A 115,343-nucleotide genomic window follows, 5' to 3' on the forward strand; every position below is an offset into this window, starting at 1 on the left:
TGAATAAATAAAACAATCCAACCGGGTGAAAAATCGGTTGGATTGTTTTTGTTAGAAAAAAACACTTTCTGCTCAAATTGAACAGAAAGTGCCTTATAAAATTAGAATTGTAAATGTTTTTCGATATAAGCTTTAACTTCAGCGATCGGCATACGGATTTGTTCCATTGAATCACGGTGACGTACTGTTACTTGACCATCTTCTTTTGAATCGAAATCGTATGTGATACAGAATGGTGTACCAATTTCGTCTTGACGGCGGTAACGTTTACCGATCGATTGCGACTCATCGAAATCAACAGGGAATGCTTTACGTAATTCAGCCCAAACGTCGCCAGCTTCTTCTGATAATTTTTTAGAAAGTGGCAATACCGCTGCTTTGAATGGAGCTAGAGCGGGGTGGAAGCGTAATACTGTACGTGTATCGTCGCCTTCTAATTGCTCTTCTTCATAAGCATCGCATAAGAATGCCAATGTTACACGGTCTGCACCTAATGATGGCTCGATGCAGTATGGTACATAGCGCTCATTTGTAACAGGATCGATATAAGTGAAATCTTCACCTGAATGTTCCATATGCTGCTTTAAGTCGTAATCTGTACGGTCTGCGATACCCCATAGTTCACCCCAGCCGAATGGGAAGCGGAATTCGATATCTGTTGTCGCATTTGAATAGTGTGAAAGCTCATCATCTTCATGGTCACGTAAACGCATTGAATCTTCTTTCATACCTAATGCAAGAAGCCAGTTTTTGCAGAACTCTTTCCAATATGAGTGCCACTCAAGGTCTTCACCTGGTTTACAGAAGAATTCAAGTTCCATTTGTTCGAATTCACGTGTACGGAATGTAAAGTTACCAGGTGTGATTTCGTTACGGAAAGATTTACCGATTTGTGCGATACCGAATGGTGTCTTTTTACGCATTGAACGCTGAACATTTTTAAAGTTTACGAAAATACCTTGTGCAGTTTCTGGGCGCAGGTAAATCTCATTTGAAGAAGATTCAGTTACACCTTGGTGCGTTTTGAACATTAAGTTGAATTGGCGGATATCTGTGAAATCGATTTTTCCGCAGTCCGGACAAGCTACTTCAAGCTCTTCCATTTTTTCTTTCATTTGATCGAAAGTCATACCGTCAACGATAATTTCTTTGCCTGTTTTTGTTAAAGAAGCATCTTCAATCAATTTATCAGCACGGTGACGCGCTTTACATGCTTTACAGTCGATCATCGGGTCATTAAAGTTACCTACGTGACCAGATGCAACCCATGCTTTTGGATTCATCAAAATTGCAGCATCCAAACCTACGTTGTGTTCAGATTCCTGAACGAATTTTAGCCACCAAGCTTTTTTTACGTTGTTTTTAAGTTCTACACCAAGTGGACCGTAATCCCAAGTGTTTGCTAAACCACCGTAAATATCAGATCCCGGAAATACGAATCCGCGGTGTTTTGCTAATGATACAATTGTCTCCATTGATTTTTCTGCCATGAAAAAAACCTCCTATATTTAATCAATTATGCCTCGGCATAATTGCGTCCAGATTTTTTAGACCCACAGGACGTGGGCCAGTCAACCGTTGTCACAGGATGTGACGAATTTAGGCTGACTTTTTTTTTCATCTAAAAAATCTGTGACATCTGCCAGAGGCTTATCTTCATTCAGCGGGTGGACACCCGCTGAATGAAGATAAAAGAAAGCACCCGTCTCCGGGCACAAAAGCTCTGCCCGGGGACGAGTGCATCAAGACGATGTACCCGCGGTTCCACCCCGCTTGTTTTTAAATAAATAAAAACCTCTTTTATAAAAATAGCTCAGGGGCGCCGTTTCTCAATTCATTGTAGGCTTGCACTATCCCTACTCGCTTATGTTAGAATTGATACTTATTAATCCCTTCATCGCTTTCATATTAATATTCATAAACAACAAGTGAGTTGTTCGCTAATATTGTAGCATGGGTTTGTTTTCTTCGCAATATAGAAGGAAATAGTATATAATAATTAAGGATAAAGTATAACATTATTTGAAGCGGGTGAGTCCAATCGAACTCAATAAACGTCAAGATGTAATCTTGCAAATTGTAAAAGAAAATGGCCCTATTACGGGCGAACATATCGCTGAGCGCCTTGGATTAACGCGCGCTACATTGAGACCTGATCTAGCTATACTAACGATGGCTGGATTTTTAGATGCGCGCCCACGTGTCGGCTACTTCTATGCAGGTAAAAAAACAACGGCTGCCTTTACGGAATCAATGCTGAATTTAAAAGTAAAAGATTTTCAGTCGATCCCGGTAGTTGTTCCGGATGATATGACAGTCTATGATGCGATTATCCATATGTTTTCCGAGGATGTCGGAACGCTTTTTGTTATTGATCAAGATGAAATATTACAAGGTGTGCTGTCTCGAAAAGATTTACTTCGTTCGAGTATAGGAACACAGGATTTAAATAAAATGCCTGTGCATATAATTATGACGAGAATGCCGAACATCGCCTATTGTGTTAATTCAGATTCTTTAATCGTGGCGGCCAAAAAGTTAATAGAACGAGAGATCGATTCCATGCCGGTTGTTGAAGAAACTGAGCGGGGATTGGTCATTACCGGACGGTTAACGAAGACGAATATTACACGTGCGTTTATTTCGTTAGCTGAAACGCATGATTTATAGGTGATCTTATGAAAAAATTGACTATATTTGTTGTATCTGATTCGGTCGGTGAAACTGGAGAAGCTGCCGTTAAAGCGGTAGTAAGCCAGTTTCGGCCAAATTTTGAAAAAGTAAGGATTCGAAAGTTTCCGCATATTGCTAATGTGGATGTGTTGGAGAAAATTGTCCAGATTGCGATCGCAAATGAGGCAACGATTGTTTTTACGCTTGTTGAAAAGCAGATGAGACAAGCACTTCAAAAAATCGCAAGTGAATATAAGGTTCATGCAATCGACTTATTGGGATCGATGCTTGACTTGATCGAAACTTCATTTGATGAAATGCCGTTGCAAAAGCCGGGACTTGTTCATCAATTGGATGATGATTATTTCAAAAAGATTGAAGCAATCGAATTTGCTGTTAAATATGATGACGGGCAGGACCCGCGCGGAATTTTGCTGGCGGATATTGTTTTAGTCGGTGTATCAAGAACGTCTAAAACCCCGTTATCGCAATATTTAGCTCATAAACGGTATAAAGTGGCGAATGTGCCGCTCGTTCCGGAAGTGGACCCCCCGGCGGAATTAATGCAAATCGATCCGAAAAAATGTTTTGGATTAGTCATTACACCGGAAAAGCTTAACAATATTCGAAAAGAGCGTCTCATAACGTTAGGATTAACTGAAAATGCATTTTATGCACAACATACTAGAATTGAGCAGGAAATTAGCTATTTTTATAGTATTGTTGATAAAATAGGTTGTCGAACAATAGATGTTACAAATCGTGCTGTCGAAGAAACAGCACACAAAATAATTGATATGCTAGAGCTTGATTGTAGATAGCAACCATAGCCGCCTCTTCAAAAAGGAAGAGGAGGTTTTTTTGGTGGAATAATATTTGAGATTTTTAAGAAACTAAGTGAACTATACTTTTGTTCCAGAATAATCTTGCATATTTTGTTGAATTTCGACATTTTTAGTTATATTCTGATTATTTTTTTGAAATTATATAGCAACTATAGTCTTTTTGTTTTATAATAATAAAATTGTGGTAAAATAATTATTATAGGGTAATTACAAATTTGTATAAGAAATTTTGTCGTATTTTAGAGGATATTTGTAATTTATCTCGAATACTGTAGATGGTGATAATGTGGCTGGAAAAATACCCGAACATGTGATTGAACAAATTCGCTCGCAGTCCGATATAGTCGATGTCATTAGCGATTATATGCAGTTAACGAAAAGAGGGCGCAACTATTTTGGATTATGTCCATTCCATGGTGAGCAAACACCCTCTTTTTCCGTATCCAGCGATAAACAGATATTTCACTGTTTTGGCTGTGGGGCAGGAGGAAACGCCATTACTTTTGTAATGGATATGGAACATCTGTCGTTTCCGGATGCACTCATTAAACTAAGTCAACGTGCGGGAATCCCGCTTGAAATGGAATTGTCGACTGATCAATCGATGTCGAATTCACCCATTTCAAAAAAAGAGCAGCAAATGCGAGAGGCTCATACGTTTGCAGTGGAGTTTTATCATCATATTTTAATGAATACAGAAGATGGCGAACCTGCATTAAATTATTTGCTTGAAAGAGGATTTACACGTGAGCAAATCGAAACACATCAGATAGGATGGGCGTTGCCGAATTGGGACACGCTGTCAATCTTACTGGAGCGCAAAGGATATGATCCTGAAGAAATGGCCGAAAGCGGTCTGATCATTCGTAAAGAAAGTGATGACAGCTACTTTGACCGTTTCCGCGGACGGATTATGTTTCCGATCCGAGATGAAAATGGGAAAACGATTGCATTTTCAGGCAGGATTTTAAATTCCGGTGGCGAAGATGCTAAGTACTTAAATAGTCCTGAAACGCCGATCTTCCATAAAAGTCAAGTACTTTATAATTTGGATAAGGCGCGGGCATCTATCCGTAAATCAAGACAAGTAATTTTAATGGAAGGCTTTATTGATGTTTTAGCAGCAAACCAAGCAGGTATATACAATGCTGTAGCAACGATGGGTACGTCTCTTACGCCCCAGCATATTACAAAGCTCAAACGCTTAGTTCAGCAAATTACGATTTGCTATGATGGTGATAATGCTGGTTTTGAGGCCGCCAAACGAGCTGCACAAATGCTTCATCAAGAACAGATTAAAGTTGAGGTCGCTGTTTTACCAGATAAACTTGATCCGGACGAATACATTCGTACACACGGACAAGAGGCATTTAAAAATCAAATAATAGAAAAGCCGCACGCTTATATTGCATTTATGATGATGCATGCGAAACGCGGCAAAAATTTTCAATTTGAAAATGACACACTTCAATACATTCAAGAAGTTCTGGAAACATTAAAAAATAATACTTCTCCAACTGAACGTGATTTATACATTCGTCAATTGGCAAATGAAACAAATATTTCCCAAGAGGCGATCAGTACCCAATTAAGAAAAATGGTAGCGGATAATGTAAAAGAGCAGAAACGCGATCAGAAAATGGTGGAAGAACCAACTGCTTTGCTTCAGAGGGAGCGTAAAAAAGACGCAACAGACCGTGCGGAAAGTATACTTTTAGCGCATATGTTGCATGATGTAAATATTGTGAATAAAGTTCTCAGAGAGGGAAATAACGAACCTTTCATCCATGAGGAATATTTATCCGTATTTGTTCGTTTAATTGGTTTTTACGAAGAATATGAAATGGCTGATTTCCATCGATTCGTCGAAGTGTTGGATGATCATGATTTACGAAAAATCGTGATGGATGCTGCGTTACTTGAACGTGACCCTGATAATGGTGAAGCGGAAATAATTGATTGTTTAAAGCAAATCGAAAAACGCCGATTAGAACTAAAGATTGAACAATTAAAGCACGATCAAAAAGAAGCAGAAAAAATGCATGAGCATAGACGAGCACTTGAGATTGCCCAAAAGATAATTGAATTAAATAGAAAGATAAAAATGGGCGTTTAACGCGATTTGTTTTTAGAAGGAGGAAGGTTTATGGCGGACAAGTCAAAACATTCAAAAGATACGGTAGTAAACGGGGTTTCATTAGAGCAGGTAAAAAAGCAACTTTTAGCTAAAGCAAAACAGGTTGGCGAAATGTCAATGAAGGAAATCTCTGAAACATTAGCATTTTTTGAACTGGAGAATGAAGAGATTTTCAACTTTGCCGATGAAATCGAAAAAAATGATATAACAGTTGAAGGAAAAGAAGAATTTGAAGAAGAAGCGCTATCTAAGCAAGAATCAAGCGAAGAAGCTTTCGACTTGAATGATTTAAGTGTTCCTCCTGGCGTTAAAATTAATGACCCGGTACGTATGTATTTAAAAGAAATCGGACGTGTGGATTTACTTTCTGCTGATCAGGAAATCCGTCTAGCGGAACGTATCGAACAAGGTGACGAAGAAGCACGTAAACGTCTGGCCGAAGCAAATTTACGTCTTGTAGTTTCGATTGCAAAACGCTATGTAGGCCGTGGAATGCTGTTCCTGGACCTTATTCAGGAAGGTAATATGGGTCTGATTAAAGCGGTTGAAAAATTTGACCACCGTAAAGGGTTCAAGTTCTCGACTTATGCAACTTGGTGGATTCGTCAGGCGATTACACGTGCGATTGCCGACCAGGCACGTACAATCCGTATTCCGGTACACATGGTTGAAACAATCAACAAATTAATCCGTGTACAACGTCAGCTTCTTCAGGATTTAGGCCGTGAACCTTCTCCAGAGGAAATTGGTGAGGAAATGGATTTAACACCTGAAAAAGTTCGTGAAATTCTTAAAATTGCCCAAGAGCCTGTATCGTTGGAAACACCAATTGGGGAAGAAGACGATTCACATTTAGGTGATTTCATTGAAGACTCGGAAGCACAATCTCCTTCTGATCATGCAGCATATGAGTTATTGAAGGAGCAGTTAGAAGACGTGCTGGATACATTAACAGACCGTGAAGAAAACGTATTGCGTTTACGATTCGGTTTAGATGATGGCCGTACGCGCACTTTAGAAGAAGTAGGTAAAGTGTTTGGCGTTACACGTGAACGTATTCGTCAAATCGAGGCGAAAGCATTACGTAAACTGCGTCATCCATCTCGCTCAAAACGCTTAAAAGATTTCTTAGAATAAGCTAAACAGGGAAAAGATGAAGGAGTATTTTACTCTTCATCTTTTTTTGTGTAACTATAGCAGGTAATTACTATTTTCCAAGAATAATGGTGTTGCTTTTTACCGTTGTTGTTCATTCAGGAATTATTTACAATATGATAGAGCATATAAATACAGATTTGGAGCGAAACGATGTCAAATCCTAAAAAACAAATTATTATGAATGAAATTACGTTCTGGAAACAAAACAAAATGTTACCGGAACATTATTGCGATTTTTTGATGACCCTTTATTCGGAGGGAAAACATCAAGAAGAGATTGCAGGAAAATCAAAAAATGCCGTCATAAATGTCGAAAAACGCAGAAATCGCAATGTATCCTTGTTCTTCCCGATTAGTGCAATTGTTATTTTGCTGCTGCTGTTTACAATGCAGTTCGAATGGGTTGTCATTGCAGTTGCCGCTTTATTCGCAGCAGGTTCTCTGATCGGGGCTATCTATTTTGCAAAAAGAAATCATCTAATGGCAGTGATGCTGCAGCTGGCGACCGCTTTATCCATTTTAGGTGTTACTTTGAAAGTAAGTACAACGTATTTCGCCGGCAACAATGAAATACTTTATATCATCCTTACTGTAAACTGTCTATTTTGGCTGTTAAGCGGCATCATGCTGAAGATTATTTATTTTACGATTTCAGGCATTCTTGGGTTAATTGCCATCATTAGTGCATGGGTTTATTTTCTATAGAAAACTAAAAATAATACATATACCTTATACTATTCTTTGAAGCTATGCGGAAGTCTCGGAACTTTTATGCATAGCTTTTTTATGTTTATTTTACAAAATACTCTGTAAAATGCATATATTTTCTGTAAAAATACATATTTTTAGATTACAATAGAATTGAAATGAAATAGGCTGAGAGGATGAATGGTATGCATTTTGATTTAACAACAGAGCAGGCGATGTTACAAAAGATGATACGTGAGTTTTCGGATGAAGTAGTGGCACCAGGAGCAGTCGAGCGTGATAAAACAAAAGCCTTCCCATTAGAAATTTTTAAAGAACTTTCCAATATGGGAATTATGGGTCTGCCGTTTCCTGAACAATATGGCGGAGCGGGTGCAGATACAATCAGCTTTGCGATCGTTACCGAAGAGTTGAGCCGTACATGTGCTTCGACAGGTATTACATATTCGGCTCATATTTCATTAGGCGGTGCGCCACTCTATTTATTCGGTACGGAAGTGCAGAAGGAAAAATACTTAACACCGATTTGTGCGGGGGAATCATTCGGTGCATTCGGTTTAACAGAGCCTAATGCAGGTTCTGATGCAGGTGGTACAGAAACTACCGCTGTGTTGGAAAATGGAGAATTTGTCATTAACGGGTCTAAAGTTTTTATTACAAATGCAAGTTATGCCAAACATTTAGCGTTAACAGCAATTACAGAACGGGATGGAAACAAAAAAGAAATTAGCGCCATTATTGTCCCTACTGATGCAAAAGGATTTACGATCAAGTCGGAATACGAAAAGATGGGCTTGAATGCTTCGAATACAACAGAATTGATTTTAGAAAATGTCCAGGTGCCGGAAGAGAACTTGCTTGGGGTCCGAGGAAATGGTTTTAAACAGTTTTTAACGACGTTGGACGGCGGGCGGATCGGTATTGCGGCAATGGCTGTTGGAATCGCACAGGGCGCATTAAATAAAGCGGTTCAATATGCAAAAGAACGCAAGCAATTCGGAAAGGCGCTGGCGGAATTTCAGGCAACGCAGTTTAAATTGGCTGATATGGAGGTAAAAATACAATTAGCGCGGACATTTGTATATAAAGCGGCATGGCTGAAAGATCAGGGACGTTCATTCGGAAAAGAGGCTGCTATCGCAAAATACTATGCTTCTGAGATGGCGATGGAAGTTTGCGATGAAGCAATTCAAATTCATGGCGGTTACGGCTATATGAAAGAGTATGAAGTAGAGCGCTTCTTACGTGATGCAAAGCTTTTGGAAATCGGTGAAGGAACGTCTGAAGTACAGAAAATGGTAATTGCAAGACATATATTATGATAGAAATTGAAAATTGGTAAAATTGTTACAAAGCTAGTAAAACTTGTTCGTAAAGTCTTTCAGTTTTCTATAGAATCAAGTACAATTAAATTGTTTACTAGGCAAAAGTCTAGCTTGAAATAGAATATTTAATGAGGGAGGGGAACGCAATGAGAAACAATCCACTTATTCCTTACGTACTTATCATGGCATTCGGTATCGGACTAATTTTCTTCATGTCATTTGAGGGTGCAGCAGATAAAAACAGTGCGGACGGCGAACATTCAGGGGAAACTGCTGAATTAAATGGTGAAGATATTGCTCAAAAGAACTGTATTTCGTGCCACGGTGGTGATTTAACTGGTGGTGGAGGTCCTTCAATCGTTGGATTAGATGCTGAGCATATAAAAGATTACGCATTAAATGGTTCGGAAAACGGCGCTATGCCACCAATTCTTAAAAATGAAGCGGAAGCAGATGCTGTAGCTGAATATATTTCAGGTTTATAATGAGTAGCCAAGTGTAGAAATGGGGTGATCCTGTTCTGCACTTTTTTGTATTCTGGAAAGAGACGTTTATGTAAAAGTTCTATATAATAGGGGTAGTTTGTGATATAGAAAAGAGGATATATAAATATGAACGCACAAAAACTTTCAAAACGACTTGAAACGGTCGCTTCATTTGTCCCGACAGGAGCAATTGTAGCAGATATCGGAAGTGACCATGCCTATTTACCGTGTTATTTAGTGCATAAAGGAATTGCTGCGCGTGCAGTAGCGGGCGAGGTTGTAAAAGGCCCTTATGAATCAGCCGTAAAACAAGTTCGCACTGAAGGCTTAACAGATAAAATTACAGTACGCATGGCAGATGGACTGGCTGCTGTTGAGGAAGCGGATGAAATTACAGCTGTTACGATTGCAGGGATGGGCGGACCATTAATTGTGTCCATTTTAGAAAAGCATCCAGAAGTTTTAAAAACGGTAACTCGTTTAATTTTACAGCCGAATATTCATGCAAAAGCGATCCGTGAATGGGCAATGGCAAATGGCTGGGCAATCCAGGATGAGGTCATTTTAGAAGAGGACGGTAAAATTTATGAGGTCCTTGTATTACAGCGCGGGGAAATGAAATTAAACGAAGCGCAAACCCTGCTTGGGCCAAAGCTGGTGGAAACGAAAGTACCTGTTTTCATTGAAAAATGGTCACGTGAAATCTTAAATTGGCAGCGTGTTCAACAAGCGATTTCAGAAGCGGAAAAAACACCTGAAAATCAGGAAAAGTATGAACAACTTACACATTACATTAAAATGGTACAGGAGGCGATTGCGTGAAATCCGTAAATGGCAACGAGATTATCCAACTATTTGAATCATGGTCACCTAAAAAATATGCATGCATGCCGAATGACCCGATCGGATTGGCCATTGGTACGTTAAATAAGCCAGTTACAAAAGTGCTTGTCACACTGGACGTGACAAACGAAGTCATTGATGAGGCGATCGACAACGGCTGTGAGCTTATTATTGCACACCATCCGCCGATCTTCATGAAGCTTTCGAACTTGCGTACAGATAATCCAAAAGGGGCACTGTATGAAAAATGCCTGAAAAATGATATTGCAGTATATGCAGCGCACACGAATCTCGACGTAGCACCGGGTGGAGTCAATGATTTACTGGCAGATGCACTAAAACTGGAAGAGCGTAAAATTCTGGAGGTTACCTTCGAAGAAAAAATGATGAAGCTAGCAGTATTCGTTCCAGTCGATGATTCAGATGCTTTGCGTGAGGTACTTGCTAAAGCCGGAGCAGGTCGTTTAGGCCACTATGAGGCGTGCAGCTATACATTGCAAGGTAAAGGCCGTTTCCGTGCCACAGAAGGAGCAGATCCGGCTGTAGGGGAGATCGGTGAGCTTCACATCGAGGAAGAGGAAAAGGTGGAAGTCGTGTTCCCGCAAACGATGAAAAATAAAATACTAAAGGCTATGCTAAACAACCATCCGTATGAAGAGCCTGCATATGATCTGTTTACAATGGATGTTGACACGAATGAACAAGGACTTGGCCGAATCGGTAAGTTAAAAGAGCCGATGACATTACGGGAATTTGCGGAGTTCGTGAAAGTGCAGCTGGACGTGCCTTGTCTGCGTGCGGTTGGACCTTTGGATCGTATTGTCCAGAAGGTTGCAGTTGTCGGAGGAGACGGCAATAAATATATTCGCACTGCAAAATATGCAGGAGCGGATGTATTTGTAACAGGAGATATCGGCTTCCATATGGCACAGGATGCAGAAGTGGATGGCTTAAGCATTATTGATCCGGGTCATCATGTTGAAAAGGTCATGATTAAAGGCGTTGCAGAAAAAATGACTTCTTTATGTGCGGATCAAAAATTACCAGTTAAATTTATCCAGTCAAAAATCAATACAGAACCGTTCCAGTTCATTTAATATGAAAATCAAAAAGCCCATTTTTCTCGAGTGAGAGAAAAATGGGCTTTTACTTAAGAGTTTTCGTCTTATTATTGAAATTTCTAGTTACGTACAGGAATCGCCTTTGCAGCCATTTCCTCGTCAAAGTCATCTTCGGATTTTGCCACTACGACACATGCCACACCATTACCAATAATGTTAGTTACTGCACGAGCTTCAGACATGAAGCGGTCAACCCCGATTAATAATGCAATTCCTTCAAGTGGTACCATCGGGAATGCTGCTAATGTTGCAGCTAATGTAATGAACCCTGAACCTGTTACACCGGCAGCCCCTTTTGAAGTAATCATTAATACCCCAAGAAGTGTGATAATTTCTAACCAAGATAGATCAACACCATATGCCTGTGCGATGAATAATGCGGCCATCGATAAGTAAATAGAAGTTCCGTCCAAGTTAAAGGAATACCCTGTAGGTACAACTAATCCTACTACTTGCTTTCCGCAACCGTAGTTTTCTAACTTTCGCATCATCGCTGGTAAAGCCGATTCGGAAGAAGATGTACCGATTACGATAAAAATTTCTTCTTTAATATAGGCAATGAAGCGGAAAATGTTGAAGTTAAAGTATTTCGCAATTAAGCCTAGCACGACTACAACAAACAGGAACATTGTAATATATACTGCGGCCATTAAAAGACCAAGGGATTTTAAAGAACCTAAACCGAAATTACCAATTGTGTAAGCCATAGCACCGAACGCACCGATAGGCGAGAATTTCATTACAATCCCAACAATTTTGAAGAAAATTTCAGATACTTGTTCAAAAAATGTTATGACAGGACGCGTTTTTTCACCTAAAGATGCTGTAGCAATACCGAATAGTACAGCAGCAAATAAAGTAGGAAGTAAAGCACCTTCAGCTAATGCACCGACAAAGTTTTCAGGAATAATATCGTAAATGAACCCGCTTAAACCAGCTTCACTATTTTCTTCAGCAGCAGTTGTATATTTCGAAATATCCGTTTCTCCAGCTTTAGATGTATCGATTCCAGCACCTGCATTTATGACAACAGCTACCATAATACCAATTGCAAGAGCGATTGTTGATACAATTTCGAAGTAAAGTAATGCCTTACCACCGATTTTACCAACCTTTTTCATATCGCCCATGCCACCAATACCAATAACAACCGTTAAGAAGATAATTGGAGCGATTAACATTTTAATTAATTTAATAAATAAGTCAGCTAAAATTTTAAGGCTTGCGCCGAACTCTGGCCAAAATGCACCGACGATAACGCCAAGAATGATGGCGATAATTACTTGGACTGTTAGATTTTTTAGTAATTTCAATTTTGCTTCCCCCTCTGATTTATCTTTGGTAACGTTTACATTTGCAATAATAACGTAGGATTATTCGGAATATTTATTTTGTTGATAAAAAACATATCGTTCATTTTGGTCTATTTTTACTGCAATGATATGAAACCTTGATATAGCAAGGGGTTGCTTTGTTATAATACTGTTGTAATGATTGAAGTTTTTGTACTATAACAAAAAGAAAAACTACTTATTTTCATAAGTAGTCGAATATTGTTTATTTTGTTCAATTGTTATTATCTTGAATTTCTTTACGAAGCTGTGTTAAGAAATCCTTATTACTTAATTTTTCATAGGAGTTATAGATGGGCTGTAATGCTTCCATCCATTGTTTACGTTGCTGATCTGAAATAGTGTAAAACTGAACATTCTCGTCTTCTTTAAGCTGCTGGTAGTTTTCTGCATTCAAAGCGACTGCTTGATCATGCTGCCAGCGCTGCATTTCATCAAGTGAATCTTGAATTATTTTTTGATGGCCATCAGAAAGCGAGTTCCAAAAATCGGCGTTCATCATTACACTGTAGGCAAGTATGCCGTGATTCGATAAGGTAATATTCGGTTGCATTGAATAATAGCCCTTTGAATATAAATTTGAAAGTGTATTTTCCTGGGCAATTATTTCGTTATTTTGAATCGCAATGTATAAATCATTGAAAGTTTTTAAAATCGGCTTTGCTTTTAATAATAAATACTGTTCTTTTAGTATATCACTTGGCATGATACGGATTTTGAGATCTTTAAACTGATCAACCTCAAGGAGCGGTATTGTATTGGAAGCCATCTGTTTAAAGCCGTTATGCCAGAATGTCAAACCATGTACATTAATGCTGTCCAGCTCTTGCAGTAAGGAATCACTAAGATCGCCGTGCAGTATTTCATATACTTGTTCGTCATTTTCAAAAATAAACGGCAGGTCAAGAACTTGCCATGTTGGAAGTGCTTCCGTGATTTTTGAAATCGTAGGTGCAATCATTTGAATATCACCTTTTTGTAAGGCGGCTAATTCGTTTTCGTCATTGTATAAAATGCCGTTAGGATAAGTTTGCACAATGATTTCGCCATCTGATTTTTCTTTAACTAGTTCGGCAAACTTATTAACTGCAAGCCCTTTTGGTGTATTTTCAGCTACAACGTGACTAAAGTTAATTACAATTTGGTCATCAAGCCCAACTTGCTCGTCGTCGTAAGGAAAGTCTTTTGTATTCCAAACGTCGAAACGGGTTGAGATAGTAATGATTAACAGTAAAGCAGCAACGATAGCGGTTATAATATAAAGGCGCAATAGGATTCCCTCATTTACAATGAAATTTTTTGAATGTTGTAGAAAATCTCCACACACTTCGAAGTTTGTTATATTATATAGCAAAAAAGGAGGGACAAAATGAAAATTAAACAATTAACAATGAACGGAAAAATTGTACTGCTTACCTTTTTCATTATTGCTTTCTCCTTTTTCGTAGCAGGAATATTATTATTAAGCAATCTAACACGGGAACATGAAGAAACGGTAGGTAGCCGTGCTATGTTAATTGCCCGGACCATTTCGGATTTGCCGGAAATTCAAAAGCAGCTTGAAGAGCAGGATTTACAATTAGCACAAACGAAGATTACCCAAATTGTTCACGATATCAAAATTATTAATAAAGCGGAATATATCGTTGTCATGAATATGGATCGTATAAAATTATCGCATCCATCTCCGAACCAACTAGGTAAAAAAAGTAACTCATCGGATATGCATGCTGCATTTAATGAAAATTATTATATTTCTAAAGCAATTGGAGAACAAGGCAAGACAATTCGGGCATTTGTACCCATATTAAACGAGCAAAAAAAACAGGTTGGGGTTGTTGTCGTAGGATTTGCACTGCCAACATTTTGGAATATTCTTGCTGAAAATACAAACGAAATTATTTTGGCTGTGTTGTTGTCATTCCTTTTTAGTATTTGGGGTGCACATTTATTAGGGCGGCATATAAAGCGTCAAATGTTCGGACTGGAACCTATTGAAATTGCCAAAGTGTATGTCGAGCGGACTGAAACGTTTAATGCAATGCATGAAGGAATTATTGCAGTAGATAACAATATGGTGATTACGATTTTCAATCAAAAGGCAGGCCGTATTTTAGGTGTAGGTGGTAATCCTGAAAAATATATTGGAAAGAATATTTTTGATGTACTGCCTGATACAAGGTTACCAGAAATTGTCGAGAGTGGGCTTGCTGTATATAACCAAGAAATTTACGTGAATAATCACAGTATTTTAAGTAATCGTATCCCGATTTTTGTAAAAGGAAAAACAGTCGGTGCGGTAGCCGTTTTTAAGGATTTAACGGAGTTTAAACAACTTGCCGAAGAATTAACAGGCGTCAAAGCATTTGTACAAGCTTTACGTATTCAAACACATGAGTATAAAAATAAGCTACATACAATCGCAGGACTTTTGCAGCTTGGTCATAATAAGCAGGCGCTAGATTACTTATCTCAGGTGAAAATGCAGCATGAGCAAGTGACGAAATTTTTGAATGAGCGTATTTATAATGAAAATATATCAGGCCTATTGCTTAGTAAAATAAGTCGGGGAAATGAACTCGGAATTGAAGTGACGATTGATGAGGAGAGCCAGCTGACAAGGTTTCCGGAACTGTTGGATCATCATGATTTTGTATTGTTATTCGGTAATTTAATCGAGAATGCTTTTGATGCGCTTACGGTGGTAGAACGAAGTCATAAAGAAGTATTAATTTCCATTGATGATAACGATGGTATACTGGCAATTATGGTTACAGATAATGGTATCGGAATTTCAGAAGAAAATTTGGAACAGATTTTCGAAAGCGGATTTTCAACAAAGGACAATGAAAACAGGGGCATTGGTTTATATTTGGTAAATGAGATTGTGAAAAAAGGGAATGGCACAATTGAAATATCGAGTGAAGTAAATAAAGGCACTACATTCATCCTGACATTCGAGTATTAAGAAAGGGGCTTTCTAGTGAAGACCATTCAAGTATTATTAGTAGAAGATGATCCTATGGTGCGTGAAGTAAATCGTCAATTTATCGAACGGGTGGAAGGATTTAAAGTTATCGATATGGCATCAAACGGAATCAAAGGAATTGAAAAAATATTAGATCTAATGCCGGATTTAGTTGTAATGGATATATTTATGCCGGAGCAAGATGGAATTGAAACATTGCGCCAAATTCGTCAGCAAAATATAAATGTAGATTGTATTTCGGTAACAGCGGCAAATGATGTTCAAACAATTCAGCAAATATTGCATTTAGGTGTTTTTGATTATATTATGAAGCCATTTACATTTGAACGGATCGAGCAAACGTTAATTCATTATCGTCAATTTAAAGAAAAAATGCATGCTGCTGGAGATGTAACCCAGGCAGAGTTAGATGAAATAATCGGTCAAGTGAAAGTCCAAAAGGAAGGTCAAAACCCACCCCATACGATGGCTCAAGAGCTTCCTAAAGGCTTTAATCGCGCCACAATGGATAAAGTATTGGTCTTTCTAAAACAGTCTTCAGGCGGTGCCTCAGCAGATGATGTTGCAACAGGCATCGGTGTAGCTCGTGTAACAGCAAGGCGCTATTTAGATTTTATGGAGAAAAATCATTTGATTCGAGTAGATATCCAATATGGCAGTGTCGGGAGACCGATCAATCAATATTTTATTAAGGAATAGGTAAGCCCGTAATTTATTAAAAAAAAATCATCATTCCCCTAGTGGAAATGATGATTTTTTCGGTTAGTAAGGCATAATTTTTTCAACAGGTTTAGGTGCTTTAATTTTCGGTAAAATTTTATCCAATGTTACGGAACGTACGATTTCATGTGTTGCAGGATCGTTTTTATCAAACTTTTCCAGGAATGAAATGACTTCCTTAACGATAGGTGTCGGTGTTGAAGCACCTGCAGTTACTGCTACAGTTTCAACGTTTTCAAGCCATTCAATTTGCAGCTCTGAAATATCAGAGATGCGGTAAGATGGTGTTCCGGCAATTTCTACCGATACTTGTGTTAAACGGTTCGAGTTGTTCGATTTTGGATCGCCGACTACGATTAATAAGTCGGAAGCACCGGCCTGTTCAGCAACGGCTTCTTGACGAACTTGTGTCGCAAGGCAAATTTCTTTATGCACTTCAACATGCGGGAATTTTTCTTTTAAACTATCCATCAGGAAAGCAACATCCCATTGACTCATCGTCGTTTGGTTTGTTACGAGAATCTTTTCGTTTTCAAAAGAAAGGTTATCGATATCTTTCATCGATTGAACTAAGTGAACGTGATCCGGTGCAACACCGATTGCGCCTTCTGGTTCAGGATGTCCCTTTTTACCGATATAAATAATATCGTAGCCCTCTGCTGTTTTTTCGCGGATTAAGTCATGTGTTACCGTAACATCCGGGCAAGTCGCATCAATTGATACGAGTCCTTTACGTTTTGCGATTTCACGAATTTCAGGCGATACACCGTGTGCTGTGAAAATCACTGTGCCTTGCTCTACCTGTTCGATTATTTCTTTGCGGTTTTCGCCATCAAGCGTAATGATGCCATCTTGTTCAAAAGCATCTGTAACATGTTTATTGTGTACAATCATACCTAAAATGTAGATTGGTCTTGGTAATGTCGGATCAAGTGCGGCATTGCGTGCAATGACCATAGCGTCTACTACCCCATAGCAGTATCCACGCGGATTAATTTTTACAACTTTCATTTATACGTAACTCCTTTCAAAGCCCTGTAATTTCATTATATAGGACGTGTATGCTTTATTCAAAGTTCGCTTACTGAAATCTCCATTAAATTCGAAGGAAATGACAGTATATATCGAAACGAGAGCGCAAGTACAGAATTTTGCGAACGTTTGCTATAATAATAGAAATAAATAAAACGTAAAGTGGGGAAATGGGATGGCGTTTTCTTTTTTTAGGAGGAATAAAACGGTAGCGTTAAAAAATCAGGTGGAGTTTTGCATAACAAATTTATCGCTCGGCGCAGCGGATGTATATGATGTGCTGCTGGAGCGCGAAGATATAGAAATAACGGAATCCGGCTGTACATCAAACTGTGAGATTTGTGAATGTCATTTATTTGCGATTGTAAATGGTGAACTTATTAAAGCGGAAAATACGGATAAACTATTACAATTTGTTGAAAATGAGCTGGAAGAAAATTCTGTCTTGTTTTAAAAAGACTTTCCGGGGAAAAACATTACATACGTTGAAAAAGAGTTTTACGTGAACGGAACAATTGAAAACTTTTCAATAAAACTTTATAACAAAATTTCAATAGAGGAGTGTTTCTTTCATGACAAACGTTGAAAATAAACAAGTTGACGGTACACCCGCACAAACTCAGCCATCACAACCCGGAATCGAAAGTAAAATGAATCCATTACCAACACAGCCTTATGAATATACGGGAAGCGATAAGTTAAAAGGAAAAGTAGCAATTATTACAGGTGGCGATTCAGGAATATCCTGTTGATTCATTTTTAGATATTACGGTCGAACAATGGGACAAGACATTCCGTACAAATATGGATGGTATTTTCTATTTATGCAAGGAAGCCGTTCCGCATTTGGGACAAGGAGATTCCATTATATGTACAACATCTGTCAATGCCTACCGGGGCCATTCGATTTTAATTGATTATACATCAACGAAAGGGGCCATTGTAGGCTTTGTCAGAAGTTTAGCTCAAAACGTAGCCGATCAGGGTATCCGTATGAATATGGTCGCACCAGGACCGATTTGGACACCGTTAATTCCTTCTACATTCGATGCGGATCAAGTAGCAGAATTCGGTACAGAAACACCTTTAAAACGTCCAGGTCAGCCAAGTGAGCTTGCTGGGGCATATGTGCTGCTAGCATCCCAAGACGGAACATATATTACCGGCCAATGCATCCATGTGAATGGCGGCAGCATTATGATTTCATAAAAGACAGTTAAGGAATGAATTGATCTGATCGGTAAGCATACACGGTCAACAAATAGAAAGCTACTCCATTTGCATAAGAGACGATTCGTATTAGAGATGACGAATCTGTACTCATTTGCATGGGGTAGCTTTTTATGGTGTTATTATTCAAAAGGCGGCTGAAATATTTTCGGCAATGATGGTTTTGTTGTAATTCTCTCTTCAACTGGCTCTTGTTCTCGCCGGTTGCCTCGTGGATTCATTCTTTCTCTCATTCTTTCTCTTGGTCGTTCTTGTTCTTGCGGCATCGAAACAGTAGAAGACTCTAGCGGGTCCGATGTATCTTTAAATCCTTTGTATAAACGCCATAAAGCAGGCAGATTTTTAAACATTGGGGCTGCCTGCTGAATATAAGGCGTGAATTTTTGGGCATTATTAAATAAAGAGTTTGCTCCTGATAAAAATCCTTCAAGTTTTGGTACACCTGCAGCACCTTGCACAGGTGCTTGGGGCGGAACTGGCATTTGGTTCATAAACTGGCCAGCACCAGAAAACGAACCTGCTCCAGGAAACGTGCCTGCCCCTGGTGCCGGACCTCTCATCATGTATGGTGCATACATTGGAAAGCGTGGTGGAACCGGCATTTGATTCATCATTGCTTGAGGTTGAAAATAATAAGGTGGGCGCATATTAAACTCCTTTCTAAAAATCGACTTGATATTACAATTTTCTTTCATAAATTCGTCCCAACTGTTTGACGTTGAAACTATTTACCGTTATGATATGCAGATGGTCACTTAAATGTACGAATTATAGTACAATAGGAAAGATGTAAGGAGGTACGTGAATGTCAAAATATACTGATTATCAATTCAAGCCATTTTTGCAGGACGCCATTGCAAAGCTTGGATTTACAGAACCGACACCCATTCAAAAAGAAATGATTCCACTCGTATTAAAAGGAAAGAGTGCAATCGGACAAGCTCATACAGGTACAGGGAAAACACATAGTTTTTTATTGCCAATCGTGGAGCGAATCGTAGTAGAAAAACAAGAAGTACAGGCGGTTATTACTTCGCCGACGCGTGAGCTGGCACAACAGATTTTTGATGCATTAAATCAGCTAGTTGAAGGAACAGAAATTTCACCTAAATTATTTATCGGTGGTACGGACAAACAACGTACAATCGACCGTTTAAAAACACAGCCGCAAATCGTTGTAGGTACACCTGGTCGTATTAAAGATTTAGTTAAAGAAAATGCATTGCTCGTTCACACTGCACCGATTTTAGTTGTCGATGAGGCAGATCTGGCATTTGACATGGGCTTCATTGAAGATATTGACGGCTTTGCATCGCATATGCCTGAAAAACTTGAAATGTTCGTGTTCTCAGCGACAATTCCAGAAAAATTAAAACCATTCTTAAAGAAATACATGGATTCACCAGTCCATATTCATATGAATGATAAACGTCCGGTAGCGGAAGGCATTGATTTTGTATTAGTACCTGTTCGTTCGAAAGCGCGCAATACACGTTTACTTGAAGTGATTAAGGGAATCAATCCATTCCTTGCTGTTATTTTCTGTAACACACGTAAAAATGCAGAAGCTGTAGCGAGCTTTTTAGCAGAACAAGGTATCCGTGCAGGACAAATCCACGGTGATTTAAGTCCTCGTGACCGTAAAAAAATGATGAAGCAAGTACGTGATCTTGAGTTCCAATATATCGTAGCAACAGATTTAGCTGCGCGTGGTATTGATATTCAAGGAATTTCGCATGTCATCAACTACGAAATCCCGGAAGATCTAGAGTTCTTCATTCACCGTGTCGGTCGTACAGCACGTGCCGGCTCAAAAGGAACAGCGATTACGCTATACCAGCCGGAAGATGAGGATGCAGTTGTACGCATCGAAAAAATGGGAATTCCATTTGTGCAAAAAGATATTAAAAATGGCGAATGGTCGGATTTAAAAGACCGTCACCAGCGTGCTAACCGTAAAGGTGAGCGTAAAGAAGATGAGATCGATGTTAAAGCCAAAGCCCTAGTACGTAAGCCGAAGAAAGTAAAACCAGGCTATAAACGTAATATGAAGTGGGAAATGGAAAAAGTGAAAAAACGCGAACGCCGTATTAAAGCGCGCCGCAACAATAGATAATTTTGCAAAGGGCTGCTTAGAATGATTTTTCTATGCAGCCTGTTTATTCGTTAAATGGAGGAAAGTAGAATGTTATTAGGTTCACATGTTTCAATGAGCGGAAAAAAAATGCTGCTAGGTGCCAGTGAAGAAGCATTAAGCTATGGTGCCAATACTTTTATGATCTATACAGGCGCACCTCAAAATACGCGCAGAAAGCCGATTGAAGAGCTGAATATTATGAAGGGCCTTCTTCATATGAAAGAAAACGGCCTTTCGAACATTGTTGTTCATGCACCTTATATTATTAATTTAGGGAATACGACAAAGCCGGAAACTTTTGAGCTTGGCGTAAACTTTTTGCAGGAAGAAATTAAACGTACCGCTGCATTGGAAGCAACACAAATCGTGCTGCATCCGGGTGCCCATGTCGGTGCTGGCGTTGATGCGGGTATTGAGCGCATTGTAGAAGGTCTAAATGAAGTGCTGACACAGGATTACCCTGTACAGATTGCACTCGAAACAATGGCGGGCAAAGGAACTGAAATCGGTCGTACATTTGAAGAGTTGGCCCGTATTATCGATGGCGTGACAAACAATGAGCGCCTGTCGATTTGTATGGACACTTGCCATATTCATGATGCGGGCTACGATGTTGCGGGTGACTTTGACGGTGTGTTAAATGAATTCGACAAAATTATCGGATTGGACCGTTTAAAAGTACTGCATATTAATGATTCGAAAAATGTGTGCGGCGCCGCAAAAGACCGTCATGAAAATATCGGTTTTGGTGAAATCGGTTTTGATGCGATGCACTATATTGTCCATCATCCACAGTTAATGCATTTACCGAAAATATTGGAAACACCATTTGTCGGTCCGGATGCTAAAAACAAAAAAGCGCCGTATTCACACGAAATTGCGATGCTTCGCAATAGTGAATTCCAACCAGCATTAATTGATGCAATGCGCGAATAATAAGAATAAGAAAAACATACTTGGCACAAATTTGATGCAAAGTATGTTTTTTTGCGTTTTTTATGACATAATTTGTTATAATAAGTTAACAGTAAATTAGCAATATTCAAAAGGAGGAACCAATTGATGAAAAAAATATTTCAGCTCGTCATTTTATTTGCGCTATTCTTTTCATTGCCTATTCAAAGTTTCGCATCGGTCAATGGTGCGGTTACAACGCATTTAGGGAAAAGTAATGCAGCGGTGACGATACGTGATGCGGAGAGCGGGAAAATCGTTTATTCGCAAAACGGGGACAAGCTGATGCGACCGGCTTCGAATATGAAATTAGTGTCAGGTGCTACCGCATTGTCGATTTTAGGTGAGGACTATCGTTTTAAAACGAATCTATATATTGACGGCATTATTGTCAACGATACGTTAAATGGAAATGTGTACATAAAGGGCAGTGGCGATCCGACACTAAAAAAAGATGATTTTTTGGAGTTTGCCAAAGTATTGAAGCGCAATGGCATACGTACAATCAATGGTCACTTGATTGGTGATGATACCGCATTTTCCGGCAGTACATTACCACCGGGTGTCTTGAAATCGGATGAGACGTATTACTTCGGAGCACGTACTTCTGCAATCACAATGTCACAAAACAATGACTTTGATGCTAGTTCAGTTATCATTACTGCAAAGCCTGGTAAAGTCGGGGCCAAACCGAGCTATTCGATTGAGCCCAATTTAAGCGGTATGGTCATTTCAAATCAGGCGAAAACAGTGAGTAAAGGAAGCCGAAATACGATAGCAATCAAGCGTGCCTACAACACGAACCGCATCATTATTTCAGGGAATCTTCCACAAGGGAACAGCAAGAAGGAATGGGTAACATTGCAGGACCCGTCGAAAAATACAATGCAGGCAATTAAACAGACGCTGCAAGGGACAGGTTTAAAATTTGTGAAGAGTTCGAAAGTGGAATTAGGGAAAGTTCCGAAAAAGGCTACGTTGCTCTATACAAATGAATCACGTACGTTAGCAGCCATTTTCCCGGCATTTATGAAGCTGAGCAATAACAGTATTGCCGATATTCTTGTAAAAGCAATGGGCAAGCAGCAGCTAGGGGAAGGCAGTACAAATAAAGGTATCACGTTACTGAAGAAATACAGTGCATCATTGAATATTCCTGTGAACAACTGGCGTTTTGCAGATGGCTCAGGACTGTCCAATTCAAACCGTGTAACATCGAACGGTCTTTCACAGCTACTTTACAAAGTTCAAAAAGAACCGTATTTCGATACATTTTTTGATTCATTGCCAGTCGCCGGCAATAAAGAGCGCATGGTAGGCGGAACATTAAAAAGTCGTTTAACAAGCAGTGCGTTACAAAATAGAATTTATGCGAAAACGGGCTATATCCCGAATGTATATACTTTATCAGGATATATGAAAGGCCAAAGCGGCAAACAATATATTTTCTCAATTTTACTGGAAAACAAATCGAGTGGCACTGTATATATTGACCGTACAATGGCAGCACTTGTAAAAAACTTATAGAGGAGCAAAACAGATGGAGAAATTACTATTAACAGGATTTGAACCATTTTTATCAAATCCGATCAACCCTACAATGGAAGTCGTGCAGGCACTAAACGGAAAATCTATCGGTCAGTTTGAAATTGTTGGCCATGTATTATCTGTGGACTTTGCAAAAGCACCGGAACAGTTTATGGCACTGGTCGAAGAAGTAAAGCCGACGATTATCGTTTCATTAGGATTAGCAGCAGGGCTCACGAAAATATCTCCGGAACGAGTTGCATTGAATGTAAAAGATGGGGAAAAGGACAATGCGGGAAATGCATTTGAAGATGCACCGATTAAAGAAGACGGGCATGTTGCGTATTTGTCGACATTGCCGATCCGCAAAATTGTCAACCGCTTAAATTCTGCAGGTTATCCGACAGCAATATCGAATTCAGCAGGAACGTATTTATGCAATAATATTATGTATGAAGGCTTGTACTATGCTGCAAAGAATGAAAAGATTCGAGCTACAGGATTTATCCACATCCCTGCATCATTCGAGCTGGCGATTGAGCACGGTCGAATTCCCGGCTGGTCAATGCGTGATTTGACAGCTGCCATTGAACTGGCACTTGAAGTATGTGCTGAAAACGTAGTGCTGGCACGGTAAGTATTATAAATTAAATCAAATATCCGGTTATCAAGAAAAGCAATTATATATTGCTTTTCTTTTTATATTTTTTGAAACTTTTTCTTAATTTTTCCGTCAGTACGTTGCTAAACAAATGAAAAGGAGCGATTAACGTTGAAAAAGACAATATTTACATTACTGATCATATTGTTTGTCGTAATGATATTAAAAAATCCGGTTCAAGCAGCAGAACAGAAATCTTTTGGGGATGTAACATATAAAATTGTTACACTTGAAAATGGTAAACAAGAGGTACATATTACAGGATTGACGACACATAAAAACCGCATTGTTGTTCCGGAAAAGATTGAAGGGTTGCCCGTTGTTGAGTTAGTCGATCGTGCATTGTATATGGATCGCTCGGATTATGCTTCTGATGGGACATATTCTGAATGGGATATACCGGGCTATAAGGATCTCTTTATTACTGAAATTGAATTACCGAAAACGCTTAAAAGAATAGGCAAAGAAGCACTTGCCAATCACTTGATCGAAAAGATTTCTCTTCCGGATGGACTGGAAGAGATTGGGCAAATGGCTTTTTCTGGTAATAGCCTGACGACTATTACTATCCCGGCGTCTGTGAAAAAAATAGGCGGGGATATTGTTAGCGGTAACAGAATCAAAACGTATTCATTGCCGCCATCATTTAAAAAATCTGAAAGTAAAAAATCCGGGAACTTTCTTTACGAAAAATTTTCGCATAACGGCAAAACAGAAATTCGAATTACAGGGCATACATTAAAAAAAGCCCAAACAAAAATAACTGTTCCAAATCAAATAAACGGATTACCCGTGACAGAAATTGGAGATTATGCATTTGCTTATCATAGTAGCTTACTCGGACATGATATAGACTATTCAAAACCTTTCATTAAAGAAGTAATACTTCCTGAAACGATCCGTGTAATTGGAGACTATGCGCTGTCAGGCGTCTATTATAATAATATTAATCGTGATTTTTCATTACCGCGCGATTTAGAAGTAATTGGAAATTATGCATTTAAGGGTAACTACATTACGAATAAGGGCAATAATTTAAAACTGCCGGCAAATTTGAAAAGTATTGGAGACGGAGCTTTTCAGTGGAATAGACTGGTGGCTGTTACTATACCGTCTACGGTTACATCAATTGGAAAGTATGCATTTGAATACAATAGGTTAACGGACGTAACGATTGGCAGCAATGTAAAAAATATTTCAGCAGGGGCTTTTAGTGGTAATGAAATTTCTAGTCTAATATTACCGAAACAGTTGAATTCAATTGGAGCCGAGGCTTTTGCTCATAATAAATTACGAAAATTAATGTTGCCATCTACTGTCAAATCAATTGGGGATTTTGCATTTACGTATAATGTATTGGAAGATGTCTCTCTGTCAACTCACCTGCAGACAATTGGCGATGGTGCATTTATACAAAATAAGCTGACCGTCTTAAAAGTGCCGGGTGAAGTTAAAAATCTGCCATTCAATGTAATTGCAGATAATCCACTTCAGGCGGTTATATTGCAAGGATCTTCGACGAAAATTTCATCGTATACGGCCTCAAGAAGAGGTTTTGATACTACTTACTATAATGTGATGGAAAAGCTGGATAAATTGTACTTGGATAAAAACTTTAAAGAAGATTGGTCAAATTGGGATACGGTCATTTCCAATCCTGCAACGTTATATGTAACATGGAAGGGACAAGAACCGGTTGTTTATGAAGGTGAAACTGGTGAACCGATTAAAGAGGAGCCAACGGGCGAACATCCTGTAACGGATCAACCAGTTCCATCCAATCGTTCGTTTCCAGATACAGAAACTCACTGGGCAAAAGATACAATTGCCGATTTTGTGGCAAAGGGAATTATATCCGGTTATCCCGACGGTACATTCCGTCCGAATGATCTGATGCAACGCAAACATGTCGCAAGTATTTTAGTGAAGGTGTATGAATTAAAATCAGCACTAGCACCTGTTGAGTTTAAAGATGTAACTTCGAATCATCCAAACCATACGGCTATTTCCAAATTGCAGCAAGCGGGGGTCATTCATGGATCAGACGGTTTATTTCGACCAAATGATACCCTGACACGCGGCCAAATGGCAAAAATTTTAGTGCTAGCATCCAACTTTACGCCAGGCGGGCAAAAAACATTCCCTGACGTTCCACGTACTTACTGGGCGCATGACTATATTGCCGCACTTGCAGATCTTAATATTGTGGGGGGAAGTAACGGTCAGTTTAATCCGAACGGTGCTGTTACACGCAGTCAATTTGTAGGGATGCTGGATAAGGCATTGAAAGTAATGGAAAAATAGTAAGAAAAAAATCAGCCGTATTATGGCTGATTTTTGTTTTAGATATAGATAATTGAACGGCAAACTCTTCTAAATTATAAACCGACTAGCTTCATCAATTTTTTATAGCGTCTATCCCCAAGCAGCTTATGGATTTTTTGTAAAACCTCTTTTGGAACGCCGGTAAGAGCCCAGCTGATATTGGCATGCTTCAGAATCTTCTGCAGCTTCTGAACTTCCTCAATGCTCAACTCAAGTCCCTGCTGTTTGGCGAAATCCTGCAGTTGCCTGTCATTCATTCCTTTTAAGTTATCAAGCCATTGTAGCATTTGAATTGTCTTCATCCTTTCAAGTTTAATCCCTTTACATGAACATAAAACTGCATTATACTAACTTGATGTAAATCGTAATGATTTTGAATTAGAAAGAAGCGAACGAAATGAAAAAACCATTGATTGAATTGAAGGATGTTTCCTTTCAATATGAATACACACAAGCATTGAAAAATATTTCGCTACGTGTCAATGAAGGCGACTTTTTGGCGTTAATCGGTCAAAACGGTTCCGGAAAATCGACACTTTTGAAATTAATTTTAGGACTGTTAAAGCCCATGTCAGGGGAAATTAAATTATTTGGCGAACAAGCAAACCATTTTAAACACCGCGAATGGATTGGCTATGTTTCGCAAAAATCCAATGCCTTTAACTCGGGGTTTCCTGCAACGGTCGAAGAAGTCGTGAAAAGCGGTTTATCGCAAAAGGTCGGGCTCTTTAAACGCTATCCAAAAGATGCGGATTTTCTAGTAAAAGGTGCTTTAAAAGATGTCGGCATGGAGAAATTTCTAAAACGGAATATTGGTCAGCTTTCCGGAGGGCAACAGCAGCGTGTATTCATCGCACGTGCATTAGTGTCCGATCCGAAGCTTCTTATTTTGGATGAACCGACAGTCGGAATTGACCGTGAAAATGTGCAGGCATTCTATGATATGCTCGCACATTTGAATAAGCATCACAATATGACAATGATTTTAGTTACACATGATGTGGACACGGTTTCGGATCGAGTCAGTCATGTCGCATGCTTAAACCAGTCGATCCATTTCCACGGATACAAAAATGATTTTGATACGATTTCGGAAGAACAGATTGCTAGCTGGAACGGCCACTCTGTTCGAAAGATTCATTAAGAGGAGCAGGCCGTTATGATAGAAGCTATATTAAACTATGAATTTTTACAGAATGCCTTTTTCTCAGGGCTTATTATTGGAGTAATAGCACCATTGCTTGGTGTATTTATCGTAGTAAGACGTTTATCGCTTATTGCAGATGCACTGTCGCATGTTACACTGGCGGGGATTGCGGGAAGCTTGTATTTGAGCCAATCGTTTGCAGCGCTGGCATTGCTGAACCCGATTTATCTAGGGATTGTCGCATCTGTAAGTGGTTCGATTTTAATCGAACGATTACGCAGACTGTATAAACATTATGAAGAACTTGCGATTCCGATTATAATGTCTGGCGGTATCGGTGTGAGTGCCATTTTTATTTCACTTGCAAGCGGATTTAATGCGGATTTAATGAGTTATTTATTCGGCTCTGTATCTGCTGTGTCTCGTCAGGATTTATATGTTGTACTGGCAATTGCAGTCGTCGTTGTTTTATTTTTAATTCTGTTTTTTAAAGAGCTTTTTGTATTGTCGTTCGATGAGGAATATGCGAAAGCGAGCGGTTTACCCGCGAAATGGATTCATTTAATCTTTATGATTGTTGTCGCACTCGTAATCGCAGCAAGTATGCGTATTGTCGGAATTCTGCTTGTTTCAAGCTTAATGACATTACCGGTAGCTGCAGCGATGCGGTTGGCTCGCGGCTTTAAAGAAGCGATCATTTTAGCGATTGTATTTGGAGAGCTGGCAGTAGTAATCGGACTTGTTTCTGCATTTTATCTGAACTTGGCACCGGGTGGAACAATTGTTGTCACATCGATTTTGATCTTACTATTAGTAATTTTATTAAAAAAACTTGTTTTGAAATTCACGATTAAAACGGAAGGGGAAGAAGTACTGTGAATGCAGCGCGCGCGTGGGAAATATTAAAGGATAATGGCTATAAAAAGACGGATAAACGAGAGTTGATTTTGGGTATGTTTGCAGCTACAGACAAATATTTGACTGCCCGTGATTTGTTATCAGTATTGAAAAAAGATTTCCCTGGGATGAGTTTCGATACAATTTACCGTAACTTGGCCACTTTTGTGGAGCTTGATATTTTAGAAGAAACAGAATTAAACGGTGAGCGTAATTTCCGTATGCATTGTGAGTCGGATCACCATCACCACCACTTTATTTGCCGTGATTGCGGGAATGTAAAGGAGCTGTCTGTTTGCCCGATGGAAATGCTCGGTGAAAAACTGCCGGGTTATGCTGTTGAGGCTCATAAATTTGAGATTTACGGGAAATGTCCGGAATGTCTGTAGGTAGCTGTAAAAAATATTTATTGCATAATTTTTTTTATATGCTAAAGTGATTAAGACAAATTGAATAAATTTGCAGGAAAAAGATGCATTATGCATAAATGGGAATTCGGTGCAAATCCGAAGCTATATCCGTAACTGTAAGCGTTGACGAAAATAAGTGTGATACCACTGCTAATATAGCGGGAAGGTACTTATGAGTAAAGTGAGACGCAGAGCCAGGAGACCGATCTTTTTCTTATCGTAACATCCCTCTTCGGAATTAAAGAGAATGTACGGCAGTCACTGATCGAATGAGCATTGTTTTACACTCTTTTATTGATTTTTGAAGCCATCCATTTTCTTGGGTGGCTTTTTTTCGTTCACTCGTTAATTTCGGTGTGGTACTACTTGAAGTGAGGAGAATTTTATGAAAAAGGATATCCGTTTTTCCTGTTATCCGTTTATGCGGGAAAAATCTAGCTGCGTCGATTATGAAATCCGCACCGATTCTTTGACGACGCGAATCGGTACAATCTTTCCAACGTTAGTTAATGATGCATCCGGTCAAGTCGTCTTGGAAGATCTAAGGAAGATTCAACCGTTAGCCTATCATGCCAATGGTTCGGTCCGCGGTAAATTGGCCATTACATCAGAGGATATACAATGGCTAAGCGATCGATACGATTTTTATGTAGATGAAGTCGGGGAAACGATTCAGCAATTTGTACTGCCCCAAGGAATTGAAAGTGCCGCGAGACTGCATATTTGCCGGAGTGAGGCGAAAAAGTCTTACAGAGCATTACATAAAGTAAGCGAAGAAAGAGAAGTGGATGAAATTCTGTTTGATTTTCTCGGACTGCTGGCCAATGTATTTTTTGTCATGGCGGTCTATATGAATCAGCAGCATCAACAGGAGGAAATTCCATTTATCTCAAAATCCTATCCAACGAAAAAGAAAAAAGGAGTTACAACAAATGAAATTTAATAACAAATGGGTCGTTGCTTTAGCGGCAACATTATTACTGGCAGCATGTGGATCAGATGAGGAAAAAACAGAAAAGGACATTAATAATGCATCCAAAAATGATGGCGCTTCCTATACAGTTGTAGATGACCGTGGTGTTGAAGTGACATTCGATGAAGTACCGGAAACGATTATTTCCCTACAGCCAAGCAATACAGAAATTTTGTTTGAACTGGGCGTCGGAGAACAAATTATCGGTGCAACAGAATTTGATACATATCCGGAAGCCGCACAAGAAATTGAACGTGTTTCGACTTCTACAGTCATTAATGCAGAACGAATTGTTGAATTAGATCCGGATGTCGTGATTGCTTACACAATCGGAGAGGAAACACAAATTACCCAATTGGAAGATGCGGGTTTAAAAGTATTTGTAATTGCCTCTGCGGCGACATTTGATGATGTTTACTCGGATATTATCCAGCTATCTGAAGTAATGGGTGTCGAAGATAGAGGGGAGAAAGTTGTAGCCGACATTAAGGCGCAAATCGAAACAGTACAGGAAAAAACAGCGAATGTCGATACGAAGAAAAAAGCCTATTATGAAGTGTCGCCAGCTCCGGATCTTTGGACTACCGGAAGCAGTACGTTCCAGCAGGAAATAATGGATCACGCAAATGTTGAAAATATATTTGCTGATCAGACGAGCTGGATCAGTGTGACAGAAGAAGATGTTATTACTCGTAACCCTGAAATTATTATTACACCTGCAACGTATATGGAAAATGCAGTTGAGGAAATTCTTGGACGTACAGGCTGGGATAAAATACAGGCAGTCACAGACCAGGCAGTTTATTTAGTGGATGGGGACATTATGTCACGTCCTGGACCACGTATTGGTGAAGCGGTAGAAATTATGGCACAATCAATATACCCGGAACTGTTTAAATAAGTATAGAATAGAAGGACATGCCTTAGTTTAGGCATGTTCTTTTTACATGTAAGGATGAGGAGGGAGACGATTGATCTTTATAACGGGTGGTGTACGTAGCGGGAAAAGTGCTTTTGCAGAGAAATACGCAAGGCAATTAGGTGAGACAAAGACGCTCTACTATATCGCGACAGGAGTATCTTTTGATGATGAAATGAAAAAACGGATTATCCGCCATCAGCAGGACCGTGAAAATCAGAATGCCAACTGGAACACAGTGGAAATGCAAGTTGAAGTTCCTGTAGCAATCGGACAACTTTCTAACGAGGCAGTTGTGCTTTTTGAATGTGTGACAACATGGCTTTCGAATGTACTGTATACATATGAACAAAAAAATGAAAATAGAGAATATATTGATAATTGCATCAAATCGATGCAAAAGCAATTGCTAACTTGGCGGAAGCAAGGTGCTACAATAATAGTTGTATCTAATGAAGTGCTGGATGAACTACCTTCACAATATGAGGAAGTAAATTTATATCGTAAATTGTTGGGAGAGCTTCATCAATGGATTGTCCAAAACAGTGATGAAACATATGAAGTACAATTTCAGCTTGTACAGCAGTGGAAATAAGGAGGAAACAAGTTGAAAAATAGTTGGAGCGGTTTTTTATTAGCTGGGCAGTTTTTTTCGGCAGTGCCGATTAAAAAACAATTGGATATGAATGCCAAGTCTGTTACATGGATGTATGGATTTTTGCCAATTGTCGGATTGCTGATTGGAGCCATAATTAGTAGTGGCGTATTTATACTATCTCGCTATAGTGAGATTTCAGATCTGCTATTGGCGATTTTGATTGTTATCGGGTTGATCATCCTGACAGGGGGTCTGCATTTAGACGGATGGATCGATATGAGCGATGCGTTCTTTTCTTATGGAAAAAAGGAGAAACGGCTAGAGGTATTGGATGATCCGCGAACAGGCGCTTTTGGGGTTATTAGTGTTTTTTGTTTACTCGTATTAAAAATCGGCGTTATTTATGAAATGCTATTGCATGGTCAATTGGCGATTGTGCCGTTTTTAATCTTCATTCCCTTTATAGCGAGAATGGGGATGCTGCTATATTTTGTGACGATGCAGCCTGCAAAGGAAAAGGGACTTGCTGCCTATTTTAAAGGGATCGTCCTTCAAAATAAGCTTGCTGTTCTAATCGGCGTGCAAAGTATCCTGGCATTTGTATGCTGGTTTTATATTGGCGTTTCCAGCTTGTTTATTTTAGTAGTCGTGATGCTGATTACCGTAATTATTTACCGGAATTGGTCAAAGAAACATTTTGGCGGTGTAACAGGTGATTTACTCGGTGCACTCGGTGAAGGGTTGGAGGTTGTGCTATGGCTAACGATATTACTGTGCATTTAATAAGGCACGAAAAAACGATAGCAAATGTGGAGCGTAAATATATTGGCTGGACAGATGAGCCGATACTTAAAAAAGTGGAAGCAGAGATCGATCTAAAGCCTGCTATTATTTATGGGAGCGATTTGCGGAGATGCCGTGAAACTGCACAATGTTATTTTCCGAATGCCGAATATATCGCTTCATGGGATTTGCGTGAACTGCATTTTGGGGATTTTGAAATGTGTACCTATGAACAATTACAGCATAATGAAACATACCGGGCTTGGATTGATGATCCGTTTGAAAATCCGATTCCGAACGGAGAAACGTTTACCCGATTCAATCAGCGCGTATTGGATGGCTTCCATAGGATTATAAATGAAAAGAAAGAATATATGTTCATCGTACACGGAGGAGTAATTCGATTGTTACTTGCCATATACGGAATGAAGGAACAAACCTTTCAGCAAACAGTGGCCAATCATCGTACGATTTATACACTTGGCTGGGATTCGGTAGATGAACTTATAGGAGGTGCGAGATGTACGTTATACTCGGAGGCGCACATAACGGTAAACGAAAATATGCAGAAAAACTGATTTCACAGTTACCGGCAAAAGAACTGGTTGTTTGTGAAGGACACTTGCCAAAAGTAGAAAATATAAATGAAGACGAGCGCTACATAATAAGTAATTTTGAACAATTGATTTTACCGTATCTTCATGAACCGGAAGAAAAGGCTGCCCAGCAGATTTTTGAAAAGATGTTACAAATTGAAGAGCGGGCAGAACTGTTTTGTATTTGTACAGATACAAGCCGTGGTGTTGTACCGCTTGAAAAAGAAGCACGGCAATTAAGAGATACGTGCGGCCGGCTTTACCAGAAGCTTTGTAATGAAGCCCAGACAGTTATTCGTGTATGGTATGGCATCCCACAAATTTTAAAAGGAGATTCTCATGGACAAAACTAAATTACGTTTAATTATTTTAACAGCATTAATTGCGGCAATTTGCGTGATTGGAAGTTTTATTAAAGTGCCGGTAGGAATAGTCGGGACAGCTGCACTCGATTCTGCCCCGGCTCTTATTAGCGCAATCTTTCTACCGCCAGTTTTTGCAGGGGCGGCTGGAGCACTTGGTCATATCGCAACAGGTCTTACATCCGGTTTTCCGCTAGGCATTTTACATCTTTTAATTGCAGCGGAGATGTTTATTATAGTTGCGATATTTGCGATTATGCATCAAAAAGGCCTTCATGTATTTAAATGGATATTTGTAATTATCGCAAATGGTGTTATTGCACCGCTTCCGTTTTATTTTATTATTTCTCCGGCATTTTACATCGGCTCAATTGCCTCATTAACAATTGCGACAGCTGTGAACTGTCTTATCGCGATACTCGTCATGCCTGTATTGAAAACGGTCGTGCAGCGAGTAGGGGTTAATGTATGAGAAATGCGATAGAAGTTAACGGGTTAGTCGTATCGATTGATAATTCGGGTTGTATCGGCACAAAAGAGCACGATATTGTACACGCCCCAAATGAAATTACCGCTTATTTTACAGCTCGTACCGCTATTTTAGAGCAACTTTGCGCGGGTGCCGTCCCGGTTCAGTTATTAATGGCCAATTTTTCGGGCGATGACGTCTGGACGGAATATGAGCAAGGTTTTAAAAAGGCATTTTCCGAAATGGGGCAGGAGATGCCTCCTTTAATGGGCTCGAGTGAAACGAATTTCCAGTCGCTTCAGTCAGCTGTCTCTCTCACGTTGCTAGGGAAAAAGCGATTCGAACGAAATACGAACCATTGCGAGTTCTATGTTGTCGGCGAACCGCTTGTCGGAAATGATGTAATAGAAAATCCACATAAAATAGCCCAGTTAAATGAGTTGTATGAAGGGCTGGTCAACGGAATAATCCAAGCAATATGGCCAACAGGTTCTAAAGGAATTGGGACAGAAATAATACGTTTTGCCGGAGAAAATTATACAGCAGATGTCGATTTAACTGCTTCAGCAGGTCCATCATGTGCGGTATTAGTTGCTGTGAAAAAGGAGTATGTAGAAATGTTCAAAACTAAAATGACAGCACCTGTTAGAGAACTTGTAAAAGTTAAAGAATGATTGTTGAGAAATTTGCTCGAAAACTAATGGAACTGCTAGAAAAAAATATTTTTTGCCGGAAATTAAAAAATACTAAATTTTCTAAAAATAAAGTGGTATGATAGAGTGTATCAACTTAAATTAGTTAAGGAGCATGAAATTATGACAACATACCAAATTACAACTGAGTTATCAACAAATAAAAAACAAAAAACACCTGCAGAACAGCTTGGTTTTGGTAAGATTTTTACTGACCATATGTTTGTTATGGATTATGAAGATGGAAAAGGATGGCATAATGCGACAATTACACCATATGCTCCGATTACAATAAGTCCTGCTGCGATGGTATTCCACTATGGACAAGCGGTATTTGAAGGTTTAAAAGCATATATGACAGAAGATGGTGAAGTCCAGTTATTCCGTGCGGACCGAAACTTCCAACGATTAAATTCTTCCAATGCACGCATTTGCATTCCACCGATTGACGAGGATTTTGCATTAGAAGCTTTAAAAGAATTAATCCGAGTAGATCGCGAATGGGTTCCGACAGCTCCAGGTACATCTCTTTATATTCGACCATTTATTATTGCGACAGAGAGCTATTTAGGTGTAAATCCTGCGAAAAGCTATAAATTTATGATTATTATGTCACCGGTCGGCTCTTATTATAAAGAAGGCATTAACCCGGTCAAAATTTTAGTAGAACAGCAATTCGTGCGTGCCGTAGTTGGCGGTACCGGTGAAGCGAAAACTGCCGGCAACTATGCTTCGAGCTTAAAAGGTTCGGAAATTGCTGCGCAGCAAGGCTATTCTCAAACATTATGGCTGGACGGCAAGGAAAATAAATACGTAGAAGAAGTCGGCAGTATGAACATCTTCTTTAAAATTTCAGGAAAAGTTATTACACCTGCATTAAACGGCAGTATTCTACCAGGGATTACTCGCGATTCAATGATTGAAGTATTAAAATCCAAAAATATTCCGATTGAAGAGCGTGCAATTGCTTTTGAAGAGGTGGTAGAAGCAGCTAAAAACGGCACATTGGAAGAGGCATTCGGTACAGGAACTGCAGCTGTAATTTCGCCAGTAGGGGAGCTGAAATGGCTGGATGAAGTTATTTCTGTCAACAACGGCCAAATCGGCGAAGTAACGCAAATGCTTTATGATACATTAACAGGCATCCAATACGGTAAAGTTGAAGATACATTCGGCTGGACGGTTAAAATTTAATAAAAAGAAATACAGCATTTTCCGTAATGGAAGAATGCTGTATTTTTTATTGTCCTAACTATTTTTCAAGGACTTCTTCAACTCGTGAAAAGTCTTCGCGAGGAAGTATTGCCGATTTTTCAAATGTATTTTTTCCGACATATGTTTCAATTAATTCTTTAACATCAATACCGGAAGAGGCTTTTAATGTTTCTTGTAAGCCGGCCATTAAATCAGTCGCATAACCCGTCACTTTACCAGCACCGCCGTTTGCACCGCCACCTGTATCAACAACTGTAATCTTGTCGATATTTGAAAGTGGGCTGGCAACTTGTTTTGCGTATTCCGGTAACATTTTAACAATCATATCAAGGACAGCCGCTTGACCGTATTGTTCAAACGCTTCTGCAATTTTCTCTTTAGCTTCTGCTTCTGCAAGACCGCGTAGACGGATAATTTCTGCCTCAGCCGTACCTTGAGCACGCTCTGCATCTGCTTTCGCAAGACCATCTAAACGAATGCGCTCTGCTTCAGCTTGTGCCTGTGCTTCAATACGGTATTTCTCCGCATCTGCCTGCGCAAGCTCTTTACGTTTTTGTGCTTCTGCGTTTTGTTCAATTGCATAACGGTCCGCATCTGCCTTTTTCTTTACTTCTGAATCATATTGCTTTTCACGACGCAGAATTTCTTTTTCTTCTAATTCAATTTGCTTTTGACGTTCAATGATGCGTACTTGCATTTCCTGTTCAGTTACTTCCTGTTTGGCACGTGCAGATTCCAATTCGTACGCCTGGTCGGCACGGGCTTTTGCGATGTCCTGCTCACGGCGGTATTCAGCCACTTTTAACTGATTATTTTTCTCGGCTTCCGCAATTTCAGTAGCACGCTCTAATTCAGCCTGTTGCGCTTCCTGAGCTGCTTGAGCACGTTTAATACGTGTTTCTTTGTCTGCTTCAGCAGTTGCAATATCTGCATCACGTTTTACTTGAGCGATTCGAGGCTTACCTAGAGAATCCAAATAGCCGTTTTTATCGCGAACATCTTTAATTGTAAATGATACAATGATCAAGCCCATTTTCGCTAAATCCTGGGATGCGACACGTTGTACTTCCTGCGAGAACTTATCGCGGTTTTTATAAATTTCTTCAACTGTCATCGATCCTAAAATCGAACGTAAATGACCTTCCAGTACTTCGCGCGCTTCACTTTCGCGTTCCTGTTTATCTTTTCCTAAAAATTGCTCGGCAGCAGTTGCAATTTCCGAAATTGAACCACCGATTTTGATGATTGCTGTACCATCAGCCATAACAGGAACACCTTGCTCTGTATAAACTTCCGGAGTTGTTACTTCCAGTTTGCTTGAAAGTAGACTAAGTGGTTTTGCCTGCTGAAAAACCGGGAATACAAATGTACCACCACCGCGAATAATTTTAATGCGGTTTCCTGAATCATCGGTATGTACATTTTTGCTTCCTAAATAACTACCTGTTACGATTAATGCTTCATCCGGACCGGCTGTGCGGTATTTCATAATATAGACGGCTACAAGAGCGACAATTAGAAATACGACTACCCCGACTGTTAATAAAATTCCAGATATACCTTCCAAACCTGACATAAAAATTCCTCCCTTTTTCTAAAATTGAAGTTCTTCTTTCTCATAAATCGCGACCATTGCTGTACCATCACGCATCTCAATAATTAAAACTTGCGTGTCATATGGAATCTCTACCTGATGAAAACTTGCTGCACGCTTTGATATAATGCCGTTTGCCGTTTCGATCACCATTTCCCCAAAACCTTCAAGAGGAACAGGCACAATCACTTTTCCGACCTGACCTTCAAGCGATTCTTCTGTATAGGCAAGCGACACTTCCGCTGAACGTAAAGGAACGAGCAGGAAAAAATAGAGAAGTGCTGTCAATAAACTCGCAATTATAAAAGCGATGATGAATGTGATGAAACTTGTTAAGCCGGTAAACTGCTCCAGCAAATAGCCCGCAGCCGAAGTGAACGTAATAAACGAAAGAATTACAGCTGGGTCAAAAAATGGTGTTCCATCGATGGACACATCCGCAACATCTGCAAAAAATAAGTAAAGAACAGTGCAACACCCAATAACGATTAAGATGATTAAATAAATGGTTTCAATGGAATAACCAAACAAGTTGCCACCTCCTTAATGCTATTTAATAAATTTACGGATGAAATGGTAAAAAGTTTCAAAAAAATTATTATTTTCCGAGAAATATAAATTGTATGCCAATTCCGTGATTGACATACATCATGCGTAGAGGGGGAGCTTATTTCATTTGAAAATTATTTTTGACCTGAATAGTAAGCGGACTGTTTTGTTCTATGTATTCCATCATTAAATCGGGAATGAATTTATCTGCTTCACGTACAGGCTGTTTTTTAAACATCTGCATTTGATGTGCACCTGTTGCGCGGTAGCTATTGACGGCTACTTCGAAAATCTCATTATGCTGAATAGGTTTTCCTTCAAAAGTTAGCTTCGTGACACGTTGACCTGTTTGTTGATGCAGATCAATTGCGTAATCAACACCACCCCACAAATCATAAATATATGGCTGCGGCTCCGGATAGTACACGGCCATACGAAAATCGATTTCCCCTTTATAATTTAGCGCAAAGACAGCTGCACTTTGTTCAATCGCCCGCCGGATTTCAGCTCCGGACATTTTGATGACGAGCAGTCGGTTAGATCGGGGAAGATTGTGTAAAACATGTTCACGGGTTATTTTTTCCGAAAAGCCGCCTTGAGTATGGTAGGGCAGTTCGATGACCGAAATTTGGGCACCCGTGTAATGGAGCTGCATATCATGAAGCAATTGTGTATATGCGGTCATTTTAATGCGGGGCGTAAAAAAGTCCGCATAAGTCAGCACTTCATCCGTTGTCCCGATTTGTTGTTTTTTCCACGCATAAAATTCGGGGAAAGACTGCATTTTTAATTTGGGATCCACTTGGAAGATAGATGGTTCAAAAGAAAATGTACCGTGTTCCACAGTGACATCAATTTGTGCAAAGCAATGTGCATTTGCCCCGGGTTGCACGACAGCGACACCGTTTTGCACTGCGGCAATTTCCAAATGCTGATGCCCGGTAATGAATATGTCAATGCCTTCAATTTCATGTAGCATACGATAGCCTTCATTTTCACCTTGTTCCAGATCTATTAGGTGACCGCTATGAATATCTCGTTCAAAACCACCGTGATAGCTTAAAATGACTAGCTGTGCCTGTTTAACATCTCGAACGTACTTTACAGTGTTTTTTGCACTTTCAAATGCGTTTTGGAAGTGCAGATGCTTTGTCGATTCACATTCATCCCAAATTTTTGTGAAATGTGTCACGACTCCTATGACAGCAATACGCAGCCCGTTTATTTCTTTAATAAAATATGGTTCGGCAAACCCTGGAATATTGGCGGCGATCCAAGGGAAATTGGAGGCGTTGCGGATCGCTTGGATTTTCTCGGGAGAATAGTTGAATTCATGATTGCCGAAAACAGCAACATCATAGCCAAGTGTGTTCGCAAGTTCAATTTGCGGGTGTTGTTTTTGAACAATATAATCGTAATAATAGCTTAAATGACTACCCTGCAAAAAATCGCCATTATCGATTAACAAAGCGGGCTGTCTAGCGGAAATCATTTGAGTAAGCTGTGAAAAGCGTTCGGCATGTCCATGAACATCGCTCGTCGCAATAATAGTAAATTTCATTGATAAAAACTTCCTTTAATATTTCATTTTCCTTATTATAGCGCGAATTATTGCGCAACTGTTTTGAAAATGATTAAATAAATAGATGAAGCAGTTTACGTTAAATATTAGGAGTTGGTAATCATGATTACAGTAACGAACCGTATCCAAGTAAAAAAAGGCTTTGCCGAAAAAATGGCCCCAAAATTTGTACAACCAGGACCATTACAAGAATTTGAAGGTTTCCAAAAAGTAGAAGTATTAGTTTCAACGCAATTTGAAGAATATGACGAGATGAGCGTTGTCATGTACTGGGACTCAGAAGAAAGCTTTGCTGTATGGCGTGAAAGTGATGCATTCAAACAATCACACAAACGTCCATCTGAAGGTCAAGGCGAAGGTCACCAAGGTGAATCACCAATGCTAGGTTCACAAATCGTGATCGCTGAAGTAGCAGGCACAATCTCAAAATAATGTTAAGGGGTGTCCTAATGTTTTGTTAGGACACCTTTATGCTATACATACTGTTGATTGATCTACATATAGCTTATGCTTTAACAAATTGTGAATGAAAAACAGAAGGGTGTTTTTAATGTCGAACATGGTGCAGTACTTTTATGACGGACAGTTTTTGAAATGCTATGAAGAAGCGAAACGCATACGCCTATTACAAGGCGGAGAAAATGATCAGGCAACGCAATTTTTAAAAATCTTTGAAAAATACGAGTATGAAAAATTCCCAAAGCAGACAGCACAGATTGCGCAAAGTGTCGAACGTGCGAATGAAAGCTATCCGGAAAATGATGAGGTTGAACAACTGCGTGCATTAAACGATGAACAGCAGTTTTCAAAAAAAGTGAAACAGCTTGAACACGATGCACGGACAGCGGATGCTGAACGGAAAGCGCAGTCGTTTTATGTACAGGGACATCTTTTTTTAATGGCGCACCATTATGATGAAAGTGTTCACTGCTTTATGGAAGCGGTGAAGCATCATCCGAATAAGGCATTGTTATACGGGATAGCAGGGCAGACGATGAACCGCTTTAACTGGTCACCGTTTGATGTGATGGTCTATATTGAGCGGGCGATCGATCTGGATGCGGAAAACGCAAGATGGTACTGGAATAAAGCGCTCGTTTTAACACAGCTTTACAAAGATTTGAATGCCGAGCCGTTTTTGGAAAATGCTTTAATTGCAATTGAAAAAGCAATCGAGACCTGCCGCGAGGATCAAGTATCGCTGCGTTCAGGCATTGATTCAACTTTGGAAAATTTGAAAGAATATCTTTTCAATTAACGAAGCTCGGTAGATGGAGGAAAAAGCATGAAGTTTTTATCTTGGAAAGGTATTTCGATATACTTAACGATCATTCTATTTTTACTTATTTTTATTCAGATTCTGGACTGGAATAAAGGGAAAGACAAAGAGGGTCAATATGCGGTAGAGCTGGAAAAAGCGTATACGGATCTAGTTGATTTCCAAACTTATATTTTGAACGATGAAGTGCAGATCGATGATAACAAACATGTGCTGACGATGTACGAAAAAAACTTTCAATATCAGCTAAGCATGTTCATTGATATTTTCGGCAATAAAAAAGTGGATGATGCGAACCTATTTGACTCCTATAAACAAATCGATGAGGCATTGGCAGCTTTTTATGAAGCGGAAAGCGCGGAACAGCAAGGGCAGGCACATGAGCAATTGCTCGATGCAAAACAATCGCTGTTTACAATATTGCATGATTTGAAATAATATGGGGGCTCACGAACGCTTTGGTGGAAGCGGGGCGTGGGCTTTTTTATGGATGGAGTGGCTGCGGGCGGAAAAGTTCTAATAAATCAAAACAAACGTACTCCCTAGCCACCCTATAACCATTTAATGACGGCTTCTTCGGCCGAAAACACAGATCTTCTTTTATCACTGCTAGAAGTTCTAATAACTCTCTAAAATCTTCTAATAAATCGAAAAAAGTTCTAAATAAATCAAAGCACGGCGCACGCCCTAGCCATCCTAAAACCCTAAAAGCACAGGTACTTTGGCCAATAACGCCACTACATAACCCCCAACCCCAAAAAAGCCGTCCCAAAGTTTCTATCAACTCCAGGACAGCCTCAGCCACTTACATTCATTACTTTTTCTTCTTTTTATCCTTCACAAATGTAAACACGATTAACCCAATCTGGATCACAACGATCGCAATAAAAATGTAAAAGTTTTTCGAGGAGCTGGATAAATTCAACTCATCCGCCAAAATCCCTGAAATCGACTGCAATTGTGCACTTAATAATATAATCAGCGCACCAATAAATAACATGATCTTAGAATTAATGCTAAAGCGCAGCAGTACAATAATGAACAAAGCTGAGAAAATCAGCAACAGGGTGAAGAGGGGATCTAATAATGTAAGTGTTCCGTCTTTTGCAAAGTTTTCGTACGTAAATGTCATAAAAAAATCTCCTTATTTTACTAAGCCATTTTGAAATGCATAGACGACAGCCTGTGTGCGGTCCTGCACTTCGAGTTTACTTAAAATGTTGCTGACATGGGTTTTCACTGTTTTTAATGCGATAAACAGTTCTTCTGCTATTTCCTGATTGGCAAGGCCACGAGCCATACATAACAGTACTTCCATTTCCCGGTCTGTTAAATGGTTGTGCAGGGCAGGGGCTGTTCCGCGCATACGGGCCATTACCCGCGTCGTTGCTTCCGGCTCAAGAACGGTTTCCCCGGCCATCGTTTTCCGGATCGCATCGGCAATCTGTTTGGCATTGCTTGTTTTCAGTATATAGCTGACAGCACCTGCTTCAAGTGCCGGGTATAATTTATCGTCATCGATGAAGCTTGTGACAATCATTACTTTTGCTTGCGGCCATTGTGCCAGAATTTCGGCAGTCGCTTCAGCACCCGTTTTAATCGGCATTACATTATCCATCAGCACAATATCCGGCTTTAGCGCCAATACTTTTTCAATTGCTTCCTCGCCGTTTGTCGCTTCACCGATGACTTCGATATCGGGTTGTGCCGATAAATATGCAGCAACCCCGATTCGGACCATTTCGTGATCATCTACTATGACAACTTTAATCATTTATTTGTTCCTCCTTTTTGAGCGGAACTTTTACTTCAACTATCGTTCCTTCATCCGGTACAGAGACAATTTTATACGTGCAGCCAATCTCGACAGCGCGTTCGGCAATATTGCGCAGACCGTAAGAAGTCGTTTTATCTCCCTCCAAATTAAATCCGAGGCCGTTATCCTGAATGCGCAAAATCGCCAGCTGGTCGCGTGCAATTAATAACAGTTCGACTTCCGTTGCTTTTGCATGCCGTAATGTATTTGATAAAGCTTCCTGAGCAATACGGAATAAATGATCTTCCTCTGCTTTGGATAATCCGATTTCTTCGATTTGGTAATCAATATTGAAATACACTTTTTCCTGTAATTCTACAATCAGATCTTCTAAACCTTCCGCCAAGCTTTTATTGTGCAGGGCAACAGGTCGCAAGTGAAGGAGTAGTGCGCGCATTTCAAGCTGTGCCTGCTGAACGATTTTCTCCACCTGTTTAAGCTGTTTTTGTGCAATATCATCTTGACGCTGTTCTGTAAGCGCAGAGAGTAGCATAGATGCCGCAAATAACTGCTGGGATACAGAATCATGCAGTTCGCGAGCAAGCCGCTGACGTTCTGCAAGAAGCCGCTCCTGGACGATGGCGTCATTTGTTTCTACTTTTTCATTGGAAAGACGCTGCAATGATGTCCGCTGTGTTTCGATTAATTCATTCGTCTCACGCAATGCCTTTTTTAATGAGCCATTTGCTTTTTTGAACTTTTGGGCAAAATCAGGCTCCGCTACTTTTTTCACGATGCGTGTCATCTGATTTTCTTTCATTTTCAGTGCAATTGATATCCATAATGAAATAAAGAAGCTCGTCGTTGTTGCGATAATGGCGATCACGGCGACAATCGGAATTGAGTAATCATCGTTTTCCCATAAAAAACGCCAAGTCTCTTCCTCAGGCTGGCCGAGCAGGAATACGAAAATATTCATAGCAAATGTCGCAAAAACCATCATGAGAATAAAAAAGCGTATAATAAATGCAATCATCCGCGTTGCACCTCCACATCGCCAATCCAAGATGTCACATAAACGACAAGGACACGTTTTGCATCCATTTCTCCATCTTTAAAAAGGAGCTGTTCATTAATACACTGCTTTGGAGCATAATGCAGGTATGTTGCTTCACCATATAAAGTGGAGTAATGAAGCTGAATCGTCACTTCATAAGGCACAATGACCCGTACTTTTCCAAGAGATTGATGGATTACGATAATCGATTTTCCGTTTGGTAAAATGGTTTCGGTTGTATCGATCGTAATATCACCGATAAAGCGTTGAATATGAACATCTTTCCAATGATAGCTTTCTGTCGGAGCACCTGTTGTTCCGATCAATTGATTCTGATTTGATGTATTGGCAAAGTGGCTTTTGATTTCCATCACTTGCTCTTTTTTCGTTAAGTATTGGTATAAAAGAAAGACAAGCACACCAATGATTAAAAGGCGCAGTGTCCAAATATTAATAATAGCAAAGAATAATAGAACGAGTCCCGTCCATAATAAGTAACGCTTCTTCTTTTTAAAGCTGAAAAATAGAAACAGTGCACCCAAAATCAGCAAAAACACGGTGCCATTATTGAAAAGTGTCAATTCGATCAATACGACAAGAGCCATACTAATCGCGATAATTGCAAGCTGATCAGATGTAATTTTCGGCATAGTGCCTCCCCCTATAACGTGCAAAATGGAGAAAGCATGGTGCCTTCTCCTTTTACGCATTATATCATTATTTTGGTTGTTCTATGAGCTTTTGTTCTTTTTCAAGCTGTGCCAATCGAGCTTCAAAAGAGGTTACTTCATATTTACGCTCAATATTTTGAGATAATTCATCAATATAAGTTGATAGTTCATCAAAATTACCCGCATTGTCCGAAGTTAGAACTTTATCCATCTGGTGGTTGGCACGCACGACATTTTCTTTGCCCATCAGTTGAAGTTGGCGCACTTTCATGTCTTTGATTTTATGTTTCATCGTTTCGAATTTGCGTTCCAGTGCAAAGTATTCTGTATTCGCAGCATCAATGCTTGAAAGAAGGGCATGTTTTCTAGCAGTATAAGCCGTTACTTCTTCCTGTGCAAACGCAATCAGTTCAACTTCTTCAGTTGACTGAGCCAATAAAAGCTGTTTTTCACGCTTCTCAAGCATTTCGATTGTTTGTGAAAGTTGGATTTCCAGCTCATTTTTTAGCTGAGCTTGACGTGCAAGCAGTTTTCCTGTTTCTTCAGTTTGTTTTTCTGCTTCACGAATATAATGGTTCAGCATTTTAATCGGGTTTTTATCGACCTTTTTGTCAAACATATCATGTAAATCCGCCTGTATTGAATATTTAAACTTTGTAAATAAATTTCTCATTGTAATCGCTCCTATTTGTTTAAATTTGCCCATTCGCGTTCAAAGTTTGTAAATGGATCATCTTCCTCTTTTTTGCCTGGTAAAAATTCAATCTTTTCGTTTTTACGTGCTTTGTAAAGATAAAACAATACACCGATTGCGGCTAAACCGATAAAGCCTGGGATGTTTGATAAGGCACTTACTAAACCGGCTAAAGCGACAACTAGGCTCATTACTTTTCCGAAAGTAGATTTACTTTCTGTGTAATAGTGCAGACCTGCTGCCAGAAGTGCTCCTGAGATTAATAAGCCGGCTACTGGTGCGAGCAGGCAAAGTGCGATGATCGCTGTGATAAAAGCCGCTGAATATAAGAAAAACTTTTTCATTATGTGTTCCTCCTTGTCGTTGATATGTTCATGTTACCGTGAATTTAAAAAACCGATAACGACCTGTTACCGTATTTTCATCTAGGTCTCGAGACTGAGCCGGACTCAGACAGTTATTTGCATGACTTAACTTCTGCCAGGAGAGTTAAAATATATAGAAACGTAATAACTTTTATTGTATAATGCTTGTTGGAGAGTTTTTCTCGGTACATAAGTAGTGGAGGAGGTTGGACAAAATGGCTTTATGGTTAGGAATTACACTTATCGTCGTAGCTTTAATCGGGGGCGTGGCAATTGGGTTCTACGCAGCTCGTCAATATATGATGAAGTATTTAAAAGAAAACCCGCCAATTAATGAACAAATGATTCGCGTGATGATGGCACAAATGGGACGTAAACCGTCTGAAAAACAAGTGCGTCAAATGATGGCACAAATGAACAAATTCCAAGATAAATAATGAAAAGTTGGACTACCTTTCGCATTCTATTGAGTGAAGAAGGTAGTTTTTATTTGCTGTAAAAAAATTCAGAATATTTCGTTGAAAAGCACAATAATCTAGTCTATCCTTATATAGATTGTAAGTATTGGAGGGAAGAAAAAATGGCAACAGAGAAAACGAATGTAGAGAGCTTTGATTTGGACCATACGATAGTGGTCGCACCGTATGTACGTTTAGCGGGCACAAAAGAAGGGGCGAAGGGCGATGTCGTGACAAAATACGATATCCGCTTTAAGCAGCCGAATAAAGAGCATATGGAAATGCCGGCACTTCACTCACTGGAACATTTAATGGCAGACCGTATCCGCAATCATAGTGACGCGGTTGTCGATATCTCGCCAATGGGCTGTCAAACAGGCTTTTATGTCTCCTTTATGAACTATGATGACTACGAAGGCGTGTTGGCGATTTTAGAAAAGACCGTTCAGGATGTGTTGGCGGCGACTTCTGTTCCTGCATGCAATGAAGTCCAATGCGGTTGGGCGGCAAGTCATAGTTTAGAAGGTGCGCAACAGTTGGCAAAAGAATTTTTAGCCAAGCGCGGTGAATGGCATATCGTTTTTAATGATTAATAGGAAATATGTAGTGCCCCCATTTTTTGGGGGCTTTTTTGTTCCCGCCTCCAAACCAAAAAGCACTTCCTGTTCATTGAAACGAACAGAAAGTGCTTATTTCTTTTATATTAAAGAATCCGTTGTATTGCGGTATACCGGTACATAGTCATGCAGGAACTTGGCTACCGTTTGCTCATAGTCACCCTGGTTATCGTTGAATGATTTCGCGTGCTCGCCTTTTTCAAACAGTTTCAGCATTTTAGGTTCGGGTTTTTGTTCGAACAGTTCTTCGGTCATTGAGGAAGGAATGAAATCATCCGGTGTACTGTGAATAAAGAGGACCGGCTTTTGAATATGTTTTACAGCATCAATCGGCATTACTTCTTTTACGGAATAGCCATCGCGGATTCGCATGAAAAAGTCGGCGAAGGGGAGGGTATATTTCGAATCGATCGGTACAACACTTTCAAAAATTCGTTTTAGAAGCTCAGGGAAGTTTGAGAAAGCACAGTCGGAAACATAGAAATCCGCATTATCTGATAAAGTGCCTGCATAGAGCAGTGTCGTTGCCGCGCCCATTGATTCACCGTGAATACCGAGCAGAGCATCTTCCCCGGTAATATTTCGGATCGTCTCAACTACCGCCTGTAAATCGTATTTTTCATAATGGCCGTAACTTGTTGTTTTCCCTTGAGATTCTCCGTGACGGCGATGATCGTATACAAATGCATTAAAACCAAGCCGTTCAAACATTCGGGCATAGCGCATCGAGTTAATTTTATTTTCAGTGACGCCATGACAGATGATGACTGTATTTTTCGTTTCCAAAGGTTTTAAATAGATGCCGCTTATTTTATAGCCATTTGGAGAATCGATCAATAAAATTTCTTTCGGACAGCCTTCATACCATGCTTCATCAAATCGTTTTGCCGTAATTTCGCGTTCGCGGATGAAAGCATCGTCCTTTTTCTTTATATACATAATGTGATTTGTCATCACGACACCAGTGATCGTTGTAGCAGCTGCCAGCAGCGTTGTTACAATACTGCCAGATAAAAACAGTGTACGTTTTTTCATGAAAATCACTCCTTAATTAATTTAATATTCGATGAGTTATTGGGATAAATCAACTAATATGTATCTATTTATTATTGGAAACTTTTGTGTGAAAAATGCGAAATATTTGATAAAATCTTTGTAGCAAGTAATTAATTTCAGCGGATGACAAACCCGCTGAAATAAATTATGGCTCCAGGCGGATGTCAAAGATTCGGCAATGAGTTCTTTGCGCAAGCGCAAAGCCGAATCCTGACGCAATTACGCCAAGGCGTAATTGATTATATTTGCTCACAAACGGACCATTCACAATAAAGGGGGATATATTCATGACAGAAGTTGTAATAGTAAGTGCAGTACGTACGCCAATTGGTGTTTTTCAGGGGGCATTAAAAGATATTTCGGCTCCGACTTTAGGGAGTATCGTAATAAAAGAATCATTGAATCGTGTTCAATTAGATCCATCAACAGTTGATGAAGTTATTATGGGGAATGTTCTTGCAGCAGGTTTGGGTCAAAACCCGGCAAGACAGGCAAGTATCCAAGCTGGTTTACCATACACAGTCCCAGCGATGACAATTAATAAAGTATGTGGTTCAGGCTTAAAGGCCGTTCATTTAGCAGCACAGGCAATCATTGCCGGGGATGCGGAAGTTGTTGTCGCTGGAGGCTTTGAAAATATGAGTCAAGCACCATATATTATGCGAAATGCAAGAGAAGGTTTCCGCATGGGAGATCAAAAAATAATCGATACATTAATTCAGGATGGCTTATGGTGTGCATTTAATGATTACCATATGGGGATAACTGCTGAAAATCTATGTGATCAATATAACATTTCACGTCAGGAACAGGATGAATTTGCAGCACGTTCACAAGCCCGTGCATCTGAAGCAATTTCTGCAAATAAATTCGCTGAAGAAATTGTCCCTGTAGAAATTCCTCAACGTAAAGGGGAGCCGGTTATTTTTTCACAAGATGAATATGTAAAACATGGAACAACAGCAGAAAAATTGAACGGATTACGTCCTACTTTCAAGAAAGACGGTTCGGTTACTGCAGGGAATGCTTCCGGTATTAATGACGGAGCTGCAGCAGTTGTCGTTATGTCAAAGCAACGTGCTTTTGAATTAGGCCTTACACCACTTGCTACGATCGTCGCAAATGCAAGCGCAGGGGTTGATCCTTCAGTGATGGGGATCGGACCGGTAACTGCAGTGAAAAAAGCTTTGTCGAAAGCGAATGTAACATTGGATGATATGGACTTAATTGAAGCGAATGAAGCATTTGCCGCTCAGGCGATTGCAGTTGATCGCGAATTGGCGTTCAATCATGATAAACTAAATGTAAATGGCGGGGCAATTGCACTTGGTCACCCAATCGGGGCAAGCGGAACACGCATATTGGTTACTTTATTACATGAAATGCAAAAACAGGATGCAAAATTAGGTCTTGCAACATTATGTATTGGTGGCGGGCAAGGTGTTGCAACAATTGTACAACGCTAAAATTAAATGTAGGTGAAAATGATGGCAAAAAAGAAACAGCAAAGAACGACGAATGAATTCGAGCTTCCAAAAGATAAGGCGGCAACATTGGCCGATCAGTTAGGCGGCGATGTATTGGCCAAGCTGAAAGCAGCGAAGCAGGAAATGGTGGCTGACGAAAAGGCGAAAGAAGAAGAGCGTCTGGCGAAAGCGGCATTCGAACGCAAACAACACGAAAAAAATATGAGCTTTGAAGAACTTTTAAATCAGTACGGCGATAAAGGTTCGAAATTTTAACGGTTATCCCAAACGGATCATAAAGAAGCTTACTAAATATAAAAAGATAGCACACTATTTTTGTGTGCTATCTTTTTTAAATACAACAATAATAAGTTTTGCAATCACTAACAATGTCAACGCGCCACATGCATCGAGCACGACATCTTCTACGAGGCCGCTGCGACCCGGAATCATACTTTGGCGGTATTCATCTAGGCTTGCGATTATTATTGCTGTAACAAAGGCAAGAACTATTGGAAAGTGCCATTTCAGTTTCCGGTATAAAGTATAGAATATTACCGCTAATAAACCGTATCCGAAGAAATGGGTTGCTTTCCGGATCAGAAACTCAAGAAATTGAAAATAGCCTCGTGTTTCGACCGATATAATTTTTCCCCAATAAGGAATTTCAAACTGACTTAACCATGCTTCAAAAGGTTTGTCTTTTAAAAGATCTTTTAACGCCGGAACAATTGTTTGCTGTTCATAGCTCATATTGGACATTACCATGACAACGATTACCCCGATGATGACGAGAACAATCCATTTTTTCATCTATGCTCAGTGTAACGGTCGGTTTTTGTCCAGCTGTCGATCTCCGAAATATTTGGCATTGATTGCGCTTTTTCATAAGCATCCAGGTTTTGCTGCAGTTGCGTAACTGTACGCGCTCCAATAACTGTAGAAGCAACCGTTGGATATTGTAAATTGAAAGCGAGGGCAGCTGCATGTACATCACCGAATTGCTGTTCAATTTTTTGCAGCATATCTTTTGCTGCCGCTTCATCATAGCTCATAAAAGACTTTAAGCGTGTGCGCCATGCATTTGTCAACAAGCCTTTTGCAATCGATCCGCGTGTGACGACAGAAGCACCTGTCTGTTGAATCGGGTCGAAAAATTCGCTTGCACGTTCATCAAAAATATTAAACTGCATCATATTGCTGATTGCATCACTGTTTTGCAGAAATGGCATGAAAACATTCGGTCGGATGGAAGAAATGCCATATTCGCGAATAAGTCCTTCTTTTTTCAAACTTTCAAATGTGTCGGTAATTTCTTCCCAATTATCTTCGGTCGTACCGCCATGTAACTGGTAAAGATCCAAGTAATCTGTCTGTAGTCGTTGCAGGCTGTCACGTACCGCTTTATTAATATAATTTGCGGATGTATCCCAGCTCCAACCTTCCTTGCCTTCTTCCCAACGATTTCCTACTTTAGATGCCAGGTAAATATTGTGGCGGTGAGGCTTCAGTGCCGCACCAACAACTTTTTCGTTTTCTCCCTGATTATACAGATCGGCGGTATCAAAGTAATTAATGCCCGCATCAATTGCAGCATGAATGACCTCTTCTGCTTCTGTTGGATTTGGAGGTAATGACATACAGCCTAAACTAATTTCAGAAATATGAAGATTGCTTGTACCTAATTGTCGTTTTTTCATATTAATTCCTCCCTGGTTCAATATTTTAGAAAAGCTCTTACTAATGGTACAATGAATATAAGCAAGAGAACAAGTGGAGGCATGGTCATGAAAAAATTTGAAGAAAAAACAATCCAATCACAACCCATCTATTCCGGGAAGGTTATTTCATTAAAAGTAGACGATGTATCGCTTCCGAATGGTGAAACAGGGAAGCGTGAAATTATTAATCATCCAGGAGCAGTTGCAGTTATTGCCATCACAGAAAACAATAAAATTTTACTTGTTGAGCAGTACCGTAAAGCACTTGAACGTTCCGTTGTGGAAATTCCTGCCGGTAAGCTGGAAAAAGGCGAGGAGCCAATTGTAACGGCCCGCCGCGAATTGGAGGAGGAGACAGGGTATACGTCTGATCATTTCGAATTTATTCAGGCTTTCGCTACTTCACCGGGATTTGCGGATGAAATTATTCATATTTACGTAGCAGAAAAGTTAAAAAAATTAGACATTCCTGCTGAATTAGACGAAGATGAATTTGTGGAGTTAATGGAAGTATCACTGGAAGAAGCAGAAGCGATGGTTGCGGACGGCCGTATTTACGATGCCAAAACGGCTTTTGCGATTTTATGGCTGAAATTAAAAATGAAATTAAATCAATAATTGTTTACGCATAAGGACAATTTATGTGCATAAGTTGTATGGACAAGGAGGCGTCCAAATGCGTAAATATCTATATATTCAATATACTTCGATGATCGTCGTATGTTTCATTTGTGGTGTGGTTTGTTATCAGTTATTCGATATTGGACAAGTGCAGCAAATTATTAAATATAGTGATCGTAGACTGCTCCAAATGGAAAAACCTGAATTGCTTTGGAGTGTAGTTCCTTTCATAGTTGCCTTAAGTATTGTATTATTCTTTTCGACACATAAATATTTGCCGCGTATAGGCCTTATCTTTATTGCAATAAAAGTAACGTTTTTAGGCTTTAGCTCGGTGTATTTACTTGTACAGCATGAATCTATTAAACTCTATGCATTTTGGTGGTTTCCATTTCAGTTAATATATTGTGTACTTTTAATTATGCTCTATCAAATAACTACTAAAACTACGAGTAGACGAGCCTTGAAAACGGTAATGCCATGGAATAAGATCATTTTCCTGATAGTCGTAATGATAATTGTTTTTGCAGTCGAAAATTTAGCAATTACTTATTTATTTAAATAATCATTGTCTTGTAATGAGATTTACTCATTTGGTATAATGAAAAGAGTTTAGGAGGGCGTCACATATGGAGAGCCGAATTGATCGAATTAAAAAGCAACTGCATAGTGCGAGCTATAAGCTGACGCCACAGCGAGAAGCAACAGTAGCGGTTTTACTGGAGCATGAGGAAGATCATTTAAGTGCTGAAGATGTTTACTTATTAGTAAAAGAAAAGGCACCAGAGATTGGACTAGCTACTGTATACCGTACATTGGAGCTTTTAACAGAGCTGAAAATTGTCGATAAAATTAATTTTGGTGATGGGGTGTCCCGTTATGATTTACGTCAAGAGGGCGCGAAGCATTTCCATCATCATCTAGTTTGTATCGAATGTGGCGCAGTAGATGAAATTCAAGAAGATTTACTAGAAGATGTAGAAGAAATTGTGGAGAAACGTTGGAACTTTATAATCAAAGATCACCGTCTGACATTCCATGGCATCTGCTGGCGTTGTCATGATGATAACGACAACTCTGGAGACAGCAATGCATAATCTATAATCAAAAAAGGGGCAGCATATTTTGCTGTTCTTTTTTTGGTGGCTATTTTGCTTTTGCCGCACAAAAAAACTCTATTTCCCTCAGTTGAGGGAAATAGAGTTTTATTATTTTTATTTATTTTCCCGGATGATGGGCAACAATTAAAATCTTACCTGCATCCAGATCATTCTTTGCAGTTGCATGTTCATTTTCACCTACACCGATATCAGAAAGCTGATGGTGCAGATCTTCCGGAGTACTTTGGAAGAAGTTTTTAATTGATGCCAAGAAGCCTTTTTCATTTTCCGTTGTTCCTGGAGTTTTGCTTGCATCAACATCGAAAAAGTCGGCTATATCTTCCGCACGTTTATTGCTGTTTGCGAAAACATGAATATGATCGCGATCATAGCCCTCTGTAATAAATGATTCGATTACTGATTTTGCTTGTACACCGTTTTCTACTGATTTGATAATTGCCATATATATACACTCTCCTTTGTATGAATACTTATATTATTCCCGAACTCTTAAAATTAAAACGTTAAGAGATTCATACAGTCGTAATTCAGTTTTCGGAAGAACGTGCATACAGACGGAATTATCTTGTTTAAACGGCTACTGTTCTATGAGATCATGCATTTTTTTAATTTCTAAAAATTGCAGCTGATGGCCATCAATTTCATGGATTTTAAATGCAAAGTTTTCGAAAATAAATGTATCTTCAATATTCAGGTCTGGCATGTTTGTGAAGTACCAGCCCCCGATTGTATCAACATTCGGGTCTTCAATATCAAGAAACAGCAGTTTAGAAACATCTTCAAGCAATACTTTAGAATAGACTAAATAATGGTCTTCACCGATTTTACGAATATCTGAAACTTCATCATCATCAAACTCATCGCGAATTTCACCGACAAGTTCTTCCAAAATATCTTCAACGGTAATCATACCGCTCGTTCCGCCATATTCATCAAGTAAGATCGCAATGTGAATACGCTTTTTCTGCATAATCTGAAGCAAACTTTGAATTGGTGTTGTTTCAATTGTGCGAACGACCGGATTAATATAGTCTTCCAATTTAAATGTCGCCGGATTAATCCGATTATTCATACCGAGTGTTAAAAAGTCTTTAATGTTTAAAAAACCTAATATATTGTCGCGGTCCCCTTCGTAAACCGGGTAGCGTGTATAGCGTTCCTCTGAAACTTGTGTTAAAACTTCTTCGAACGTTGCAGTTACATCAAAGCCGACAATATCTGTACGGGGAACCATAATTTCACGTGCGATTTTATCATCGAATTCAAATACATTGTTTACATATTTTAATTCATTTACATTGATCTCGCCTGATTTATAGCTCTCCGATAGAAGCAGACGCAATTCCTCTTCCGTATGAGAGAGTTCATGTTCGCTCGCTGGTCGCATCCCGAACAATTTTAATAATAAACGTGCTGAACCATTTAAAAGCCAGATTAACGGGAACATAAGTTTATAGAATAATTGTATAGGCTTTGCGAATGCCAGTGTAATAGCTTCTGCTTTTTGGATGGCAATCGTTTTAGGTGCAAGTTCACCTACTACTACGTGGAAGAATGTCGCTAAAAAGAATGCGCCACCTAATGTAAACCAATGAATATATTCTGTGCCAATTCCAATCGATTCAAAGAATGGGTGAAGTATAAACTCAAATGTGGATTCACCGACCATACCGATTCCTAGCGCTGTTACCGTAATACCTAATTGACATGCCGATAAATATTCATCAAGGTGGGATGTTACATTTTTAGCTGAAATGGAACCGGCTTTACCCTCAGCTACAAGTTGGTCTATACGAGATTGACGTACTTTTACGATCGCAAATTCCGTTGCAACGAAGAAGGCCGTAAAAGCGATTAAAACCGCGAAAATAATTAAGTTAATGATTGTGGTCAAACGAGCGTTCTACTCACGAAGTAGAACGTTCACCTCCTAGTTATTTAAAATTAATAATAGTGATTGCATGAGTGCAACACTTTCAGGCGAAACTTTTTTACGGAGTTTCTGCCGCTCTTTGTCATCTAAATGTTCCATTAATACCGTTACATCATGTTCAAGCTTGCGCATTTGCAGCCGAATATCCTGAACATCGATTTCTTCGGGTTCTTCTTTTGAAGGGCCAAGTGAGCGGTGAATTTCTTCGAGGCACTTGCCTAGCTTCTTCTGCTCTTCAATCCAGTGTATACGTTCAATCATCTCTTTATCATAGTAGCGATAATTGGATGCCGAACGTTCAACTTTTAGAAGGCCCAAATTCGTATAATAATCAATAGTTCGTTTTGTCATGCCAGTTGCTGCAGCAAGCTCTCCGATTTTTAGTTTGTCGATCCCAAATTATCACCTCAATCTGTCACGTTTTACTTTCAAGAATACCCTATATAGTACATTTTGTAAATGGGATGCTATCATACTGGAATGCCGGCTGTATTGAAAAAATGAATGAATGAAGGATAAAACGTCACTTCAATTGTACGAAAATGGTAATATAAATGTATAGAATGCAAGAGGGGCGATTAATATGCAAGCTTTAAAAGATTCAATAGAAGATTATCTACATTTTATTAAAGTCGAACGTCAGCTATCTGATAATACATTACAATCCTATAAGCGTGATTTAGTCGCATATGCCCGTCACATCCATCATGAACAGCAGATCATGGAATTTGATAAAGTTATGCGTGAACATATTTTGCTTTATTTGGACAGCTTACGGTCTGTGGGAAAATCATCGAAGACGATATCGAGACAAATTTCATCAATCCGTTCTTTTCATCAGTTTTTATTGAGGGAAAAAGTGACGAATCAAGATCCTACCGTTCATTTGGAAATGCCTAAAAAAGAACTGTCTTTACCGAAAGTATTATCTATAGAAGAAATTGATGCACTTTTGACAGCACCGTCCGTCGAAAAACCACAGGGCACTCGGGATATTGCCATTTTGGAAATGATGTATGGTTCCGGAATGCGTATCAGTGAACTGATTGAACTGAACTTGGAGGATGTCCATATGACAATGGGATTCGTTCGTATATTTGGTAAAGGCGGAAAAGAACGTATTATACCGCTTGGGCGAAGTGCGATTTCTGCATGTGTAAATTATTTGGAGCAGGCGAGACCTCAGCTTTTAGGCGATGCATCTAAAACTGATGCGTTTTTCATTACGCAGAGAGGGAAAAGATTCACGAGACAAGGCTGCTGGAAAATTATTAAGGAACATGCGGCAGCAGCAGGCATTTCCAAAGAAATTACACCGCATGTTCTGCGCCACTCCTTTGCGACACATCTTATTGAAAATGGTGCCGATTTGCGTGCAGTACAGGAGCTTTTAGGCCATGCTGATATATCAACGACACAAATTTATACACATGTAAGTAAAACCCGTTTATCGGAAGTATATAAACAATTCCATCCGCGTGCTTAAAAACGGCATAATCGCGTAAGACTAATGGGGAGCTTAACTTTTTTCTATTAGAAATAAATCTTTTGAAATCGGATGTCTGACCTTTACTTTGTTTAGACGTTTTATGTAAAATAGAATGGAAGAAGAGGAGTTGAAAGCATTATGCAACCGTTTAAGAAAGTACATGTAATTGTAATGGATTCTGTTGGTATCGGTGAAGCACCGGATGCCGATAAATTTGGCGATGCTGGCTCAAATACATTAGGACATATCGCAGAAGAAATGAATGGCTTAAATATGCCGAATATGGAGAAATTGGGTTTATCGAATATTCGTGAACTTAAGGGCATTAATAAAACTGAAAAACCTGCTGCATTTTACGGCATGATGCAAGAAGCATCTGTTGGTAAAGATACAATGACAGGGCACTGGGAGATCATGGGTCTGAACATCGATACTCCGTTTAAAGTATATCCGGAAGGCTTTCCCGCGGAACTGATTTCTAAGTTGGAAGAAGCAACTGGCCGCAAAGTACTTTGTAATTTACCTTACAGTGGAACCGCTGTCATTGACGATTACGGTCCGGAACATATGGAAACAGGTGCAATTATTGTGTATACATCGGCAGACCCGGTAATGCAAATTGCAGCACATGAAGAAGTTATTCCAGTAGAAGAACTTTATAAAATTTGTGAAATTGCACGTGAATTAACATTGGATGCTGAATTTTTAGTAGGTCGTGTAATTGCCCGTCCGTTCGTTGGAGAACCAGGCAATTTTACACGTACATCAAACCGTCATGACTATGCATTGACGCCATTTGGACGCACGACAATGGCTGAAATGAAGGACTCGAATCTTGATGTCATTGCGATCGGTAAAATTTCGGACATCTTTAATGGTGACGGGGTAACGGAAGCGATTCGTACGAAAGACAACACGGATGGCATGGACAAAATGGCGGAAGTAGTTCGCCGTGATTTCCATGGTATTAGCTTCCTGAACTTAGTGGACTTTGACGCGAACTTTGGACACCGACGTGATCCGATCGGCTATGGTCAAGCATTGGAAGAATTTGACCGTCGTTTACCGGAAGTTCTGGAAGCGTTATCAGCAGATGATCTGCTGATTATTACGGCAGACCACGGAAACGACCCGACATTCCCTGGTACAGACCATACACGTGAATATGTACCGTTAATTGTTTACTCACCGCGCTTTACAGCAGGAACAGAACTGCAGTTACGTGAGACATTTGCGGATATTGCAGCAACAATTGCAGATAATTTTAATATTGCAGCACCGCAGTTCGGAAAAAGCTTTTTATCAGAGCTGAAATAAGGGGGATTTTCCACATGAGAATGGTAGATATTATTGAAAAGAAACGTAACGGCGAAGAATTGACAACAGCTGAAATTCGTTTCTTTGTAGAAGGATATACAGATGGCACGATCCCTGATTATCAGGCAAGTGCGTTATGTATGGCAATTTACTTTCAGGATATGACAGATCGCGAGCGCGCGGATTTAACAATGGCAATGGTGGAGTCAGGTGATCAAATCGACCTTTCTTCAATTGCAGGCGTAAAAGTAGACAAACACTCAACAGGCGGAGTTGGCGATACAACGACATTGCCATTAGCTGCAATGGTAGCTGCTGTCGGTGTTCCGGTAGCAAAAATGAGTGGCCGTGGTTTAGGTCACACTGGCGGTACGATCGACAAGCTTGAAGCGATTGAAGGTTTCCACGTTGAATTAACAAGTGAAGAGTTTTCAAAACAAGTAAATGAAATCGGCATGGCTGTTATCGGTCAATCAGGCAACTTAACACCAGCGGATAAAAAGCTGTATGCGCTACGTGATGTTACAGGAACGGTATCAAGCATTCCGCTAATTGCCGGTTCAATCATGTCGAAGAAAATTGCTGCAGGTGCAGACGCAATTGTACTTGATGTTAAAACAGGTGACGGCGCCTTTATGAAAACGGTTGAAGATTCAATTAAACTTGCTGAAGCTATGGTGAAAATCGGAAATAACGTTGGCCGTAAAACAATGGCAATTATTTCGGATATGAGTCAGCCTTTAGGGTATGCAATCGGAAATGCTCTTGAAGTTCAGGAAGCGATCGATACATTAAAAGGCAATGGTCCGGCTGATTTAAATGAACTTTGCTATACATTAGGGTCTCAAATGGTGGTTGTTGGCGGCAAAGCAAAAACAATCGAAGAAGCTCGAAAAATGCTGGAGGAAGTTGTAGCCAACGGGGCAGCATTGGAAGTACTGAAAAAATTCATCGCTGCACAAGGCGGAGATGCTTCAGTCGTTGATGACCCATCTCGTTTACCTCAGGCTAAATTCAAATTTGATGTACCGGCAAAACAGGCGGGCTATGTCTCAAAAATTGAAGCGGACGATATTGGAACAGCTGCAATGCTTCTTGGTGCAGGTCGTGCAACGAAGGAATCTGAAATTGACTTAGCGGTAGGGCTTGTCCTTCATAAAAAAGTAGGCGATCAAGTCGAAGTAGGCGAATCGCTTATGACAATCCATGCTAATACAGAAAATGTCGACGTAGTATTAGAAAAGATTTATGCACATGTATACATTTCTGCAGAAAAAGTCAAATCCCCAAAATTAATCGAAGCAATTATTACGCAATAATAAAATTAGAAGTCTTTCACAATTCGGAATGGGTTGCGGAAGACTTTTTTGGTGCTTTAAATATTTTGCAAATATGTTAAACTAAGAAGTATATTACTGCTTAAAGTAATAAAAATTCTGTTTAATGAATATTTATAAGAAGAAGGGATACTATGAAAGTTAAGTGGTCGGGAAGGTTTGAAGGTTATTCATTCGCCCATTTCAAAAAGGATTTGTTATCTGGGACGATTGTCGGGATTATTGCTGTACCGTTGGCGATGAGTTTTGCCATTGCCTCTGGAGTCAAACCGGAATACGGAATTTACACAGCAATTATCGCAGGTATTTTAATTTCCTTATTAGGAGGTTCAAAATTCCAAATTGGCGGTCCGACAGGTGCTTTCGTTCCGATTTTGCTTGGAGTTGTGCTCGTTTATGGGTATGAAAACTTGCTCATCGCAGGTTTAATGGCGGGAGTTATGCTGCTGCTGATGGGAATTTTCAGGCTGGGGTCACTGATCAAATTTATTCCGAGACCCGTTACAGTCGGCTTTACAGCAGGAATTGCGGTCATTATTTTTACCGGACAAGTCGGAAATTTTCTAGGGTTAACAAATATGGAGCAGCATGAGAAATTTCATATGAATGTTCTTGAAATTGCTTCCAATATTGAAACAGTTAATTTTTATAGTTTACTCGTTGCAATTATAAGCTTCGCATTAATACTTATGGCACCAAAAGTTTTACCGAAAGTGCCGGGTGCGCTTATTGGCATTATTGTATCGTCCGTTGTGACGGTTCTTTTTTTACAGGGGCATGTTGCCACAATTGGCTCCACATATGGTGCAATACCGAATACACTTCCTCAGTTCCACATACCGGAAATAACATTTGAACGTATATACATGCTCATCGGTCCAGCGTTTGTCATTGCGATGCTCGGCGGGATTGAATCACTGCTATCGGCGGTTGTTGCAGACGGCATGACGAACAGCAAACATAACAGTAACCGGGAACTGATCGGGCAAGGGGTGGCCAATATTGTGACACCGTTTTTTGGAGGAATCCCTGCTACCGGGGCAATTGCACGAACGGCTACTAATATTAAATCCGGTGCTGTTTCGCCAATGTCAGGGGTAATCCATGGTATCTTCGTTTTAATTACGCTATTATTACTGGCGCCATTAGCGGTACATATTCCACTTGCGAGTTTAGCGCCTGTACTCATGATGGTCGCATGGAATATGAGCGAACGTCACCATTTCGCACACATTCTAAAATTGAAATCCGGAGATTCGCTTGTTCTATGTATAACATTTTTACTGACAGTATTTATGAGCTTAACGGTTGCTGTAATGGCTGGACTCATTTTAGCGGTGATCCTATTTGCGAAAAGCATGAGCGATAGCCTTACTGTTTCCAAAGTGCTGCCGAATTTGGAGAAGGAGAACGGAAAGTTGCAGCATCAGATCGTATCGGATTTTCATGATTGTCCGCAAATCAGTATTTATACAATAGAAGGTCCTCTATTTTTTGGCGCTGCTGAAAAGTTTGAACAGACAATGCTGAATACAATACAGGAACGTCCGAAAGTGTTTATCCTTCGTATGCGAAAGGTGCCGTATATCGATTCGACAGGGGAAGAATATTTCCGTAATATCCTTCAAAATATAAACTCTTATGGTGGTAAAGTTTTCGTAACAAATGTTCAGCCTGGATTAGAGCAAATGCTAAAGCGAAGCGGGTTGCATGATTTAATGGAAGCGGAACATTTTTATAATACGACAAGTGACGCAATATCAGCGGCATGCCGGTATATCGAGGTAAATAAATGTGTTGGATGCACACATTATGCGTTTAAAGAATGCCAATTGCTATCAAAGGGCATCCCGCTATCGGAGCATGAAGTGCAGGCCCAGAATAAATTGACCGAAGCAACAATATAACATGTATAAATTTCTGAAAAAGAACAAAGAAAAAGAGACTGAATGGAAAGGTAAAACTTTCTATTCAGTCTCTTTTTTCATGTTAAGGATGATTAAAAATAGACCGTGTTACCTATACTGATTTTAGTTGTCGCAGGAGCACTAGTTTTAACGAATGAACACTAGTTTTGTCAGCTAGATAGGATTATTCCTGTACTTGCCGAATTTCATGCAAGAAGGAGGCGATGTAGGTGAACTTTAATTTAACGATGTATCCAAATGATGTATTGATTGTCCAACTATTTGGCGAACTGGATCATCATGAGACAGAAAAAGTGAGAACACATATATCGAAAGCTATTTTACAAGGAAATGTAAAATTACTCGTTTGGAATTTAGAGCATTTGCATTTTATGGACAGTTCCGGAATTGGATTAGTGCTTGGCAGAATGCGAGAACTCCGAGCTGTCGATGGACAAACAATTTTGTTAAATCCGTCAAAAACGATGCAGAAAATATTCCAGTATTCCGGTCTAGGAAATCTAATACAATTTGCATCTGAACAGCAAGTTATTTCACACAGCGAGGGGGATTGTCAATGGATAACGAAATGACGCTAACTTTTTTGGCGCGCAGTGAAAATGAAGGGTTGGCACGTATTGCCGTTACAAGCTTTATGGCACAACTCGATCCGACAATTGAAGAGCTATCGGAATGTAAAACAATCGTATCAGAAGCTGTATCGAATGCCATTATTCATGGTTATGCCGATAATCCGCATGGCATTATTACGGTTTATGCGGTTCGTTACGGTTCGGAAGTAAGTGTGACAATTAAAGATGAAGGTTGCGGAATTGAAGATATCGAACAAGCACGTGAACCATTATTTACAACGAAGCCGGAGCTTGAACGTTCCGGAATGGGCTTTACAATTATGGAAAGTTTTTCGGATTTCCTGCAAGTAGAATCCGTACTAGGAAAAGGCACAGTCGTAACATTCACAAAACAAATTTTGCCAATAGGGACACTCGTGACATAACGAAATAAGGGGATGGGGAACATCGAGCAGTCATCTGAAACGTTATTAACGCAAGCTTATATGCGTGAACTAATCGCAAAATCACAACAAGGCGATCAAGTTGCGAGAAAAACGATGATTGAAGGAAATACTAGACTTGTTTGGTCTATCGTTCAACGCTTCGCATCAAGGGGTGTTGAACTGGAAGATTTGTTTCAAATTGGCTGTATTGGCTTAATGAAATCGGTTGATAAATTCGACTTGTCCTATGAAGTGAAATTTTCCACATATGCAGTGCCGATGATTATTGGGGAGATTCAACGTTTTTTAAGAGATGACGGTATGGTAAAGGTAAGTCGTTCTATCCGGGAATTGAATTACAAAATTCGCCATGCGACTGATGACTATTTAAAAACGAATGAAAAACCTCCATCTGTTGCACAATTGGCTGAAATATTGCAAGTTTCACAAGAAGATATTTTATTGGCAACTGATGCGATGCGTGATCCGGCAAGTTTGCATGATCAGCTCTTTGAAAATGATGGAGATTCCATTACATTAATGGATCAGATGCGGGACGATAAGTCTGAGCTTGCATTTGACTACGTTCCATTAAAAGACATGTTGAAGAGACTAGGGAAACGGGAACAATCGATCATTTATTTCCGCTATTATCTGGATTTAACCCAGACGGAAATTGCCGATCGTCTCGGTATCTCACAAGTACAAGTATCACGATTGGAAAAGAAAATACTAGCCCAGTTGAAATCATGGATGGATCAGTCTACATTAAGCAGATAAGTTAAGTGACCCGCAATTACTCCATGGTGTATTAGACTAAATATGAATAAGCGGTGAAAAAATGACAAATCAGCTTTTTACATCAATGAAAATTGCAGAAGGCTTCTTCAATTCAAAATTTGAGCCAGAGAAGAACTTTGATTTATGTATTAAAGAAATCACGATAAAAAATTTACCGACATTAACGGTATATGTGAGCGGTCTCATTAATGGAGACAGTTTGACGGAAATATTGTCTGATTTACAGCGGGACAATGATGATGAAGAAATACTGGATGAACAGGACTATTTTCACGCCCACTTCAATTTCTTCGGGGTAGATTTAGCGTCGTCGATTGATGACTTTATGCTCGGAGTTTTAAGTGGGCGAGTAGGGTTTGTTACGAAAAGCGGTTACTGCTATTTGGCGGAATTCCGAAATTATCCGGGACGTAATCCGGAAGAACCAGACAATGAAAAAGTTATTCGTGGTTCAAGAGACGGTTTTGCCGAAAATATTATATTGAATACGGCATTGATCCGTCGACGTATTCGGAGTGAAAAGCTGCGATTCCATATGCATCATGTAACGACCTATAGCCAAACTGATATCGTTCTTTCGTATATGGACGATCTAGTAAATGAGAATCATTTGAAATGGATTATTGAACGGCTTCAGCAAATTAAACATGATGGGTTAACGATGAGCGACAAATCGTTGGAGGAATGGCTGTTTAAGCAAAAATATCACCCTTTGCCGTTTGTGCGTTATACGGAGCGGCCTGATATTGTAGCTGCCCACATTTTAGAGGGGCATATTGCGATTATGGTCGATACATCGCCTTCTGTAATGCTTATCCCTGTCACCATGTTCCATTTGCTGCAGCATGCGGAAGAATATCGCCAGGCGCCGTTAGTCGGTACGATGATGCGGTTTCTTCGTTTTGGAGCGGTTATTTTAAGCTTTCTTTTACTTCCTTACTGGTATTTACTCGTTACACATCCCGAGTTACTCCCCGATAAGTTAGCATTTATCGGGATAAATGAAAAAGGTGAAATTCCCATATTCCTGCAAATATTAATTGCGGATATCGGGATTGAATATTTGCGAATTGCAGCGATTCATACACCGACACCGTTATCGACCGCAATGGGATTAATCGCCGGTATTATCATCGGACAAATTGCGATCGACGTTGGACTATTTTCAAGTGAAATTGTATTATATACTGCGATTACCGCAATTTTTACATTTGCGATTCCGAACTACGAATTGAGTATTTCGGTGAAAGTGTTCCGTTTGGTTCTATTAAGCGCTACAGCGTTATTCGGTATTAACGGATTCTTTATTGGGGCGTTCCTGATTTTCACTTATTTATGTTCATTAAAACCGATGAATGTGCCGTATTTATGGCCGCTTGTGCCATTTTTCCCGAAGGCATTCGCTCGTGTTGTTATTCGAACACCAATGTCGGAAGATGCACCAAGGCCATTTATCGTGAACGCAAAAAAGCGAAAACGTGTATAAACATGAATTGCATCACTTTGACACCTATGTTAAAGTTCTCATATGATATTTTGTGATTTTTGAGAATATTAGCGAGGATTAGCTAAGTCAGGGGAGAATACGATGCATTTATATGGAACACAGCAAATTAATGAACTCGGTCATTTAACAATTGGCGGGGTAGATACAATTGAATTGGCAAAACAATACGGGACACCGTTATTCGTTTATGATACAGCGTTAATTCGTAAACGTTCACGCGGCTTTATCGATACATTTGAACAATTAGGTGTAAAAGCGCAAGTTGCTTATGCATCTAAAGCATTCGCCTGTGTTGCGGCATATCAGTTAGCTGCGCAGGAAAATCTGTCGCTGGATGTTGTATCAGGCGGAGAACTTTATACAGCGATTAAAGCTGGATTCCCGGCAGATCGCATTCATTTCCATGGCAATAATAAATCGGTTGCCGAACTTGAATTGGCGTTTGGAACGGGAATCGGTTGTATTGTAGTCGATAACTTTTACGAAATATCGTTAATTAAAGAAATCGCACAGCAGAAAAATCAGCAAATGAAAATTTTATTACGTGTGACACCAGGTGTTGAAGCACATACACATGATTTTATTACAACAGGTCAAGCAGATTCTAAATTTGGCTTTGACTTAAATAATGGACAAGCTGATGAGGCGTTTAAGCAAGTAGTAAACGATGAACATATCGAACTATTAGGTTTACATTGCCACATCGGCTCTCAAATTTTTGAAACAGAAGGCTTTAGTTTGGCAGCGGGCAAAGTAATGCAAAAAATGGGTGCATGGAAAGAACAGCACGGTTTTGTTGCACAAGTACTGAATCTTGGCGGTGGCTTCGGAATCCGTTATACAGAAGAGGACAAGCCATTAGAACCTCATGAATATGTTGCGGATATGATTCGAACAGTGCAGGATGTAAGTAAAAAACTTAATTTAGCAATGCCGGAAATTTGGATTGAGCCAGGCCGTTCTTTAGTTGGAGATGCAGGTACATCACTGTACACAATCGGTTCTCAGAAAACAGTACCAAATGTGCGTGAATATATTGCTGTTGATGGCGGGATGAGCGATAATATCCGTCCAGCACTTTACGATGCAAAATATGAAGCGATTATTGCCAATAAAGCAAATGATCCAAAAACAAGTACATACACTGTTGCAGGTAAGCTATGTGAGTCAGGTGATAAGTTAATTATTGATGCGTCATTACAAAATGCACATACCGGTGATATTTTAGCGATGTTCTGTACAGGGGCATACGGTTATTCAATGGCATCAAACTATAACCGTGTTCCAAGACCGGCAGTTGTATTCGTTGAAAACGGAGAGCACCAATTAGCGATTAAGCGTGAAAGCTATGAAGATTTAGTGACAAATGATTTGCCGTTAACATTTACAAAGGGTGAATAGCCGTTGAAATTATCCAAGCAAGCTAAATGGGGTTTCGGTCTATTAATAGGAATTGTGATTTGGTCGCTCTTGTTCATTTACATTATTAGTCCGCTAATTTACAAATTTTCAAACTGAACGTTGGAAAATTGTGTTATTGCATTTCGGTCGATCTTTTGATAGGATGTGCAATGGTAGAATTGAGGGAATGTAAAATGTTAGTTCGATATAAAAAAGCACTTGAAAAAATTGCAATGGGATTAATTTCGTTAATGCCACAAGAAAAAGACATTAAACGCTTAATGGAAACCATTCAACAATATGAACAAAATGAAAAATGGACACTCTTCTTATGGAAAAATGGCGAAGAATATGTAGGGACTATAGGGATTGTAGAAGAAAATGATGCTGCAGTCGTTCAACATATTACAGTCATCCCGTCGTATCGCGGTGAAGGTGTCGCATTAGAAATGTTACATGAACTGCGGAATATGGGATATGAACATATTCAAGCGAATGAAGATACAAGTGCATTTGTCCAAAAATGTATACCTATATTAAAAGAAGTCGACTAATTTACTGTCGACTTCTTTTTTTAAATTCTCTAGCTTCCAGTATTTCTGACCGGTCCCGAAGCATATGTTTATTGAAAATAAAGTGTGAATCCATTAGAGGAATCGACTTTATTCTTTCGTGTACCAATTCTTGCAACTCTCGATTTGTAATAGGCAGTTCAAAGTGTGCGAATGGTTCATTTTCCTGCATTTTTCGTAGCTGATTTTTCATCAGGAGAAGCAGTTGTCTTACATCGATATACTCGAAAAACTCACAATTGTAATTTAGCTCAAAGTTAACAATGGCTTTCTCCATTATGCGTGCAGCACCAGTACCATTTGCCCGGCGAAAGTGGTACATACCTGTCGCAAGCTGGACATAGCCTACTAACGGATGAAGCTTTACTCTTGGTGCGATTTCCTTCCAATATTCTTCTAAAACTTCATGGCATTCAAAATAGTCCTTATTGCCATTAAAATAAGCGCAATAATCGATAAATAGTGGATGAAACAAAGGATGCATTGTTGTCCCCTTTCCTCTATACTAATTAGATAGGTTCTGCTATATTTTTTTGTTGAATTTTGACGAATAAACTAACTAGCAAAACGTAAAATTAATCATAGCGTGAATTAGATGCTAATGATAATTTCCGAATAACGATAGGTGGTATTTTATGTCTTACGAAGTGAAACTAGACGCCTTTAGCGGGCCACTAGATTTATTATTGCATTTAATTCATCGTTTGGAAATTGATATATATGATATTCCAATGGCGGAATTAACGGAACAGTATATTGATCACATCCATGCGATGCAAACATTGGAATTGAATGAAGCAAGCGAATATTTAGTAATGGCAGCAACATTATTGGCGATTAAAAGCCGTATGCTCATTCCGATTAATGAAAACGAAATCGATGCAGAGGAGCTCGAAATAGATGAGGTTGATCCACGGGAAGAGCTTGTTGCACGTTTAATCGAATATAAAAAGTATAAAGAAGCAGCTGTCCAACTTCAGGAATTGGAAACAGAACGTGGGCAAGTTTTCACGAAAGCTCCGGCAGACTTGTCAGAATTTATGCCGGAAGAACAATTAGCGCTATTTGATCAAAATGTAAATGTTTACGATATGTTAAGTGCGTTTCAAAAACTAATGCGTCGTAAACAATTAAAAAAACCATTGTCAACGCGCATCGCAAGACAGGAAATTTCAGTGAAGGAACAAATGCGTTCCGTTGTAAACATTCTAAAAAATGCAGGCGGCAGAGTTATGTTCTCGCAATTGTTTGAAGCAGAGGATAAGCCAATGCTTGTATTGACGTTTTTAACATTACTGGAATTAATGAAGCGCCAAGTGATTTTTGTCGAACAGCAAAATAACTTCGATGATTTATCTGTATTATTGACAAAAGAGGAGATCAATGATGAATTCGAACAACTTACTGAGCCGAATTGAGGCACTATTATTCGTAGCTGGTGATGAAGGTATGACCGTTAAACAACTTGCACAATATATAGAAGTAGAACCAATGGATATTGAAGCGGGATTAAGCGAACTCCTGTCTCATTACAATGAGGAGGAAATGCGGGGAATTACATTAAAACAGCTTGCCGGTACATATCAGTTAACAACAAAACTGGAAGTGACCGACACATTGAAAAAATTAATTGAAAACCCGACAAACCAAGTATTAACCGCAGCTTCATTAGAGGTTCTGGCAATTATAGCGTATAAGCAGCCGATCACGCGCGCGGAAGTGGAAGATCTGCGAGGGGTGAAAAGCGAACGCCCGATTGCGACACTCGTTTCAAGGGCGCTTGTACAGGAAGTTGGCAGGGCGGAAGGAACAGGACGGGCAATCTTATATGGAACGACAAAAGAGTTCCTAAATTATTTTGGCTTAAAAAATATTAAAGAATTGCCACCTTTACCGGAAGAAGTCGATCAAGAAGATGATCAGCCGACTGACTTATTTTTAACGAAGTTCCAGGAAACATTTAACCAAAATTAAAGGAGTGGCCTGTTGAAAAAGTGGTTTGTTTCTATTGTTGTATTGTTCGTATTTTTGAGTAGTTCGTCACAAATTCAGGCGGCGTATAATAGCTATGTTGTTATCGATGCGGAAAATGGGCGGACATTAATGGGTGTGAATGAACATGCAGGCCTGCCGATCGCCAGCCTGACAAAAATCTGGACGGCCCTGGTTGTTTTGGAAAATAGTGCGCTTACCGATGAAGTTGTTATTTCAAGAGAAGCCTCGCTTGTTGAAGGCTCATCAATTTATTTACTTGAAAACGAGACGTATACGATTGATTACTTGCTTCATGGTTTAATGATGCAATCAGGAAATGATGCAGCTGTAGCACTGGCGGAACATGTTGGAGGATCTGTAGAAGGTTTTGTTCAGCTTATGAACGAGAAGGCAGAGCTTTATCAATTGAATGAAACAACTTTTACAAATCCTACAGGGCTGCATAATGAAGCCCATCTATCCTCTGCCTACGATACGGCAAAAATGCTGCAAATTGCGATGATGAATCCCCAATTCAGAAAAATTGCCTCAACACAAAATTTTTCGGATGGCAGGCAGTGGAGAAATAAGCACCGACTTATGCACGAGAAGATAGGAGCCATTGCAGGGAAAACAGGCTATACAAAAGTGGCTGGACGAACATTGGCAACTTATTTTGAACGGGAACAAAAATCATTTGTTGTCGTTACTATTAATGAAGGAAATGATTGGAATATCCACCGGAACTTGGCGGATTTTATCGACAACAATTTTGAACAACAAACGATCGTGAAAAAAGGAAAATATAATGCGAACGGATTGGCAATCGAGTTAGATGAACCTTTCCAAATGCTGCTTCATAAGAAAGAACGGCCGAATTTTGAGCATATTGTTAAAGTTTCACGGCTGAAAGGCTCGGATCGTGGGGTTTGGCTTTTATACGCAGATGAAGCGCTCGTATCATCAAAGCTCGTTACAGTAAAATAATAAATTCAGGATTGAATTTTAGCGCCTGGCGGATGTCATGGATTCGAAAAGGAGTTCTAAAAAGGAAGTCAGCATAAAAACGTCACAATATGCGACAACAGCTGACTGCCTTACATCCTGTGGGTCTCAAAGCCGAATCCAGACGCAATTACGCCAAGGCGTAATTGATTAAGTTCTGAAAGTATGACATAATTTTTATTCGTTAAGGATTTATTTTCGCTCGTATTTGTGGATTACAGCAATAATATTTAAGAATTAACAGAGCAGTAGATGAAAAGTGCAGGGACGAATGCTGAAGAAGTATGCGTCTTTGCAGTTTATCAATCAATGAGGTGAACTTATGGAAAGATTACAAAAAGTGATTGCCTATGCAGGCGTTGCATCACGACGTAAAGCAGAGCAATTAATCGTAGAAGGTAAAGTAAAAGTAAATGGAGTCGTAGTTAAAGAGCTTGGTACAAAAGTATCCAACTCGGACACGATTGAAGTAGAAGGCGTAAAACTTGAAAAAGAAGATAAAGTATATTTCCTGCTATATAAACCACGCGGCTATATTTCAGCAGTAACTGATGATAAAGGGCGAAAAACAGTAACTGATATTTTTAAAAAGCATGTTCACCAGCGTATTTTCCCGGTAGGGCGTTTAGATTATGATACGACTGGGTTATTGCTTTTAACGAATGACGGAGAGTTTTCAAACTTAATGACACATCCGAAATTCAAAATCGACAAAACATATATTGCACGTGTTAAAGGAATCCCAACAAAACAAGGTTTAATGAAGCTTCAAAGCGGAATTAAGCTGGAAGACGGAAAAACGGCTCCAGCAAAAGTAAGCATGACAAGCTTTGATGAGAAAGCTGGGAAAGCGATTTGTGAGATTACAATCCATGAAGGCCGAAATCGTCAAGTCCGCCGTATGTTTGAAGCAATCGGTACACCTGTCGTGAAATTAAAACGCGAGCGCTTTGCATTTTTAGATTTAACAGGACTTAGCCCGGGCGAATACCGTCAGCTGACAAAACATGAAGTAAAACTCCTACGTGTATTAGCTGAAACAGGAAAAATTGATTATAACAATTAATAGTTTAAGATATTCATAAATCATTCTGAAAGAAAAGAATTTAAATTTTGTAATAATTTGCTATAATAGGCAACAGTAGTTGCTGAAGTGGAAGGGGGTTTTATGTTTGGAAAAAAAGAAACAACGTTCTGTGACGCGCGGCATCATTTTAACCATTTTAGCAATCGCAATCGGATATACAGTTTACGCTGCCGTAACGAAAGATAAAATTAATATTGTACAAGCCGGGGCACAGGCGCCTGATTTTGAAGTAGTAGATTTGCATGGAGAAAAGCATAGATTGAAAGACTACGAGGGAAAGGGTGTCGTACTGAATTTCTGGGGTACATGGTGTGAGCCGTGTGAACGCGAATTCCCTGCAATGACTCGTCAATATGCGGAATTTAAGGGCCAGGATGTACAAATTATTGCCGTTAACTTCGCACAGTCTGAATTCGAAGTGAAAAAATATGTGGCGAATATGGGGATGACGTTCCCGGTTGCGATCGATAAAACGAAAAGTGTTTTCACTGCCTATAATATTGGACCCCTGCCTACATCCATTTTCATTAAACCCGACGGTACAATAGACCGTATTATTACTGGAGAAATGACCGAAGGAGAAATTGTGCAATATATGGAGTCAATAAAGCCGGAATAGGAGTTTTTACGCAATGAATAAACTACTTTGTGAATGCGGGCATGAAAATCCTGAAGGTACAACACTCTGCCAAAAATGCGGTTCTCCATTATCCGCAGAGGAAAAAAGCAAAAAAATTGCAGATATGCGGTACGAAGGGACAGCCATACGTTCAAAAACTTATAACAAGTCAATTATTGATAAGGTTTGGAATTTTTTCTCAAGTGTGAAAGTCGGAATAACGCTCATTATTATCAATTTAATAGCAGCATCAATTGGTACAATCCTGCCTCAGGAGTTTTACATAAGCGTAGCGACAGACGCGGAGAAGGAAAAGTACTATTCAGATGTTTATGGATGGTTCGGTGAAATATACTACGCGTTAGGTTTATCGGATCTTTATTCATCCCTATGGTTCCAATTACTTGTATTAATGTTAGGTGTGTCCATTATTATTGCAAGTATAGATAGAGGTATTCCATTACATAAATCTTTAAAAAATCAACGAGTAAAACGACATACAAACTTTATGAAGCGTCAGCGAATTATTGGTGAAGGAAAACCAACTGAAACGCCTGAACAAACGCTCCAGCTCGTTGAACAATCTTTAAAAAATTTAAAATACAATGTCCGACGTGAAGATGATTCCATTTTAGCGGAACGCGGGCGTTTTTCCCGCTATGGTGCCTACATAAACCATGTTGGATTAATAGTCTTTCTAATTGGGGTCATGCTCCATTTAGTACCGGGCATGTACGTGGATGAATCGATGTGGCTCCGTGAAGGCGAGACACGTGCTGTACCGGGTATGGACGGATACTTCCTGAAAAATGACAAATTTATTTTGGAAACATACGACAATGTTCCTCAGGGTGAGCAGATCAAACAAGGGGTCAATGTAGTCGCGAAAAATTACCAGACAGACGTGACATTGTATAAACAGAAAGAAAACAGTGTGCCGGGACAGGCGGAAAACCTGGAAGAAGTAAAGAAATACGGAATTCAGGTAAACCATCCGCTCAAGCATGAGGGCTATGCATTTTATCAGATGGATTTCCGTTTAAATGAGATTAAAACAATGGTGTTTGATTTGACGAATAAAGAAACGGAAGAATCGCTTGGTCAAATTAGCATTGATTTAACAAACCCGCAGGAAGTGTATACGCTCGAAAATGGCGCACAAGTCGAATTAATGGGTTTTTATCCGGACTTTTCAGGTTTTAAAGATGGTGTACCGCAAACTGCGACCCAAACACCGAATAATCCGGCATTTATTTTTAAAATGATTACTCCTGAAACACCTGAAGGAGAGACAAGCTTTGTTGCAATCCAGCAAACACTGGAGCCTGAAGGTGACAATATTTATAAAATGAAGTTTTCGAATGTGGAAACACGCCATATGTCAGGTTTAACGATCCGTTATGATCGGACAATCCCCATATTAATCGTAGGGGGTATTATCTTTATGATTGGTGTTGCAATCGGTTCCTACTGGAATCATCGCCGTATATGGATTGAACAGATGGCGGATGGAACAATACGTCTGGCAGCACATACGAATAAAAACTGGTTTAGTATGAAAAAAGACTTAGATGCATTAACGAAGCATGCTCATTTACCGCAATACGTAGATCAACAGGAAATAGAAAACAATGAACATGTTGAAACAGAAAAGGATGGTAAAACCTTATGAGTTTAATCGATTTAAGCGGTTATTTACTGTATGCTGCATTCATTTCTTACTTAGTTGGTACATTTTTATTTGCAGGCGCAATCAAAGTGAAGAATGACACGGCAGCAGCACGGGCAGATAAATACGGCAAAATTGCCCTTATTGTTACTATCATCGGCTTTGTTGCACAGTTAGGTTATTTCATTACGCGCTGGATGTATACAGGACATGCACCGGTTAGTAATATGTTTGAATTTACGACAGCATTCGGTATGTTTATCGTACTATCGTTTATCGTCATTTACTTTACGTATAAAGTTGCGGCATTAGGTGTTGTTTCTTTGCCAATTGCATTATTGATAATTGCCTATGCCTCTATGTTCCCGTCAGAAGTAAGCCCTTTAGTACCTTCACTGCAAAGTCATTGGCTGACAATTCATGTTACGACTGCAGCATTAGGGCAATCGATTTTTGGGATTAGTGCGGTAGCCGGACTTATATACTTGCTGAGAAATGTGAATATGGACGAGCGCACAAAAGAAAGTTTTTGGCTGGAAACAGTCATGTTCTGCTGTGTACTAGTTGTGGGGTTTGTAGCGGCAACGGTTACATTCAACGCGATGGGTTATGAAGCGAAGTACGAATACGTTGATACATTGGATAAAGTCAATACATCTACGTATTTGATGCCGGCAATTTTCGGGATGAATGAATTTGTGGAACTGTCTGAAGATCGTATGACACCAATATTTGAGTTGCCGGCATTGATCGATGCACGGAAACTTACAACTGTTTTCTGGTCTGTTCTATTCGGTACAATCATTTATATACTGATTCGACTGATCTTTAGAAGGAAGATAGCGAAAATGTTCCAGCCATTAGTGAAACGGGTGAACTCGACGCTGATGGACGAAATCGCCTACCGTTCAATCTTGATTGCTTTTCCGATCTTTACATTAGGCGCACTTATTTTTGCGATGATATGGGCACAGGAAGCATGGGGCCGATTTTGGGGCTGGGATCCAAAAGAAGTATGGGCACTTATTACATGGCTGTTTTATGCAGCATTTTTACATCTTCGCCTGTCAAAAGGTTGGGAAGGAAGAAAGAGTGCCTGGCTTACGGTAATTGGTTTCCTTATTATTTTATTCAATTTAGTCGTAGTTAATTTAGTTATTGCTGGATTACACTCTTATGCATAATGTGACAACAATTTGCTTTTTACACTATTATTATAGCAATTTTGATAGTTTCCAATTCTATGCAAAATAATTAATAAACTGTCATAAAGTTAGAAAAGTTCAATCAGAATGATTGGGCTTTTCTTTTCAATCGTTCACTAAAAAGGTACAATAGAGAAGAGAAATAGAGTTTTTGAAAGGGGCAACACCAGTGTCTGAAAATATTTCTGTGTTGATTGTGGATGACGAGGATCGAATTCGTCGTTTGTTAAAAATGTATTTAGAGCGTGAGGGCTATACAGTAGAAGAAGCGGAAAATGGAGAACAAGCACTTTTTATGGCACTTGAAAAAGATTATCATTGTATTTTGTTGGATATTATGATGCCTGAAAAAGATGGTTTGGAAGTTTGTGCTGAACTGCGCGAAAAGAAAACAACGCCTATTATATTGTTGACGGCAAAAGGTGAAGAAGCAAACCGTGTACAAGGTTTTGAGCTTGGTGCGGATGATTATATTGTGAAACCATTTAGTCCGCGAGAAGTCGTATTGCGTGTAAAAGCAATATTACGACGTTCAGCAGTATTTTCACCTGTTTCAAATGCTTCATCGTCTAAAGATTTAGTGGTGTTCCCGCATTTAACGATCGACCATGATGCACATCGTGTGACAGCAGATGGAACGGAAGTAAATTTAACACCGAAAGAATACGAATTATTATACTTTTTGGCGAAGTCACCGGATAAAGTATTCGACCGCGAGCAATTATTAAAAGAAGTTTGGCATTATGATTTCTTTGGTGACCTGCGTACAGTTGATACACATGTTAAGCGCCTGCGTGAAAAGCTGAACCGTGTCTCTGAAAATGCAGCACAAATGATCGTTACGGTTTGGGGAGTAGGCTATAAATTCGAGGTCGTAAATGATTAGAATAGCAACAAGTATTGTCGGGAAGCTATGGGCAACCATTTTGCTTCTCGTTTCATTTGTCCTGTTTATATTCACGATTTTCATGTTGGAATTTCTTGAAAACTATCATAACGAGCAGTCAGAGGCTTCATTAAGGCAAACAGCCGCAGCCATTGCGAGTATTATCGATGAGGAAGAGATCGATGATAAGCAGTTTGCGATCATTTCGGAGTTGTTGACGGAAACGACAAACGTACTTATCGCCAAAAGTTCAGATGAAATATTGTATGCAAGACAAGAAGGCATCAATAAAGAAGAAATTCAGCAAAAAATTATAAGCAGTAGAGCATTTGAAGAAGTATATGCATCATCAGAGCCGATAGTAAAGGAACTGACGCTGCCTTCGAATCGGGAAGAAGCGAGCAACTCCAATTATATTGTATTAGGTTTCCCGCTGAAAAGTGTTGAGGATTTACATGGAGCCGTCTTTATTTACAAAAATCCCGATGCTTTACACCAGACGAGTAATGAAACGACGAAAATTGTTGTATTAGCTGCGGCTATTGCATTTATATTGACGACAATTTTTGCATTTTTCCTTTCTTCTAAAATAACGCTTCCATTGCGTAAAATGAGAGAGCATGCATTTGAATTGGCAAAGGGGCGTTTTGATTCGAAAATTGAAACAAAGCAAAATGATGAAATTGGTCAGCTTGCCGTTGCGTTCAACCAGATGGGTCGTCAATTGAAGCATCATTTAGAAGTAATCAACCAAGAAAAAGAACAATTATCGAGCATTTTAACATCGATGACTGATTCCGTTATTACATTTAATCGCGATAAAACGATTTTATTGAGCAATCCTCCTGCAGAGCGGCTACTGCAAAAATGGTTCGTCAAAAAAGGATTGGACAGTTCAAAGCCGATACCGGATGAACTTTATCAAATGCTTGATCATGTATTGAATTTTGAGGATCAGCTGGATGAAGAGTTTGAAATTGGAAAATCATATTACAGTATAACGATTAGTCCTCTTTACAGCAGGGAATCCATACGCGGTGCAGTCGCTGTTATACGTGATAAAACCGAAGAAACGAAACTGGAAAAACTGAAATCGGATTTCATCGCCAATGTTTCACATGAGCTGCGGACACCAATCGCGATGCTCCAAGGCTATTCTGAGGCGATTATTGATGGGGTTGTGACAACAGAGGAAGAACGTATTGATATGATTCGGGTAATATACGATGAATCACAGCGTATGAGTCGTCTCGTAACAGATTTACTTGACTTGGCGCGGATGGAATCGGGACATATGAGTCTGTATAAGGAAGACGTGCCATTAGTTGCGGTTGTTGAACGAATGACACATAAGTTTGACCAAACAGCGAAAGAAAAGCATGTGCAACTGCAGATTGAAACTGATTTTTCGGATGAAACGTTTATTTCGATTGATGAGGATCGTATCGAACAAGTATTAACAAACTTGATTGACAATGCGATTCGTCATACACCAGCAGACGGATCGGTAACTGTTTCAATTGCAAATGAGCAAAACTATGCAAAAATTCAAGTTAGGGATACAGGGCAGGGCATTCCTCAAGATGATTTGCCATATGTATTCGAACGGTTCTACAAAGCAGATAAAGCACGTACACGTTCGAAAGGCGGAACGGGCTTAGGCTTGGCCATTACGAAAAACATTGTGGAAGCACATAACGGCAGAATCTCTGTTGATAGTGTGGAACAACAAGGAACAACCTTTACATTTTACTTGCCATTATCTTGATATAATGGGGTAATGGAATTATGAGTTTGAAAAAGTTTATCATTTTGAATCGTTCAAAGTGATAAACTTTTCTTTTTAATGAACCAGTTCGTCCGTAACGGATGATTATTGTAACTTTTTTGTTTCGAATACGACAAATTACGTGAATGGAGGTGGGATGGGTGCAGCAATCCATTTTCCATCGATTATACGATACGTATCATCAGGATGTTTTTAATTTCTTATTTTACTTAGTGAAAAACCGTACCGCAGCTGAGGATCTTGCCCACGAAGTATACGTTCGTGTATTAAAATCATACGACCGTTTCGAAGGGAAAAGCTCGGAAAAAACTTGGCTGTTCTCTATAGCAAAAAATGTGGCGATCGACTACTTCAGAAAAAAACAAGTTCGAGATAAGCATGCATTTACAGCTTTTGATTGGGAGACAGAGCAACTTGTAAGCCCAGTCCCTTCACCTGAACAATTTACCGAATTAAATGATCAGCTCCATCAATTACTCGTTGCATTGGAGGAATGTTCAGGTGATCAGAAAATGGTTATTATAATGCGGTTTATTCAAGAACTTTCAATTCAGGAAACAGCGGAAATATTAGGATGGACGACCGGTAAAGTTAAAACGACACAGCACCGTGCTTTAAGGAATCTGCGGCTGCTATTGGAAGCGCAAGAAAGAAGGGAGGCGAATCCATTATGAAAAAGGAGCATTGGGATGAAAAAGAGATTGAACTTTTTCTGAAAAAAGCACCGAAAGTAACTGATCATCGTTCAAAAGATGAGGTATTTAATCGTTTAATGGATGAAGGAGCATTTAATGAAGATCCGCCTACCATACAGCAAAGCAATCAAAAAGGCATACGTTGGGCACCATTATTCGTTTCGATTGCATCAATATTTATTATAGTTTTAATCAGTGCGCAATTTATAGGCAATAATGAGTCGGTTACTATGCAGAATGAAGCATTCGATCTTGCCACTCCAGAATCGGAAGAAAGTATGACAATGAGTGCGAAGGAAGATGCATCTACACAAAATGAGCGCTCCATGATTAATAGTTTCTCGACGGAAGCTCAACCTGAGCAAACATTAGTTTATGAAAACGAGCTAGAGGACAACACATTATTTGCAATTGGTCTTGCAGGGGATGATGCAGAGAGTGTACCAGTGAGCGTATTAATTCCAAATGAAATTGTTGCCGAAAAAACAGGTACAGAAAACCCGACGAAGCTGGAACTTTATAACACATTCAGTCCGCTGCTTGACGAACAGTCACTAGGCTTTAATGAATACCATCCTTACAAAGGAGAATTGCGTGAGGAAGGGAACAGGCTTGTTCATACGCTGCCGGAAAATCACCAATATGATGCGGGAACAGCTTCCTTATCAAATTATCTCGGCTCCCTTGTCGATACTTTTAGTGATGCATATATGGAAGTAGAAATAGAAAATACGGCCGGAAAACCAATTTACTTTGACCATGTAGGTGATGTAAATGAGCCGTTTTTATTAAATGATGAGAACGCTCAATATAATTATTTTATGTATCAGATGCGGAATGGGGCGGTATATTTAAGTCCGAATTTCCGAATGAGCTTTAAAGATGTGCAAGAAGCAATTAAAAATATGACGGTGGAAGCGAATGATATATACAGAACGGTTATACTGCCGGGCGTTTATTTAAAAGTTGAAGACGCTGAGTCCATCGTTACAATTACATTTGAAGAACCTTTAAACTTGGAGAATTTTGAACCTGCTCAAGCAATGCGCATGATTGAAGGATTAATAATGACAGCGGCAAGTTTTGATAAACAGGTTAAATTTGAAAATATCGTACAGGAACAATGGGGCGGTTTTGACTTCACAAAACCAGTAGAGAAGCCGGTTGCGGCAAACCGTATCAATTATGAATTTCAATAATTCAAATAATTTTACTAGGAATTGTAAGCAATGGGCTTTACAATTCCTTTTTTTTATATATAATAATAGTTATAGCAAGGTAATTGCTACATAATTTCATATTGATTCATCTTCGGGGCAGGGTGTAACTCCCGACCGGCGGTAATAAAAGTTATAACCTCTGACCATTTACTTGGAGGAAGTTATGTCGAACTTTTCGAGCCCGCGAGCCACTTTTTGTGTGCAGGATTTGGTGCAATTCCAAAGCCGACAGTATAGTCTGGATGGGAGAAGGTGAAGGTACGGTCGTCATTTTTTGAAAATGCCGTGCTTTGCAGTACTTATTTCTAATTCCTTATTTGTTAACGGAATATTTTTCGTATACAAAAAAATAGGAATAGCTGCAATTGCATATATAGACCCTTTATTTAAGTGTGCCTATTTCTCCCTTATGCTCTAGCTTAGCATAAGGGTTTTTTCATGAAATGAGTTGATACGTCCTTTCTTCTTGCGAGATGGAATCAGCAAAGAGGAGAGATTTATATGCAAAAAAGAAGTTTAAAGTTACGATCATTCGTAACAATTGCAATGCTGAGTGGGGTTTCATTTGTACTAATGTTATTAAACTTCCCGCTACCATGGTTCCCGGTTTTCTTACAAATTGATTTCAGTGATGTGCCAGCATTGATTGCGGCAATTACGATGGGACCTGTTGCAGGTATCTTAGTTGAACTTGTTAAAAATGTGCTTGACTGGATTTACACAGGGGCTCCTGAAGGAATTCCGGTAGGTCATATGGCTAACTTCGCTACAGGTGTATTATTCATTTTACCAGCTTACTATATTTATAAAAAATTCCCTTCTGCAAAAGGGTTAATGACAGGCTTAGTTGTCTCTACAGTTGTAATGTCACTTGGAATGGCGGCATTAAACTACGTGGCGTTCTTACCGCTGTATACGTACTTACTAGGCTTCGAATATAATATGTACGAAACGATCGTGTTAGGTATTTTACCGTTTAATATTGTTAAAGGGATTATGATGTTTGTGGTCGTGACGATGCTTTACCGTACAATGCGTGTATGGATTGAAAATCAGCGCAGACAATATTTAGCTTAATTAAATGATAAATTATGGAGTGATGTCGAAAAGTGTTATCTTTATGACATCGCTCCTTTTATATTCACTATTACTATTGTCATTCTGTTATAGTGCTGATATGATATTGTACATTGTTAAGAAAATTTAGACGTTTCATTAAAACACCATGAAATGACATCTTAGGAGAGAATATGATGGACAAGAAAATACCATTTTCAACCTATGCAGTTATCGGAACGATGCTGTTTGGGATGTTTTTTGGAGCAGGAAATTTAATATTTCCGATTCAAATGGGGCAATTGGCAGGGACGAACTATTGGTTTGCGCTTATTGGCTTTTTAGTTACGGCAATTGGATTGCCGTTTTTAGGTATTCTGGCAATCGGATTGTCGGGAAGTAATGGATTGCGTGATTTGGCAAGTAAAGTACATCCGATGTTTGGGTTGTTTTTTGCGTTGGCTTTATACTTAACGATCGGGCCGTTTTTTGCAATTCCGCGTACGGCAACAGTACCGTTTGTCGTTGGATTTGAACCGTTTATCGATCCTTCGCAGGCGACATTATGGCTTGCGGTATTCAGTTTTATTTTCTTCGCGGTAGTTTTTTATTTTTCATTAAATCCGGCGAGAATAATGGACATTATCGGGAAGTACTTAACGCCGGCATTTTTAATCTTTTTATTTGTATTAATCGGAATTAGTCTGTTTTCCCCAATGGGGAAATTCGTTGAGCCTGCTGGAACCTATATTAACGAGGCGTTTATGACAGGTTTTAAGGAAGGATATAATACGATGGATGCGCTTGCTTCGCTTGCGTTCGGTATTGTTGTTATCAATGCGATAAAGCGGACAGGTATTACAGATAAGAAAGAAATTGCAAAAGCGACTTGGAAATCAGGTATTTTCGCAATGGCATTAATGATGCTAATTTACGGCCTGATTGCTTATATGGGAGCATCAAGTGTGACGGCAATTGGTACATTTGATAATGGCGGGCAAATTTTTGCTGCGGTTGCCGATCATTACTTCGGCTCATATGGCGCGATTTTGTTAGCGATTATTATTGTACTTGCTTGCTTAAAAACAAGTATAGGTCTAATCACTTCATGCAGTGAGTTTTTCCATGAAGTTTTTCCGAAAATCAGCTATAAAACATTTGTAGTCATGTTATGTATTGTTTCTTTTATCATTGCGAATTTTGGGTTAACAAATATTATTACATATGCAATTCCAGTGCTGATGTTCCTTTACCCTCTTGCTATTGTGTTAATTATACTGGCACTTTTAGGACCGCTATTTCACTACAAAAAGCCTGTATTTGCAGGGTCGATTTTACTCGTCTTCTTTATTAGTATAATTGATGGGTACAATGCGTTGATCGGAAGTGTGCCGGCATTTGAAGTGAGTTTGCTATCTTCTATTTCTACGATTTACGCGGATTATTTACCGCTTTATTCCATCGGTTTAGGGTGGATTGTTCCGGCTATAGTTGGAGCAGTAATCGGTTTATGCTTTCCGAACCGTAACAATGAAATAAATATGAATTAAAAAAAGGGTGTGTAAAAGGAATTTTCTCCTTTTACATACCCATTTTCAGTATTAGTGAATATTTTGCTTTTTGAAGCTTCCACCTTTAACTTCGACCACTTCGTATACTGTTACAAAGGCGTTCGGATCGATTTCTCGAATAATTACCTTTATTTTACTTTCTTCCATTCGGTTGATTACACACGTAATTTCTTGGAATTCCTGATGGGAGTAAGCACCGTATACTGTGCTGAAAGTTGCGCTTCGTCCTAAACGATCTCGAATTGTTTCGACCATTTTAACCGGCTCTTTTGTAATGATTTTATATGTTTTAGAACCACTAAGTCCTTCTTCCACAATTAAGATAACTTTTGATGCGATATAATAAGCAATTGCTGATAACAAAGCACCTTTAAAGCCGAATACAAATGATACGATGATGAAAACGAAAAAGTTTAAAAATAGAATGAGATCACTTGTACTAAAAGGCAGTTTTCTCGATAGTAATACTGCAAGCATGTCTATCCCATCAAGAGCACCCCCATTACGAAGTGCTAACCCCATACCAATACCTAAAATGATCCCACCTACAACTGTAATAAGCAATGCATCGCCAGTAATAATAGTTGGTACATGGTGCATAAGCGAAGTGCCAATTGCTAATGATGCAATACCGATAACGGAGTTGATTGCGAAGGTTTTTCCGATCTGTTTATATCCTAAATAAATAAACGGGATGTTTAGAAAGGCGATCAGCAGGCCTAATGATACAGGTGTTAACTGAGAAATGACGATACTAATCCCCGTGATTCCACCATCTGATACGTTATTTGGTATTAATACTGCTTCTAATCCGTAAGCGGCAATTAAACCGCCAATAATAACAATGATTTTTTGTCCGATTGACTTTGCGATGTATTGCTTCGTCATAAAATTCCCCCTCAACTTGCATGATAATAATTATACATGAATTTTGGCTGGATGACTTTTCAACGAGTAAATTAACCAATTTTTTTGCAAAAAAAATAAATAAGTAATGTAGTAATTTCTTGGTAATGAAATTTTAAGTCTTTTAATTATGAATTATGTCTGGAAAGATAACATGGATTAAAAAACCATTTAAGGGAATGTTCGAATTATGCGATAAAATCGTTCTAAAAAACGTATGTTAGTTTTTATAACATTGGATTGACAATGGATGTTACATTAGTTTAAAGTAAATGGTAAGAAGAGGGAGGCGAGATAATGAGTCGAGAGTTTCGAAGAGCGATGCCGTTACTACCGATTAGCATGGTTATGCAATTGACGGAATTAACGGCTAGACAAATTCGTTATTATGAAGAACATGAATTAATCGTCCCTGCCAGATCAGAAGGGAATCGAAGGATGTTTTCTCTTGATGATATTGATGCATTGCTGGAAATAAGAGAGCTACTCGACCAGGGCATTAATATGGCGGGTGTCAAAAAGGTATTTGCAATGAGATCGAAAGAGTATGTAAAGAAACCTGACGTAGTACGCGTGACAGATACAGAATTGCGGACTATATTGCGTGAAGAAATGCTGCAAGCTCAGCGCATGCAAAAGCCATCTCTACGTCAAGGCGATTTATCGCGTTTCTTTCAATATAAAACTGAGTAGGACCAACTAAAAAGGAGAGTGTTGATGTATGGCAAATGTAATGGTGAATGGAACAAGCAAAGCGACGAAAGAAAGCATTAAAAAAATTGTGGCTGATAAAAATGTAAAGTTTATTCGTCTGCAATTTACTGATATTTTAGGAACAATCAAAAACGTTGAAATTCCGGTAAGTCAGTTAGATAAAGCTCTGGATAACAAAATGATGTTTGACGGTTCTTCAATTGAAGGTTTCGTACGTATTGAAGAATCTGACATGTATTTGCGTCCGGATTTAGATACTTTCATGATTTTCCCATGGACTGCAGAAAAAGGGAAAGTTGCCCGATTAATTTGTGATATCGCACGTCCGGACGGCTCTCCTTTTGAAGGGGATCCACGATCAAACTTAAAAAGAATGTTAAAAGAAATGGAAGACCTAGGTTTTACAAGCTTTAACTTAGGACCTGAACCGGAATTCTTCTTATTTAAATTAGATGAAAAAGGCAATCCAACATTAGAATTAAATGATGATGGTGGCTACTTCGACTTGGCACCGACAGATTTAGGGGAAAACTGCCGCCGCGATATCGTATTGGAACTTGAGGAGATGGGCTTTGAAATTGAAGCGTCACACCATGAAGTAGCTCCGGGTCAACACGAAATTGACTTCAAATATGCCAACGCGGTGGAAGCGTGCGATAACATTCAAACGTTCAAATTAGTAGTAAAAACAATTGCACGTAAACATGGCTTACATGCGACATTTATGCCTAAACCTTTATTCGGTGTGAACGGTTCAGGAATGCACTTCAACTTATCATTATTCCAAGGAAGCAAAAATGCGTTTTGGGATGAAGGGGAAGACTTACAGTTATCAAAAACAGCGAAACATTTCTTAGCCGGTGTATTAAAGCACGTTCAAGGATTTACAGCGGTGACGAATCCGACTGTCAACTCATATAAACGTTTAGTACCAGGCTATGAAGCACCTTGTTATGTGGCATGGTCACCTAAAAACCGTTCACCATTAGTACGTATTCCGGAATCTCGCGGTCTATCAACTCGTATTGAATTACGCTCAGTTGACCCATCTGCAAACCCGTACTTAGCAATGGCTGTTATTTTGGCAGCAGGATTGGATGGCGTGAAAAATGAAATCGAGCCACCAGCACCGGTAGACCGTAACATTTACGTGATGAATGCTGAAGAACGTGCAGCTTATGGTATTGCAAGTTTACCAGGTTCATTGGATGCAGCATTAGCTACTTTAGCGAAAGATGAAGTAATCATTGATGCGTTAGGTGAACATATTTATGCAAACTTCAAAGAAGCAAAAGAAGTGGAGTTTGATATGTTCCGCACATCTGTACACCAGTGGGAACGCGACCAATATATGAAGATGTACTAAGAGGAAAGCGTTGGGGCTGTAGGCTCCAACGCTTTTATGTTTATAGTTGCCCACAAGCTGATTTTTGATTGCCCACATTTTGCCCACAAACTTTTTTATTGCCCCAATTTTCCCATGTATTCATCGAAATTATGAAGGGTATTTTCTGCATGTTTATTCGATATATGCGCATAAGTATTAATTGTGGTAGTAGCAGATTCATGACCTAATCTGTCAGCAATCGATTTCATATCCCATCCAGCTTCAATAAGCATTGCCACATGTGTATGACGGGTAGAGTGAATCGGAATTGGCTCAAGTTCTAAATGTTCCTGAGAAGATTTAAAAGCATTCCACAGAGTGGATTTTGAAATGGGGTTTCCATCATCACGAGCGAATACAAGATTTAATTCATGATTGTAAAGGCTACCGACAAGCATCTTCTGTTCGGTACGATACTTTACAAATGTTTTGAGCTTTTGCATATATTTTGGACGCATTTTGATGATGCGGGTAGAGGAATAAGTTTTCGGATCACCGAGGAGATCGTCACCTTCTTCGGGTTGGAAATCTAAGGTTTGATCTACACGCAAAGTATTTTCGCGCCAATCAATATCGTCTAAACGTAGTGCTGCACATTCACCTTTACGCATTCCAGTTTCAAAAAGTGTCTCAAAAAATAAACCTAATGTATAATCACGACGATAAAGGTATTCTAAAATTTGAGGGACGAGACTAGGCTCTATGAATTTTAGTTTTTTCACGGGCAGTTTTTTTATAACAACATTCTCACATGGATTTTTAGCGATATATCCATTTAACACAGCACGTTTCATACATTGGTAAATTGCGTTATGAACACGACGAGCTGTAGAATGTGCTAATCCACCTTCAATGATGTTATCTATAAATTTTTGATATGCCATTGGACGAATTTCCTGTAGGTGCATATCTCCAAAAGCAGGGCCAGCATGATCACGTATTGCATTACGATATGTTTTGTAAGTGTTGGGCTTCAATTTGTCTTTTACATAGTTCTCAAGCCACATCTCTCCAAATATTTTAAAGAGCATACTACCACCATGATATTCGTTGTTTTTTAATTCGACTTCTCTTTGCATAGCTGCTTTTCTAGCTTCAGGTTTTGAATGAAAGCCACCCCCGGTATACTCTGTCCATTCATCATTAAATCCTTTTACACGAATACGATAGGTCCAATATTTGCCACGTTTTCGAAATGAGGCCATAAAATCATCTCCTTTACAAATTAACCTTATATGTAATTCACTCTTTAGAGAATCGTTTCGGATAATCCAATTTGGCATACAATTTATGTTGAGTTAAGTAATGCTGCAGTCGTTTCAATGCAAATTCATATTCCACATTGAATAGTTTTTGTACTTCATAGACCGTCATAATATCAAAATCATAAATAGGTAAACGATCAAGCATGAAAGTAGGGATAGCTGCATGCGACATAAAAATGTTTGCTTTAGCTTCCTGGTACTCCCGAAAACTCGGAGGAATCTTACTTTGATTGCCAACATGGAATAGAACATGGGCAAGCTCATGGCAAAACTCTTGCCATTGTTGCTGAGGGGACAGGCTTTCCTTTAATAATATAAATCCTTTATTGTCTGTAAAAAGCGCTTGGCTAGCATCTGGCCAGTAAAACACATAAATGCCTAGTTTTAAGTATTCTTGAGGATAAAAATGAGGACGAACTTCGAATGTTATTAAATGTATCAAATGAGATTTTTAAAACGTATAAAAGAATTAGAAACTTACGTGAATTTCATAAGCTTTAAAATATGTCTAATAATCCTTCTAAATTCTATGAAATAAGCTCACTTGAGTGTTGAAATATATATTTTTTTGTTGATACCTCATTCATATTATGACTTTATAAATAGGGTTTTTACTATGATTTAGACTCTACCCAATTTTGTAATATTATGAAGGATGTATCAAATTGGAAGACTGAACGAAGTACGATAATTGTTGAATTAAAATAGAGTTAGGATAAGGTTTTAATTTAATTCAATTAAATAAACCAACTGCTTTACTAATGAAAATTAATTAACCAGTTGGTTTTATATTTTTTATAACTCAAATTACAAGGTTTTTATCATATATTACGGGATGCAAATATTCAATTAAAGCGCCTAGGTTGTGGAATAAGTATCAGCTTAAGTTAGCTAGTTTAATGAAATTCTGAACCTTTTACCAATCTGGTCCATCATCAGAATCACTCACTTTAAGAGTAAAAGCTTTGGGATTTAGATTGTTTTCTTTAACTAATTCATAGAAGATTGATTTTATATCTCCTTGCTCTATTTCTGTAGCTTCTTTGTTGAATAAGATAATTTTCATCTGAATATCTTCTTTCGAATAAGCAGCAATTAAAAGACGGTATATATAACCTTTTTCCGATAATTCATTATGCACATGATTCACGATTCCATTATCTCCATATAGGAAATTCTCCATTTCCTCAGAACTTACTGTAGGTGGAACTTCAGATGCTGTTCCTTTGGACGAAGAGTTTTTGATAAATAAGAAGGTTCCTACAATTAAAATTACTACGGCTCCGACTAAAGCAATTCTATCCTTTTTCAGTTTATACACTTCCTTTTTTAATCTAAGGATAGGATATGACTGAATAAAAGGAAATAAACTTACTTGATCTTTACAAATGAAAATAGACGCACTCCTTTTTAAAGAAAAGCGCCCGATTGTTGCACAACTCGAATATAATCTACGCCTCCTATTAATTACAATTGTACTTTGACTAAAGTACCCTTCACTAGAGAAGAATATTTATAAATTTAGCACTTGAAAAGGGATAAACTGTAAAACAAATGAATTTTTATGGTAACATTTATAGGTAAGGGGGTTCTAAATGAATAACTTAAGTAGTGAGAAATTGATTCAAGAAGAAATTAGAGCTGTAAAAAAACAGACACTTAAAGTATTGGGTTTTGGTTTCTTAGTTATATTATTTTTTTTAATTTATTGGATCTATTTTGAAGAGAGCTTATTAGTTGAAAGTAAGTCCCCTGATGATGATAAAGAAGTAATTATTAATAAAGTCGGTAATTGGATAACAGACTCCGGTACAATTAAAATTTACTTTAAGGAAAATGGAAGGACTAGAAATACTAAAAAAATTGAGCTTGATATTTTTAGAGAAGTTTATTGAAGAATCTGGCCCTTTTCATGAAGAAAGACGCTCGCCTTATTCAAGGAAAGCGCCCAGATTGTTGAATAAGGGATCGTCATATTCGTGTGGTTTCCTACCTTAAATACAAAGAAGTTCCCAAATACGATTTTTTGGGGACTAAATTGGATTATAATTAAAAGTAAAATTTTCTCATATATCAAGGGGCATAAGAGATGAAATTTATTGAGTTTGGCATAGGGAACACTTGGCTTATACGTACTGAAACGGAATTAGAAGATGGTACAGAATATGAAGAAAAAGGTATCAAAGGACCAATACATTTGCAATCAATCTATATTAGAATTTGGATAAAGAAAAACGTTTTAATAGTTGACTTAAAAGAAGGTATAAAATTGAAAAAGAAAGATCGTAATAAATTTAAATTTATTTTTGGGATAACTAGTAGTACATAATTCTATTCAGATACAATTAATGTTACCAAACGTCGTTTTCGTAGCTTTTATTAAAGTGTATTCGTAATTTATGGTCGAATAAAAATGGAAAGTGAGGGAATTTTTTAATGATTACAGAATTAAATAGCTTAGAATTTTTCAAGTGTAAAGAACTGTTATATGAGCATGGTCAATTAGAAGCAAATGCAATAATTGAAGGAATTAATCCAGGTAGAGTATTTGTAGATGATGTTGATTCGCCAACATCTGGCCTTATTTGGCTAGGTAATAATGATGGTTTTATCTTTATTGGAGATGAAAAAAACGAAGCATTCACGAATTAAATGCTTTTATTGACCAATTCATTATACCCGAGGCACTAAAGTTAGGATTACATTGGTTTGAAGTTGTTGGTAATCATCCAAAATGGAATAAAGCAATTGAAAAATTGTTGAGTAATCGTGAATTAGGTAGCTGGAATCAACGTGTATATACGCTGCAAAAAGCTGATTATACATATAACAAGGAACTCACAATTGGAAAAGAGTATAGAGCTGAGAAAATAACAAAACAGCTTTATGAAAATAAAGACAATGCAATAAAAAATATCGAATTTTTACATTCAAAAATTTTAGAGTTCTGGTCTTCTTCTGAAAAATTCTTTGATCATGGAATTGGTTACTGTATCAATTATAAAAATGAAATTGTAAGTATTTGTGTTTCGTACTTTGTCGTTAGAGATGTGCATTGTGTAAGTATTGAAACCTTAGAACTTCATCAAGGAAAGAAGCTAGGTCAAAAAATAGCAAAGTCTTATGTAGAAGAATGCTTACATTATAATCTCATTCCGTATTGGGACTGTATGGAATCAAACAAGCCCTCTATTGCTGTAGCTGAAAATTTAGGATTTACAATGACATTTAACTACATAGGATATGAATTTTCTTTTAAGTAAATTTAAATTTTCTAAATAGAAAAACGTTCCCAATTTTGGGCCTAAGTAAAATCGGTAAACATTGTTGTAGAGCGTTTACCGATTTTTTATTGGAACATTATTTATAAGAGATTTTATGCAAGTCAATAAATGTAACTAAAGTAGCTTTTATACTTGGTGGGCATGATCTTTAATTTGCATAAAAACTTGTATGGTAAATCACTTATCGTTATAAATCTGCATCATTTCAGCACTCTCCAGAAAAAATGTTGCTCCACAATATGGCCATTTAACGGAAAAACGCATTCTTCTTATTGAAGAATCGCGCCCAGATTGTGGAATAAGGGGACGTCAAATTCATGTGGTATACTACCTTACATAAAAAGAAGCACCAAATACGATTTTGATTACGGGACTAGACTGTAATTATGTTACCAAATGCTACCAATAAATGAAAAGGTGGAATTATTTATGGATGAAAAACGGAAGGAAGAACTGAGGATTAGAGAAAATAAATTAATGATGAGACAAGCGGGCTTTATAGTATTAATGATAATAGTTTTTATACCATACTTTAAATTCTGTGCATACTTGTCAAATTTCTTTCTTTTCAATTATTTTATGTTCAATCTTACAATGTTACTAGGTATTCCATTATCATACTTTGTTGCAAAATATATAGTTCGACTAATAGAAAAATAATATGAATAAAGTCAACCTTTTTATAAAACCAAACTAAAATTTGCTGTATAAAAACCCATTTAATTAATCTTTTTTCAAAATGGATTTTTATTCATTTCGAAACACTAATACATCTCAATACAAAATAACATTCCCAAATTAAAGTTTGAAGGCACATAAAAAAGGCGCGAAAAGTTGTTAAATCAACGTTTCGCGCCCTTTTGTCATTAGGTTATGCAGCATTTTATACAGATGATGCAAACCCTAGATGGAACGGTGTTTATACTTGCTATTGAATTAATCAGCACCTTTTGTTATTCAACAATTTGGCCCGTTTGTGGAATAAGCGATTGCTTTTCGTACTTACTTTCCTTTCTTTTTCATGGCTTTTCTCAAAAATAATCCGAGACAAAAGGTGACCAAACGATGTTTGATGTGCGTTAGAGAATATTACAGCAGCGTTTTACTTAAATAAGAATTGTTATATCTAAACTGGACAAAATAAACCTAAATAAAATTTAGGGTGATGAAGTTGAAAGAAGTTTTCCCTCTTTTCTTATATTTATTAGGTTTCTTAATTTTGGAAATAAATGATGATGGACATGTTTCGGGGAATACAAATGATACTCCTCCACCTTTTGAGGAAATACTTCTTGAAATAGGGTACAAATCGGTAGATGTTGCAGTAGTCGATTTTGAACAACATTTTAATCAAGAACTTAAATTGCCACTTAGAGTACCACCAATTAGCTTTACGCATTACCTTGGCAGGTTTAATGATTTAGAAGGCGAAGTAAATGATACTCTTGAAGTTAAATTTATAAGTGAACATTTTCCTAATAATCACTTTAAGATTGATGTACGACCTCTTCAATACAAAATCCCATTTGAAAAGTATAAATCTAAAGTCTTTAAACTAAAAAATGGAAATGATGCAATCTATATTGAAAATCAAAGATTTCCAGTTAATTTTTTAGTCTTTGAAACAGTTCATTGGCAATATGCATTTGGTATTGATAGAAATGTCTCTGATGTAGTAACTCCTGAAATACTCGTTCAGATAGCGGATTCAATTGATTTCTAAAAAACCTTAGTTTATAAAGCCTACAAAATAAACCTTATAAATGTTCCCAAATGCAAGTTTGGAGTTAAAAGAAAAATCGATAAACGTTGTTATAGCAGCGTTTATCGATTTTTTTATTAGTTATTTTCAGAGAAGTATGGATTTGAAATAAAGTTGTACTGTTTATAAAATAGTCGTACCGTTTTGAAAAAAGTTTAACCATTTATAAAAAAGATGAACCGGAATTACCTATCTCTGTAAATAAGGGATTTCGGTTTTTCTTTTAGATAAAGAATTTGTTAAGTGATAATAAAGTTTATTCCATTATAGGGCCATATTGTGAAGCAATGTTTATCTTGGGGGAGTGTTAGAGAAGATCCAAATTTATACCGATAAAAGAATGGCTATACAAGTTTATATGCAAATTAAAGATCATGACCAGCCAGTATATAAGCTGCTTTATAAGTTTCATTGACTTGAATAAAAGCTCATTTAAACAATGTTCCAATATATTTTTAAAAGTACTTTTACTTTAAATACATATATTCTATGTATAAAGTATTGAAATAAGTGGAACTTAGATATATCTTGACAAGATATCTTTCGGCTATCTGGTGTACCAAAATGACAAAGATGTAGCATTGCTACAGGATATCTTTAACCATAGTGCACCATATATCACGCTTAAATATATTGGGGTAAACCAAGACGCTATTCAAGAAGCATATGAAGCGCTTAATAATTTGAGGATATAGTTTAGATGGGTTTTAAATATGTCAATTAAAATAAGGATCGATAATTTAAAATATAGTTTGATTAATATCTTCCCTCAAGGACTATCTTGAGGAAAGATATTTTTAATTGGGGAATTCTGTTATTATTATGATTGTAAAAAATGTCCTAGTGATGAGTGTTATTACTATCGGCGACTTAATTAACCTATATTTAGGTTAATTAAAAACAATGATAATTTTAGTGGGAGTGATAATTTGAAATTATTTTTAGCAAGTTTAGTTATTGTTGTATTAATAGGAATTTTACTAAATACAATTATAAAATTTACTCAGTATAAGCGGTACTCATTTTCAACAATCGTGGGCGAATCAAATAATACTAAATCATTATTCGATAGAAGCTTAGATGAAAATCTGGAGAATTTCATTTACTTAGACACATATATTAAGTGGAAATACTGGGTATACATAATGTCGTTTACCTTTATATCTTTACCTTTGGATTATAGTTATAATTTCCCTATTCAAATTGTAGTAGGGATTATATGTATTTTGGCAGTCGGAGATTATATACATAACGCAAATAGATTTGAAATTTACAATAATTTTATAACAAAGGTTATGTTTTATATCATGAACTTAATGATTTTATTTATTTATATCTTACAATTTAATTTAGCATTTCTAGAGAGTGAATATAGCTTAAAGTTATTATTAGTAATAACAACTATATCAATTTTTTATTCATTTTTGTTTATTAAGAATGTTATAGATGTAATGTCATCTTATTTTTTCCAATTTATTAATTGTATTGTTATATTGTTATTTTTTAATTTCGTTGTAATAGGATTTAATTATGGCTTATTTTATTTGGAAAATAACCATATTTTTGGATATTATGAATCTAACGAGGCCCAAAAAATATATGAAAACTTTTCTGGCAGTAATGACCCAATAAAATGGGAGTATATTTCAATTGTTATATATCAAGGAATAGAACCTTTTTTTAATTTTCCTCAAAGAATACAAGGGGAAGATGGAATGTTAATCTTTATTCCCTTAATAGAACACTTTATAGGAAATGTATTCAATTTATTAATAATTGGTTTTTTTGTCTCTTATTCTGTAACAAATTTATTTGAACGGAGAAAAAAACAGTTAACCAAATAAAGAACTTTCTACATATTCTTCTCATTTAGAAATAGTTACGATTGTACCTCTATTTGAATAAGAATAAAACCCCAATTTAATACGATAATATGTAAAGCCCCTTGTTTGTGATAGGGGGCTTTTATTTTGTTGTTTTTAGGAAGTGAGGAACATTTCAAAACGCTTTCATACTTTAGTGTGCGAATAACATTTACTCAATGTGAACTTGTAAAGCTCAAAAGTAAAATGTACCTTAAAGAATTGGTATATCTGAATTTACAGAGTGCAGTAGAGGTTAACAGAATATAAGATATGTTAATGTGAGTATGATGATAGAATAAAAATAAAAGGTGGTGAAAGTATGAAAAAAAGAATGTTAGAAAATAAAATTTTTGAGAAAAGTGACAAAGCTCTTTTAAAGTTTTTAGAAAAGAATTTTAGTGCGCAAAAGGTATCGGATATAGAATTGAAAAAGAAGTTAATTACATATGAAAGTTTAGATGAGTATTATAAAAAAGTAATAAATGCTAGATTGAACGCAATGGATGAGAGACATGATTTGACAACGATTTTTGTGGGATTGGTCGCTATAACAATAGGATTCTTAAGTGCATATGGTATTTTTATTAAATTGATAATGTTGCACGAATTATATGCAACAATAACAATACTGCTTTCATATGTAATAGCACTTTTCATTTTTGCTATTAACTTAGGAATGGCGAAAGGAAATAGAGCGAAGGTTAAGTACCTCCAAAGTTTGTTCAAAAAAGATTGAAGTAATAACATAAACATGGCAGATTTTTGGCAGGAAGTTGGCAGGGTTTTTCAAAATGAATGTGCTATTATGTTAGTATGCAAAATTCATCAAACAACATAACGACAGGCGATGTGGCTCAGGCTGCGTCGTTTTTTTATTGTAATTATTATTCTAAAAAAATAAAAGTGGGTCCTTCTGGCGATATTTGAAAAGTCTGCGGGTCTCGCGAACCCCAGAAACGATCTAGATATATGCCGGAAAATAACGTTCCTTCCACCCGGCTAGCAAAAATAAAGTTATATTTGAGAAATGAGGTGTGCAAATGTCGAGTACTGGAAAAACAAAATTAGATGATAGAACCATAGTAAACACAAAAGCACTCGCCAAAATGTTCAATATGACGGAGCGAAATGTTCGCTATTTAGTTGAAGAAGGAATTATCGCTCGTGTAAATCATGGACGTTACGATCTAATCGATACTGTAAGCAGATACATCACATTTTTAAAAATGTCCAACGATGGATTAGATGAGTCGAAGGTTCAGGAATCTCTTGAATACGAAAAATGGCTGCATGAAAAAGCTAAGCGTGAAAAAGCAGAAATTGAGTTATCACATTTAAAGAAAGAAATGCACAAAGCAGATGAGGTAGAGAAAGTTCTAAATCATATGCTTACCTCGTTTCGTTCTAAGATGCTTTCGCTCCCTTCAAAAACTGCTTTGCTTTTAGCTAGTAAAGATGATCCAAAAGAAATTGAAGCACTTCTTGAACGCGATATATATGAAGCATTAGCTGAACTAGCTGATTACGAGCCTTCCTTATTCTTTGAAGAGGATGACGTTGAAGATTTAGATATGGATATGGTAGGTGAGGACGATGGTACAGAAACAGACGTTGAACCTGTTTCGTAAAGTTGCTGGGGTTGTTGCTCCTCCACCAAAATTAACCGTTTCACAATGGGCAGATTCTCATCGTGTACTTTCAAAAGATTCATCAGCAGAGCCAGGGAAATGGAATACAGATCGTGCACCATATAAACGAGAAATTATGGACTCAATCAGTGACCCTGATACAGATGAAATTGTTGTTATGTCTTCTGCTCAGGTTGGTAAATCAGAGCTTATAAATAACATCATTGGTTACTACATTGATTATGATCCTTCTCCAATGCTTTTAATGCAGCCAACGTTGGAAATGGCTGAAGCATATTCGAAAGACCGAATTGCACCAATGATACGTGATACACCGACATTAACTAAAAAGGTAAATAGTCCGAAAACAAAGGATGGCAATAATACGTTGCTACAAAAGAAATTTGCCGGCGGTCATTTAACATTAGTTGGTGCCAATTCTCCAGCGAGTTTAGCATCACGTCCAGTAAGGATTGTATTAGCGGATGAAGTTGACAGGTTCCCATCCTCTGCAGGTACCAAAGGAGACCCATTATCTCTAGCACAGAAGCGAACGAAGACCTTTTGGAACTACAAATGGATTAGGGTTTCTACACCTACAATTAAGGGGGCATCTCGTATTGAAATGGAGTATGAGGAGAGTACGAAAGAGCAGTGGAGCGTCTCATGTCCAAGTTGTGGTAAATTACAGCCTTATAGTTGGCCACAAATACGGTTTGATGCAGTTGCTATGGAATGTGTTCATTGTAAAGAACAGCATGCAGAAGTCGAGTGGAAATCACGTCCAGGACAATGGATTGCTAGAAATCCCGAAGCAACGAAGCGCGGCTTTCATTTAAACGCTTTAGCCTCACCTTGGGAAAAGTGGTCAAGAATCATCGAGGAATTTAAGTCTGCTAAGCGTAAAGGTACAGAGAATTTAAAAACCTGGGTGAATACTACTTTAGGTGAATCGTGGGAGGACAAAACAAATGACCAAGACCATGAGAAATTAATTTCTCGCCGTATTCACTATAACTGTGACATTCCAAAAGAAGCATTAGTATTAACAGCTGGTGTCGATGTTCAAGATGACAGCTTAGAGGTTGAAGTTGTTGGATGGGCAATTAATGATGTTTCTTAGGGTATTAACTATAAAATTTTCTATGGTACTGCCCCCATACAAGACATATAAGGAAGACCATTGTTATAGCAAAGGTCTTCTTTTCAAATTGATGTAAACTTCTCTAAGATAATCGTTCGCTATTTTTAAAAATAATTAAAAAAGAGTAGCAATTGTTGCTACTCTTTCAATACAAAATACTTATTTAAATTATTTAACTCAATCACTGTAATATGTTATATACTCTTGATCATGGCCTACAGTAATATGAGGTATATTATTTTCCTCAAAGTAACTATAAAAACTATCTAACTCAATGTCCTCTTCAAAGGTAACATTTCTAGAAGCAATAACAAAAGGAATAACATTTGCTCTCTCATAAAATTCAAATACAAATTGCAACTCATCATCATTAATATATCCTAATATGCCCTCACTCTTTGGAAAAGAATACTTATCATCAACAATGTTCTTAATTTCAACGAAATTCGAATAAATCTCCAAAAGAAACTCTTTGTAATATTCCGGGATTATTGTATATATTACTTTCTTTTTTGGCAAAAGTTGTTCAATAATTTTTTGGAAAGCTTCTTTCGAACAATTCTCTTCTACTTCAGTATTATAATGCTTCATAGGTTTCACTCCTACTTAATTGTTTCCCATTTCGGATCAGTTGGATAGATTAGATTACATGATGTTCTTTAATATTTGGAGTTATATGATAATGCAAGACATCATCTACTGTGCGTTTACTACCTTCTTTAAACGGTAGTGACCCCTTAAAGTTAGAGTTTTTATTATGCAACTAATTGGCTGGCATGTTTTCGGTAATTTACCGGACTCATGCCGGCCAGTTTTTGTTTAATACGAACATTATTATAATAATGGATATACTCATTTATTTTCTTTTGTAATGCTTCATAAGAGATGATTTGTTCTCCATAATACATTTCCTGTTTTAGTAAGCTAAAGAAGTTCTCCATGGCCGCATTGTCGGCGCATGTTGCTTTACGAGACATGCTTTGAAAAATCCTGTTCTGTCTTAATGTTCTCACCCATGTATTATGTTGATAGTGCCATCCATGATCGGAATGAATTGTTGTCCTATATACTGCACGCTTTTGAATAATTGGAAGTGCTTGTCTAAGTGAATCTAACACAAAATCTAGGCTCGGCCGTTTTGACATACTAAACCCAATAATCTCTCCATTATATAAATCCATGATCGGACTTAAATATAATTTTCCATCATCTGTACATTTAAATTCAGTTACATCAGTCACCAATTTTTGAAGGGCATATGACGTTCTGAATCTACGATTCAAAAGGTTTTTAGCGACTTCCCCAACTGTTCCTTTATATGATTTATAGCGTGATTTACGTACGAATTTCACACATTTTAACCCTAGGTTTTTCATAATTCGTTGTACCTTTTTATGATTAATTGTATGTCCTTGCACTCTTAATTCCGCATGAATTCGGCGGTAGCCATATCGACCTTCATGTTTTTCGAAAGTCTCTAAAATCAAGACTTTCCACTCTAAATCTGGATCTTCTTGCCTCATCAGTTTGATATGATAATGATACGTTGCTTCAGGAATATCCACTTGTTTTAAAATATCTTTTAATCGAAATCCTTCTTGTTTAAGTTCGAATGCGATGGCTGCTTGTGCTTTTCGAGGAAGGCATCTGGATTCTCTGGAAAAGCCTTCAACTTTTTTAAATACGCCACCTCTAAACGAAGCAGTTCATTTTCGCGTTCTAGCTGCTCCTCACGTGACATTGTTTTTTCTTGGTTATTCGCTGTTGACTTTTGTTTTTTAGACATAGACGGGCGCCCCTTTAATTTTCTTTGCAGGCCCTCTATCCCTTCTTTTAAAAACCGATGATACCAACTGGCAACTAAAGTTGGATCATTCAAGTTAAAGTGAATTGCAGTATCTTGATGGGAAGCACCTGTTCGTTTCATAAAGTTTAATACATCTAATTTAAATTGAACAGAATAAAACTGCATCGTTTTCTTAACTAATAAGCCGTTATATCCAAACTCTTTATAAGCACGTACCCATTTCCTTAACGGTGTAGCACCGACTTCATATTTCTTCGCGATCGCTCGATACCCTAGTGAGCCACTTAAATATTCTTGAACCACCATCAATTTAAATTCTTCATTAAATTTAGTCATAAAAAATCACCCCAAAGGTTAGTTTTTCACTCTAACTTTTGGGGTGCAGAACCTTTGGGAACATAATTACAGTCTAGTCCCGTAATCAGAATCGTATTTGGTGCTTCTTTTTATGTAAGGTAGTATACCACATGAATATGAAGACCCCTTATTCTCCACAATCGGGCGCTTTTCTTGAATAAGAAAAGAATTTCTATATATATTTAAGAAAATTTATGTAATGATAAATCCAATATCAGTAACAAATATGGGGTATTTATCATATTAATTATTGGAGACTGAGTATTGACATTAATTTGGTAATATATTATATTACATTTTAATTTCAATTTTAAAAAGCAATGAAGAGGATATGAATCGTTCTAGTGAAGGTCAAAAGAGAGGGAAATCACCGGCTGAAAGTTTCCTGATTGGATAATTCGTTTTACTCCCTTGGAGCTGTGCTAGGAAACTAGTAACGTGTACAGGCGTTATCTGTATCAATGAGCTACTGTAAGTATTTCAGACAGTAGGAATTTGGGTGGAACCACGGGTATGCAAGCATATATTCGTCCCTTTGCGGATGAATATATGCTTTTTTATTTACCAAATTATGAAAAGGAGAGGTAGTATGTCAAATCAAGAAGTAACAATTCAATTTCCAAATGGCGAGCAAAAACGCTTTGCCAAAGGTGTTACGCTAACCGAAATTGCCAAGTCAATTAGTCCGAGCTTAGCGAAAAAATCAATTGTGGGAAGTGTAAATACTACGACAACCGATTTGACACGACCAATTCACGTGGACGCTGAAATTTCGCTGTATGATGCTTCATCAAAGGAAGGCTTAGGGGTACTTCGTCACTCAACAGCACATTTGTTAGCCCAAGCTGTGAAACGTTTATATCCAGATGCAAAATACGGCATTGGACCTGTTATTGAAAGTGGTTTTTATTATGATATCGAAATGAGTCATACACTCGTGCCGGAGGATTTACAAGTAATTGAGCGTGAGATGAAAAAAATTGTGAGTGAAAATCATTCAGTAATTCGTAGAGAAATATCGAGAGAAGAAGCAATGGTTATTTTTGCACGTGATCATCTAAAGTTGGAACTGCTTGAAGCGATTCCCGAAGATGAAGTGATCACAATTTATGAGCAAGGAGAGTTTGTTGATTTATGTAGAGGGCCACACGTGCCATCGACAAATAGTTTGCAGCACTTTAAGTTGATGAATATTGCAGGTGCGTATTGGCGTGGCGATAACAATAATCAAATGTTGCAACGCATTTATGGGGTAGCCTTTGCAACGAAAGAGGATATGGAGGATTATTTCGTATTCCTTGAAGAAGCTGATAATCGTAATCACCGTAAGCTTGGAAAAGAATTAGAATTATTTATGTTTTCAGAAGAGGCACCAGGGATGCCGTTTTATTTAGCGAATGGTCAAATTATTCGCAATGAACTAGAGAGTTTTTTACGCAATTTGCAAGCAACTTACGATTACAAAGAAGTACGTACACCATTAATGATGAATCAACGTCTTTGGGAACAATCAGGACACTGGCAGCACTACAAAGAAAATATGTACTTCACACAAGTGGATGAGCAAAAGTTCGCTTTAAAACCGATGAACTGTCCTGGACATATGCTGATTTATAATAATGATTTACATTCATATCGAGATTTACCGATTCGTATGGCAGAGTTTGGTCAAGTGCATCGACATGAATTTAGTGGTGCATTAAATGGGCTACTGCGCGTACGAACATTCTGTCAGGATGATGCACATATTTTCGTCACACCGAAACAAATAGAAGACGAAATTGCACTCGCATTACAGATTATTGATCACGTATATAAAGTATTCGGTTTTGAATATGAAGTGGAGTTATCCACACGTCCTGAAGATTATATGGGAGAACTTGACTTATGGAATCAAGCTGAAAAAGCACTTGAAAATGTTTTAAACCGACTCGGCATTCCATATAAAATTAATGAGGGAGACGGTGCATTTTACGGACCGAAGATCGATATTCATATTCGAGATGCCATCAAACGTAGCCATCAATGTGCAACGGTACAGTTAGATTTTCAACTACCAGAGAAGTTTGATTTAACATATGTGAATGAAGACAATGAGAAAGTGCGTCCAGTTGTCATTCATCGAGCTGTATTCGGTTCTATAGATCGCTTCTTAGGCATTTTAATCGAACATTTTGGCGGTGCATTCCCATTATGGATAGCACCACAACAAGTAAAGGTGATTGGTGTGTCTGACACTCATACTGCATATGTAGAAAAAGTTACAGCACATTTGCGTCAAGCAAATATTCGAGTAGCTATTGATAAACGTAACGAAAAGCTAGGTCGAAAAATTCGAGATGCTCAAATGCAAAAAATACCGTATATCCTTGTATTAGGTGATCAAGAACAACAAAATGAAACTGTCACTGTAAGAGCGTATAAACAGGATGGATTGAATACAATATCTATTGATGTTTTTATTGAACAGATTCAAAAAGAACTACGCGATAAAAAATTACCTCTGTAAATTTTAATGTTTTAGAATAGTCCTTACTCACATAGAAATAAAAAGGCACAAACGTATTCGTTTCGTTTAGTGCCTTAACTTTAAATTCGATTATAACGTTAATTATAGGAGTTATAATTGAAAAACAATCTTCAACAAAACCAGCTAATAGTTGTCAATAATTTATATTAAAAATAATAAAAATATCATGTTATACTAAATTTGCGCATACCAAATAACCGTCCAAATATCTCATTTGGAAAGTACAGGTGTGTTTGGTTAAATTGTTATATCAAGCTAAGTCTTGGAAAGAAGTTTTACTTTTTAAAAGTGCATAAATCCAATGTAAGAGTTTGTTTGCACAAGCTATTACAGCTACTTTAAACGGTTTTCCTTCTTCACGTTTTTTATCATAGAACGCCCGTAATTTCTTATTCCGGGGCAGGATTTCATCCGTTGTTTTCTGTTTTCGACAGTCACGAATCGCACATTTAACAGCCATATACAAAGCTTGCCGGAGTCTGCTGGATCCTCTTTTGGTTATTCGGTTATAAGTACCTTTGAATGTGCCAGATTCAAAGACACTTGGATCAAGACCGGCAAATGCGACTAGTTTTTTAGGATGATTATACCTTTCAATTTCCCGAATTTCAGATACAATCGTGGCAGCGATTTTTTCTCCGATACCGGGAATTGTTCGTATAATCTTCGATTCTTCAATACTTTTTGCTAAAGCATCTATCTCATTTTCACGTAGGGATAGATGTTTTTTGTATTCAAAGAGCATATTAATATACATATCTAAGCTTAGGGAAAGACTAGAATATAAAGCCTTCTGAAAAGGGTTTTGAGCTGCTGCAGTCATTAGCTTGTCGGCTTGTCGATTTGCCCAGTGTAGAGAACGAGAATTACAGAATTCTTTTATTTTAGTTGTTAATACTTCATTAGTGGCTTTCCATATGTCTTCTGAAGTAGGAAATGCCTGTAGTATTTTTAAAGATACATCCGAATATAAGTCTCCAAAAACATTACTATATTCAGGGAAAACTTGATCTAAAACTGTCTGGAATTGTAGTTTAGTTTGTACAAACATGCCTGTAATATTATCGTGCTGTCTCGTAAGATGACGTAAGTTCGCAAGTTGGATACCACGCTTTTTATAAGGCTCTAAATCCTCCTTATAATAAAGCTCGCAGAGATGATTGTATCAATGATATCTGTTTTTACCTTTCGTAAACTAGAACTCTTTGCTTTATAAGAAATGAGTGGGTTTACGATAATGATTAAATAGCCTAGATCATGTTTTACTTTGAAACTTTTCTTGTAGGGCCTCTTTCTTTCCAAGTATGCTTGAACCTGACTTTCACCTTTAGCTACATCCAGACCGATGACTGGATTCATTATAATTCCTCCTTCAAAATGATAATTGCCGGTTACCCCTAAATCCTCTTTGTAGTGTCATAGCTTCGCTTATTATACGAGATCAATGTCCCAACCAGCCTCAAACATGTTTTTACAAGTAGTGGGCGAACTGTTTTGCGGACGGGTTCTTAGCCCCACGGGCGCGAACGTTCTACCCCGGCTACCGTTATCATATATCGATATAAAAAATGGTCAACCAGAAATCTGGCTGACCTAATAATACGATAGGGCGCGATTCTTCAATAAAAAGATCGCGTTTTTCCATTATAGGGCCATATTATTGAATAAAACTAAACATAATATTTGGATATATATGTTAGAATATAGGGGGCTTGTTGTTCAAAAAGGAGAGGTTTGAGTTGAAGAAAATGATTTGGTTAATTGGCACAATTTTAGCTATAAGTATATCCGGATATGCTTTTGTACAGTATTTTATCTTAGGTGCAAATAAGTCAGGGTTTGTGATGTCAAAAATAAGATTCGGAGAAGTGTTAAATCATCTATGGTATATAATGGTGTACATCCATGCATTAACAAGTCTGATAGCGTTAGCAATTGGTCCCTTTCTCCTTTCCCGTAAAATAAGAAATAAAAATCGAGAAAGACATAAACAAATAGGAAAAGTTTATTACTTTTGTATATTATTTGGCGGTCTTACTGGTCTTTACTTAGCTTTTGAAGCAACAGGTGGAATTATGTCTACTTTAGGTTTTGGTATTTTATCTATTTTTTGGATCGTAACAGCAGGGGTTGCTCTCTTTAAAATTAGACAACGGCAAGTACAATCTCATCGTAAGTGGATGATTCGAAACTATTCGTTAACTTTTGCAGCGGTAACTTTGAGGATTTGGTTACTAATTTTCATTCTTATAGCCGGCATTGAAAACTATGAAACAAGTTATATAATTATATCGTGGTTATGTTGGGTACCAAACCTTCTCATAGCGGAGTTTTATGTAAACAAATCTGATAAAATTTTCAGTAAAAAAATCGATTTTCAAGAAGTAGGTAATAAACAATAATCTGACTAGATGGCCAAACTTGCTGTGGTTTAGTTCTATTTACAAATTTCCTTTCTTCCACAATCGGGCGCTTTTCGGTAGTGACCCCTTAAAGTTAGAGTTTTTATTATGCAGCTAATTGGCTGGCATGTTTTCGGTAATTTACTGGACTCATGCCGGCCAATTTTTGTTTTTACGCACATGATTATAATAATTGATATACTCTTTTATTTTCTTTTGTAATGTTTCGTAAGAGATTAATTGTTCTCCATAATACATTTCCTGTTTTAATAAGCTAAAGAAGTTCTCCATGGCCGCATTGTCTGCGCATGTTGCTTTACGAGACATGCTTTGAAAAATCCTGTTCTGCCTTAATGTTCTCACCCATGTATTATGTGATAATGCCATCCTTGATCTGAGTGAATAGTTGACCGATATTCAGCACGCTTTTGAATGATTGGAAGTACTTGTTTAAGTGATTCTAAAACAAAATCTAGGCTTGGTCGTTTTGACATACTAAACCCAATAATTTCACCATTATATAAGTCCATTATTGGACTTAGCACCTGTTCGTTTCATATAGCTTAATACATCTAATTTAAATTGAACAGAATAAAACCGCTTCGTTTTCTTAACAGATACTTGATAAGAAAAGTGCTTTATTCAATTATAGGGATTGTTTAGTAACGCTTTAACAAAAAAGGCGATTAGTTTTAATGGGCTTGACCTTGGAGTGTACTCCAATGATAGGATGTTCTTAGGAGGGATGTAGTGGTGTACATTAAAGAGTTTGCTTCAAAGTATAAGCTAACGACTGATACTATCCGTTATTATGAAAAAGAAGGTATGATTTTACCTAATCGACGAAATAATGGCTATCGATTTTATGATGAAACATGTGAAAGAAATATTAAATTTATAATTGTTCTCAAACAATTAAATTTTTCATTGCATGAAATTAAAATGTTATTACTGTTAGACAATAGAGTACCTTCTAATGAATGTAATGGAGAATCAGTAACATTATTTCAAAGTAAAATCTCTTATCTAGAAAGCAGAATTGAATATTTCAAGACAGCTGTTCAAGCATTACAAACAGTATCGGGTTTAATGGAAGAAAGGAAATATATCGAAAATAAAGAGAAAATGGAGCTTTTAGTAGAAGAAATGTATCAAAAATTGGAAGGAGGAATTAACGAATATGTCCCTTCGTAAATATATATATTTCGAGTACGCAATCGGATTTATTATCTGTCTTTTACTTTACATACAACTAGAGTATTCAATACTGCTATTTATTTTACTTCTATTAGTCCCTGATATAACAATGTTAGGTTATCTCATTAACACTAAAATAGGGTCTATTTTTTATAATCTCGGGCATAGTTTAATTTTCCCATTCATTCTTTTCATAGTAGCGTTTCTAACAAATTCCTCCAGCTTGCTGATGATTGTCATTATATGGCTTGCTCATATTTATATGGACCGATCAATAGGCTATGGACTAAAGTATAACGATGCTTTTAAAAACACACATCTACAGAAAATCGATTGATTACTTTGTAGAGCTGCATACGAATAACCCCGCACTGGGCATTTTTGCGGACAGCGTTTATATGAGCCACAGTGTCGTACTCAACCAAGGCGATTTAATTATACTTTATACAGATGGTGTCACAGAGTGTAAAAACGAAAATACTCCAGATGGTACAACTTTACTGCGGGAAGCGGTTATGAAGAGTGATTATTCTCAAGCTGCCGAACCCCTTGCTCAACAAGTATTTGAGGAAATGAATCAACTCAGACCATGGAAAGTGCATGATGACCAAACGATTATTATATTGAAGGCTTGATTGAAGTATTAACAGTTAAAGAACTGGAATAGGCTTGGCACCCTTATTGGCTGGCGTGTGTAGTAGATTATGAAGTGCATTTATTGCCAGCTAAACTATATAGCTACATGTTTTATAGCGACCAATATGTGAAAAAGTACTAAGAGGAAAGCGTTGGGGCTATATGCTCCAACGTTTTTTTCCGTTATACAATGTTTAAGATCGTATTTCATCCGAATGTTGTAGAGTTTTTTTCTCCTTTTCTCTCTAAAATGAGGTAAGGAGGGGATGTAAATGAAACAATGGACAGAAACATTGCATGTAGCACAATTTCGCATCGCACGGCCAACTGATCAAATAGAACAGATTGAACGTTTTTATTGTGAAGGTCTTGGACTTAAAAAACTTGGCGGCTTTAAAGGGCATCGTGGATACACTGGTATTATGATTGGCTTACCGGATGCATCATATCATCTGGAATTTACTGAACATATTGACGGAAGTCCATGTCCTGCACCAACGGAAGATAATTTGCTCGTATTTTATATGCCTGATGTCGAACAAATTCAAGCAGTAAAGTCTCGACTTGCTAGTATGGGATACCCCGAGGTTCCTCCTGAAAATCCATATTGGGATGAAAAAGGTGTGACGATTGCGGACCCGGATGGCTGGCGTATAGTATTGATGAACACAGAGGGTATTTAATATCTGATAAACAATATATATAGGTACAAAAGCTGCTCTATCATTACGAAGCGAGGACGTGATAACTAAAAATGCATTAAAAAGAAAGCGTTGGGGCTGTATGCTCCAACGCTTTTCATTAATAAAACATAAATATGGCAGGTCCATGTTACGAACCTGAACAACATTATTTATGTATTCTCTCTATTTTATGCAGCAGTATCCGAATACTTATTAAGTAATTCATCTAATTCTTGGCTGCAATATACTACTTCAGGGTGTGTGAATCCTAGATCATTTGCTTTTTTGTACATGTCTTTTCTTTTAGATTCAATTCTTATTCTCAATCTTAGCCTAAATATTTTTTTGAAAAATAAAAATCTCATTGCTAAATTTATATTCCTTTCTGAAGTATTACGATGTTTTATTATTTTCGTGTTAAATATAACAGCGCTAATTCATCGTAACTTATTAAAAAATAATAAAGTGTCGAATCGTGGTAGAAATATAAAGTTCATAAATTTGTAAAAAATAGGTGTATTATACAAAAATAATTTCATCTCATATTGACTTCAATTATGAAACGAAATAGGTGAAATAAGGTGTTGATTTAGAGGGGATGTTTTCCTGTTTTTTGAAAATTTACCTTTTAGTTTGTAAATTATTAATTGATAGATTATTCTAATAAAGTACCCGATAAATCGAAATTTAGGTTTGTAACCGTTTTCAATGTCGATATATAGAAGGGGGAGGGGATTATATATGTTGCAGGCATTAAAAGTTGGATTACTAATCGAACGCTCGAACCGAAAAAATATTATTGCGTTACTCGCAGTGATCGTCATTGTGTTCGGATGTATGTTTTTTATTAAGGCGCAGTCAATAGGGGATCAGCTCAATGAAAAAAAGGGCGACTACTACAGTTCGCGTGCTGTATTATCCAAGTTCCAAGTTCAGGATGCCTCAAGGGACGGGGATGGCAGTGATTTATTTAAAAATCTGACACAGCAGAAAAGTGCTGTCGCTTTACAAATTGCCTCATTAACTGTAGAAAATTATCCGATGTATTATGAGGCTTCCTATCGTATTGCTGAGTTGCGGCAACAAGCTTTTGATATGGAAGATTACGAAAAAGTGAAGGATTTGCTGCCTACCAAGTTTCAAAATTCATTGAATTACTTATATTTTAAAACGATGTACGAATCGGGCAAAAATACGATTAGCGATATATCTCATTACATACCGTTTTTGTTGTATTTCTTTAGTTTAGTAGGTGTTGGCTGGTACATATTTATGAGTTTTTATACGAGTTCGATTTTATTGGATGATTTTGAGCATTCAAGCATTATTAAAGGTTACCCGGTCCGATTTGACCAATATGTGATATCCAAATGTATCATCGCCTTTTTGTATGTTGTCGCATTTATTGTGCTCATCTTTATCAGTGCGGCACCATTGTTATTCAATGGGTTAGGAGATAGTTCCGAAAAAGTGGCTGTTTATTTAGGGGAGCCGGCATTAATTTCAAGTGTGCAATATATTGTGCTGTGTATTGTCTACATGCTCGTCATATCGATTTTTGTTATGCTCTTATCGATTATTTTAAATGTACTGCTGAAAAATATGTATTTGACATTGTTTGTACATTTTATTCTATTCTTTTTACCTATTATTTTCCCTTCAATTATTAGTGTGCTTCCGTACAATCCGTTCCATTTCATGAACTTCAATGAAATTTTAAATGGAATGCCGTTGGATTTAGTGCGTCCTGTGGATGTAACGATGAATATCGGGTTACTGGTTATGAGTATTAGTATTTTAATCATGTTATTCGTCATTAAAACATTCTTCTCTACAGGAAAAATTAAAAGGGCCTAGGGGGGAAAGAAATGTACGGATATTTTAAATTTGAACTGAAACAGTTTTTTACGAATAAGAAAAACTTGGCGATCTATTTTCTCTTGGCATTTGCTGCAATATTTTATGCGTTTAAGATTGCACCTGCCTATGATCCGATTGAAAAGGTCGATCGGGAGGAAATTGAAGCCCGCTATTTAACGCGTCAGGAATTTATTGATGATTTGAGTAAGAGGGATTTAAGGGAAATACATCCGACATCAGTTAGAGCATATTATGATTTTGCTGATATCAACCCGCTGGATAAGGCAAGAATGGAAGCCCTTGATGCAAATGATCTGAAAAAGTATGCGGAAGTAACAAGCGCCTGGTATGTTCAAATGAACTATTTGACTTTTTATAATGAACACCTTTTCTATAATGACCGGTATTATGTGGCAGATAGGGAATTTGCAAATGTTGAAGGTGCTTTAAATGCGATGGATCAACATTACCGGTACGGTGCTTTTAATGAGGCGAATTACGAGTTGTCGATTGGTGTTTTTGAACAGCGTACGGCATTGCAGACGTTTGAGCGACTTCTGAAAGGACCGCTTCCTTTAATATTAATTATTTGTACCTTATTACTGGCAATCGATATTGTGACGAAGGATCGTCGTCACCCTTCTGTGCTGAAAGGTTTTCCGATTGCTGACTGGAAGAAGCTGCTCGTGAAAATAGGAGTTGCTTTTATCGGCAGTACCACTTTATTCGTTCCTTTACTTATTGGTTTTATGATAATCGGAGCTCAATCAGGTTTCGGCCATCTTAAACTGCCATCACCCGAGTATGCTTTTAATTTCTTGCAATGGGGGAATGAGGGTTTAGCAAATATGATGACATTGGGCATGTTTTTGGGCCGCTCTTTATCGTTGCTGATTTTATGGTTCATTGTCATTATCAATGTTGTTATTTTAAGCAGTGTACTGTTCCGACAAGAAATGGTGAATTTGGCAGTCGGACTATTAGTCATTTTTGGCGAAAAGTTTTATATGAACCGCGGTATCGGGTATTTTTGGGAAGTGGAAAAAGTTCCTACAACGTATATCCATGTCGGAAAAGTTGTGTCTAGTTATCAGAACTATTATTTAGGAAGTGAGAATGTAGATTATCAATACGGTCTGCTGTTATTAACAATATGCGCGGGCGGACTATTAGTGATTACGCTGCTCATTTCACTTATTAAACGTTTCAAGCTTATAAAATAGGGGGGATAACGAATGATTGCTATTGAAAATATTACCGTTCAGTTTGCGGATAAAAAAGTACTAAACGATATTTCGATTAAGTTTGAACAAGGCGAAATGATCGGTCTAGTGGCACCGAACGGAACCGGGAAATCCACTTTGATGAATGTCATTATGAACTATTCGCCGCCAACAAGCGGTAAAGTATCGTTTAATGGTAATCTTAGCTATTCGAGTAAATCAAACGAGGTAAAAATTCACGAGTTTGTGTCGATGATGCCGGATCAAAGTGATTTATATAACCATTTAAGCGGCCGTGCCCATTTAAAAATGTTCGCAACGATGTGGAAGTCCGATCCGAAACTGATCGACGAAACAATTGAAGCGCTGAATATGGGCCATTATGTAAACAAAAAAACGGGTACTTATTCACTCGGTATGCGTCAGCGTCTTTGTTTTGCAATGCAAATTGTAGCGAATACAGACATTATGATGATGGATGAAGTAATGAACGGGCTCGACCCAAATAATATTGAAATTATTTCGAAGATTTTAATGAAGAAAAAGGCCGAGGGAAAAATGATCATTATCGCTTCGCACTTGCTCGATAATCTGGAAAAGTATGCCGACCGGATTTTCCTGTTCAATGGAGGCAAACTGGTCGATACGAATGAAATTATTGAAGGGTTCAGCCAGGCGAAAATCAAAACAGTACGGGTAAAAAATATGGACGAATCCGTCAAAGCGCTGCTAAAGGAGAAATATCCGCTAATTGAGCAGCAAACACTCGTGACGGATATGACACTGCTGCATCTTCCTAGTTCGGAACCAATGCTGTTAAGCGAGCTAACTGAATTTTTGGTGGATAACAATGTAATGGATTTTGCATTTGGTAAAGTGACATTGAATGATTTATATGCCCTTTACTATCATGAAGTTGTATAGAAAACTAACGAAAACGCCATTCTTTTTTAGGGAATGGCGTTTTTATCGTATGAATAAGGGGATTTTGTATCAAAGTAAAGTGTATTTGATACTTTTATTAATGCAATGGATGGTGCAGATGCAATGGTGGAGGGATGAGCCAGCCTTTTGATTTGTTTAAGCGTAATAGCTTAGCTCCAAGCTGTGCCTTTGCTGTATGGAATTGACCATACATCATTCCGATATCTTCTCGCATTGTCATACCCATAGCCTGACTGCAAGCAACTAAACCGGCAGCGACATCCACAGATAATGCTGCACTTATTTCAGGATCATTGAATCTTGCTCCTGGCGGGATATTTTCGATTCGTGCTTCAGGACGTTCTGGTGGTGCAGGAGGGAGTCCAACTCCATTTAATTTAAGGATTTTTTCTAATTGCTTAACTTCTTCTCTTGCAAATTGGATAAAGTCTTCAATTATTTTTTTCAAGTCGTGGTCACCGGCATGATTATAAAAAGTCTGATACCCGGCAATCATACTGTAACCTGCAGCCAAACTTGACCAAATGTTGAAAACTTCTCCATAATGTAACGGTTCATCTTTTGGGTTACCCGTTAAAATTCCCATCATTACACTTCCTTTCAAAATTAGGTGGATTTCATACAACGGTAGTATGAGCAATTAAAGTGTTTTCATTCATTAATAAATGAAAAAAATATTACATGTCACCTGATTATGGATGGAGAAGCAAAAAATTCAACAATAGACGGAAAAGTTCGGCTTGTTTATACATGACAAAAAAATAAGACGCTTGCTACTGAATAGAATAGCAAGCGTCTTATTTGAAATGATTTTTATGTATAAAGTGGTAAGTCAATCAGTAACGTAGTGTTGAAGTAAACAGGATTTACTTCAACTCGTTAATGAAATAAAGCTAATTTTATAAATCAGTTAGTAGGACCTTGAACTCTTTTGTAAATTTCTTTTTCGATATCTTCTTTTGGCTTTTTAAGCGCGATTTCCAAGACATCTAATATAATAGTTGAGAGTTGCTGTAAAATTTGGGAGTCTTGAGATGTAATTTTTTTCTCGTCTTTTTGTAATTCCAAATCTTTTCGTAGAAGTGTATTCATTAGCTGGGCAGCTTCTAGATGATTATTCGCACTTAAAATTTCTGCGTGATTTCTTTGACGGTTTGTACTGCGGTCATTCCATTCGCTTGGTTCATTCGAAAAACAATCCATAATTTGAACAGCTTCATCATAGCTCAATATTTTTTCAAGCTGTGAGTTTTTACTCTCAACTGGATGATATAGTGTTACTCCCGGTCTTATTTTTGATTGCATAACATAGTAAAGCATAGGTTCTCCTGTGAAGTTTTGTTCTATAATACCATCAATTTGGCAAATACCATGGGATTTATAAAACGTTAAGTCACCAATTTTATACATATATACGCCTCCGGACAAAGTTATACTTTTAATAATAAAGTAATTTACCATTTAAGTCAACTAAGTTGACTTAAATACCCTATTAGTATTATGAACTTGAATTAATATATTAGCTTTAGTATGATGCTTGAGACTATTTAAGAATTATGTTGATAGAAAGAAGGGGGAGAAGCAATGATTGACTTTATAGAATTATTGTATCGCCAACATAAACAGTTACGCCAAAAGGCAGAAATTATGTGGAATGAAAATAATGACCTTCATATAACGAGTTCGGAATGGTTTGTACTGAAAAACATATATGAGGGCTATGTAACGGTACCCGAATTAGTAAAACAGTTAGACATTTCAAAGCAAGGGGTTCATAAATTTGTGACTTCCTTACAAGAAAAAGAATTAATTACCACCGAATTAATAAAAGGTTCAAAAGTACAAAAGATGGCTCATTTGACCGAAAAGGGGATCGTTATTTTTAATGAAAGCAAAAAGATGGAGCTTGAAATAGAAAAGATGGTAAGGAATACGATCGGGGATAAAGAATATGAACTGCTGCTGGAAATGCTCAAAAAGCCGCTTCTTAAAGTTTAAATCCAATAATTTCGAAATGAAGTCAACTGAAAAACCGCACGAAAGAATATTTCCTTCATGCGGTTACTTTAGTATGTTATAAATCTGATTTAAAAGAACCTTCAAATACAATTTCGTTTAACGGACGTCGACCTGATGGTGTTTCACGTGACTGTAATTCAGGAGACAGCATTTCTTTGTCTCCTTTGTAGCCAATTGCTATTGCTAAATGCACATCAAACGTATCCGGAATGTTAAATGCCTCTTTTGCCACTTCTTTATAAATACCGCTCATTGGATGTGTGATTAAACCTTCCTTAGCTGCCTGAAGTGACAGGAAGCCCCATGCTGTCCCAGCATCAAACTCATGCGAACCTTTGGTATTTTCAGAAACGACTAATACTAAAACAGGTGCACGTTTTGCCCATACTAAGTTACCTTCCATTAAGACGGGATGGAACTTTGCTAAATCCGCTTCTGTTTTCGCTACGATAAAACGCCAAGGTTGGTTGTTGCCTGCTGAAGGGGCCCATCGCGCTGCTTCAAATAGACGGTTTAATACGTCTTCGGCAACAGGTGTGTCTGCATAGGCACGTGGTGACCAACGATTTAAAAATACTTCGGAAATGTCGTGCTCCGCTGTTCGGAATTCTTTTGCTTGTAATACCATGAAAAAATCCTCCTTGTTCTATGTAATACATCTCCTATAATAACCAACGCTAAATTATAATTGCAAACAAAACGCTTACAAAAAGTAAGTAAATAATTTTTAGTTATCTAATGTGAATAATTAGCAAAAATATGCGTCTATCCATAAATAATTGATGAAGCAGATAAAATTGAGTTTATAGTAGACGAATCCGATTTTTTGCTGTATACTAAGGTCAATGAGATAGTTATAAGACATTAAATTCACCTATTACAAAAAGTATTTCGTGGTTTAGTTGGTACTTTTTGTAATATGTGAATTTTTTTCTTTTTGAAGAATTGCGATCTTATTAAATTTAATTAATTGGAGGTCATTTAAATGACACAAGGTACAGTAAAATGGTTTAACTCAGAAAAAGGTTTCGGTTTCATCGAAGTTGAAGGCGGTTCTGATGTATTCGCTCACTTCTCAGCTATTCAAGGCGAAGGTTTCAAAACTCTTGAAGAAGGTCAAAAAGTTGAGTTTTCAGTAGAAGACGGTCAACGTGGACCACAAGCTACAAACATCGTAAAACTTTAATTTTAAAGATATAACGATATAGGGGGATCCTTTCATTAGGATCCCTCTTTTTTTGAGTATATTTTAGACAAAAAATAAACTTAAATCAGCAAAACTATACAAGCTCATTTTGCCAAAAGAAATTAAAGTTTCTTCTACTTCTTTACTGATTTCAACTACTGTGTTATTGATTTCATCAACTGCTTCATCAATTTCTTCTGATGGAGGATGATTATTGTCAATCTTACCAATAATTATATTTTTCCATTGGGGAATTTTTTTCATAACCATCACCTCCTAATAAGGAGTATAAGATTTAACGCTATGTGAGTTTCAAGAAATTTATTTTCATACGAGAAATGTTATTTTGGAAAAAATAAGGAGATGGAATTAACCTTTACAGAAGACTTCGAACAAATTGGGCAGTAAAGAGATAATGAATTTTGGCTATACTGTCTTAAATAACATTCTGGAGGCACTCAATTGATGTTACTTAAAGTGTTAGGTATATACATACATTGTTATTTTTGGTCTAATAGTGTTAGGGATTTTTATATCAAGTGATTTCAATTTCTAAGGAATTATTTGAACAGATTATTGCTATACGATTACCTTATGTATAAGAGCACGTATTGTTACCACAAATTAAAATGAGAGGCTATAGTATTCGATCTATGACAACTGTAAAAAATTTTAGCTGAGAGCACCTGGATAAATGCCAGTGCTCTTTTTTATATTCAGAATAAGATGATTATACAAAAAAGGTTTCATAGTGAGATGGAATAATTGATTGACTACTACTTTAAGTTGTGAAGAATTCGAAAGACCTGCTCGATTACTAAAAAAGGCAAGGGAAATTCCCGAAATGACGAATTTGTCTATGTGGTGGTAAAATTAAACCTACGATTGAATAGGGCTTTAAGTAGTGCGTATTGCAATTCCTCCGGAGGTACGTGCTATTGAGAGTTAATGAGTTTTGGTTTGTACGCCCACTTAGTTTTATTACTGTCTATAGGAGGTGGTAAATAATATGGATTGGTTAGATAAGGCTGCAGAAAACTACGCAAAAATTAAAAAGGCTCAAGAAAATCAGAAACAAATAATAAAAAAATATCCAATAAAGGTAAGAGAATTATGGGCTTCCTTTAAACAGATGCACGAAACTATTGGTAGTAAATTTGGTAATTCTACTATTTTTACGAGCAACCCCTTTCATATGGAATCAGTAATTGGTGATGTTTCAATAAGAGGGAGAGCAAAGCAAGCCAGTAAGGCAGTCGGATACTTCGGTTCAGTTATAATTACTATCGAATATATTAACTCTAATAGTACTGGGAATGTACACTTCGAAGAGTTGTTATTAGGTAATGTAAATGGAGAACCTACTTGGGTTTATCGAGGTATTGTAGGTGGAGAAATGAGTGACATAACGTTTAATCAGTCGGATATTGAAAAAGTATTTAAAAGTGCATTATCTATTTATTTATGAAAATAAAATGTGCTTAATTTGAATGCCATTGATATTAACAAGAGAAATTTCTTCCGTTTTGTTTTATGATAGAGTGGGAGATGATAGTATGAATTGGGATTTTGAAGTATTAACAGATAAAGATATTTCGGAAGTGAAACGATTAGTGAATGAATATTCTATATTTGTAGGTGATCAACGCATTGGAATTAAAATTTACATTGAGGAAAATGGTTTATATCAAATGAAAACCAGCCATTTTTATCAGGGGAAGAATAATTCAGGTGCGTATATAACTACTGCGGCTATTTTTAAAACAGAACAAGAAGCTTTAAACAGAGCTAAAAATCAATTGCTTGCTTTCTACGATGGGCAGGGAATGTGGCATCAAAACGATGATTATTTTATATAGTGGAGGTGATTTATAGATAGTATATGTTATACAACACACGCAAGCTTATTTAAGAGCACATCCGAATGTGAAGAAGGAAACGACAGCAAAGGTGAATCCTAGCAGATTGCTAACAAATGCTAACCTTGGCGCCTATATAGACTTATCGAATCATAGATTTACCTATTAGTATAACATATGGTATAATTTACTGTATTGTATTATTGATTTAGAGGTGAATTAGATTGAGTTATGAAGTAGCTGTTGCTTATGGGAACGATGGATTAATAAAACAAACTGTATATAGTGTTGACGAAGTCGTAGTAGAAGATGAGGTCTACTTCTTTTACGATACAGAGGGGGAAGTGCTTTTTAGCGCACCTCTATTAAGTGTAGTTTACGTAAAAAGTATTTAGTCTTAAGTCACTTAATTGAGTGGCTTTTTCTTTTTGCCGTACAAATGCCTATATGATAAGTACGGCTTTTATAATACCGAGAATAAATTAGCCCTTCTATGCGATTGGTTGTGCTTGGAACACGTTATATGCTTATGGGAATGAAGGGATTGCAGTAAAATCAAAAACAGCAAAAAATTTATAAACGCACGGTTAATATTTGTTTCATTAGTTAAGTAAATAACTAATAAAGGAAAAACGAAGAAACTGCATAATTTTATATTTAGTATTTACTAGTTCTAAAAAGGTGTTATACTCAGATTAGCTTTTTCAAGGAGGTATCTATATGGACGCATTATTTTGTAATGCTTGCTCTAGACTAAATACTTTACAGGCTAAAGAGGTCAAATAAATATAAATGTAGTAAGAATAGAAGAATGATCTCTTTAGGCCAAAAATGTTATAAAACGCCTAATAAAAAGGAGAGATTTCAAATGAAAAACCAAATAATTCAACCATTTTTAACGGTCGCAAACTATCATTTGCTTGAGCAACAAATGAATAAAATTTTACAAACACTTGCAACTACAAAAGATAAGGACGTCATACTTGCTGTACGTGGCATAGTTGATAGCGAAATCACTGAGAAATTAGTACTTTCTTCTGACGAAACTCAGCTAATTAAACAACTTTTAAATATTAAAGATCGTGCACAGGGTGAAGAATATTTAGAACAATTAAAAAAATATGTAATCCCGTTCAAAGCAATTACAGCTAGCACACTAAAAAACCTATTTAAGAAAGAAAAAAAGCTAAAACTACCAAAGCTTGAAGAAATAGATTTTCAGCAGATTTGTTTCTTTGCTTGGGATGATCTAGGAACACATCGAAGATATATTGTGATTGAACAAAACGAACAGTTACAAGCAATCAAAGGTACTTTCACTAACAACACCATTAAAGGAATATGTACAATTTGCAACCGACATACAGATGTTGGCCTTTTCACTACCACTACAAAAGGGAAAGTAGTTGGGACATTCACGAACCATAGTAAGTACATCTGTGCAGATAGCCAAAAATGCAATCAACATGTAACTGATATAGAAAAAATACTAGTATTCATGGAGCATATCAACTAATATTAGTGATTCGTTTTAAATATTTCAATAAATGGACAGAGATTTGGAAAATTAATATTTTCCAAATCTTTTTTATGGAATTTGTCAACCTCATTAAAAATCGAAAACTGTACTTTTTGGATAGGTGCAAAAATATGTATGGAGATATCGAAAGGGAGTTTTAAGCCAGTTTTTTGCATCTTTACAGGTTTACTACATCGGAAAACACAGCATCAATACGAAGTGATTCCATTTGCCGGGCTATTGCTGCATCATTAACTGTATAAGTTCTAACAATCATTCCTTTGTTAATTGCTTGCTGAACAATGGAGCGCATCCCGTAGTAATAGGGGATATGTATCGCATCAGCGCCTAGCTTCTTTACATATTCCTCTATGTTTACAATAAGCGAAGCGAATAGCAGCGCGGTTTTCACATTTGGCATGATTTGCTGGAAACGCGCAATGCTTTCATGATTGAATGAAGAAATAATGACACGATTTTCTAAATTAAATGCATGAATTTCATTTGCAATGAGCGCTTCAATCCCGGGGTATTCAAAAATTTCCGACTTAATCTCGATATTGATTTGGAAAGGGGTTGATATAAAAATAGCCAAAGTTTCCGCCAATGTAGGTATTTTTTGACCTGCAAACTCCGAAGCAAACCAGGAGCCATAATCGAATGCTCGCAGCTCTTCCAGTGTCATATCCTTCACATAGCCTTTACCTGTAGATGTACGGTCAATTGATTCATCATGAATAACGACTAACTGGTTGTCCTTTGTTAAATGGACATCAAATTCAACTCCCCAAATATCCATCTTTGCAGCTTCCTGAAAAGCTATCATCGTATTTTCAGGGTAGTTGGCACTGTAACCACGGTGAGCGAGAATCTTCATTTAATTCACTTCTCCTATTTTTCGCAAGCAATCCCGTCTTTATCGCGATCACTTTTCGCATTTAATTTGTAAAGCTCGGCTGATACGAAAGGTTTATATTTTGTTTTGCCGCCTTTGTTCGTTGTTTTCGCATCTTTCGCAACTTCGCCCTTATATACCTTATTTAATTCTGTGCAGTTTTTATAAGCGACTGCTTTTGTAACTGCCTCTGCTGATATTGCCGTAAACGAGAAACCGTTTATTAAAACAGCTCCCATTAATAATCCCGATAAACACTTTTTCACTGGAAAACTCTCCATAAACAGTATTTACCAGTATTTTATCATATAAAAAAGCGAAT

At 37.9% G+C, this 115,343-nt stretch carries 124 protein-coding genes, 5 pseudogenes and 2 riboswitches (1 of these 131 running past the window's edge); of the genes and pseudogenes, 91 read left to right on the plus strand and 38 right to left on the minus strand.

The window, feature by feature from the left end; translation table 11 throughout:
- A protein-coding gene (locus AC0VXV_RS06030) for an IclR family transcriptional regulator (protein WP_475530744.1) crosses the window boundary here: on the plus strand, nt 1–11 show its final stretch. Its footprint begins 763 nt before the window's first position; only the last 11 of its 774 coding nucleotides appear in the window; its start codon lies beyond the left edge, outside the window; its stop codon occupies nt 9–11.
- A gap of 90 nt (nt 12–101) precedes the next feature.
- Here the strand turns inward: AC0VXV_RS06030 and AC0VXV_RS06035 are convergent, their stop codons facing one another.
- Complete coding sequence (locus tag AC0VXV_RS06035; RefSeq protein ID WP_475530745.1) at nt 102–1,490, minus strand: glycine--tRNA ligase; 1,389 nt, start codon at nt 1,488–1,490, stop codon at nt 102–104.
- A gap of 541 nt (nt 1,491–2,031) precedes the next feature.
- Here AC0VXV_RS06035 and ccpN point away from each other — a divergent pair.
- From ccpN to AC0VXV_RS06080, 9 genes are all read left to right on the plus strand, one after another.
- On the plus strand, nt 2,032–2,670 hold the full coding sequence (gene ccpN / locus AC0VXV_RS06040; RefSeq protein ID WP_475530746.1) for a transcriptional regulator CcpN: 639 nt from the start codon (nt 2,032–2,034) through the stop codon (nt 2,668–2,670).
- A gap of 8 nt (nt 2,671–2,678) precedes the next feature.
- Nucleotides 2,679–3,494 (plus strand): pyruvate, water dikinase regulatory protein, encoded by an 816-nt coding sequence (locus AC0VXV_RS06045; RefSeq protein WP_475530747.1) that lies wholly within the window; start codon nt 2,679–2,681, stop codon nt 3,492–3,494.
- 310 nt (nt 3,495–3,804) lie between these two features.
- A complete protein-coding gene (gene dnaG, locus AC0VXV_RS06050; protein WP_475530748.1) occupies nt 3,805–5,634 on the plus strand; it encodes a DNA primase in 1,830 nt (609 codons plus the stop codon).
- Nucleotides 5,635–5,664: 30 nt separating this feature from the next.
- Nucleotides 5,665–6,792, plus strand: coding sequence for an RNA polymerase sigma factor RpoD (gene rpoD / locus AC0VXV_RS06055; RefSeq protein WP_079525625.1), 1,128 nt, complete (start codon nt 5,665–5,667; stop codon nt 6,790–6,792).
- A 171-nt stretch (nt 6,793–6,963) separates the two neighbouring features.
- The gene (locus AC0VXV_RS06060; RefSeq protein ID WP_475530749.1) at nt 6,964–7,518 is read left to right on the plus strand and encodes a hypothetical protein; all 555 of its coding nucleotides are present in this window, start codon (nt 6,964–6,966) and stop codon (nt 7,516–7,518) included.
- A 188-nt stretch (nt 7,519–7,706) separates the two neighbouring features.
- Complete coding sequence (locus AC0VXV_RS06065) at nt 7,707–8,843, plus strand: acyl-CoA dehydrogenase family protein (RefSeq protein WP_475530750.1); 1,137 nt, start codon at nt 7,707–7,709, stop codon at nt 8,841–8,843.
- Nucleotides 8,844–8,992: 149 nt separating this feature from the next.
- Nucleotides 8,993–9,331, plus strand: coding sequence for a c-type cytochrome (locus AC0VXV_RS06070; protein WP_079525633.1), 339 nt, complete (start codon nt 8,993–8,995; stop codon nt 9,329–9,331).
- A 126-nt stretch (nt 9,332–9,457) separates the two neighbouring features.
- The gene (locus tag AC0VXV_RS06075; protein ID WP_475530751.1) at nt 9,458–10,153 is read left to right on the plus strand and encodes a tRNA (adenine(22)-N(1))-methyltransferase; all 696 of its coding nucleotides are present in this window, start codon (nt 9,458–9,460) and stop codon (nt 10,151–10,153) included.
- Nucleotides 10,150–11,271: a Nif3-like dinuclear metal center hexameric protein gene (locus AC0VXV_RS06080; protein ID WP_475530752.1), complete on the plus strand. Its 1,122-nt coding sequence runs from the start codon at nt 10,150–10,152 to the stop codon at nt 11,269–11,271. The genes AC0VXV_RS06075 and AC0VXV_RS06080 overlap by 4 nt, the downstream gene beginning before the upstream one ends.
- Nucleotides 11,272–11,354: 83 nt before the next feature.
- On the opposite strand, the gene dctA is transcribed toward AC0VXV_RS06080, so the two are convergent.
- Both dctA and AC0VXV_RS06090 read right to left on the minus strand, forming a co-directional pair.
- Nucleotides 11,355–12,608 carry a C4-dicarboxylate transporter DctA gene (dctA, locus tag AC0VXV_RS06085; protein ID WP_475530753.1) on the minus strand — a complete coding sequence of 418 codons (1,254 nt, stop codon included), beginning with the start codon at nt 12,606–12,608 and terminating at the stop codon, nt 11,355–11,357.
- 253 nt (nt 12,609–12,861) lie between these two features.
- Nucleotides 12,862–13,917, minus strand: coding sequence for a DctP family TRAP transporter solute-binding subunit (locus tag AC0VXV_RS06090; protein WP_475530754.1), 1,056 nt, complete (start codon nt 13,915–13,917; stop codon nt 12,862–12,864).
- Between the two features lie 99 nt (nt 13,918–14,016).
- On the opposite strand from AC0VXV_RS06090, the gene AC0VXV_RS06095 reads away from it, so the two are divergent.
- Nucleotides 14,017–15,615 (plus strand): ATP-binding protein, encoded by a 1,599-nt coding sequence (locus tag AC0VXV_RS06095; protein WP_475530755.1) that lies wholly within the window; start codon nt 14,017–14,019, stop codon nt 15,613–15,615.
- Nucleotides 15,616–15,630: 15 nt separating this feature from the next.
- On the plus strand, nt 15,631–16,335 hold the full coding sequence (locus tag AC0VXV_RS06100; protein ID WP_475530756.1) for a response regulator: 705 nt from the start codon (nt 15,631–15,633) through the stop codon (nt 16,333–16,335).
- Nucleotides 16,336–16,398: 63 nt separating this feature from the next.
- Here AC0VXV_RS06100 and AC0VXV_RS06105 read toward each other — a convergent pair whose 3' ends face one another.
- Nucleotides 16,399–17,367 carry a 4-hydroxy-3-methylbut-2-enyl diphosphate reductase gene (locus AC0VXV_RS06105; protein ID WP_079525644.1) on the minus strand — a complete coding sequence of 323 codons (969 nt, stop codon included), beginning with the start codon at nt 17,365–17,367 and terminating at the stop codon, nt 16,399–16,401.
- Nucleotides 17,368–17,563: 196 nt separating this feature from the next.
- On the opposite strand from AC0VXV_RS06105, the gene AC0VXV_RS06110 reads away from it, so the two are divergent.
- Both AC0VXV_RS06110 and AC0VXV_RS06115 read left to right on the plus strand, forming a co-directional pair.
- Complete coding sequence (locus tag AC0VXV_RS06110; protein WP_475530757.1) at nt 17,564–17,842, plus strand: YuzB family protein; 279 nt, start codon at nt 17,564–17,566, stop codon at nt 17,840–17,842.
- Between the two features lie 118 nt (nt 17,843–17,960).
- Nucleotides 17,961–18,597 (plus strand): annotated as a pseudogene (locus tag AC0VXV_RS06115) (SDR family oxidoreductase).
- A 143-nt stretch (nt 18,598–18,740) separates the two neighbouring features.
- Here AC0VXV_RS06115 and vrrA read toward each other — a convergent pair.
- The gene (gene vrrA / locus AC0VXV_RS06120; RefSeq protein WP_475530758.1) at nt 18,741–19,265 is read right to left on the minus strand and encodes a VrrA/YqfQ family protein; all 525 of its coding nucleotides are present in this window, start codon (nt 19,263–19,265) and stop codon (nt 18,741–18,743) included.
- Between the two features lie 158 nt (nt 19,266–19,423).
- On the opposite strand from vrrA, the gene AC0VXV_RS06125 reads away from it, so the two are divergent.
- The 5 genes from AC0VXV_RS06125 (at nt 19,424) to AC0VXV_RS06145 (ending at nt 26,201) form a co-directional block, all read left to right on the plus strand.
- On the plus strand, nt 19,424–20,734 hold the full coding sequence (locus tag AC0VXV_RS06125; RefSeq protein ID WP_475530759.1) for a DEAD/DEAH box helicase: 1,311 nt from the start codon (nt 19,424–19,426) through the stop codon (nt 20,732–20,734).
- 69 nt (nt 20,735–20,803) lie between these two features.
- Nucleotides 20,804–21,691, plus strand: coding sequence for a deoxyribonuclease IV (locus AC0VXV_RS06130; protein ID WP_475530760.1), 888 nt, complete (start codon nt 20,804–20,806; stop codon nt 21,689–21,691).
- A gap of 126 nt (nt 21,692–21,817) precedes the next feature.
- Entirely contained in the window at nt 21,818–23,236 is a 1,419-nt protein-coding gene (gene dacB, locus AC0VXV_RS06135) for a D-alanyl-D-alanine carboxypeptidase/D-alanyl-D-alanine endopeptidase (RefSeq protein ID WP_475530761.1), read from the plus strand.
- Nucleotides 23,237–23,249: 13 nt separating this feature from the next.
- Complete coding sequence (locus AC0VXV_RS06140) at nt 23,250–23,873, plus strand: pyroglutamyl-peptidase I (RefSeq protein ID WP_475530762.1); 624 nt, start codon at nt 23,250–23,252, stop codon at nt 23,871–23,873.
- 135 nt (nt 23,874–24,008) lie between these two features.
- Nucleotides 24,009–26,201: a leucine-rich repeat protein gene (locus tag AC0VXV_RS06145; protein ID WP_475530763.1), complete on the plus strand. Its 2,193-nt coding sequence runs from the start codon at nt 24,009–24,011 to the stop codon at nt 26,199–26,201.
- 74 nt (nt 26,202–26,275) lie between these two features.
- Here AC0VXV_RS06145 and AC0VXV_RS06150 read toward each other — a convergent pair whose 3' ends face one another.
- Complete coding sequence (locus AC0VXV_RS06150; protein WP_475530764.1) at nt 26,276–26,509, minus strand: isopropylmalate synthase; 234 nt, start codon at nt 26,507–26,509, stop codon at nt 26,276–26,278.
- A 110-nt stretch (nt 26,510–26,619) separates the two neighbouring features.
- Here AC0VXV_RS06150 and AC0VXV_RS06155 point away from each other — a divergent pair, with 110 nt between their 5' ends.
- From AC0VXV_RS06155 to AC0VXV_RS06210, 12 genes are all read left to right on the plus strand, one after another.
- A complete protein-coding gene (locus AC0VXV_RS06155) occupies nt 26,620–27,366 on the plus strand; it encodes a metal ABC transporter ATP-binding protein (RefSeq protein WP_251689055.1) in 747 nt (248 codons plus the stop codon).
- Nucleotides 27,367–27,381: 15 nt separating this feature from the next.
- The gene (locus tag AC0VXV_RS06160; protein ID WP_475530765.1) at nt 27,382–28,248 is read left to right on the plus strand and encodes a metal ABC transporter permease; all 867 of its coding nucleotides are present in this window, start codon (nt 27,382–27,384) and stop codon (nt 28,246–28,248) included.
- Nucleotides 28,245–28,655 carry a Fur family transcriptional regulator gene (locus AC0VXV_RS06165; RefSeq protein ID WP_475530766.1) on the plus strand — a complete coding sequence of 137 codons (411 nt, stop codon included), beginning with the start codon at nt 28,245–28,247 and terminating at the stop codon, nt 28,653–28,655. Before AC0VXV_RS06160 ends, AC0VXV_RS06165 begins: the two co-directional genes overlap by 4 nt.
- Nucleotides 28,656–28,719: 64 nt before the next feature.
- Nucleotides 28,720–28,901: riboswitch (cobalamin riboswitch) on the plus strand.
- A gap of 160 nt (nt 28,902–29,061) precedes the next feature.
- Nucleotides 29,062–29,619, plus strand: a complete 558-nt coding sequence (locus AC0VXV_RS06170) for a hypothetical protein (protein WP_475530767.1) — start codon at nt 29,062–29,064, stop codon at nt 29,617–29,619.
- The gene (locus AC0VXV_RS06175) at nt 29,609–30,550 is read left to right on the plus strand and encodes an ABC transporter substrate-binding protein (protein ID WP_475530768.1); all 942 of its coding nucleotides are present in this window, start codon (nt 29,609–29,611) and stop codon (nt 30,548–30,550) included. Before AC0VXV_RS06170 ends, AC0VXV_RS06175 begins: the two co-directional genes overlap by 11 nt.
- 70 nt (nt 30,551–30,620) lie before the next feature.
- On the plus strand, nt 30,621–31,163 hold the full coding sequence (locus AC0VXV_RS06180; protein ID WP_475530769.1) for a bifunctional adenosylcobinamide kinase/adenosylcobinamide-phosphate guanylyltransferase: 543 nt from the start codon (nt 30,621–30,623) through the stop codon (nt 31,161–31,163).
- 12 nt (nt 31,164–31,175) lie between these two features.
- Entirely contained in the window at nt 31,176–31,949 is a 774-nt protein-coding gene (cobS, locus tag AC0VXV_RS06185; RefSeq protein ID WP_475530770.1) for an adenosylcobinamide-GDP ribazoletransferase, read from the plus strand.
- Nucleotides 31,922–32,527 carry a histidine phosphatase family protein gene (locus tag AC0VXV_RS06190; RefSeq protein WP_475530771.1) on the plus strand — a complete coding sequence of 202 codons (606 nt, stop codon included), beginning with the start codon at nt 31,922–31,924 and terminating at the stop codon, nt 32,525–32,527. Before cobS ends, AC0VXV_RS06190 begins: the two co-directional genes overlap by 28 nt.
- On the plus strand, nt 32,470–32,898 hold the full coding sequence (locus AC0VXV_RS06195) for a bifunctional adenosylcobinamide kinase/adenosylcobinamide-phosphate guanylyltransferase (RefSeq protein WP_475530772.1): 429 nt from the start codon (nt 32,470–32,472) through the stop codon (nt 32,896–32,898). The genes AC0VXV_RS06190 and AC0VXV_RS06195 overlap by 58 nt, the downstream gene beginning before the upstream one ends.
- Nucleotides 32,885–33,379: an ECF transporter S component gene (locus tag AC0VXV_RS06200; RefSeq protein WP_475530773.1), complete on the plus strand. Its 495-nt coding sequence runs from the start codon at nt 32,885–32,887 to the stop codon at nt 33,377–33,379. Before AC0VXV_RS06195 ends, AC0VXV_RS06200 begins: the two co-directional genes overlap by 14 nt.
- Nucleotides 33,376–34,050 carry a hypothetical protein gene (locus AC0VXV_RS06205; protein ID WP_475530774.1) on the plus strand — a complete coding sequence of 225 codons (675 nt, stop codon included), beginning with the start codon at nt 33,376–33,378 and terminating at the stop codon, nt 34,048–34,050. The genes AC0VXV_RS06200 and AC0VXV_RS06205 overlap by 4 nt, the downstream gene beginning before the upstream one ends.
- A 141-nt stretch (nt 34,051–34,191) precedes the next feature.
- The gene (locus AC0VXV_RS06210; protein WP_475530775.1) at nt 34,192–35,262 is read left to right on the plus strand and encodes a branched-chain amino acid aminotransferase; all 1,071 of its coding nucleotides are present in this window, start codon (nt 34,192–34,194) and stop codon (nt 35,260–35,262) included.
- Between the two features lie 58 nt (nt 35,263–35,320).
- Here AC0VXV_RS06210 and AC0VXV_RS06215 read toward each other — a convergent pair whose 3' ends face one another.
- The 3 genes from AC0VXV_RS06215 to AC0VXV_RS06225 all read right to left on the minus strand — a co-directional run bounded on the left by AC0VXV_RS06215 (nt 35,321) and on the right by AC0VXV_RS06225 (nt 38,987).
- Entirely contained in the window at nt 35,321–36,859 is a 1,539-nt protein-coding gene (locus AC0VXV_RS06215; RefSeq protein WP_079525684.1) for a flotillin family protein, read from the minus strand.
- An 18-nt stretch (nt 36,860–36,877) separates the two neighbouring features.
- Nucleotides 36,878–37,408 (minus strand): NfeD family membrane protein, encoded by a 531-nt coding sequence (locus AC0VXV_RS06220; RefSeq protein ID WP_475530776.1) that lies wholly within the window; start codon nt 37,406–37,408, stop codon nt 36,878–36,880.
- A gap of 136 nt (nt 37,409–37,544) precedes the next feature.
- Complete coding sequence (locus tag AC0VXV_RS06225; protein WP_475530777.1) at nt 37,545–38,987, minus strand: bifunctional metallophosphatase/5'-nucleotidase; 1,443 nt, start codon at nt 38,985–38,987, stop codon at nt 37,545–37,547.
- 123 nt (nt 38,988–39,110) lie between these two features.
- Here AC0VXV_RS06225 and AC0VXV_RS06230 point away from each other — a divergent pair, with 123 nt between their 5' ends.
- The 3 genes from AC0VXV_RS06230 to AC0VXV_RS06240 all read left to right on the plus strand — a co-directional run bounded on the left by AC0VXV_RS06230 (nt 39,111) and on the right by AC0VXV_RS06240 (nt 40,725).
- Complete coding sequence (locus AC0VXV_RS06230; RefSeq protein ID WP_475530778.1) at nt 39,111–39,440, plus strand: heme oxygenase; 330 nt, start codon at nt 39,111–39,113, stop codon at nt 39,438–39,440.
- Between the two features lie 118 nt (nt 39,441–39,558).
- The gene (locus AC0VXV_RS06235) at nt 39,559–40,266 is read left to right on the plus strand and encodes an O-linked GlcNAc transferase (protein WP_475530779.1); all 708 of its coding nucleotides are present in this window, start codon (nt 39,559–39,561) and stop codon (nt 40,264–40,266) included.
- Between the two features lie 27 nt (nt 40,267–40,293).
- Nucleotides 40,294–40,725, plus strand: a complete 432-nt coding sequence (locus AC0VXV_RS06240) for an iron ABC transporter substrate-binding protein (protein WP_475530780.1) — start codon at nt 40,294–40,296, stop codon at nt 40,723–40,725.
- Nucleotides 40,726–41,101: 376 nt separating this feature from the next.
- Here AC0VXV_RS06240 and AC0VXV_RS06245 read toward each other — a convergent pair whose 3' ends face one another.
- The 6 genes from AC0VXV_RS06245 to AC0VXV_RS06270 all read right to left on the minus strand — a co-directional run bounded on the left by AC0VXV_RS06245 (nt 41,102) and on the right by AC0VXV_RS06270 (nt 44,809).
- Nucleotides 41,102–41,419 carry an acyl-CoA dehydrogenase gene (locus tag AC0VXV_RS06245; RefSeq protein WP_475530781.1) on the minus strand — a complete coding sequence of 106 codons (318 nt, stop codon included), beginning with the start codon at nt 41,417–41,419 and terminating at the stop codon, nt 41,102–41,104.
- 12 nt (nt 41,420–41,431) lie between these two features.
- Complete coding sequence (locus AC0VXV_RS06250) at nt 41,432–42,061, minus strand: response regulator transcription factor (RefSeq protein WP_475530782.1); 630 nt, start codon at nt 42,059–42,061, stop codon at nt 41,432–41,434.
- Nucleotides 42,054–43,079: a sensor histidine kinase gene (locus AC0VXV_RS06255; RefSeq protein WP_475530783.1), complete on the minus strand. Its 1,026-nt coding sequence runs from the start codon at nt 43,077–43,079 to the stop codon at nt 42,054–42,056. The genes AC0VXV_RS06250 and AC0VXV_RS06255 overlap by 8 nt, the downstream gene beginning before the upstream one ends.
- On the minus strand, nt 43,076–43,750 hold the full coding sequence (gene liaF / locus AC0VXV_RS06260; RefSeq protein WP_475530784.1) for a cell wall-active antibiotics response protein LiaF: 675 nt from the start codon (nt 43,748–43,750) through the stop codon (nt 43,076–43,078). Before liaF ends, AC0VXV_RS06255 begins: the two co-directional genes overlap by 4 nt.
- 67 nt (nt 43,751–43,817) lie before the next feature.
- Nucleotides 43,818–44,444 carry a PspA/IM30 family protein gene (locus tag AC0VXV_RS06265; protein WP_475530785.1) on the minus strand — a complete coding sequence of 209 codons (627 nt, stop codon included), beginning with the start codon at nt 44,442–44,444 and terminating at the stop codon, nt 43,818–43,820.
- Between the two features lie 11 nt (nt 44,445–44,455).
- Complete coding sequence (locus tag AC0VXV_RS06270; RefSeq protein WP_475530786.1) at nt 44,456–44,809, minus strand: lmo0954 family membrane protein; 354 nt, start codon at nt 44,807–44,809, stop codon at nt 44,456–44,458.
- A 236-nt stretch (nt 44,810–45,045) separates the two neighbouring features.
- Here AC0VXV_RS06270 and AC0VXV_RS06275 point away from each other — a divergent pair, with 236 nt between their 5' ends.
- Together AC0VXV_RS06275 and AC0VXV_RS06280 are read left to right on the plus strand one after the other, a co-directional pair.
- Complete coding sequence (locus tag AC0VXV_RS06275) at nt 45,046–45,267, plus strand: YneF family protein (protein WP_008408061.1); 222 nt, start codon at nt 45,046–45,048, stop codon at nt 45,265–45,267.
- A 143-nt stretch (nt 45,268–45,410) separates the two neighbouring features.
- Nucleotides 45,411–45,881, plus strand: a complete 471-nt coding sequence (locus AC0VXV_RS06280) for an S-ribosylhomocysteine lyase (RefSeq protein WP_350477421.1) — start codon at nt 45,411–45,413, stop codon at nt 45,879–45,881.
- A gap of 105 nt (nt 45,882–45,986) precedes the next feature.
- Here AC0VXV_RS06280 and AC0VXV_RS06285 read toward each other — a convergent pair whose 3' ends face one another.
- Nucleotides 45,987–46,940: an alpha/beta hydrolase gene (locus tag AC0VXV_RS06285; RefSeq protein ID WP_475530787.1), complete on the minus strand. Its 954-nt coding sequence runs from the start codon at nt 46,938–46,940 to the stop codon at nt 45,987–45,989.
- 308 nt (nt 46,941–47,248) lie between these two features.
- On the opposite strand from AC0VXV_RS06285, the gene AC0VXV_RS06290 reads away from it, so the two are divergent.
- Together AC0VXV_RS06290 and AC0VXV_RS06295 are read left to right on the plus strand one after the other, a co-directional pair.
- Complete coding sequence (locus AC0VXV_RS06290) at nt 47,249–48,427, plus strand: acetyl-CoA C-acetyltransferase (protein WP_475530788.1); 1,179 nt, start codon at nt 47,249–47,251, stop codon at nt 48,425–48,427.
- Between the two features lie 21 nt (nt 48,428–48,448).
- The gene (locus AC0VXV_RS06295; protein ID WP_475531405.1) at nt 48,449–48,703 is read left to right on the plus strand and encodes a YqkE family protein; all 255 of its coding nucleotides are present in this window, start codon (nt 48,449–48,451) and stop codon (nt 48,701–48,703) included.
- Between the two features lie 54 nt (nt 48,704–48,757).
- Here AC0VXV_RS06295 and AC0VXV_RS06300 read toward each other — a convergent pair whose 3' ends face one another.
- Both AC0VXV_RS06300 and AC0VXV_RS06305 read right to left on the minus strand, forming a co-directional pair.
- Nucleotides 48,758–49,240, minus strand: a complete 483-nt coding sequence (locus AC0VXV_RS06300) for a VanZ family protein (RefSeq protein ID WP_475530789.1) — start codon at nt 49,238–49,240, stop codon at nt 48,758–48,760.
- The gene (locus AC0VXV_RS06305) at nt 49,237–50,127 is read right to left on the minus strand and encodes an aldo/keto reductase (protein ID WP_475530790.1); all 891 of its coding nucleotides are present in this window, start codon (nt 50,125–50,127) and stop codon (nt 49,237–49,239) included. Before AC0VXV_RS06305 ends, AC0VXV_RS06300 begins: the two co-directional genes overlap by 4 nt.
- A gap of 87 nt (nt 50,128–50,214) precedes the next feature.
- Between AC0VXV_RS06305 and AC0VXV_RS06310 the strand changes: the two genes are divergently transcribed.
- The 3 genes from AC0VXV_RS06310 to fur all read left to right on the plus strand — a co-directional run bounded on the left by AC0VXV_RS06310 (nt 50,215) and on the right by fur (nt 51,866).
- On the plus strand, nt 50,215–50,766 hold the full coding sequence (locus AC0VXV_RS06310; protein ID WP_475530791.1) for an NUDIX domain-containing protein: 552 nt from the start codon (nt 50,215–50,217) through the stop codon (nt 50,764–50,766).
- A gap of 58 nt (nt 50,767–50,824) precedes the next feature.
- Nucleotides 50,825–51,334, plus strand: a complete 510-nt coding sequence (locus AC0VXV_RS06315; protein ID WP_475530792.1) for a hypothetical protein — start codon at nt 50,825–50,827, stop codon at nt 51,332–51,334.
- Between the two features lie 64 nt (nt 51,335–51,398).
- Nucleotides 51,399–51,866 (plus strand): ferric iron uptake transcriptional regulator, encoded by a 468-nt coding sequence (fur, locus tag AC0VXV_RS06320; RefSeq protein WP_475530793.1) that lies wholly within the window; start codon nt 51,399–51,401, stop codon nt 51,864–51,866.
- A gap of 121 nt (nt 51,867–51,987) precedes the next feature.
- On the opposite strand, the gene AC0VXV_RS06325 is transcribed toward fur, so the two are convergent.
- The 3 genes from AC0VXV_RS06325 to AC0VXV_RS06335 all read right to left on the minus strand — a co-directional run bounded on the left by AC0VXV_RS06325 (nt 51,988) and on the right by AC0VXV_RS06335 (nt 54,174).
- Nucleotides 51,988–52,332 carry a YflT domain-containing protein gene (locus AC0VXV_RS06325; protein WP_475530794.1) on the minus strand — a complete coding sequence of 115 codons (345 nt, stop codon included), beginning with the start codon at nt 52,330–52,332 and terminating at the stop codon, nt 51,988–51,990.
- Nucleotides 52,333–52,467: 135 nt separating this feature from the next.
- Nucleotides 52,468–53,784 carry a hemolysin family protein gene (locus AC0VXV_RS06330; RefSeq protein ID WP_475530795.1) on the minus strand — a complete coding sequence of 439 codons (1,317 nt, stop codon included), beginning with the start codon at nt 53,782–53,784 and terminating at the stop codon, nt 52,468–52,470.
- A 36-nt stretch (nt 53,785–53,820) separates the two neighbouring features.
- Nucleotides 53,821–54,174 (minus strand): MerR family transcriptional regulator, encoded by a 354-nt coding sequence (locus AC0VXV_RS06335; protein ID WP_254865310.1) that lies wholly within the window; start codon nt 54,172–54,174, stop codon nt 53,821–53,823.
- 232 nt (nt 54,175–54,406) lie between these two features.
- On the opposite strand from AC0VXV_RS06335, the gene xerD reads away from it, so the two are divergent.
- From xerD to AC0VXV_RS06385, 10 genes are all read left to right on the plus strand, one after another.
- Nucleotides 54,407–55,309 (plus strand): site-specific tyrosine recombinase XerD, encoded by a 903-nt coding sequence (gene xerD, locus AC0VXV_RS06340; RefSeq protein ID WP_475530796.1) that lies wholly within the window; start codon nt 54,407–54,409, stop codon nt 55,307–55,309.
- Between the two features lie 141 nt (nt 55,310–55,450).
- On the plus strand, nt 55,451–56,629 hold the full coding sequence (deoB, locus tag AC0VXV_RS06345) for a phosphopentomutase (protein WP_475530797.1): 1,179 nt from the start codon (nt 55,451–55,453) through the stop codon (nt 56,627–56,629).
- A 14-nt stretch (nt 56,630–56,643) separates the two neighbouring features.
- The gene (locus AC0VXV_RS06350) at nt 56,644–57,948 is read left to right on the plus strand and encodes a pyrimidine-nucleoside phosphorylase (protein WP_475530798.1); all 1,305 of its coding nucleotides are present in this window, start codon (nt 56,644–56,646) and stop codon (nt 57,946–57,948) included.
- A gap of 152 nt (nt 57,949–58,100) precedes the next feature.
- Nucleotides 58,101–59,873: a SulP family inorganic anion transporter gene (locus AC0VXV_RS06355; RefSeq protein WP_475530799.1), complete on the plus strand. Its 1,773-nt coding sequence runs from the start codon at nt 58,101–58,103 to the stop codon at nt 59,871–59,873.
- Nucleotides 59,874–60,103: 230 nt separating this feature from the next.
- Nucleotides 60,104–60,466, plus strand: coding sequence for an anti-sigma F factor antagonist (spoIIAA, locus tag AC0VXV_RS06360; RefSeq protein ID WP_008408083.1), 363 nt, complete (start codon nt 60,104–60,106; stop codon nt 60,464–60,466).
- Nucleotides 60,451–60,891, plus strand: coding sequence for an anti-sigma F factor (spoIIAB, locus tag AC0VXV_RS06365; RefSeq protein ID WP_079525739.1), 441 nt, complete (start codon nt 60,451–60,453; stop codon nt 60,889–60,891). Before spoIIAA ends, spoIIAB begins: the two co-directional genes overlap by 16 nt.
- Before the next feature lie 12 nt (nt 60,892–60,903).
- Nucleotides 60,904–61,671 carry a SigF/SigG family RNA polymerase sporulation sigma factor gene (locus AC0VXV_RS06370; RefSeq protein ID WP_008408085.1) on the plus strand — a complete coding sequence of 256 codons (768 nt, stop codon included), beginning with the start codon at nt 60,904–60,906 and terminating at the stop codon, nt 61,669–61,671.
- 61 nt (nt 61,672–61,732) lie between these two features.
- Nucleotides 61,733–63,178 (plus strand): spore germination protein, encoded by a 1,446-nt coding sequence (locus AC0VXV_RS06375; RefSeq protein ID WP_475530800.1) that lies wholly within the window; start codon nt 61,733–61,735, stop codon nt 63,176–63,178.
- Between the two features lie 102 nt (nt 63,179–63,280).
- Nucleotides 63,281–64,600, plus strand: coding sequence for a diaminopimelate decarboxylase (gene lysA / locus AC0VXV_RS06380; protein WP_475530801.1), 1,320 nt, complete (start codon nt 63,281–63,283; stop codon nt 64,598–64,600).
- Between the two features lie 194 nt (nt 64,601–64,794).
- Nucleotides 64,795–65,154: a GNAT family N-acetyltransferase gene (locus tag AC0VXV_RS06385; protein WP_475530802.1), complete on the plus strand. Its 360-nt coding sequence runs from the start codon at nt 64,795–64,797 to the stop codon at nt 65,152–65,154.
- A 1-nt stretch (nt 65,155) separates the two neighbouring features.
- Here AC0VXV_RS06385 and AC0VXV_RS06390 read toward each other — a convergent pair whose 3' ends face one another.
- On the minus strand, nt 65,156–65,656 hold the full coding sequence (locus AC0VXV_RS06390; protein WP_475530803.1) for a DUF309 domain-containing protein: 501 nt from the start codon (nt 65,654–65,656) through the stop codon (nt 65,156–65,158).
- A gap of 151 nt (nt 65,657–65,807) precedes the next feature.
- Between AC0VXV_RS06390 and AC0VXV_RS06395 the strand changes: the two genes are divergently transcribed.
- The 13 genes from AC0VXV_RS06395 to brnQ all read left to right on the plus strand — a co-directional run bounded on the left by AC0VXV_RS06395 (nt 65,808) and on the right by brnQ (nt 79,927).
- Entirely contained in the window at nt 65,808–66,590 is a 783-nt protein-coding gene (locus AC0VXV_RS06395; RefSeq protein WP_251688975.1) for a segregation/condensation protein A, read from the plus strand.
- Complete coding sequence (gene scpB / locus AC0VXV_RS06400) at nt 66,556–67,146, plus strand: SMC-Scp complex subunit ScpB (RefSeq protein WP_475530804.1); 591 nt, start codon at nt 66,556–66,558, stop codon at nt 67,144–67,146. The genes AC0VXV_RS06395 and scpB overlap by 35 nt, the downstream gene beginning before the upstream one ends.
- 12 nt (nt 67,147–67,158) lie before the next feature.
- A complete protein-coding gene (locus tag AC0VXV_RS06405) occupies nt 67,159–68,133 on the plus strand; it encodes a D-alanyl-D-alanine carboxypeptidase family protein (protein WP_475530805.1) in 975 nt (324 codons plus the stop codon).
- A gap of 340 nt (nt 68,134–68,473) precedes the next feature.
- Nucleotides 68,474–69,217: a pseudouridine synthase gene (locus AC0VXV_RS06410; RefSeq protein WP_079525759.1), complete on the plus strand. Its 744-nt coding sequence runs from the start codon at nt 68,474–68,476 to the stop codon at nt 69,215–69,217.
- A 106-nt stretch (nt 69,218–69,323) separates the two neighbouring features.
- Nucleotides 69,324–69,857: a thiol-disulfide oxidoreductase ResA gene (gene resA / locus AC0VXV_RS06415; RefSeq protein ID WP_475530806.1), complete on the plus strand. Its 534-nt coding sequence runs from the start codon at nt 69,324–69,326 to the stop codon at nt 69,855–69,857.
- Nucleotides 69,858–69,870: 13 nt separating this feature from the next.
- A complete protein-coding gene (locus AC0VXV_RS06420; RefSeq protein ID WP_475530807.1) occupies nt 69,871–71,529 on the plus strand; it encodes a cytochrome c biogenesis ResB family protein in 1,659 nt (552 codons plus the stop codon).
- Nucleotides 71,526–72,710 (plus strand): c-type cytochrome biogenesis protein CcsB, encoded by a 1,185-nt coding sequence (gene ccsB / locus AC0VXV_RS06425; RefSeq protein WP_475530808.1) that lies wholly within the window; start codon nt 71,526–71,528, stop codon nt 72,708–72,710. The genes AC0VXV_RS06420 and ccsB overlap by 4 nt, the downstream gene beginning before the upstream one ends.
- 190 nt (nt 72,711–72,900) lie before the next feature.
- Nucleotides 72,901–73,617, plus strand: coding sequence for a response regulator transcription factor (locus AC0VXV_RS06430; protein WP_475530809.1), 717 nt, complete (start codon nt 72,901–72,903; stop codon nt 73,615–73,617).
- A complete protein-coding gene (locus AC0VXV_RS06435; protein WP_475530810.1) occupies nt 73,610–75,385 on the plus strand; it encodes an ATP-binding protein in 1,776 nt (591 codons plus the stop codon). Before AC0VXV_RS06430 ends, AC0VXV_RS06435 begins: the two co-directional genes overlap by 8 nt.
- A gap of 161 nt (nt 75,386–75,546) precedes the next feature.
- Nucleotides 75,547–76,080 (plus strand): sigma-70 family RNA polymerase sigma factor, encoded by a 534-nt coding sequence (locus AC0VXV_RS06440; RefSeq protein WP_475530811.1) that lies wholly within the window; start codon nt 75,547–75,549, stop codon nt 76,078–76,080.
- A complete protein-coding gene (locus AC0VXV_RS06445; protein ID WP_475530812.1) occupies nt 76,077–77,300 on the plus strand; it encodes a hypothetical protein in 1,224 nt (407 codons plus the stop codon). Before AC0VXV_RS06440 ends, AC0VXV_RS06445 begins: the two co-directional genes overlap by 4 nt.
- Nucleotides 77,301–77,404: 104 nt before the next feature.
- A riboswitch (FMN riboswitch) is annotated at nt 77,405–77,579 on the plus strand.
- Nucleotides 77,580–77,822: 243 nt separating this feature from the next.
- Nucleotides 77,823–78,398 carry an ECF transporter S component gene (locus AC0VXV_RS06450; RefSeq protein ID WP_079525774.1) on the plus strand — a complete coding sequence of 192 codons (576 nt, stop codon included), beginning with the start codon at nt 77,823–77,825 and terminating at the stop codon, nt 78,396–78,398.
- 176 nt (nt 78,399–78,574) lie between these two features.
- Nucleotides 78,575–79,927, plus strand: a complete 1,353-nt coding sequence (gene brnQ, locus AC0VXV_RS06455) for a branched-chain amino acid transport system II carrier protein (RefSeq protein WP_475531406.1) — start codon at nt 78,575–78,577, stop codon at nt 79,925–79,927.
- Nucleotides 79,928–79,978: 51 nt separating this feature from the next.
- On the opposite strand, the gene AC0VXV_RS06460 is transcribed toward brnQ, so the two are convergent.
- Nucleotides 79,979–80,836, minus strand: a complete 858-nt coding sequence (locus tag AC0VXV_RS06460) for a YitT family protein (RefSeq protein ID WP_475530813.1) — start codon at nt 80,834–80,836, stop codon at nt 79,979–79,981.
- A gap of 315 nt (nt 80,837–81,151) precedes the next feature.
- On the opposite strand from AC0VXV_RS06460, the gene AC0VXV_RS06465 reads away from it, so the two are divergent.
- Together AC0VXV_RS06465 and glnA are read left to right on the plus strand one after the other, a co-directional pair.
- Entirely contained in the window at nt 81,152–81,547 is a 396-nt protein-coding gene (locus AC0VXV_RS06465; RefSeq protein WP_475530814.1) for a MerR family transcriptional regulator, read from the plus strand.
- Between the two features lie 40 nt (nt 81,548–81,587).
- A complete protein-coding gene (gene glnA, locus AC0VXV_RS06470) occupies nt 81,588–82,934 on the plus strand; it encodes a type I glutamate--ammonia ligase (protein WP_339199636.1) in 1,347 nt (448 codons plus the stop codon).
- 95 nt (nt 82,935–83,029) lie between these two features.
- Here the strand turns inward: glnA and AC0VXV_RS06475 are convergent, their stop codons facing one another.
- The 3 genes from AC0VXV_RS06475 to AC0VXV_RS06485 all read right to left on the minus strand — a co-directional run bounded on the left by AC0VXV_RS06475 (nt 83,030) and on the right by AC0VXV_RS06485 (nt 85,541).
- The gene (locus AC0VXV_RS06475; protein WP_475530815.1) at nt 83,030–84,160 is read right to left on the minus strand and encodes a tyrosine-type recombinase/integrase; all 1,131 of its coding nucleotides are present in this window, start codon (nt 84,158–84,160) and stop codon (nt 83,030–83,032) included.
- 37 nt (nt 84,161–84,197) lie between these two features.
- The gene (locus tag AC0VXV_RS06480) at nt 84,198–84,590 is read right to left on the minus strand and encodes an ImmA/IrrE family metallo-endopeptidase (protein WP_475530816.1); all 393 of its coding nucleotides are present in this window, start codon (nt 84,588–84,590) and stop codon (nt 84,198–84,200) included.
- Nucleotides 84,591–85,136: 546 nt separating this feature from the next.
- On the minus strand, nt 85,137–85,541 hold the full coding sequence (locus AC0VXV_RS06485; protein WP_475530817.1) for a hypothetical protein: 405 nt from the start codon (nt 85,539–85,541) through the stop codon (nt 85,137–85,139).
- 274 nt (nt 85,542–85,815) lie between these two features.
- Here AC0VXV_RS06485 and AC0VXV_RS06490 point away from each other — a divergent pair, with 274 nt between their 5' ends.
- The 10 genes and pseudogenes from AC0VXV_RS06490 (at nt 85,816) to AC0VXV_RS06535 (ending at nt 93,882) form a co-directional block, all read left to right on the plus strand.
- Complete coding sequence (locus AC0VXV_RS06490) at nt 85,816–86,115, plus strand: hypothetical protein (RefSeq protein ID WP_475530818.1); 300 nt, start codon at nt 85,816–85,818, stop codon at nt 86,113–86,115.
- Nucleotides 86,116–86,309: 194 nt separating this feature from the next.
- Nucleotides 86,310–86,549: a DUF3977 family protein gene (locus tag AC0VXV_RS06495; protein ID WP_475530819.1), complete on the plus strand. Its 240-nt coding sequence runs from the start codon at nt 86,310–86,312 to the stop codon at nt 86,547–86,549.
- 107 nt (nt 86,550–86,656) lie between these two features.
- Nucleotides 86,657–87,483 (plus strand): annotated as a pseudogene (locus AC0VXV_RS06500) (GNAT family N-acetyltransferase).
- A gap of 450 nt (nt 87,484–87,933) precedes the next feature.
- Nucleotides 87,934–88,164: a hypothetical protein gene (locus AC0VXV_RS06505; RefSeq protein ID WP_475530820.1), complete on the plus strand. Its 231-nt coding sequence runs from the start codon at nt 87,934–87,936 to the stop codon at nt 88,162–88,164.
- 505 nt (nt 88,165–88,669) lie between these two features.
- Nucleotides 88,670–89,227, plus strand: a complete 558-nt coding sequence (locus AC0VXV_RS06510) for a hypothetical protein (RefSeq protein WP_475530821.1) — start codon at nt 88,670–88,672, stop codon at nt 89,225–89,227.
- Nucleotides 89,228–89,805: 578 nt separating this feature from the next.
- Nucleotides 89,806–89,961 (plus strand): annotated as a pseudogene (locus AC0VXV_RS06515) (site-specific integrase); the annotation flags it as partial.
- Nucleotides 89,962–90,195: 234 nt separating this feature from the next.
- On the plus strand, nt 90,196–91,110 hold the full coding sequence (locus tag AC0VXV_RS06520; protein WP_475530822.1) for a hypothetical protein: 915 nt from the start codon (nt 90,196–90,198) through the stop codon (nt 91,108–91,110).
- Between the two features lie 340 nt (nt 91,111–91,450).
- Nucleotides 91,451–91,867: a hypothetical protein gene (locus AC0VXV_RS06525; RefSeq protein ID WP_475530823.1), complete on the plus strand. Its 417-nt coding sequence runs from the start codon at nt 91,451–91,453 to the stop codon at nt 91,865–91,867.
- 304 nt (nt 91,868–92,171) lie between these two features.
- A complete protein-coding gene (locus AC0VXV_RS06530) occupies nt 92,172–92,759 on the plus strand; it encodes a hypothetical protein (protein WP_475530824.1) in 588 nt (195 codons plus the stop codon).
- Nucleotides 92,725–93,882, plus strand: coding sequence for a phage terminase large subunit family protein (locus AC0VXV_RS06535; protein ID WP_475530825.1), 1,158 nt, complete (start codon nt 92,725–92,727; stop codon nt 93,880–93,882). Before AC0VXV_RS06530 ends, AC0VXV_RS06535 begins: the two co-directional genes overlap by 35 nt.
- Nucleotides 93,883–94,080: 198 nt before the next feature.
- On the opposite strand, the gene AC0VXV_RS06540 is transcribed toward AC0VXV_RS06535, so the two are convergent.
- The 3 genes and pseudogenes from AC0VXV_RS06540 to AC0VXV_RS06550 form a co-directional block, all read right to left on the minus strand.
- A complete protein-coding gene (locus tag AC0VXV_RS06540) occupies nt 94,081–94,494 on the minus strand; it encodes a hypothetical protein (protein ID WP_475530826.1) in 414 nt (137 codons plus the stop codon).
- 164 nt (nt 94,495–94,658) lie between these two features.
- A pseudogene (locus tag AC0VXV_RS06545) lies at nt 94,659–95,525 on the minus strand (IS3 family transposase); the annotation flags it as partial.
- Entirely contained in the window at nt 95,486–96,046 is a 561-nt protein-coding gene (locus tag AC0VXV_RS06550; RefSeq protein ID WP_475530827.1) for a transposase, read from the minus strand. The pseudogene AC0VXV_RS06545 and the gene AC0VXV_RS06550, both read right to left, overlap by 40 nt.
- Before the next feature lie 610 nt (nt 96,047–96,656).
- On the opposite strand from AC0VXV_RS06550, the gene thrS reads away from it, so the two are divergent.
- Nucleotides 96,657–98,576 carry a threonine--tRNA ligase gene (thrS, locus tag AC0VXV_RS06555; protein ID WP_475530828.1) on the plus strand — a complete coding sequence of 640 codons (1,920 nt, stop codon included), beginning with the start codon at nt 96,657–96,659 and terminating at the stop codon, nt 98,574–98,576.
- A 271-nt stretch (nt 98,577–98,847) separates the two neighbouring features.
- Here thrS and AC0VXV_RS06560 read toward each other — a convergent pair.
- A pseudogene (locus AC0VXV_RS06560) lies at nt 98,848–99,956 on the minus strand (IS110 family RNA-guided transposase).
- 380 nt (nt 99,957–100,336) lie between these two features.
- Between AC0VXV_RS06560 and AC0VXV_RS06565 the strand changes: the two are divergent.
- Nucleotides 100,337–100,999, plus strand: a complete 663-nt coding sequence (locus tag AC0VXV_RS06565) for a DUF2306 domain-containing protein (protein ID WP_475530829.1) — start codon at nt 100,337–100,339, stop codon at nt 100,997–100,999.
- Between the two features lie 150 nt (nt 101,000–101,149).
- On the opposite strand, the gene AC0VXV_RS06570 is transcribed toward AC0VXV_RS06565, so the two are convergent.
- Nucleotides 101,150–101,386, minus strand: coding sequence for an IS3 family transposase (locus AC0VXV_RS06570; RefSeq protein WP_475530830.1), 237 nt, complete (start codon nt 101,384–101,386; stop codon nt 101,150–101,152).
- 366 nt (nt 101,387–101,752) lie between these two features.
- On the opposite strand from AC0VXV_RS06570, the gene AC0VXV_RS06575 reads away from it, so the two are divergent.
- From AC0VXV_RS06575 to AC0VXV_RS06590, 4 genes are all read left to right on the plus strand, one after another.
- Nucleotides 101,753–102,193: a MerR family transcriptional regulator gene (locus AC0VXV_RS06575; protein WP_475530831.1), complete on the plus strand. Its 441-nt coding sequence runs from the start codon at nt 101,753–101,755 to the stop codon at nt 102,191–102,193.
- Complete coding sequence (locus AC0VXV_RS06580; RefSeq protein WP_475530832.1) at nt 102,180–102,533, plus strand: DUF4260 domain-containing protein; 354 nt, start codon at nt 102,180–102,182, stop codon at nt 102,531–102,533. The genes AC0VXV_RS06575 and AC0VXV_RS06580 overlap by 14 nt, the downstream gene beginning before the upstream one ends.
- A complete protein-coding gene (locus tag AC0VXV_RS06585; protein WP_475530833.1) occupies nt 102,496–102,831 on the plus strand; it encodes a PP2C family protein-serine/threonine phosphatase in 336 nt (111 codons plus the stop codon). The genes AC0VXV_RS06580 and AC0VXV_RS06585 overlap by 38 nt, the downstream gene beginning before the upstream one ends.
- A gap of 273 nt (nt 102,832–103,104) precedes the next feature.
- Nucleotides 103,105–103,515 (plus strand): VOC family protein, encoded by a 411-nt coding sequence (locus AC0VXV_RS06590; RefSeq protein WP_475530834.1) that lies wholly within the window; start codon nt 103,105–103,107, stop codon nt 103,513–103,515.
- Nucleotides 103,516–103,703: 188 nt separating this feature from the next.
- On the opposite strand, the gene AC0VXV_RS06595 is transcribed toward AC0VXV_RS06590, so the two are convergent.
- Nucleotides 103,704–103,880: a Spo0E family sporulation regulatory protein-aspartic acid phosphatase gene (locus AC0VXV_RS06595; RefSeq protein ID WP_475530835.1), complete on the minus strand. Its 177-nt coding sequence runs from the start codon at nt 103,878–103,880 to the stop codon at nt 103,704–103,706.
- 376 nt (nt 103,881–104,256) lie between these two features.
- On the opposite strand from AC0VXV_RS06595, the gene AC0VXV_RS06600 reads away from it, so the two are divergent.
- Genes AC0VXV_RS06600 through AC0VXV_RS06610 form a run of 3 tightly spaced genes read left to right on the plus strand, consistent with a single transcriptional unit; the run spans nt 104,257 to nt 107,522 of the window.
- On the plus strand, nt 104,257–105,372 hold the full coding sequence (locus tag AC0VXV_RS06600; RefSeq protein ID WP_475530836.1) for an ABC transporter: 1,116 nt from the start codon (nt 104,257–104,259) through the stop codon (nt 105,370–105,372).
- Between the two features lie 11 nt (nt 105,373–105,383).
- Nucleotides 105,384–106,598: an ABC transporter permease gene (locus tag AC0VXV_RS06605; RefSeq protein WP_475530837.1), complete on the plus strand. Its 1,215-nt coding sequence runs from the start codon at nt 105,384–105,386 to the stop codon at nt 106,596–106,598.
- A 12-nt stretch (nt 106,599–106,610) separates the two neighbouring features.
- A complete protein-coding gene (locus AC0VXV_RS06610) occupies nt 106,611–107,522 on the plus strand; it encodes an ABC transporter ATP-binding protein (protein ID WP_475530838.1) in 912 nt (303 codons plus the stop codon).
- A gap of 97 nt (nt 107,523–107,619) precedes the next feature.
- Here AC0VXV_RS06610 and AC0VXV_RS06615 read toward each other — a convergent pair whose 3' ends face one another.
- Nucleotides 107,620–108,129, minus strand: a complete 510-nt coding sequence (locus AC0VXV_RS06615; RefSeq protein WP_475531407.1) for a DUF3231 family protein — start codon at nt 108,127–108,129, stop codon at nt 107,620–107,622.
- A gap of 320 nt (nt 108,130–108,449) precedes the next feature.
- A complete protein-coding gene (locus AC0VXV_RS06620; RefSeq protein WP_350478975.1) occupies nt 108,450–108,953 on the minus strand; it encodes a CarD family transcriptional regulator in 504 nt (167 codons plus the stop codon).
- Between the two features lie 174 nt (nt 108,954–109,127).
- Between AC0VXV_RS06620 and AC0VXV_RS06625 the strand changes: the two genes are divergently transcribed.
- Complete coding sequence (locus AC0VXV_RS06625) at nt 109,128–109,541, plus strand: MarR family winged helix-turn-helix transcriptional regulator (protein WP_475530839.1); 414 nt, start codon at nt 109,128–109,130, stop codon at nt 109,539–109,541.
- A gap of 76 nt (nt 109,542–109,617) precedes the next feature.
- Here the strand turns inward: AC0VXV_RS06625 and AC0VXV_RS06630 are convergent, their stop codons facing one another.
- Entirely contained in the window at nt 109,618–110,190 is a 573-nt protein-coding gene (locus tag AC0VXV_RS06630; RefSeq protein ID WP_475530840.1) for a nitroreductase family protein, read from the minus strand.
- Nucleotides 110,191–110,547: 357 nt separating this feature from the next.
- On the opposite strand from AC0VXV_RS06630, the gene AC0VXV_RS06635 reads away from it, so the two are divergent.
- Nucleotides 110,548–110,748 carry a cold-shock protein gene (locus AC0VXV_RS06635; RefSeq protein ID WP_079525806.1) on the plus strand — a complete coding sequence of 67 codons (201 nt, stop codon included), beginning with the start codon at nt 110,548–110,550 and terminating at the stop codon, nt 110,746–110,748.
- A gap of 63 nt (nt 110,749–110,811) precedes the next feature.
- On the opposite strand, the gene AC0VXV_RS06640 is transcribed toward AC0VXV_RS06635, so the two are convergent.
- Entirely contained in the window at nt 110,812–111,012 is a 201-nt protein-coding gene (locus AC0VXV_RS06640; RefSeq protein ID WP_475530841.1) for a hypothetical protein, read from the minus strand.
- 745 nt (nt 111,013–111,757) lie between these two features.
- Here AC0VXV_RS06640 and AC0VXV_RS06645 point away from each other — a divergent pair.
- From AC0VXV_RS06645 to AC0VXV_RS06660, 4 genes are all read left to right on the plus strand, one after another.
- Nucleotides 111,758–112,216: a hypothetical protein gene (locus AC0VXV_RS06645; protein ID WP_475530842.1), complete on the plus strand. Its 459-nt coding sequence runs from the start codon at nt 111,758–111,760 to the stop codon at nt 112,214–112,216.
- A gap of 88 nt (nt 112,217–112,304) precedes the next feature.
- Nucleotides 112,305–112,607 carry a hypothetical protein gene (locus AC0VXV_RS06650; RefSeq protein ID WP_475530843.1) on the plus strand — a complete coding sequence of 101 codons (303 nt, stop codon included), beginning with the start codon at nt 112,305–112,307 and terminating at the stop codon, nt 112,605–112,607.
- Between the two features lie 224 nt (nt 112,608–112,831).
- Nucleotides 112,832–113,002 (plus strand): hypothetical protein, encoded by a 171-nt coding sequence (locus tag AC0VXV_RS06655; protein ID WP_475530844.1) that lies wholly within the window; start codon nt 112,832–112,834, stop codon nt 113,000–113,002.
- Between the two features lie 473 nt (nt 113,003–113,475).
- A complete protein-coding gene (locus tag AC0VXV_RS06660) occupies nt 113,476–114,123 on the plus strand; it encodes a FusB/FusC family EF-G-binding protein (protein WP_475530845.1) in 648 nt (215 codons plus the stop codon).
- 181 nt (nt 114,124–114,304) lie between these two features.
- Here the strand turns inward: AC0VXV_RS06660 and AC0VXV_RS06665 are convergent, their stop codons facing one another.
- Nucleotides 114,305–115,003 (minus strand): glycerophosphodiester phosphodiesterase, encoded by a 699-nt coding sequence (locus tag AC0VXV_RS06665; RefSeq protein WP_475530846.1) that lies wholly within the window; start codon nt 115,001–115,003, stop codon nt 114,305–114,307.
- Between the two features lie 14 nt (nt 115,004–115,017).
- Nucleotides 115,018–115,260 carry an excalibur calcium-binding domain-containing protein gene (locus AC0VXV_RS06670; protein ID WP_475531408.1) on the minus strand — a complete coding sequence of 81 codons (243 nt, stop codon included), beginning with the start codon at nt 115,258–115,260 and terminating at the stop codon, nt 115,018–115,020.
- Nucleotides 115,261–115,343 lie beyond the last annotated feature (83 nt).

The organism is Solibacillus sp. iso_87, from assembly GCF_056173085.1.

Coding starts and splice junctions, on each gene's coding strand:
- AC0VXV_RS06035 (WP_475530745.1), bottom strand. CDS start 1,490: ATGGCAGAAAAATCAATGGAGACAATTGTATCATTAGCAAAACACCGC.
- AC0VXV_RS06045 (WP_475530747.1), top strand. CDS start 2,679: ATGAAAAAATTGACTATATTTGTTGTATCTGATTCGGTCGGTGAAACT.
- rpoD (WP_079525625.1), top strand. CDS start 5,665: ATGGCGGACAAGTCAAAACATTCAAAAGATACGGTAGTAAACGGGGTT.
- AC0VXV_RS06060 (WP_475530749.1), top strand. CDS start 6,964: ATGTCAAATCCTAAAAAACAAATTATTATGAATGAAATTACGTTCTGG.
- AC0VXV_RS06065 (WP_475530750.1), top strand. CDS start 7,707: ATGCATTTTGATTTAACAACAGAGCAGGCGATGTTACAAAAGATGATA.
- AC0VXV_RS06070 (WP_079525633.1), top strand. CDS start 8,993: ATGAGAAACAATCCACTTATTCCTTACGTACTTATCATGGCATTCGGT.
- AC0VXV_RS06075 (WP_475530751.1), top strand. CDS start 9,458: ATGAACGCACAAAAACTTTCAAAACGACTTGAAACGGTCGCTTCATTT.
- AC0VXV_RS06095 (WP_475530755.1), top strand. CDS start 14,017: ATGAAAATTAAACAATTAACAATGAACGGAAAAATTGTACTGCTTACC.
- AC0VXV_RS06105 (WP_079525644.1), bottom strand. CDS start 17,367: ATGAAAGTTGTAAAAATTAATCCGCGTGGATACTGCTATGGGGTAGTA.
- AC0VXV_RS06110 (WP_475530757.1), top strand. CDS start 17,564: ATGGCGTTTTCTTTTTTTAGGAGGAATAAAACGGTAGCGTTAAAAAAT.
- vrrA (WP_475530758.1), bottom strand. CDS start 19,265: ATGCGCCCACCTTATTATTTTCAACCTCAAGCAATGATGAATCAAATG.
- AC0VXV_RS06125 (WP_475530759.1), top strand. CDS start 19,424: ATGTCAAAATATACTGATTATCAATTCAAGCCATTTTTGCAGGACGCC.
- AC0VXV_RS06130 (WP_475530760.1), top strand. CDS start 20,804: ATGTTATTAGGTTCACATGTTTCAATGAGCGGAAAAAAAATGCTGCTA.
- dacB (WP_475530761.1), top strand. CDS start 21,818: ATGAAAAAAATATTTCAGCTCGTCATTTTATTTGCGCTATTCTTTTCA.
- AC0VXV_RS06140 (WP_475530762.1), top strand. CDS start 23,250: ATGGAGAAATTACTATTAACAGGATTTGAACCATTTTTATCAAATCCG.
- AC0VXV_RS06150 (WP_475530764.1), bottom strand. CDS start 26,509: ATGCTACAATGGCTTGATAACTTAAAAGGAATGAATGACAGGCAACTG.
- AC0VXV_RS06155 (WP_251689055.1), top strand. CDS start 26,620: ATGAAAAAACCATTGATTGAATTGAAGGATGTTTCCTTTCAATATGAA.
- AC0VXV_RS06160 (WP_475530765.1), top strand. CDS start 27,382: ATGATAGAAGCTATATTAAACTATGAATTTTTACAGAATGCCTTTTTC.
- AC0VXV_RS06170 (WP_475530767.1), top strand. CDS start 29,062: ATGAAAAAGGATATCCGTTTTTCCTGTTATCCGTTTATGCGGGAAAAA.
- AC0VXV_RS06175 (WP_475530768.1), top strand. CDS start 29,609: ATGAAATTTAATAACAAATGGGTCGTTGCTTTAGCGGCAACATTATTA.
- AC0VXV_RS06190 (WP_475530771.1), top strand. CDS start 31,922: ATGGCTAACGATATTACTGTGCATTTAATAAGGCACGAAAAAACGATA.
- AC0VXV_RS06195 (WP_475530772.1), top strand. CDS start 32,470: ATGTACGTTATACTCGGAGGCGCACATAACGGTAAACGAAAATATGCA.
- AC0VXV_RS06200 (WP_475530773.1), top strand. CDS start 32,885: ATGGACAAAACTAAATTACGTTTAATTATTTTAACAGCATTAATTGCG.
- AC0VXV_RS06205 (WP_475530774.1), top strand. CDS start 33,376: ATGAGAAATGCGATAGAAGTTAACGGGTTAGTCGTATCGATTGATAAT.
- AC0VXV_RS06210 (WP_475530775.1), top strand. CDS start 34,192: ATGACAACATACCAAATTACAACTGAGTTATCAACAAATAAAAAACAA.
- AC0VXV_RS06215 (WP_079525684.1), bottom strand. CDS start 36,859: ATGTCAGGTTTGGAAGGTATATCTGGAATTTTATTAACAGTCGGGGTA.
- AC0VXV_RS06225 (WP_475530777.1), bottom strand. CDS start 38,987: ATGAAATTTACTATTATTGCGACGAGCGATGTTCATGGACATGCCGAA.
- AC0VXV_RS06230 (WP_475530778.1), top strand. CDS start 39,111: ATGATTACAGTAACGAACCGTATCCAAGTAAAAAAAGGCTTTGCCGAA.
- AC0VXV_RS06235 (WP_475530779.1), top strand. CDS start 39,559: ATGTCGAACATGGTGCAGTACTTTTATGACGGACAGTTTTTGAAATGC.
- AC0VXV_RS06240 (WP_475530780.1), top strand. CDS start 40,294: ATGAAGTTTTTATCTTGGAAAGGTATTTCGATATACTTAACGATCATT.
- AC0VXV_RS06245 (WP_475530781.1), bottom strand. CDS start 41,419: ATGACATTTACGTACGAAAACTTTGCAAAAGACGGAACACTTACATTA.
- AC0VXV_RS06250 (WP_475530782.1), bottom strand. CDS start 42,061: ATGATTAAAGTTGTCATAGTAGATGATCACGAAATGGTCCGAATCGGG.
- AC0VXV_RS06255 (WP_475530783.1), bottom strand. CDS start 43,079: ATGATTGCATTTATTATACGCTTTTTTATTCTCATGATGGTTTTTGCG.
- liaF (WP_475530784.1), bottom strand. CDS start 43,750: ATGCCGAAAATTACATCTGATCAGCTTGCAATTATCGCGATTAGTATG.
- AC0VXV_RS06265 (WP_475530785.1), bottom strand. CDS start 44,444: ATGAGAAATTTATTTACAAAGTTTAAATATTCAATACAGGCGGATTTA.
- AC0VXV_RS06270 (WP_475530786.1), bottom strand. CDS start 44,809: ATGAAAAAGTTTTTCTTATATTCAGCGGCTTTTATCACAGCGATCATC.
- AC0VXV_RS06275 (WP_008408061.1), top strand. CDS start 45,046: ATGGCTTTATGGTTAGGAATTACACTTATCGTCGTAGCTTTAATCGGG.
- AC0VXV_RS06280 (WP_350477421.1), top strand. CDS start 45,411: ATGGCAACAGAGAAAACGAATGTAGAGAGCTTTGATTTGGACCATACG.
- AC0VXV_RS06285 (WP_475530787.1), bottom strand. CDS start 46,940: ATGAAAAAACGTACACTGTTTTTATCTGGCAGTATTGTAACAACGCTG.
- AC0VXV_RS06290 (WP_475530788.1), top strand. CDS start 47,249: ATGACAGAAGTTGTAATAGTAAGTGCAGTACGTACGCCAATTGGTGTT.
- AC0VXV_RS06295 (WP_475531405.1), top strand. CDS start 48,449: ATGGCAAAAAAGAAACAGCAAAGAACGACGAATGAATTCGAGCTTCCA.
- AC0VXV_RS06300 (WP_475530789.1), bottom strand. CDS start 49,240: ATGAAAAAATGGATTGTTCTCGTCATCATCGGGGTAATCGTTGTCATG.
- AC0VXV_RS06305 (WP_475530790.1), bottom strand. CDS start 50,127: ATGAAAAAACGACAATTAGGTACAAGCAATCTTCATATTTCTGAAATT.
- AC0VXV_RS06310 (WP_475530791.1), top strand. CDS start 50,215: ATGAAAAAATTTGAAGAAAAAACAATCCAATCACAACCCATCTATTCC.
- AC0VXV_RS06315 (WP_475530792.1), top strand. CDS start 50,825: ATGCGTAAATATCTATATATTCAATATACTTCGATGATCGTCGTATGT.
- fur (WP_475530793.1), top strand. CDS start 51,399: ATGGAGAGCCGAATTGATCGAATTAAAAAGCAACTGCATAGTGCGAGC.
- AC0VXV_RS06325 (WP_475530794.1), bottom strand. CDS start 52,332: ATGGCAATTATCAAATCAGTAGAAAACGGTGTACAAGCAAAATCAGTA.
- AC0VXV_RS06335 (WP_254865310.1), bottom strand. CDS start 54,174: ATGACAAAACGAACTATTGATTATTATACGAATTTGGGCCTTCTAAAA.
- xerD (WP_475530796.1), top strand. CDS start 54,407: ATGCAAGCTTTAAAAGATTCAATAGAAGATTATCTACATTTTATTAAA.
- deoB (WP_475530797.1), top strand. CDS start 55,451: ATGCAACCGTTTAAGAAAGTACATGTAATTGTAATGGATTCTGTTGGT.
- AC0VXV_RS06350 (WP_475530798.1), top strand. CDS start 56,644: ATGAGAATGGTAGATATTATTGAAAAGAAACGTAACGGCGAAGAATTG.
- AC0VXV_RS06355 (WP_475530799.1), top strand. CDS start 58,101: ATGAAAGTTAAGTGGTCGGGAAGGTTTGAAGGTTATTCATTCGCCCAT.
- spoIIAB (WP_079525739.1), top strand. CDS start 60,451: ATGGATAACGAAATGACGCTAACTTTTTTGGCGCGCAGTGAAAATGAA.
- AC0VXV_RS06370 (WP_008408085.1), top strand. CDS start 60,904: ATGGGGAACATCGAGCAGTCATCTGAAACGTTATTAACGCAAGCTTAT.
- AC0VXV_RS06375 (WP_475530800.1), top strand. CDS start 61,733: ATGACAAATCAGCTTTTTACATCAATGAAAATTGCAGAAGGCTTCTTC.
- lysA (WP_475530801.1), top strand. CDS start 63,281: ATGCATTTATATGGAACACAGCAAATTAATGAACTCGGTCATTTAACA.
- AC0VXV_RS06385 (WP_475530802.1), top strand. CDS start 64,795: ATGTTAGTTCGATATAAAAAAGCACTTGAAAAAATTGCAATGGGATTA.
- AC0VXV_RS06390 (WP_475530803.1), bottom strand. CDS start 65,656: ATGCATCCTTTGTTTCATCCACTATTTATCGATTATTGCGCTTATTTT.
- AC0VXV_RS06395 (WP_251688975.1), top strand. CDS start 65,808: ATGTCTTACGAAGTGAAACTAGACGCCTTTAGCGGGCCACTAGATTTA.
- scpB (WP_475530804.1), top strand. CDS start 66,556: ATGATGAATTCGAACAACTTACTGAGCCGAATTGAGGCACTATTATTC.
- AC0VXV_RS06410 (WP_079525759.1), top strand. CDS start 68,474: ATGGAAAGATTACAAAAAGTGATTGCCTATGCAGGCGTTGCATCACGA.
- AC0VXV_RS06420 (WP_475530807.1), top strand. CDS start 69,871: ATGAATAAACTACTTTGTGAATGCGGGCATGAAAATCCTGAAGGTACA.
- ccsB (WP_475530808.1), top strand. CDS start 71,526: ATGAGTTTAATCGATTTAAGCGGTTATTTACTGTATGCTGCATTCATT.
- AC0VXV_RS06435 (WP_475530810.1), top strand. CDS start 73,610: ATGATTAGAATAGCAACAAGTATTGTCGGGAAGCTATGGGCAACCATT.
- AC0VXV_RS06445 (WP_475530812.1), top strand. CDS start 76,077: ATGAAAAAGGAGCATTGGGATGAAAAAGAGATTGAACTTTTTCTGAAA.
- AC0VXV_RS06450 (WP_079525774.1), top strand. CDS start 77,823: ATGCAAAAAAGAAGTTTAAAGTTACGATCATTCGTAACAATTGCAATG.
- brnQ (WP_475531406.1), top strand. CDS start 78,575: ATGGACAAGAAAATACCATTTTCAACCTATGCAGTTATCGGAACGATG.
- AC0VXV_RS06460 (WP_475530813.1), bottom strand. CDS start 80,836: ATGACGAAGCAATACATCGCAAAGTCAATCGGACAAAAAATCATTGTT.
- AC0VXV_RS06465 (WP_475530814.1), top strand. CDS start 81,152: ATGAGTCGAGAGTTTCGAAGAGCGATGCCGTTACTACCGATTAGCATG.
- glnA (WP_339199636.1), top strand. CDS start 81,588: ATGGTGAATGGAACAAGCAAAGCGACGAAAGAAAGCATTAAAAAAATT.
- AC0VXV_RS06475 (WP_475530815.1), bottom strand. CDS start 84,160: ATGGCCTCATTTCGAAAACGTGGCAAATATTGGACCTATCGTATTCGT.
- AC0VXV_RS06490 (WP_475530818.1), top strand. CDS start 85,816: ATGAATAACTTAAGTAGTGAGAAATTGATTCAAGAAGAAATTAGAGCT.
- AC0VXV_RS06495 (WP_475530819.1), top strand. CDS start 86,310: ATGAAATTTATTGAGTTTGGCATAGGGAACACTTGGCTTATACGTACT.
- AC0VXV_RS06505 (WP_475530820.1), top strand. CDS start 87,934: ATGGATGAAAAACGGAAGGAAGAACTGAGGATTAGAGAAAATAAATTA.
- AC0VXV_RS06510 (WP_475530821.1), top strand. CDS start 88,670: ATGAAGTTGAAAGAAGTTTTCCCTCTTTTCTTATATTTATTAGGTTTC.
- AC0VXV_RS06525 (WP_475530823.1), top strand. CDS start 91,451: ATGAAAAAAAGAATGTTAGAAAATAAAATTTTTGAGAAAAGTGACAAA.
- AC0VXV_RS06530 (WP_475530824.1), top strand. CDS start 92,172: ATGTCGAGTACTGGAAAAACAAAATTAGATGATAGAACCATAGTAAAC.
- AC0VXV_RS06535 (WP_475530825.1), top strand. CDS start 92,725: ATGGTACAGAAACAGACGTTGAACCTGTTTCGTAAAGTTGCTGGGGTT.
- AC0VXV_RS06540 (WP_475530826.1), bottom strand. CDS start 94,494: ATGAAGCATTATAATACTGAAGTAGAAGAGAATTGTTCGAAAGAAGCT.
- AC0VXV_RS06550 (WP_475530827.1), bottom strand. CDS start 96,046: ATGACTAAATTTAATGAAGAATTTAAATTGATGGTGGTTCAAGAATAT.
- thrS (WP_475530828.1), top strand. CDS start 96,657: ATGTCAAATCAAGAAGTAACAATTCAATTTCCAAATGGCGAGCAAAAA.
- AC0VXV_RS06570 (WP_475530830.1), bottom strand. CDS start 101,386: ATGGCATTATCACATAATACATGGGTGAGAACATTAAGGCAGAACAGG.
- AC0VXV_RS06580 (WP_475530832.1), top strand. CDS start 102,180: ATGTCCCTTCGTAAATATATATATTTCGAGTACGCAATCGGATTTATT.
- AC0VXV_RS06585 (WP_475530833.1), top strand. CDS start 102,496: ATGCTTTTAAAAACACACATCTACAGAAAATCGATTGATTACTTTGTA.
- AC0VXV_RS06590 (WP_475530834.1), top strand. CDS start 103,105: ATGAAACAATGGACAGAAACATTGCATGTAGCACAATTTCGCATCGCA.
- AC0VXV_RS06595 (WP_475530835.1), bottom strand. CDS start 103,880: ATGAGATTTTTATTTTTCAAAAAAATATTTAGGCTAAGATTGAGAATA.
- AC0VXV_RS06600 (WP_475530836.1), top strand. CDS start 104,257: ATGTTGCAGGCATTAAAAGTTGGATTACTAATCGAACGCTCGAACCGA.
- AC0VXV_RS06605 (WP_475530837.1), top strand. CDS start 105,384: ATGTACGGATATTTTAAATTTGAACTGAAACAGTTTTTTACGAATAAG.
- AC0VXV_RS06610 (WP_475530838.1), top strand. CDS start 106,611: ATGATTGCTATTGAAAATATTACCGTTCAGTTTGCGGATAAAAAAGTA.
- AC0VXV_RS06615 (WP_475531407.1), bottom strand. CDS start 108,129: ATGGGAATTTTAACGGGTAACCCAAAAGATGAACCGTTACATTATGGA.
- AC0VXV_RS06620 (WP_350478975.1), bottom strand. CDS start 108,953: ATGTATAAAATTGGTGACTTAACGTTTTATAAATCCCATGGTATTTGC.
- AC0VXV_RS06625 (WP_475530839.1), top strand. CDS start 109,128: ATGATTGACTTTATAGAATTATTGTATCGCCAACATAAACAGTTACGC.
- AC0VXV_RS06630 (WP_475530840.1), bottom strand. CDS start 110,190: ATGGTATTACAAGCAAAAGAATTCCGAACAGCGGAGCACGACATTTCC.
- AC0VXV_RS06635 (WP_079525806.1), top strand. CDS start 110,548: ATGACACAAGGTACAGTAAAATGGTTTAACTCAGAAAAAGGTTTCGGT.
- AC0VXV_RS06640 (WP_475530841.1), bottom strand. CDS start 111,012: ATGAAAAAAATTCCCCAATGGAAAAATATAATTATTGGTAAGATTGAC.
- AC0VXV_RS06645 (WP_475530842.1), top strand. CDS start 111,758: ATGGATTGGTTAGATAAGGCTGCAGAAAACTACGCAAAAATTAAAAAG.
- AC0VXV_RS06650 (WP_475530843.1), top strand. CDS start 112,305: ATGAATTGGGATTTTGAAGTATTAACAGATAAAGATATTTCGGAAGTG.
- AC0VXV_RS06660 (WP_475530845.1), top strand. CDS start 113,476: ATGAAAAACCAAATAATTCAACCATTTTTAACGGTCGCAAACTATCAT.
- AC0VXV_RS06665 (WP_475530846.1), bottom strand. CDS start 115,003: ATGAAGATTCTCGCTCACCGTGGTTACAGTGCCAACTACCCTGAAAAT.
- AC0VXV_RS06670 (WP_475531408.1), bottom strand. CDS start 115,260: ATGGGAGCTGTTTTAATAAACGGTTTCTCGTTTACGGCAATATCAGCA.